A 114,990-nucleotide genomic window follows, 5' to 3' on the forward strand; every position below is an offset into this window, starting at 1 on the left:
TGGGTGCCGTGGAGCAGGGCATCGTCACGCTCATCGGGGCCACCACCGAAAACCCGTCGTTTGAGGTGATTCCGGCCGTGCTGAGCCGGGCGCAGGTGTACGTGCTGGAGCCGCTCAGCAAGGAAGTGCTGACCGGACTGGTAGACAAAGCCCTGGCCGAAGACGAGCAGCTACGCCAGCGCAAGGTGCGCATGCAGGAGTACGGCGCCTTGCTCACCATCTCGGGTGGCGATGCGCGCAAGCTGCTCAACCTGCTCGAAATTGTGGTAGAAGCCAGCCGCCCCGATCCGAAAACCGGCGAAGTCATCATCACCGACGAAGGCGTGCAGCAACTGGCCCAGCAGCATCTCGCCCGCTACGACAAAGGCGGCGAAATGCACTACGACGTCATTTCGGCCTTCATTAAGAGCATCCGCGGCTCTGACCCCAACGCGGCGCTCTACTACCTGGCCGTGATGCTGGAAGGCGGCGAGGACGCCAAATTCATTGCGCGCCGCCTGCTCATTCTGGCCTCCGAAGATGTGGGCATGGCCAACCCCAACGCCCTGATGCTGGCCCAGAGCTGCTTTCAGGCCATTGCCGTGATTGGCATGCCCGAAGGCGACATCATTCTGGGCCAGACCGTGGTATACCTCGCTACCTCGCCCAAGAGCAATGCCAGCTACAAGGCCATCCGGGAGGCGCGGGCGCTGGTACGGCAGCAGGGCGTGCAGCCGGTACCCATTCCGCTGCGCAACGCCCCTACCAAGCTCATGAAAGACCTCGGCTATGGCGGCCAGTACTTATACTCGCACGACTACCCCGGCAATTTTGCCTACCAGGAGTTCATGCCCGAAGCGCTCAGCGGCACCGTGTTCTACCACCCCGGCCACAACCCCGCCGAAACTAAGGTGCAGGAGCGCCTGCGCCAGCTCTGGGGCGAGAAGTACGACTATTGAATCACAGATGGTGCAGATAGAAAAGGATGGCACAGATGCAAGATCGATATAGAACGGCCCTGGTCCGGCGCCTTTCAAATCAATCCTGCATCTGCGCTATCGTTTTTGTTTGCACCATCTGTGTGATTAAAAAACCGTCCGATCAAGCCGTGCAGGCAGCCGAATCAATAACTTGCCGTCCGGTTGTTATACCTAAAGCAAAACGCTGCTTGCGTCGTCTGCATCTGCGTCATCCATCTTCATCTGCACCATCTGTGATTCCATGAGACAATTCTTTAAGTACGTGCTGGCCACGCTCACCGGCCTGTTCGTGTTCGGGCTGGTAGGCTTCCTGCTGCTGATTGGCTTTGTGGCCGCGCTGGCTTCAACAGACAGCGAAGTAAGTGTCGCCAGCGACTCGGTGCTGGAACTCAAGCTCGACAAGCCCATTGGCGAGCGGGAAAGCCGCACCTCGTTCGGCTCCATCGTCAGCTCCCAGGCCGACAACATCGGCCTCGACAACCTGAAAGCCACGCTGCGCCGCGCCAAAAACGACTCCGACATCAAGGGCGTCTTCCTGAACGTGGAGCTGGTGCAGGCCGGCATGGCCTCGCTGGAGGAAATCCGCAATGCGCTGCTGGACTTCAAGAAGTCGGGCAAGTTCGTGGTGGCCTACGCCGATGCGCAGTCGGAGAAGAGCTACTACCTCACGTCCGTCGCCGACCGTATCTACCTCAATCCGCAGGGCACGCTGGAGTTCAACGGCCTCAGTTCCGAGACGATGTACTACAAAAACCTGTTCGAGAAGGCCGGCATTCAGCCCCAGATCTTCCGGGTAGGCTCGTTTAAAAGCGCCGTGGAGCCGTTTTTCAGGGAGAATATGTCGGATTCGGCTCGCCTGCAGACGTCGTCATTCCTGAACTCCATCAACGACTTCATGCTGGGCCACATTGCCACGGCCCGCAAAATCGCGCCCCAGCGCCTCAAAACCATCAGCGACTCGATGCTGGTGCACAACGCCGACGACGCCAAGCGCCTTGGCCTCGTCACCAACCTCGGCTACTACGACCAGGCCCTCGACTACATGAAAGGCAAGCTGGGCGTGGAGAAGGACGAGAAGCTAAGTGTCGTGAGTTTGAGTGATTACAGCAAAGCCGACGACGAGGAAAGCAGCACCGGCAGCAGCCGGATTGCTGTTATCTACGCCGAGGGCGACATCGTGACCGGTAAGGGCAGCGGCAGCAGCATCGGCAGCACCCGCTTCGCCGAAGCCATCCGCAAAGCCCGCCTTGATGACAAGGTGAAGGCCGTGGTGCTGCGCGTGAACTCGCCCGGCGGCTCATCGCTGGCTTCCGACATCATCTACCGTGAGGTGATGCTGACCAAGAAAGTGAAGCCAGTAATTGCCAGCATGTCGGACGTGGCGGCTTCGGGTGGCTACTTCATTGCCATGGGCTGCGACACCATTGTGGCTCACCCGAACACCATCACCGGCAGTATCGGCGTATTCGGCGTGCTGCCCAACATTCAGCCGCTGCTGCGCGACAAGCTGGGCGTGACAACGGACCGCGTGACAACCGGTAAGTTCTCGGACTTCCCGACTATCACGCGCCCGCTCACGCCGTTCGAGCAAAGCCAGTTCCAGCAGGAAATCAACCGCATCTACGCCGACTTCACCACTAAAGCGGCGCAGGGCCGCAACATGCCCGTGGAGCGTTTGCGCGGCTATGCTTCCGGCCGGGTGTGGTCGGGCTCCGAAGCCAAGGCCCGCGGCCTCGTAGATGTGCTGGGTTCCATGGACGACGCGCTGCGCATTGCGGCCCGCCGCGCCAAGCTCAAGGAAGGCGACTACACACTGCAGGCCCTGCCGCGCCAGAAATCATTCATGGAAAGCTTCTTCAGCGGCATCAACGAGGAAGTGCGTATGAGTTTGGTGAAGCAGGAAATGGGCCCAATGTTTCCGGTGTACGAGCAGTACAAGAAGCTCTCGGAAATGAAAGGAGCCCAGGCCCGGATGCCGTTCGAGTTAAATATCCAATAACCCGTCGAATGTCATGCAGAGGCGTAGCCGAAGCGTCTCGCGTGCTGATGTTATGGTACTAACCCTGCGTCAGCACGCAAGATGCTTCGGCTACGCCTCTGCATGACATTCTTCTCTGTGTCTCCACCTACATGCAACACCTCCACGAAGCCACCAACCACATTCGCCCGCTGCTGCAGGGCTTTGAGCCCGAGTTCGGTATCATCCTCGGCACCGGGCTGGGCGCGCTGGTCAAGGACCTGACCATTCACCACACCATTCCGTACGCCAGCATCCCGAACTTCCCAGTTTCGACGGTGGAAAGCCACTCCGGCAATCTGCTGGCCGCCGAGCTGGGCGGCCGCCGGGTGCTGGTGATGCAGGGCCGCTTTCACTTTTATGAAGGCTACACCATGGAGCAGGTGGTGCTGCCGGTGCGCGTGATGAAGATGCTGGGCATCAAAAAGCTGTTCGTGAGCAACGCCGCCGGCGGTCTGCACCCCGACATGAACTACTCGGACCTGATGCTCATCGACGACCACATCAACCTGCAGCCCAGCAACCCGCTCATCGGCAAGAACCTCGACGAGCTGGGCGCCCGCTTCCCTGATATGCTGGAGCCCTATGACGCCACGCTGCTGCGCCAAGCCGAGGAAGCCGCCCGCAGCCTCGGCTTTGCCGATAAAGTGCGGCGCGGCGTGTACGTGAGCGTGCCCGGCCCCATGCTGGAAACGCCCGCCGAATACCGCTACCTGCGCACCATCGGGGCCGATGCGGTAGGCATGAGCACGGTGCCCGAGGTTATTGCGGCCGTGCATATGGGGCTGCCGGTGCTGGCTGTCAGCGTCATCACCGACCTCTGCTCACCGGGCAAGCTCAAGCGGGTGGAAATAGCCGACATCCTGCGCGTGGCCGCCGCCGCCGAGCCCCGCCTCACGGCGCTGCTACAGGCCGTTATTGCGCAGCAGTAAATGCGCAGCCTGGGCTGCAGCCCGTAGAGTATTGCCGCACAAAAAAGGCCGCTGCACCATGCAGCGGCCTTTTTTGTGCACGAATCAGTGGCTTATGGCTGAGCCGAGAAAGTGTAGACTTCCTGCTGATTGTCTTTGTTAAGCCAGCCATACTGCAGGCCCGTATCGGAGATGCTGACGAGATTGTACTGGTGATTTTCACCTTTATGGTCGGTGAAGTGAAGCACGGCGTCGTTGTTCATCAGCATCCAGGTGCCGGTGTAGGTGGTGCCGTTCACGAACTGGTTTTCGGTGTAGGTGCCATCGGCGCGAAACGTGAGACTGAACCGGTCTTTGATGCCGGTGCCAGCGCTGATAACCTGGTTGTTTTCCCGGATTTCATCGAGGCGCCAGCTGCCGGTTGTGAGGGTTTGAATAGGGTCGAAGGAAGGAGTCAACTCAGCCTCTTTCTGGCAGCTGCTGAAGGCAACGCTGAGTACAGCCAACAGGCAAAATAAGCGGGTGAAATAAGATAAGCGCATCGGGTAGGGAACAGGTAAATGTGAAAGGATATCTGGTAGAGTAGCGAAGTCTTGGCAACGTTGTATGTCACCGAGAATTTATCCCATCAGCCGCCCATAGGTCCGCTACGGAATGATGATCTGCTTCCGGTCGTAGCTGAGCACGGTGAATACACCCAGGCCACCCTGCACGGTGCTTTTGATGGCCGACGGCTGCGAAAAAGGGTTGCCGTTGGCGTTGCGCGCGTCATTCACCGACTGCCGGAACAGGTAATAGGGCTGGTCGAAGTGGTAAAGCGTCACCAGCAGCGTGTCGCCGGGGTCGAAACGGTAGCTGGTGCCGAGCGTGTAGGGCCTGCCGTCATTCAGGCGGTCCTCTACGTCGTAGTCGATTTCCGGTTCATCCGAGATACTGTCGCGGTGAATCTGCAGCCGGTAGTAGTCGCCCAGGCCGGCCGGGTCGCGGAAGTTGGTTAGCACGTAGGCTTCGCGCTGGGCGGGTGGAAGGTCGTTGAACTTGTATTCCAGCGAGTCGATGGGCACCCGCGTCGGGACGGTGGCCGTGCCGGTGAGGCGGCGGCCTTTGGTGTCCACCACTTCCAGGCCGAAAACGTCGCCGGGGCGCGCTACTATCGGCCGCCGGCCCATGTGGGTGTAGCCTTTGCCCGTCACCGGATCAACGCCCGGAAAGAACCGGATAACTTCCACCTGCCCGTTGGCCAGCGTGAGGCGCACCGTTACGTCGGTGGGCAGCACGGGGTCGGGGCTGGCCAGGTAAGGCACGGTTTCCGTCACGGTAAGGCGCGGAATCTGGCCGTCTTCGAGGTAGCATTCTGCTACCAGCTGGGCTGGCAGGGCTGGCAACTCCACATCGATATCCTGCTCCAGGTCGCAGGAAGACACTAAGCCAGCCAGCACCAACAGGCTAGCGGCAGTGCGCAAAGCTGAAAAACGCGTCATGAAACCAGGCATAAGCAGAGAAGGGCAGAAGTAAGCAGCAAAGCGGCGTCAGTCACGAAGCAAACCAGCCCAGACCGAGCCGTTTACATAATCCGGCAAATTCGCTGAATCCGTGATTAAAACTTGAAGTTGTAGGTGACGGCCGGAATAGTCGGAAACAAGGACACCTGCCGGGCGCGGTAGCTAGTGACGGGCGTATCCTCGCCGCCGGCCCGCACCTGGTCGAAGTACACGAAATAGGGGTTGCGGCGGTTGTAGGCGTTGTACACGCTGAACGTCAGGTCGGATTCCGGCACCCAGCGGTTGGGCTTTAGCTTCCATACCAGCCCCAGGTCCAGGCGGTTGTAGGGCGCCAGGCGGTAGGTGTTGCGGTCAGGATATACGGGCACCGCCGACAGGTCGCCGCCGAAGATATCCTGTACGGCAAAGCGGGCCGCAGGCAGCGTGGTGGCGTTGCCGGTGGTGTACACAAACGAGCCGGTGAGGTTGAGGCGCTCCGTGAGCTGGTGCAACACCACCACGGTCAGGTTGTGGCGCCGGTCGTAGCTGGGATAGAACACGCGGCCCTCATTGATGCCGGTGGTGCCGCGCTGGGGCAGAAACTGGCGCTTGCTCCAGCTCAGCGTATACCCGATCCAGCCGGTGGTACGGCCGGTTTTCTTTTCCAGGTACAGCTCATTGCCATAAGCCCAGCCCTTGCCGAACAGAAACTCCGAGTCCAGGTCCGGATTCACGAACAGCTGGGCGCCGTCTTTGAAATCCACCTGATTTTGCGCCCACTTGTAGTATACCTCGTTGGTGAGCAAATATTTGCCGTTGCCGAGCAGGAAGCTCACGCCGCCGGCCACCTGCTGCGAACGTTGCGGCTTCACCGACAGCCGGGACGGATACCAGATGTCGGTGGGCAGCGTGGCGCCGGAGTTCGTGACGAGGTGCACATACTGATACATCAGCGCGTAGCTGGCCTTGAGCGAGGTTTTGGGCGTGAGCGAGTAGCGCGCCGAACCGCGCGGCTCCAGCCCCCCGTAGCTATTCGAGCCACTCTGAAAACCGCTCAGGCGCAGGCCATATTCCAGCTGCAGCTTGTCGGTAGCCTTGAAGTTGTCGGAGGCGTAGAGGCCGCCTTCCAGCCCGCGGTACGCCACATCGGACCCAATGCTGAGGCGGCCATCCGAAGATCCGGCCTGCAGGCGGCCCACGCCAAAGCGGTGGTTAACGAGCTGGGCCCCGAACTTAAAAGCGTGCCGGTCGTTGGGCGTGTAGTCGAGGTCGGAGCGCAGCGCCAGGTCCTGAATATCGGAGGCCAAGTTGAAGCTGAACTGGTCGAGCTTGTTGGTGACGTCGTACTTGTAGTTGGTGTACGAGGCCGTGGTATTCAGAAACAGGCGCTTGTTGAACACGTGGCTCCAGCGCGCCGCGCCCAGCGTGTTGCCCCAGCTGAAGTTGAAATCAAAACCGCCCTGCGAGCCGAACCCGAAGACGTCGCGCCCCAGATAACCGCTCAGAAACACCTGGTCTTTGTCGCCGAGCGTGTAGTTGGCTTTGGCGTTGAAGTCATAGAAGTAGTAGTCGGGAATGGGGTTGTAGTCGGGGTTGTCTTCGCTGAGCTTGTTGATCTGGCGCGTGAAAACGTCGAAATACGTGCGCCGCCCCGACAGTAGAAACGAGCCTTTGTTTTTGACAATGGGCCCCTCCACCGTCAAACGGGACGAAATCAGGCCGATGCCGCCGCTGGTCACCAGCTTCTGCTTGTCGCCCTCGCGCATCTTCACGTCAATCACCGACGACAGCCGCCCGCCGTACTGCGCCGGGAAGCCGCCTTTGTAGAGGTCCACGCTTTGCACGGCATCGGGGTTGAACACCGAAAACAGCCCGAACAGGTGGGCCGGGTTGTACACCACAGCATCATCCACGAGCACCAGATTCTGGTCGGAGGAGCCGCCGCGCACAAACAGGCCGGAGGTGCCCTCGCCGCCATTCTGCACACCGGGCTTGAGCTGCAGGGTTTTCAGCAAATCCACTTCCCCAAACAAGGCGGGCAGTAGCTTGGCTTCGGCGGCCGTGAGGCGCTCCACGCTCATCTGAGTGGTTTGCAGCTTTTGCTCCAGCGTGCCCGAGCCTTCCACCACCACCTCGCCCAGCGTGTTGCTGCTCTCGGCCAGCGTGAACGACAAACGCTGGGCGCGCGTCAGGTTCAGGTCGCGGTTCTGGCTCTGGTAGCCGATAAAGGAAATAACCAGTTGATGGCGTCCAGCTGGCAACAAAAACGAATAGAAGCCGGTCGAGTCGGCGGTGGCACCGGCCGCCAGGGCCGGCACGGCTACCGTAGCGCCGGGCAGCCCGTTGCGGTTGGCGTCGCGGATAAAGCCGCTAAGCTGGTAGCGTTCCTGCGCCTGGGCCGCCGAAATGCCCAGCACACTCCACAGCAGCACTAACCCAACCAGAAACAACAAGTAGCGCATAAGCATAAAGCAGAACGAAGGTAGCAAAGGTACATGCCCTGCACTGCCCAACACCTGCCTAGCCCCGATGGTTTGGCCGCCGTTCCGATTACTATGCCAGAGGCATCTAGCTCAGGAAAGGTTGTACGGCCTGCGCAAGTTGCGTGGCCGGTACTGCCCCAGCCTGCCGCCACACCGGCTGGCCTTTATGGAAGAGAATCAGCGTGGGAATACTCTGCACGCGGAATTGCTGGGCTGCCGCCGGGTTACGGTCCACGTCTATTTTAATGATCTTGAGTTTGCCCTGATGTTGCTGCGCTACCTGTTCCAGCACGGGCGCCATGGTTTTGCACGGGCCACACCAATCGGCATAAAAATCGACTAACACCGGCATGCCGGGGCTGTTGATGAGGTCAGAGAAAGACTTTTTAGGCATGGTAGTACGGGCAAAATGTGACAGAGGCCTTTGTAGCAGCCTCCAAAAAAGATTGATACGTAAAACCGTGTGTGGTGCCTAGCATAAGCACAAAAAAGAGGCCCACAGCTATAGCTGCGGGCCTCTTCATATAAGGCTTTTGAGTGCGTTTAAGGCTTCTTTGCCTCAATAACCGACACGTCGTTAGTGGTTTCAGGTAAAGAGAACTTGCCACCCACCACTTTTTTGCCAGCTACCTGGCACTCCCAGCTATAGCGGCCAGGCAGAGCGCGAGCTGCTTCACCGGTTTGGGTCTTGAAGTAGTCGGCCTCCGAAGGCTCCGATGGAAAAATGACGTCTACGCCATTCTGGCCACCAGCTACTTGCTTCACCAGGATGTATTCTTTGCCGGTTATCTGGTTGGTTACCACAAACTTAGCTGTGTAGCCGCCCAGCTGACCGAACTTGTCCATTACGCCCAGCTTGAGGTAGGGGTCCGTAGAAACCATCCAGGTCTGTGCATGTGCCTCGGATGGAGCCAGGCACCACAGGGCCACCAGCAAACCCGATATCCGCAACAGTGACGATAAATGATGGAAAGGAGAGAGAGTAGAAATGCGCATGGGCAACAAGGTAAAGGTGAAGTATATCGCAGGAAGATGCTAAAAGGGAAAAAATCAGGACTGCCGCATGCTGAGTAGCTGTAGCCCAACCAAATATAGAAGTATTTCGACACGTGCTGTATGGGTGGATTTTATTTTTTTGTGGTTCTATATTCTTTCTGACAACTGAAAACTGGTTCTGGCTTTCCCTGTTGTCTGCCATTGCCTATGCCTCGTCGCCATCGTCAAAATGCTCCGGATTTCCTGTCGGTCCCTCGTACAGCGGCGGCCGAAACCCGGTGCGGTTTGTGTGAGCGGGAAGTGCAGCAAACGTCCCGCCACCACTTGGTGCCCCGGGAGGAGGGCGGCCGCCACGGCCCCGTAGTGGAGTTGTGCCAGCCCTGCCACAGTACCGTGCACTTGCTCTTGGATAATAAAGAGCTGGCGCGGCGCTACAACACCATAGAACGCCTGCGTGAGGCCGAAGAGCTGCAGAAATACCTGCATTGGGTGCGCCGCAGCCGGGTGGAGCGCATCAGCAACCGCCGGGCCCGGCGCTGAAGGACTGGTGCAGCCGACCGGGCTGCTACCTTTGGGCGGATTTAACTGATCTGACTTCCGGTGAAATACTTCGTGCCTTTCCGGCAGCTACGGCAGCAGCCAACTATTGTAGTGGATAGCACGGGCCTGGGAGCCAGCCTCACGCTGGCGCACTGGCGCGGGGCCGCCACGCCCGAACCCCTGCGCGACGACACCAGCGCCGGCTCGGTGCTGCGGGCCCTGCATCAGCCCCGCACGCCTGGCCTGGAGGCCGAAGCCGTTACGGCCAACCACTTTGATATTGATGGGTTTGTGGGCGTATGGGCGCTGCTGAATCCCGAGCTGGCCCTACGCCACGAGCACCTGCTGCGCCTGGTAGCTACCCTCGGCGACTTCCGGGAAGCTGACTGGCAGGACCCGCTGGCCGACCAGGCCCTGCAGCTGGTGTGCTGGCTGAATGCCGAGGAAAAAGCCCGGTTTTATGAGCCCTTTGGGGCCCCGGCCCGGCGCCGGCGCGAGGATGAGGCCTCGGCGGAAAAGTTCGACTGGTTTCTGTCCCGCTTTGCCGGGGTGCTGGAAAACCCTGAAAGCGGCCGCGCCGCCTGGGAGCCAGAGTACCGGCGCGTGCAGCAAGGGGTAGCCGCCATGCAGCATCCCGGCACCACCGTGCGCCGTTACCCGGAAATCGGGCTGACGGTGGTCCGGACGCCGGAGCCGCTGCCCTATTACGCGCTATTTGGGGCCACCGTCGGCACCGATATGGTGCTGAGCCTCTACGAGGGGCAGCGCTACGAGTTCGAGTACAAATACACCACCTGGGTTGACCTGGAAAGCAGGCCTACCCTCCCGCGTCTGCCCCTGGATGCGCTTACGGACCGCCTGAACGCCCTGGAAACTACCGCCCGGCGCTGGACCTTCGACGGCATCACCGATACTGGCCCCCTGCTGCGCTTGGGCGGCAAAACCCTGAGCAAAGTGCAGCGCTACGCCGACCCCGACCAGCGCCCCATTCACGCATCCTCCATCCCACCCGCGCAGGTGGAGGAAGAAGTAGTGAAGTTTTTCCGGGCAGGCTACGCCGGCGTTGAGCCCCGCCGTTACTGGACCTGGGCCGAAATCCGGGCAGCGGGCTTGGCAGAATATCAGTAGGCAACGCGGCACTGCCATCCCGAGCGAAGGAAGCTGGGGTATATATCAGGAGGTAGACCCAGATTCCTCCTGTTGGTCAGAATGACAGCACCGTCGGCGCAGCTGGTTACACTTCCTCCCCAAACCCCAGCACCCGCAGGGAGCTTACGCCCCCGGCGCCTTTGTGCACGCTGATTTGGGTAGTAATGCGCTCCTTCAGGCCCTCGACGTGGGAAATGATGCCGATGGTTTTGCCGGTGCCCTGGAGCAGTTCCAGGGCCGAGAGGGCCACGTCCAGGGTGTCGGGGTCGAGAGTTCCGAAGCCTTCGTCGATGAACAGGGTGTCTATCTGGGTGCGGCGGCCAGCCAGTTCCGACAGGCCCAGGGCCAGGGCCAGGCTCACCAGAAAACTCTCCCCGCCCGACAACGAATTCATGGTGCGCACGGCCCCGGCCTGGTAATCATCCTGAATCAGCAGGTCCAGGTGCTGCTCGGGGTTGCGCAGGATGCGGTACCGGTCGGTGAAGCGGTGCAGGTGGCGGTTGGCCAGGTCCACGAGGCGGGCCAGGGTGAGGCCCTGGGCAAACTCGCTGAACTTCTTGCCATCAGCTGAGCCAATGACTTCGGCCAGCTGCCGCCAGCGGGCGGCTTCCTGCTGCTGCTTTTCGAGCTGGGTTGCCAGGGCGGCGTGGCGCTGCTGTCCGGCCTGGTGGGCCTGCAGGCGCTCCTGGCGCTGGCCCAGCTGCTGGTTTAGCGTGGCTAGCTGTTGGGTAATAGTCGCCAGTTGTTGGTCGATGTATTCCGGCGGCTCCGGGGTAAGAGCGCGCTCCTCCTCGGTTTGCAGCAGGGCAGCGGTTTCCTGCAGTGCTTCGGCGGCCAGGGCTACCTCCTGCTCGTGGCGGCGCAGCTGGTTGTGCAGGGTCTGGAGTTCCGGGTCGGGGAGGAGCAGGGCGGGCAGGGCGGCGGGGTTGGGGGTGAGGCCGGCGGCGCTCAGGTCCGCTACCAGGGCCGCGTGCTGCTGCTGCCGGGCCTGCTCCTGGAGCCCGGCGTCCTGCTCGCGCTGCTGCAGGGTGCCGGCGGCCACCGTGTACGCCGTTTCGTGCTGTTGCTGCTGCTGCTCGGTTTGCTGGCGCTGCTGCCCGGTGGTGTATACGGCCTGCTCCAGCTGCTGCCGCACCTGAGCTACGTTGGGCTCCGCCAGCAATTCAGTGCGCTGCTGCTGCTGGCGCTGAATAGCCGCATACTGATCCACCAGACCCTGCTTGCGGACTTTCAGCCAGGCTTGCAGCTCCTGCTGATCAGCCTCGGCTTTGGCGGCTTCCACGCTCACGCCGCCCAACTCTTGCCGGGCTGTGTTGAGCTGCCGGGTTTTCGCCTCAAACTCCGCAATGCGCTGGCGGGCCAGCTCCATCAGGGCCTGCCCGTTTTCGTTGCCGAACGGCAGGCTGAAGTACTGGGCCTGGCTCTGGATGGTGGCCCGCACGGGCAGCACCTGGTCTTCGGCGTCGGTTAGCTCCTGCTGCAGTTTGGCGGCTTCTTCGGTGTAGGCCTGGTGGTGGCGCACGGCGGCTTCGTGCCGGGTCTGGGCCTGCTGCAGGTGCTGGTCGGCGGTGGTGAGCTGCTCCCGCAGCTCCCGCAGCGTCTGCACCAGCTGCTTTACTTCCTCGGCGGCGCTTCGCTCGGCGGTTTCGGGCAGCAGCTGAATGGTGCCGGCAGGGGCGGCCGCGGGTGCCGGGCCCGTCTGCTCCAGCATGGTTACGTAGGTGTTCAGGCGGTTAAACCGCGTGCCCAGGGCCCGCACCTGTTGGCTCAGTTGCTCTTCCCGCTGCAGGTCGCGCTGAAACGAGTCTTCGCTTACGCCCAGCACGCCGACCACGTAGGGGTGCTCGGTGGCGCCGCATACGGGGCAGGGCCGGCCCGTTTCCAGCAGCTGGCGGGTTTCAGTGTGTGAGAGGATGAGCTGCTGCATCTGCAGGCTGCGCCGTAGGTCGTCCCAGTGCTGCTGCTGCTGCTCCTGCTCCTGATGGAGGCTGCGTACGTGGTAGTGCAGGCGCTGCAACCACTCGTCGCGGGCCGTGCTGGCCTCCTCAAAACGGGCGGTGTGGGCCCGCAGCAGTTGGCGGGCCCCCTCGGCGGCCTGCTGCTGGGTGGCTGCTTCGGTGGCGGCTTGCTGCTGGCGCTGCCGGGCTTCGTGCAGGCGCTGGCTTAGCTGGCCCAGGGTGGTTTTCAGGCCGGCCCACTGCTGCAGGTTGGCCGACAGCTCGGGCAGGTCGGCGGCCAGTTCGCTCACCACAGCATTCAGCAGCAGCCACTTTTCCGTTTCTTTCACCTGCTCCCGCAGAATACCGGCGCGCTGGCCTGCCTGCTCGGCCGCCAGTTTCAGGCGCTTGCACTGCTCGTTTTTCTCCTCGTACTCGTCCTTGCCCTGCGTGAGCTGACGCTGGGCCTCGGCCATCAGCAGATCCAGCTGCTCGGCCTCGCGCAGCCTGGGCTCCTGGGTTTTGTAGGTGGTGGTGGCCGTTTCGTGGGCTTGCTGGGCGGCGGTACGGGCCGTTTCGGCGGCGGCGCGGCGTGCCTGCAGCTGGGGCAGCTGGGTGCGCAGCTGCTCCACTTCCCGCTGCAGGCGCGCCAGCTGCTCGTCGGCCTGGCGCAGCAGGGCGTAAGCGGTGGCGAAGGGGGCGGCTTGCTGGTGCAGGGCCAGGCGCTGGCGCAAGGGGGCCAGGGTTTCGGTTTGAGCGTTAAGCTGCTGCTGGCGCTGGCGGGTGGTGTGCAGCTTCTGGCGCAGCTCCTGCAGGCGCCGGTGCCACTGCTGCGCCTCGCGCAGCTGCTCCTGGGTGGCGGTGGCCGCGGCCAGCTGCCCGGTCAGGTCCTGCACTTCGCCTGCCAGAAACTCCACCTCCGCCGCCGAAAGCAGCGCAACGCCCTCCAGGCCCTGGCGCAGCTGCTCGACCACCAGGTTTTCCTGCTTGGCCCGCTCAAACGCCGCCCGGGAAATATCGGAGTACTTGCGGGTATCGGTAATTTTTTCCAGCAGCTGGGCCCGCTCGCCGGCCGGCGCCTTCAGGAAACGGGTGAAGTCGCCCTGGGCCAGGAGCACGGAGCGCAGAAACTGCTTGTATTCCAGCCCGCTCAGCTCGGCCACGCGCGGGGGCACCTTCGACTTATAGGTTTCCAGGAAGGGCCAGGTTTCGGTGCCGTCCTCGGCCATTTTCCGCTCACTCAGCTCCATTTTGGGGTCCTGCAGCGGGCCTTCGGGGCGGCGGCGGGCCCGGTGCTGACCCCACTTGCTGCGGTACTGCTGCCCGTTTACTTCAAACTCCACCTCGGCCCAACTCTCCCCGGTACCGTGGCTCATCACGTGCTCGGGCCCGCTGCTCTCGTGCCGGGGCACCTGCCCGTAGAGGGCCAGGGTAATGGCGTCGAGGATGGTGGTTTTGCCCGCGCCGGTGGGGCCGGTTATGGCAAACAGGCCCGCATCGGAGAGGGGAGTTTGGCTGAAATCAACGGCATGCTCCCCGCGCAGGGAATTGAGGTTGAAGAAACGGACGCGAAGAATTTTCATCAGGAAGCAAAACCGGGGTTGGCGCAATCCGTTGCGCGCCCAATTAGCCGGTAAGATACGGCTCGTAGGCCAACTTTAAGCCTTTCGGATGGCCGCTGTGCGTTTGTACAGTGACAGCAGAAGTCGGTTATTTGAGCATCAGTAGACCTCAGATACGCATGGCCAAAAAACAGGATAATCTCGAAAATGAAGCAGTCAGAAAGTATGCTTTCCTACAGGAGATGTACCAGGACGAGTACTTTCCAAACAAGCTGGTAGACAAAGGCAAAACCATTTTGGTAGGATTGTGCTTCGAAATCGAACGGCAGCAACCCCAATCACTAGACGATTTGTACGAGTTGACCCACGCGGCAACGGATAAATTCAATGAGTTGCAGGAGGCGTTTGATGAAGCGGATAGTGAAATAGAAACGGGCGCGCGCGAGTGTATTGCAGAGGACTTCGAATTTGTAGCAAAGGCTTATGGTTTTGAGGCCGACGTAGAAGAACTGATAGCCACCAGAGAGTGGTAGAGTCTGCCGAATAATACGCTACACATTCACAGCCTATCTTCCCACTTCCACCATCATTCACTGCCCCGATGAAATACCTGCCGCTGGCCACGCTGCTTCTGCTCTTCACGGGGGCCTGCGCGCCCGTACGCCCTGCCACAACCGCCGCTTCCGCAACCCCGCCGCCGGTGGCGCCGGAGCTATACCGCACCATCGCCCGGCAGGACAGCCTGATGTTCGTGGCCTTCAACCAGCACGATGTAGCCACGCTGCAAACCTTCTTTGCCGAAGACCTGGAGTTCTACCACGACAAGGGCGGCCTGGCCAACTTCCAGCAAACCATGCAGGGTTTCCGGAACCTGTTCGATCAAAACAAAACCACCGGCCTCAACCGCCAACTTGTGCCCGGCACCCTGGAGGTGTACCCCATCCACAACTACGGGGCCGTGGAAACCTACCAGCACCGCTTCTGCCACGTAGAAAACGGCCGCGACGACTGCGGCACCTTCAAGAATATGATGGTGTGGCGCCTACGCGACGGGCGCTGGCAGGTGACGCGGGTGGTGAGTTATGGGCACTGATACCTTTAGTTACTGTGCTTTTAATAGGGAAATAAATTGGAATGATACGAGTTGCAATTGCTATACTGGTTGCTGCTGGCTTATTCAGCTTCGACTCCAAAGATTCACTGAGAAACCGACAGACTACCTGCCAGGATAAATGGCAGTATAGTGTTAGTCGTGAGAATACAAGAGGTAAAGTTATTTTTCACGAGAATCCAGATGCTTTGTGTGGGATAGTCCCAACTGCCTCCGTAACGCTAGTGAGAACGGCAGAAGGTGATACGATAAGGGTTCTAGAACTGTGTAACCTGAGTAAGAAATTTGCTAATGGAGAATTGGTGGTGATACATCCAGACGCAATTCCGGAATTAGTGAATGTTGATGTGCCCGTCGATCCACGAGCCTGCTCACTTAAGCAGACATACTTTGGAAAGATTGAATCTATTCCGAAGCGGTGAGTAAGTAAGCTATAAATAGCAGACTCACTCCCTACCTTACCAGCTTCAACGCCACATTGAAGCTGATGAAACTCCTGCCGCTCGCCGCGCTGCTTTTCGCGTCCTTTTCCACCCTCGCCCAGAAAGCTAAAACCACCGAAAACCTGGTGCAGTACGCCAAGCCGCTGGTGGGCACGGCCCGGATGGGGCATACCTACCCGGGAGCTACGGTGCCCTTCGGTATGGTACAACTCTCACCTGATACCGACACGCTCAGCTATGAACTGAACGGCAAGTACAACCCCCGCGTGTACGAGTACTGCGCCGGCTACCAGTACGCCGATAAAACCATCGTCGGTTTCTCGCACACCCACTTCAGCGGCACCGGCCACTCCGATTTAGGCGACTTTCTGGTGATGCCCACCACCGGCCCGCTCCAACTCAACCCCGGTACCGCCGACCAGCCCGAGCGGGGCTTCCGCTCCCGCTTCTCGCACCAAAACGAGGTGGCCGAGCCGGCTTACTACCGCGTAAAGCTCGATGACCACGACATCCTGGCCGAGCTGACGGCCTCCAACCGGGTGGGCATGCACCAGTACACGTTTCCGCAGTCGGACCAAGCGCACATCATCCTCGACCTCACGGCCGGCATTTACAACTACCCCGATAAGAACGTCTGGACCTTTGTGCGGGTGGAAAACGACACGCTAGTAACCGGCTACCGCCAAACCCACGGCTGGGCCCGCACCCGCACCCAGTACTTCGCCATGAGCTTCTCGAAGCCCTTCGTGAGCTACGGCAGCCGCAACCTCTCCCAAAAGCCAGTGTACCGCGGCTTCTGGGGCCGCTTCGACCAGAGCCAGAACTTCCCCGAGCTGGCCGGCGAGCAGCTGCGCCTGTTCTTCGATTTCAAGACTACGGCAGGGGAGAAGGTAAAGGTGAAAATGGCGTTGTCGGGGGTGAGCACCGAGGGGGCGCTGCGCAACATGCGGGCCGAGGTGCCGGGCTGGGACTTTGAGGCAGTGAAGCGGGCGGGGCAGGCGCAGTGGCAGCAGGAGCTAAGCAAAGTGGTGATGGAGTCGCCGAAACGGGCTGACAAGGAGAACTTCTACACCGCCATGTACCACGCCGCCCTCAGTCCCACCACCTACATGGACGTGGATGGGCAGTACCGGGGCCTCGACCAGAACATTCACCGGGCCGAGGGCTTCACCAATTACACCACCTTTTCGCTCTGGGACACCTACCGCGCCCTGCACCCGCTCTACAACCTGCTGCAACCCAAGCGCAACGCCGATATGGTGCAGAGCATGCTGGCCCACTACGACCAGAGTACCCTGCACATGCTGCCCATCTGGAACCATTACGCCAACGAAAACTGGTGCATGATTGGCTACCACTCGGTGCCCGTGATGGTGGATGCCGTGCTGAAAGGCGTGGTGCCCGCCAGCCAGGCCCAGCGCGCCCTTGATGCCTGCGTGGCCACGGCCCACCAGTCGCGCTTCGATGGTATCAGCTACTACGAGCAGCTCGGCTACGTGCCCGAAGACAAAAGCGGCTCCTCAGTATCCAAAACCCTGGAATACGCCTACGACGACTGGTGCATTGCCCAACTGGCCAAAAAGCTGGGCCGGACGGACATCGAAGCAGAGTTCAGCAAACGGGCCCAGAACTGGCAGAACGTATATGACGCGCGCATCAACTTCATGCGCCCCCGCCTCGCCGACGGCAGCTTCCGCCCCCGCTTCGACGTGCTGAGCACCCACGACCAAGGCTTCATCGAGGGCAACGCCTGGAATTACAGCCTCTACGTGCCGCAGGATCCGGCCGCACTCATTGCCAAAATGGGCGGCGAAAAGAAGTTTCTGCCCCACCTGGATTCGCTGTTCACCATGCACCTGCCGGATAAGTTCTTCGCTGAAACCGAGGACATCACCCGCGACGGTATCATCGGCAACTACGTGCACGGCAACGAGCCCGCCCACCACGTGGCCTACCTCTACAACTGGACCAGCCAGCCCCACAAAACCCAGGCCCGCGTCCGGATGATTCTGCCCAAAATGTACCGCCCCACCCCCGACGGCCTCGGCGGCAACGACGACTGCGGGCAGATGTCGGCCTGGTATATCTTCTCGGCCCTGGGCTTCTACCCCGTAGCTCCCGGCTCCCCGGAATACGCTCTCGGCAGCCCCGCCGTGCACGGTGCCACCCTCAACCTGGAAAATGGCCACACCTTCCGCATCACCGTCAAAAACCAGAGCGACAAAAACGTGTACGTGAAGGAAGCCCGCCTCAACGGCCAGAAACTCACCCGGCCGTTTTTGCAGTATGCCGATGTGGTAAAGGGTGGGGAGTTGGTATTTATGATGACGGGAAAGCCGTCTGTATATAAATAATTTTAAACTGTCAAATAAGGAGCTATGATAACTGACAAAAGCAGAATATTGAAAGTGCTGAAAGCTGCACTCCGTAACACCTACTACACACGATTTATCTATTATATAACTGCTTTTGAATGTGAGTTATTTAATGATGAATTGGATATCAGCGCTTATCTTGTTTTTAGTGAAATTGAGTTAGCTGATAAGGATGAGTGGAGTAGATGGATAACATCAGCTCCGTTTGATATTGAGAATTACAACGGCCCAGAAGAACCTGCCAGAGTGTTTCTAATGGGTTTACTGACGCAGGCCACGCTTCAGCATGTAGAAGAAGAAAACGAAGGCACTTTGATAATTACTTTCCAGAATGACATGCGGGTAAGATTGGTGGGTGAAACAGGGATTGAAGATAATTCTTGGAACATTGAATTTAGAAACGCTTACGGTGAAAAAATAGGTAATTGCGCATCCTCATTTAATAAAATGTTCCTAACTATGAGCGAAGAGTTATCAAATAAACTAAGCGTGATTTAACTCAATTACAATTATTTATTCTCTTCTTTTAAAACTATACATTAGCAAGAAGTGAAGACCAGAGGGACGAAACAGCAAATGCCTCGTCAACTTATGACACGATACCCAATGACTACGACAAGTTTGTGCTCATCATGGACGCTGACGGCAACAAAATTGAGCTAGAGCCTGCAGGCTAGGTTGCGCTCCGCATGACCGTTTAAACATCTTCAGAAGAGTACGGATAAAAAATAAACTGCCCGCCCCACGCCAATACGGACGCGGGGCGGGCAGTTTATTGTCGCAACGAGAGCTACTTGTTGCCGATAAAGTTTGGGGTGCTGACGCTCCGGTTTTTGTTGCGGTTATAGAGGTAGGCCGCACCGGCGGCCAGTAGAGCGCCGCCCAGCAGCTTGCGGCTTCCGCCGGAGCGAGCTGGCGTGTTATAGGTGCCAGTAGTATTCACGGCTTTTCTGCCGCCAAACAGGCCTGAAATCAGGCCACCCAGTGTACCGCTCGGGCGGTCAGAACCAAAGATGCTCATAAGTGACAGAGGAAATGGTGGAGCATATATAACGCGGGCCGGCGCGCCCAGGTTGTTCCGGCCAAAGGGGCAAGAGCGAATCTGACGACCTATTACTGTCGCCGCTATACGTGGTCCATCTGAGCCAATACAATGTGGAAGCCCTGTTTGGCTTCGTTACAGTTGCTCCAACAGCTCATCAAACGTGCGCAGCAGCTCGGCCCGGCTGGCTTCGGGCTCGGCATCCAGACGCTGGCTGAATACTTCACGCTCCGTGAAATCGTGGAGGCTGGGCGTGAGGGGCTCGTTGGGTTCGGCATCGGCGCCGAGGGCGCGGAGCTTGATCAGGCGCAGGTGGCGGCGGGCCAGTACTTCCAGCTGCTGCCGGTCCAGATTTTGAATCACCTGCAGCAGGGCGTCGGCCACTTCCAACTGGGTGAGTTCGGAGTGTACCTGCACATCAACCCAGGCCGGGAGCAGGAAGCCGGCGTTGTTGTATGCGGTGAGGCTCTGCGTTACTTCTTCCAACGTGCCATGAAAGCGCACCAGCCGCCGGGCACCGGGAACGGCCAGGCTTTGCAGACCGGTCAGCTTGCCGCCAATAAAATCGAGGAGCACCACTTCCTTTGGATGATCAATTTCCGAAAATGACAGCGGAATAGGCGAGCCTGAGTAGCGGATGTGCTCCCGGCCGCCCACCCGCTGCGGCCGGTGCAGGTGGCCCAGCGCCACATAGTCGAATACGCTGGGGAAGTGCTCGGCCGTCACCTGGCCCAGGTTGCCTACGTGGATGGTGCGCTCGGAATCGGAGGGGGCAGCGCCGGCGGCGTAGAGGTGGCCGGTGGCCAGCACAGGCAAGCCCAGGTCTTTGAGTTGCCACACCTGCTCTATTTCGGCCAGGCGGGCGTAGTGGTCGGCAATGCCTTGCTTGATACGGGCTTCGCGCTCCTCGGCGGTTTCGCCGGGCACCGAGAGGCGCACGTCCCGGTCGCGGAGGAAGGGCACGGCACACACCACCAAACCAGGCTGGCCGGCGGCATCATCCAGTACCAGCACCTGGTCGTCGAAGCAGTCGGGTACGCAGCCCACCACGTGCACGCGCAGGTGGCGCAGCAGCCGGGCCGGGGCATTGAGGGTGGCCGGCGAGTCGTGGTTGCCGCCCACTACCACAATGTCGCGGCAGCCGGTGCCACGGATGCTGAGCAGAAAAGAGTAGTACAGTTCCAGCGCCTGGTTGGAAGGCGAGCCGGTATCGAAAATGTCGCCGGCAATGACCAGCACTTCCACCTGCTGCTCCCGAATGGTTGTCACCAGCCAATCCAGGAAATGACGGTGCTCATCGGTTCGTTCGTGGCCCTGGATGAAACGCTGGCCCAAGTGCCAGTCGGCGGTGTGTAGTACGCGCATGCTGTGGTAAGGAAATCGAGCCAGGAGTTGGTTCCCGCGAAGGGGTACCTAAGAAAAACGCAAAGGTCCGCAGAGAAAAACCTCCACGAACCTCTGCGTTTCACCGTAATGAATTTCAGCGCGAAAGGTTAATGAACTGCCTGAGGCTGAAATGACGTAATGGCTTCTCCCAAATCATACACGGTGGCGCCTGGCAAGGCTGCCTGCACAATGCTGGTGCCGGCCGCCGAGCGGTAGCCGCCGGCACAATGCACCAGTACGGGCTTATCGGTCGGAATTTCGTGGGCCCGCTCGCGCAGCTCGGGTAGCGGAATCACCAAGGCGTTGTCGAAGACAGGCTGCTGGGCTTCGGGGCGGTTGCGGATGTCCACGATGGTGAAATCCTGGGGCTGCTGGCGTACCTGCTCCACGTCCACGGCAGGCGAGGTAGCGGGCATGTCGCGTGGCGTAAGAATTGCACCGCGCACGTTGCCTTCGTAGCCGATTTTGGCTGTTTTACGAATAACGGTATCCAGGGCAATCTGCGAGTCGGCCAGCAGATAAAACGGCTCGTCAGGCCCGATAATGGAGCCTAGCCAAGTTTCAAATTTGCCGCCGTCCATCAGGTTGATGGCGCCGGGCAGGTGGCCGGCCCGGAACTCGGCGGCCGGGCGGGTGTCAATCAGCAGCACGCCGGACTCCAGATGAGCATCCGGAAACAGGCGCGGTACGGCACGAATGCTGTCCTCAAAAGGCAGCGCGCCTACTTTGTTAAGCACCACATCATGCCCGAAGTACTTGGGCATAAAGGGTTGGTCTTCGAGCAGTACCCTGATGAACTCGTCCTGCGACATAGGCTGCAGGGCGTAATTGGTTTTCACTTCCTTGCCGATGGTGCTGTCGAGGTCGGTGCTGGTGGTTTTGCCGCACAACGAGCCGGGGCCGTGGGCCGGGTATACCTTGGTAGTGGCCGGCAGCGTCATAAGCTTCTCGCGGGTGCTGTGGTAGAGCTGGGCGGCCAGGCCTTCGCGGCTGTGGCCGCCTACCAGGTCAGACTCGCGCAGGTCGGGGCGGCCCACGTCGCCTACAAACAGCGTGTCGCCGGTGAATACGGCGCGGGTCTGGGCCAGCTCATCCATCAGCAGCACGCTGATGGAGTCGGGCGAGTGGCCGGGCGTGTTGAGGGCATGCAGCTCGATGCTGCCCAGCGTGATTCGGTCGCCGTCATCGAAGGCTTCGTGCGCATAGCCGGCTTTCACCAGCTTGCTGACGTAGATGGTGGCGCCGGTTTCCTGGGAGATTTCCAGGTGGCTGCTCACGAAATCGGCGTGGGGGTGGGTTTCAATAACGGCCACGATTTTGGCGTCGTGCTCGTCGGCGAAATCGTAGTAGGGCTGCGGGTCGCGGGCCGGGTCGATGATGGCTACCTGGCGGCCACTGCGGATGGCGTAGCTGGCGTGGGCCAGGCCTTTATCGTAGAACTGCTGAATTTGTACCGAGCCGGTACTACTGGGCAGAGGACTCATGAGGTGGAGGATGTGGTGGAGTACGCCGCAGGGGCGTACTTCTTCAAATATAGGACCCGAAGGTAAGTGGAACAAGCAGAAGCGGACATGGCTGGCCGCTAAGTGGCAGGCTGCAGAAACAACTGGTGGGGGCCGCAGCGGGTTGCCGAATAAAAAAAATCCCCGGCCAGAGGTGGCCGGGGATTTTTGGTGCTACGAAGCTGTAGCTAGCTTTTTCGGTTCAGGCGGCCTGCCTTTATTTTTGCTTTGCGCTTGTCGGTGCGGTCTTCGCGCAGCTTTGTGTATTGGGCATACTGCTCGGCTGTAAAGACGCCTTGCAGCTGAGTGTCGTATTTTTCCTGCACCGCTTTCAGTTCCTGGCCGGCACCCTGGCGATTTTCGGCGGCGGCATATTTGCCGCGCAGGGCTTGCAGCTCCTGGTTTTCAGCCAAGGTAATGGTTTGCACTTTGGCGCTTTGCTCGGCCGAGAGGCCAAGCTGCTGGGTGAGGCGTTTGGTTTGCAGGTCGGCGCGCTGCTCGGGCGTGCGGGCAGCGTCCTGCAGGCGTTCGGCACCCATGCGGGAAGTGGGAGCGGTAGTGGTTTGGGCGGAAGTAGTGCTGGCCGATACCAGAGCGGCGGCAAGCAGGACAAGCAGCTTTTTCATGATAAGGAAGTCTATGGGTGTGGTTATGGCCAGTTGGAGTAGTAGCGGCACCCGGAGTTTAATCTGGTGCCTGCCGCACCAGCTAATCGTAAGCTGCTAGCTTGGCAAGCACAGAAACGCCTATATTCGGGGCCTCGCAACGGCTTGCAGGCCGTTGGTAATATTGTATCACCTCTACATTTTCCTCTCTCTCCAAACCTGTATGGCAAATATTTTCGCCAAAAAACCGCTGGCCCAGCTGCTGGGCGAGGCTAATTCCACCGGGCACGGCACGCTGAAGCGCACGCTGGGCGCCGGCAACCTCGTAGCCCTTGGCGTGGGCGCAATCATTGGGGCTGGCCTGTTTGTGCGTACGGCGGCTGCGGCTGCGCAGGCCTCCGGGCCGGGTGTTACGCTGGCCTTCATCGTGGCCGCTATCGGCTGCGTATTTGCCGGCCTCTGCTACGCCGAGTTTGCCGCCATGATTCCGATTGCCGGCTCGGCTTACACCTACGCCTACACCACCATGGGCGAGTTTGTGGCCTGGATTATCGGCTGGGCCCTCATCATGGAATACGCCCTGGGGGCCGCCACCGTGAGCATTGCCTGGAGCGAGTACCTGAACAAGCTCTTAGAGGTCTTTGGCACCAGTGTACCGTATAATCTGAGCCACTCTCCTTTCGAAAGTGCTGTGGTAGATGGCGTTACGCAACACGGCCTCATCAACCTGCCGGCGTTGCTGGTGATTGTGGCGCTGTCGTTGCTGCTCATCAAAGGCACCCAGGAGTCGGCTATGTTCAATGCCATTGTGGTGTTCCTGAAAGTGGCCATCGTGCTGGTATTCATTGCGGTAGGCTGGCAGTTTATCAACCCCGCCAACCACACGCCCTACCTGATTCCTGAAAATGCCGAGCCCGTGAAAAACGCCGCCGGTACTGTTGTGCGTGAGTATACAGCCTGGAACAAGCACGGCTGGGGCGGTATTCTGGGTGGCGCGGCCATCGTATTCTTTGCCTTCATCGGGTTTGATGCTGTGAGCACCGCAGCCCAGGAAGCCAAGAACCCCAAGCGCGACATGCCCATCGGTATCCTCGGTTCGTTGGCTGTGTGCACTGTGCTCTACATCCTGTTCGGCCACGTGCTGACGGGCGTGGCCAACTGGCGCGAATTTGCTGATCCGGCTTTGGGCGGTGAGGCTTCCGTAACCTACGCCATTAAGGCGCATATGCCCGGCTACGAGTGGTTGGGTACGGCCGTGACGCTGGCTATTCTGCTGGGCTTCTCTTCGGTAATTCTGGTGATGCTCATGGGCCAGAGCCGCGTGTTTTTCTCGATGGCCAAAGACGGCCTGATGCCGAAGGCCTTCTCCGAGCTGCACCCGAAGTTCAACACGCCGTATAAGTCCAACCTGGCGCTGCTGGTGTTTGTGGGGGGCTTTGCGGCCTTCGTGCCTGGCTCGCTGGCCGGCGACCTGACCTCATTCGGCACGCTGCTGGCCTTCGTGCTGGTGTCGGCTGGTATCTGGATTATGCGCCGCTCCGACCCCACGCAGCACCGTCCGTTCCGGGCGCCGCTATCGTCGCCGTCGTTTCCCTTTGTGCCTGTGATGGGCGTGCTGGTGTGCACCAGCATGATTCTGGCCCTCGACTCGTTCACGCTGAAAGTGGCTCTGGGCTGGATGATCCTCGGTTTTATTGTGTACTTCCTGTATGGCAAGCGCAACTCCATGCTGCAGAAAGGCATTGTGGTGATGCCCACTGAAATGGAAGAGCAGGCCTTCATAGAGCCCGACAAAAACAACCGGTAATACTCCGGCTTATTACCACAAAAAAGCCCTGCCAGATACACCTGGCAGGGCTTTTTTATGTGGTCTATATTGTGGCAGATACTACTTGTCGGCGCTGGCTGAGGCGGCTTTCACCTCACTTTGCAGCTTCAGCACCCGGTCGCCGTTGTCCTGCACAATCACGAAAGCCGGATTGTCTGGGGTGCCGTTGCGGGTGATGTCGGCGCCCTTCAGCTTACGCGTGACGCTTTCTTTGTGCGTTTCTTCGATTTTGCCGGTGGCCGTGCCGGTGCCGTATTTCCAGGTTACTGTGGTGCCTTTACGCATGGTGGGGCAGATGCAGAGGTGAGAACAGATGAGCAGGCGCAACACCGTAGCGGCCTCGCCTGCTGCTTTGTACTGAGGAAAAAGGGGGAATGTTGCCGGGCAGGTTTTTGCTTTTATCTTGAAAGTTGTATATATACTCTGTAATGCAGTGCCTTGCGCGGGCTTTCACGGCTACGCATGGCTTTGCGGAAGTAGCAGCCAAGGGTGTAAACGGCACATCTGGCTTACCTGACAGGTTACGAATTGCTGGCTATTATCCGGACGCCCGCTTGGTGAGCGGCGGCGGAAGAAGCCATTGTAGTAAGCTCGCCTACACTGCTATGCGCGAATCATTCATTGTAATTTGGCTTTTGTGTAGCAGCGCCGCCATCAGCATGGCCGCCCGGCAGCCCAGCGCCCGCGCCGACAGCCTGCTTCGCTTGCTGGCCACCAGCCGCCTCGACACCACCCGGGTGCAGCTGCTTACACTGCTGGCCTGGGACCGAACCGACGACGACCCGTTGGCGGCCGTTCGCTACGGCCGCCAAAGTTTGCGTCTGGCCCGGCAACTCAACTTTCAAACCGGCGAGTGCCGCGCGCTGCTCATGCTGGGGTGGGCTTTTCTGCGAAGCGGCAACTACCCCACGGCCGTACAAACGCAGCTGCAGGCGCGGCATCTGGCCGAAGCCATTCCGTACGCAGGCGGCATTATCCATGCTGATAACGCGCTGGGCTATGCCTACGCCGAGCAGGGCCGCTACCACTCGGCGCTGCGCTACTACCGCCAGGCTATTGCCTTGGCCCGGCAGCGCCACGATAATGTGTTGCTGACTCCTATTCTGGGCAATGTGGGACAGGCTTATCTGGAGCTTGGGCAACTGGATTCGGCGTGGCACTACACCTGGCAGGGGTACCGCTACGACCTGCGCTACCACGACCGGCACAGCGAAATCGGTGACCTATCCTTGCTAGGCGACATTGCCGCCCGGCGCGGGGCAACACAGCAGGCCCGGCGCTACTATCTGCACTCCATTGCCCGGTCGGAAGGGATGCCGGTATCCTATGCGCTGTGCCGCTCCTACCTGGGGCTGGCCCGCCTGGCGCAGGCCCAGCAACCCAACCAGATGCTGGTTTATGCGCGGCAGGCCCTGCTGGCCAGCCAGCAGGGACGCTACGCCAAAGGCGTATTCGAGGCCAGTGGCTACCTGGCCCAGCTGATGGCTGTCCGCCGCGACAGCGCCCAGGCGTACCGGTTTCTGCTGATGGCCGCCGCCACGCGCGATAGTCTCTTCAGCCATAGCCGCCAGGTGCAGGTGCAGGCCCTGGATTTCAGTGAATATCTGCGGCAGCAGGCCCTGGCCGAGCAGCGCAGCCAGGCGGCAGCGGCGCGCCGACAGTATTGGATATGGGGGGCGCTGCTGCTGCTGGCGGGGGGTATCGGTGGTGGCTACCTGCTGCTGAACCGGCGCCGGCTGCAGCAGCAGGTAGCGTTTGCGCAGGAACGCCAGCAGCTGGAACGACTGCGGGCCGAGCAAGTGCTGGCGGCCGAGGAGCAGGAGCGAAGGCGCATCGGGGCAGACCTGCACGATGGGTTGGGCCAGCTACTGAGTGTGGTAAAGCTTAACCTGGGAGCCCTGCGCAATGAGCTGGAGCCTATCCTCAGAAAAAGCCAGCGGCAGCAGTTCAAGGCGGCCCTGGACATCGTAGACGAGTCGGTGCGGGAAGTCCGGGGTATCTCGCACAACCTGGCGCCCTACGTGCTCATTAGGCGGGGGCTGGCGGAGGCTGTGCGCAGCTTCCTCGACAAAATAGAATGCGTGAGCCGGTTTCAGATTCATTTCGAGGCGCCGGATCTGGAAGATCGGCTGGAGCCGGCAATAGAAGTGGCCTTGTTTCGGATGGTGCAGGAACTGGTGCAGAACATTCTCAAGCACGCCCAGGCCACCAGCTTCTCCGTGCAGCTTATCCGCCAGCCGCAACAGCTGACGGTGTTGATAGAAGACAACGGAGTGGGATTTTGCCCCGCCAAGCAGGCCAGCCAGCCCGATGCCGGTATGGGGTTGCGCAATATTCAGTCCCGCGTAGCTTATCTGGCGGGTTCCATGTACGTTGACTCCCGCCCTGGCCATGGCACCAGCATCACCGTGGAAGTTCCGCTTGGCAAGGCAGACGCTGGTTAGGCAGCCCTGACAGCAACTGACAGCTGGATAACACAAGCGGAATATTGTATCTTCCTAGGCCTGACTGCTTACGGCCGAAAATGGCCTGCCTGCCCGTTAGGGTGCGGCTGTGCCACGAGCCTGATTTTATTCTGGTCATGAACGAACCGCTACCTTCACCACCCAGCATTTATGTGCTGCTGGCCGATGACCATCAACTGGTCATAGAAGGCATTAAAACGCTGCTGCGCCAGGAGCACGATATCCGGGTGGTAGCTCAGGCAACCAATGGCCCCGACGCCCTCCGCTGCCTGCACGACCATCCCGAAATAAGTGTGGCCATCGTCGACCTGAACATGCCGCACATGAGTGGCGTGGAACTTACCCGGCTCATTCAGGGCCGCCACCCCACTGTGCGGGTGCTGGCCCTGAGCATGTGCCACGACCTGGCTTCCGTGACGGAAGTGCTGGAGGCCGGTGGGGTAGGCTATCTGCTGAAAAACACCAGCAAGGCAGAATTGAGCGAAGCCATTCGTTCGGTGGCGGCGGGCAGTACCTTCTTCAGTCCTGAAGTGGGCGCCATGCTGCTGCAGAATATGCAGGCTCCCAAAAATGGCCGATCCTCAGGTGCCGAAGACCGCCCGGTAGTATTGACCAACCGCGAGAAAGAGATTTTGCAGCTCATTGCCCGCGAATATTCCAACCACCACATTGCGGCAGAGCTTTTCATCAGTGAGCGAACCGTAGAAACGCACCGCAAAAATATTCTCACCAAAACAGGCTCCAAGTCGGTGGTTGGCCTGATACAGTATGCCCTGCGCCACAAGCTGATCAGCTAGCCTACGTGCAGTGCCCTCAGAGCCGGATTGTTTCGTGTAGCCACGAGACGAGCCGGCTTTTTGCTGTGTACACTGCACTACTGCACGCTATTAGGCTCTTATCCTAAAACGGGAAGCTCTCGGCCTGAATACTCTATTTGGAGCCTGTAGAATGACTTTATTGGCGACATATGTCCGTGCTGGCACGGATAGAGGCATGCGGATTAATACGGAGGAACATATACGGGAAAACAGGTATTTACATTTTTTTAATAAAAAATATACCTTAGCATCGTTCAATTGAATGGGAATATCTTTACATTTGAAACGATGATCAGAAACCGGGCCCATAGTCTCTGCATCATGTTTTATTGTTCTGCTTTCATGTCTCCGCACGTAGAAAACTAACCTTCGCACCATGGCCTCAAAGATTCTCTCCTTCATCTGTCACGTTCCTGGTATGATGCCCGGAATCTACCCTTCCACTTCTATGCCTACCATCCCGAAGCCCGAGCGCAAAGCCGAGCAAAAGCCTCAGAGCAGCGGCCACTTCACCGCCATCTACGAAAACGACCGGTTTGTTCGGTTCAAGTATATCCACAACGCCCAGTAATCGCGCCGAGCCAGCGCCCGTCGCTTGCTATGAACGCGCCGCGCCTCTCGCAAGAGGGGGGCGGCGTGCTGCTTTTCGGCGGCCGGAGGGTTTTGCCCTAACTTGCGGGCCCTACCTTCCGTTCTGTTGCCCATGAGTCAGTTGTCGTTGCGTTTCTCCCTGGTTGCTTTTTTGATTGCGTGGCTGAGTGCCGGCCCGCTTCGGGCCCAGTACACCGAAACGGCCCCCGAGGAAAACGCCTGGTATGGCATCGTGGCCCGCAGCAGCGGCCGCTCCCTCGATGTCAGCAAGGGCACCCAGGACCCCGGCGCGGCCGTGGTGCAGTGGGAGTTCACGCACCCCAACAGCCAGCAATGGCGCTTTGTACGGGTGGCGGCCGGCAGCGAGTATTACCGCATTGAGGCGCGCCACAGCGGCAAATGCCTTACCGTGGACAAGCCCGACGAAAACGCCCCCATTGTGCAGCGGCCGTGGTCGGGTAGCTTTTATCAGCAGTGGAAGCTGGTGCCCGGCGGCCCCATTGGCAGCGTGCAGCTGGTGGTGCGCGGCAACGAGAAGTGCGCCGCCATTGCCAATTCCGACAAGTTTAATGGCACGCCGGTGGTAGTGCAGCGCCCCCAGAACCGCGCCACCCAGCAGTGGCGCCTGTTTAAGCTGCGCCTCAACGTGGATGCCTCACAGCCCGGCTACGGTACGCCGGAGCCGGTAGCGGCCCTGAACACGCCCGCCAACGAGCTGCACCCTGTGCTGGCGCCCGATGGCAAGACGCTGTACTTTGCCCGCACCCGCTTTGCTGGCAATACCGAAGGCAACACCGAATCCGGCGACGCCTGGGTGAGTACTTCCGCTGACGAGGGCCGCACCTGGAGCCCGGCCACCCGCCTCGATGCCCTCAACACGCCCCAACACAATGGCGTGATGGCCGTGGTGGGGGCGCAAGGCAACCAGCTGCTGGTGCGCGGCACGTATGAGCGCGACAACAGCTTCCGCGACGAAAGTGCCTCGCTGGTGGCCCGCAGCCTGGACAAAGGCGACCGGCCTTCGCCGCTGGAAATCTCTAACTACTACTCCACCGGCCCGGCCACGTCGTTTTTCATGTCGCCCGACCAGAAGGTGCTGCTGCTTTCCCTGGAGCGCAGCGACTCGCAGGGTGCCAACGACCTGTATGTGAGCCAGCCTGCCGCCGATGGCATCTGGAGTGAGCCCCGCAGCCTGGGCAGCGGCATCAACTCGCCGGGCTTCGAGTTTGCGCCCTGGCTGGCGCCCGACGGCAAAACCCTCTATTTCAGCTCGTATGGCCACGCCGGATTTGGTAGTTCCGACATTTTTGTAAGTACCCGCCTCGACGACTCCTGGACGCGCTGGAGCGAGCCGCGCAACCTCGGCACACCCCTCAACGGCCCCGGCTTCGATGCGTACTTCTCGCTCACACCCGACGGCAAGCAAGCATATTACGCCTCGGCCCGCACACCCAACGGCCCTGCCGACCTCTACCGCACGGCTGCGGGCGTGCCACCGGTTGTTGCTCCCGTAGATTCCACGGCGCCGGTGGTTGCCGTGACGCCGCCCGCTGCCGCGCCCCGCACCTTGCTGACTGGCCGCGTGCTGAACGCCAAAACCCGCGAGCTGCTGGCGGCCGAGGTGAAGGTAATCCGGCTCGACAACGACATTGCCTTCAATGCCACGGGCCGCAGCGCAGCGGGCAGCGGCGCGTTTCAGTTGACGTTGCCGCCCGGCCGCTACCGGCTGGCGGCCACTAGCCCCGGCTTCCTCACGGCCACCGATACGGTGCGCATGACCGGCTCGCGCACCATCGATTTGCTGCTGGTGCCGGCCGCCGTGGGCTCCAGCCTGGAGCTCCCGACCCTGATTTTTGCGCAGGGCAAATACACCATGCTGCCTGCTTCCTACGCCGAGCTCAACCGCCTGGCTCGCACTCTGGCCGATAACCCCACGGTCAATATTCGGTTGGAAGGCCACACCGACAACCAGGGCAACGCCGACCTCAACCAGAAGCTGTCCGAGGATCGGGTGGCCGAGGTGCGCCGCTACCTGATTACGCGCGGCGTGCCTGAGCGGCGCCTCAGTGTCATTGGGTACGGCGGCAGCAAGCCCCGCGCCAGCAACGATAAAGAGGAAACCCGCCGCCTCAACCGCCGCGTAGAATTTACGATTGTGAAGTAAGCTGGATGAGTGGATTGTTGGGTTGGTGGATTGACAGCTGACCGGAAAACCAACTGCCACGCTATTCCACCAACTCACCATTCTATCAACCTACCAGATGCGCGCTACCATCCTTCGCCAGCTCGACCTGCTCAACCTGCCTTCCGCGTCGGGGGTGGAAATAGTGGGTGGCACTGTGTACGTTATCGGCGACGACTCGCCGTTTCTGTATCAGTTTGACGCCGCGGAGCTGCAGCCTGGCCAGCGCCTTACGCTGTTTGATACGGCGCACTTCAGCACCGGCCGCATTGCCAAAAGCCTCAAGCCCGACCTGGAATGCCTGACAGCCCTCACCGACCCACGCACCCACGAAACGGGCTTGCTGGCGTTTGGCTCGGGTGCTACTTCGGCGCGGGAAGGCGGCTTCTGGGTGCCGCTGGCCGGTGCGCAGGCAGCCAGCACGGTGTATCCGGTGAGTCTGGCAGGGCTGTACGGGCGGCTGCGCGAGCTACTGCCGGCGGGCGTTACGCTCAACCTGGAAGCTGCCGCCGCCAACGCCACCAACCTGCTGTTGTTTCAGCGCACGGTGGGCGCCGCAGCCGGCAACCTGCTGTTTCAACTGCCGCTGGCGGCAGTGCTGGACTACCTGCACCACCGCACGCCCCACCTGCCGCCCGTACAGGCCACGCACGTTGTACTGCCAACCATCGAAGGCCTCCCAGCCGGCTTTTCGGGCGGCACGTTCTTCGAGGAGCTGCTGTTCGTGACGGCCTCGGTGGAAGACACCCAGGACGCCGTGCTGGACGGCGCCGTGCTGGGCAGCTTCGTGGGGCTGCTGGATGCACGGCAGCCGGGCGCCAAACCGGCCGCTTTCGTGCAATTGGTGCTGCCCGATGGCCAGCCTTACCGCGGCAAGGTGGAAAGCGTAGCCGTACGCCGCCGCCTCAGCTCCGGCCGCTACGAGCTGTTGCTCGTCACCGACGACGACAAAGGCGGTTCCACGGCTGTATTGGTGGATTTTCAGGCTTAAGGCAAGGGCGTTTTAGTGCAAAAGAGAGGGGCGGTAATTTATCTGAGGGATAATGGTTTAACGGGAATTCCCGGACGCAGAATGGTGTTAAAACCAAGCGCCATTTTTCTCCTGAAATTTCTGCCCGATGATTGTCTTCAACACCCGTTTTCTGTACCCCGTGAGTGCCGTCCAGCTGCAGGAGCAGCAGGGGATTTTGCCCAGAGAATTTCTGCAAACCGTGGAGGCGCTACGTCCTTTTTTAGAAAAGGAAAAAGCCTACGGCGACGTCTGCGCCACCAATGTTACCTCGCCCCGGGGCCGCAATCTGGTGGTGTACTACCGCAAGTTGTACGCAACTGACAGCGGCTTTGTGATAGAAATCCTGGACGCGGAAGTGGTGCAGCCGCTGGCTCAGGTGGCGTAATTTTCTGCTGCCTTATAGCTGTCATTCTGAGTAGCACGAAGAATCTTATTACGCTTGGATACCTGTTCAATGCAGTTGTTCAGGCGCGTTGAGGTCCTTCGCGCTGCTCAGGATGACAGTTGTGTTTATAACTGGTTCTACGCGCCGCGCTTCCAGATAAAGCCGTCCAGCACATAGTGCGTGGCCTGGGGCAGCGCCAGCAGCGGCACTAGCAGCGTGAGGCCCAAGGAGCCTGACACGGCCGGCAGCTGCTGAAACCAGCCGAATACTGCGGGGTGCTCGCGCCATACCAGCCCATCCCAGAGGCCTTCTTCCAGTAGCGCCAGCCCAACCAGCACGCCCATAAACAAGGCCACGCCGTAGCGGCCGTGCCACCAGGTGTGGGCCGCCGGCGCGGTAGCTGGGGCCGGCTCACTGGCCGCCCACACCAGCGCCAGGTACGGAATGCCGTGCGCCACCACGTTGAGCAGCGTGAAAGCCAGGTCGCCGTTGAAGAGCACGATACCGACATACCAGGAGGCGGCCGTACCGAGCAGCAGCAGGTTGCGGGGCCAGTTGAAAGACCCACTGCGGCGCCACAGCCACAGCTCTTTGGCGGCGTACGTTGTCAGCAGCACCAAGTACAATACAGTCAGCAGTCGACGACCGGCCGGCCAGTCGGTTTGCACGAAGTCATTGGGTACAAACCAGTTGAAGTTGCGTCCCGGCGCCAGGTGCCACCACAGCAGCGGGTAGAGCGTAGCTGCGTAAATGAGCACGGCATCAAGCTGGCGGGCAGCGGGCGGGACGGTTTCGTGGCGGGCGTAGAGGCGCAGGAAGCCGTATTGCTGGCGCACGAAGTGAAACACCGCCGCGTAGGCCAGCACCCGCCAAAACCACAGCGAGCCGCCCAACCCATGCAGCGCCACGCCAGCCGCGTAGCAACCCAACGGCACCGCCCACAGCAGCGTGCGGAACCGTTGCCGCCGCGCCCGGTCGAAGTAGGTGCGGAAAAGGGTGCTATACACGTGGGCCACGTCCACCAGCACTACCAGCGCCACCCAGGCCCACACTGGCATCTGGGCGGTGGTGCGGGCCGCAGCCGGCAGTGCCGCCACTGCCGCCAGCGCCAGAAACGGCGGCCCCAGAATCCAGAGCCCATCAAACGCCGCGGAGCGAATCCAGGGCTGGCGGCGGGGCGCAACGACAGGCGGTGACAGTACGGGCATGGCGGCAGAAAACCAGAAGGTGACCGAAAATACGGCTTTTTGAACAGGCTGGTGGGTGGAAGTCGGCGGGGCTAACTGGCCGCCAGTACCTCCCCGGCGGCGCGCAGCCCCTGGTAGAAGCCTTCCTCGAAAATGGACATGCCGCTCAGGTCAGTGTGGGCGAAAAACAGCTTCTGCTGCCAGGATTGGGCGGCGGCCGGCCGGGCCGGGCCCCACACGAAGCCGGGCGTGGGCGCCACCATGCCGTGGCCCCACACCCACACGTCGGCGCGCTGCACCAAAGGCGTGAGGCCGGGGTGGGCGGTTTCCAGCTCGGTGAGGGCGCGGCGCACCCATTCGTCGTAGCTGGTTTGGTAGGCCTGGCGGCGGGCCACAATGGGGTCGGCGGCGGGCAGCGGCAGGTACCAGGTGAGCACCAGCGGCTCGGGGCCGGGCTGGCGCAGCTCCTGGTGGCGGGCACTCACGTAGCCTACCGAATCGGTGCCGTAGAGCACGTTGTCCCAGCTAAGCGGCTGGCCGGGGCCCTGCGGCAGCTCCGCTACGGTTAGGTTCACGACCACCCACGGCGCCCGGTGGCAGGGCAGGGCGCGGTGCGCGGCGGCGGGCAGCGTGGTCAGCAGCCGCTCGGTGATGAACAGCGGCGTGGCCATGATGACGCGGCGCGCCTGTACGCGGGTGCTGCGGTGCTGTACCACGTCGTAGCAATCCACGGCCAGGCCCTCGGCGGTATCATGCAGGGCGTAGGCGACGGTGTTGGGCAGGATGGGGGAGGAGGCCTGGCGGCGCAGCTGCTCGGCCAGAAAGCCGTTGCCTTCGGGCCAGGTCAGCACATCGGCGGCAGTGGCGTTGTGGGCGCGGCCTTTGCGCGCCGCAAAGTAGTGCAAGCCTGCCCACGCCGATACCTGAGTGGTGGTAGCGCCGTAGTCGTCCTGGCAGCTGTAGTTGAGATACCAGCGCAGGTGCGGGCTGGTGAAGCCCTGCGCATCCAGATAGGCGTCAAAAGTTTGCTCATCGAGGCGTAGGAACTGTGGGTCGCGGGAGCATTCCTGCACCGGAATCCGGAAGGCGTCGCGCCCATCCTGCCCGACGGCCTGGCGCAGCTCTTCAATCAACTGAAAGAAGCGGGCAATCTGCTGTTTTTCCTCGGCGGGCACGCCCAATTCCGGCACCAGCCCGTTTTGCCACTGCCCGCGCAGGTAAAGGCGCTCTTCGGGGTCGTGGCAGAGATGGTACTCGTTGTAGATGGGCAAGCCGGAAGCCGGGTCAAGGCCGGTAATGACGCCGGCTTGCTGCAGAAACCCCAATAGCGCGTGGTTGCGTGGGTCGGGTACGGGCAGGTAGTGGGCGCCCCAGGGGTAGGCGGCGCTGGCGTTGCGGCCGGCGCGGGAGTTGCCGCCGGGCTGTTCGTCCAGCTCTACCAGCAGCACCTGCTCGGGGCGCATGCCTTGGCGCTGTAGCTCGCGCCGTGCCGCCAGGCCGGCAATGCCGCCGCCCACAATCAGCACTTCCACGGTTTGGGTACGGGTAGGCGCGGGCAGACGAGCCGGGGCGCGCAAAAGGTGGCCGGTGGCGTGGTTGGCGCCGTGCAGACTGCCCCGAATATGGCTGCGCCCGGTGCCCGGCGCGCAGGAATGCAGCCCCGCCAGCGGCGCCAGCAGCAGCCCCGCTCCACTTAGCGCGGCTCGTTGCAGAAAGTGTCGGCGGGAAGTCATTTGTTTAGGGCTTAGGGAATAGGGCCTGGGGCTTAGGCACGGGGTAGAGATGCAATAGTTGAAGGTTCTACGTTGCTGAGGTTAACCGTTTTGTGTCGTTGGTGCTGAGGTAGGCCGTTCTGTGCCACCGTTACTAAAGTATGTCTTCCTATATCGTTATTGCTGAGGTAGGTCGTTCTGTGCCGCCGTTCAACGACGAGACTACAACCATTACGTCTCTGCCCTGCGCCTAGGCCCCAGGCGCTATTCCCCAAGCCTTAAACTCAATGCGTGTATGGCCCCCAGTCTTCCTCAAAATAGCGGACTAGGGCTTGGTTGTTGAGCTGGTTGATGTCGGTGGGGATTTCGGCCATGTCGGGCGGGAAGTCCAGCATCTGGCGGATGGTGACGGGCGTGACGTAGCGCAGGTTGCGCGGCAATGGGCCGGCGTCGGGGCGCCAGTGGGCGTTTTCGCCGGCCAGTACGTAGCCCCACTCCCCAAATGAGGGCACGTAGCAATGGTAGGGCGTGGTGTGAAAGCCGGCCGCCTGCAGCGTGTGCGCAATGCACCAAAACGACTGCCGCGCCACGTAGGGTGAGGTGCTTTGCACCACAATCTTGCCGCCCGGCGCCAGCAGCCGGTGTAGCTCCTGATAAAACGCCGCCGAGTACAGCTTGCCGATAGAGTAGTTGGCTGGGTCCGGGAAGTCGATGATCAGGCAGTCGTAGCGGGTGGTATCCTGGCGCACCCACTGGTAGGCGTCGCCGTTGATGACCTCAACGCGCGGCGAAAAAAAGGCGCGCTTGTTGAGGGCCGTCAAGAGTGGGTTCTGGCGAAACAGCTGGGTCATGCCCGCGTCCAGGTCCACGAGGCGGATGCGTAGCTGCGGGTACTTGAGCAGCTCGCGCACCGCCAGGCCGTCGCCGCCGCCCAGCACCAGCACGCGGCGCGCCCGGGGCAGCGCCTGCATGGCGGGGTGCACCAGGGCCTCGTGGTAGCGGTACTCGTCCTGGGAGCTGAACTGCAGGTTGCCGTTCAGAAATAGGCGCAGCTCGCGCTGGTTTTTGGTGAGTACGATGCGCTGGTACTGGGTGCTTTTGGCGTAAATCACTTGATCCTGGAACGCCAGGGTTTCAGTGTAGCGCTGGATGCGGCCGGCATAAGCGAACGTGAAAGCCAGCGCCAGCAGCGCCACGCCCATCAGGGTGGCGAAGCCGCGGCGGTAGGGGCGGGTTTCGGGGAAGCGGTACAGCGCCACGGCGGCCACCACCACGTTCAGGGTGCCAAATAGCAGCGACGTACGCATCAGCCCCAGCTGCGGCACCAGCACCAGCGGAAAAATCAAAGACGCCAGCAGCGCCCCGATGTAGTCGACGGTGAACACGCGCGACACCAAGTCCTTGAACTCGTAGCGGTTTTCCAGAATCCGCATCAGCAGCGGAATCTCCAGCCCCACCAGAATGCCCGTGAGGCCTACCAGCGCGTACAGAATCAGCCGGAACGAGGCCACATACTCGAACAGCACGAACAGCAGCGGCGCCGAAAAGCCGCCGACCAGCCCCACCAGAATTTCCAGCCGGATAAACCACTTCAGCAGCGGCCCGCCCAGGTACCTCGACAGCCACGAGCCCACGCCCATCGAAAACAGGTAGGCCCCAATGATGGTGGAAAACTGCGTGACTGAGTCGCCGAGCAGATAGGAGGCCAGCGTGCCCGCAATCAGCTCGTAAATCAGCCCGCAGGTGGCAATCACGAACACCGAGCCCAGCAGCAGCACCGACTGCGCCTCCTGCCGCGCCGTGCCGCGCCGCACCGATCCGGGCGCTTCGGCAGTGGCGTTACCCATGAATGGCCGAGCTGATAATCAACGCTACGGCAATCATAAACGCTGCGCCCAGAATGGCCAGAGCCGTGTTGTGCTCTTCCACAATCTCCTTCCAGAGCATGCGCGGCGAGAGTTTTTCGATGACAACAAACGACAGCACCAGAATCAGAATGCCCAATACTGAATAGATAACGGACGCGGCAATGAGCTTGAAGTTGAGGTATTCCATGAATCGAGGTGATGAAGTGATGGAGTGATGGGGTAAGAAGGACCGTCATGCTGAGCTTGTCGAAGCATCTCTACCGCTTCGTTGCAATGCTGTTAGTTGCACTGCCGGTTGATTAGCCAGAGGTAGAGATGCTTCGGCTTCGCTCAGCATGACGGTCTGTGAAGCCCAGACGCTACTTATGATAAAACCGGGCGTGGCCGCTGCGCGAGCCGGTGGTGCGGCTGCCTTCGGGGTTTTCGTTGTCGTCGCCGAGCAGGCGCACGCCATTCAGGCCGGCCCACAGAAATACGCCGTAAATCAGCAGCGCCACAGCCGCGTAGTAGCGGATGGCAAGCAGGGAGCGGATAAAGTCCATGGCAGTAGGGCGTTAGGAGTTGTCGGTGGGGCCATAGTTGCTGTTCAGCCAGCGCGTCGCCTCGTGGGAGTAGCGCCGCCAGTATTGCACGGCCGGATACAGCGCCAGCAGCAGCAGCGCCAGTATGCCATTGGATTGCAGCGGCGTATGCTGGCTGGCGGTGAGGCGTAGCGGCAAATCCATACCGTTTTCCGTGACGGGGTAGAGCGTGAGGTGGTAGCGGCCCGATGGAATATTAGCCAGCGTGGCGTCTTCGTCTTTGCTGCCTTCCTGCCAGCTTTCACCGCCCTCCACGCCAGTATAGAACTCCAGACTTTTGGTGAATTCGTAGCTCTGGCCGGTACGTTCGTTCACCAGCGTCACGGGCACTTCCAGCCACTGGTTGTGGAGCGTCGTCGATTCCAGCTCGAACTGCAGCGCGGCCGGGCCCGTCACCTCAAACGGCTTTGATACCAGCACCGTGTTGCTGCCCGCCGCCATTGCCTCGGTGGCGGCCGGACTCACTTCGCCGCCCGGCGACGCCCGGCCCGTGGAAAACTCTTCACGCAGCAGTTGCTTTTCGGGCTTGATGAACAGCAGTGCCAGTTGGGTCAGCACTACCAACAGCATCATCAGCAAGCTAAACGTGCGCAGCGTTGGCCAGGTAGTTTGGGCCGGGGCGGGCTGCACGGCACCCACGCCGCTGCGGTACGGCAGCGAGTCGCGCGCCACGCCGAAAGCTGCAGCTATTTCATCGGGCTCCAGATGTTCGCCCTTATACCACTTCGCCGGGCCTTTGCCAGGGTCTCTTTCGCGCACCAGCATGTGGGGCGGCGCAATGTATTCGGTGATGGTGAGCTTCTGGTCTGCCCGAAAGTCCCAGTCGAACTCGCCGGCCGCGTACAATACTCTCGGCTGATAGCTGTTGTAGATGTGGTAGTCGTCCTCCACCTCATCAATGTACGCGCCGCGGCCGGTAGCGTGGCCGATGACGCGGTAGTCGCGGCCAGCGGGTTCCAGCAGCAGCCAGTGGCCCTCGTACACGGCCAGCTGGCAGTAGGCGCCCGTCTGATCGTGGCGCAGCATATATTCCTGCCACTGATAGGCGGCGTGTTTTTCGCGGCGCAGCTGGAAGCCCAGCACCCGGTAGGGCTGGCCCCGCAAGGTGCCCGTCGTGCCGAGCGGTAGCACAATAGGCAGCGTGGACTCGCCCTCGAACTTGCCCAGAATCTGAGGCTTTTTGGTGAGGTCGTGCGTTTCAAAGTACGTGAGGCACTTCGGGCAGACGAAAAAGGCGCTGTTGAGCTGGTCGAAGTAGGGCACGCTGTGCTGGCAGCGCGGGCACGGCAGCTGGGCCGGAGCCGGAGCAGCAACAGAGGCGGTAGTGGTTTCGCTCATCGGCGCACTTCCGTTTTGGTGATTTCAATGCCTTCAAAAAATACCAGCGTGGCGGCATATAGCTGCCGGGCGCGGTCGGCGTTGTCGCGCTGGTAGTTGCTCAGAAACACGTCGAAGGTAGCGCGGCCGTACTCGGGCCAGGTGTGGACACTCAGGTGCGACTCGGTGAGGGCCAGCACGGCCGTGAACGAGTTGTTCGGGAATTGGTGGTAGGCGGCGCCCACCTCCTGCAAACCCAGCGCCGCCACCTGCGTCTCGAAAAAGCGGCGGCAGGCATCCATATCGGTAAGAGGGCCGGCGGTGGCCGCAAACGTGGCCAGTACGTGCAGGCCCGGAGAATAGTCAGACATAGAGCATAGTGCGGCCAGGATGGCCGGGCGCCCCGCGTGGTGGCGGCCGGCTGACAGGCAATATTACATAGATGGCTCCCAACCGCCCAAGGCCCGCGCCGTATTTGTGGGGCCTGCCGTTCCGGTCCGACGGCTTTTTCAGCCGTCCGACCGGTTGTCGCCTGCTGATGTTGTTTATGTCCGGTAAGTGTTGTGCCGATGGCGCGACCTTCAACCGGTCGGACGGCTGAAAAAGCCGTCCGACCGGGACGGGCAGCGGCGCGTTCCACTACCTTTCGGCCTTCAAACTCCACCACCCATCCCCCACATTCTCCTTTCTTATGCAGCAGAACTTCCGGCTTGAGCACGATTTCCTGGGCGAGCGTGAAATTCCCGCCACCGCCTACTACGGCATCCAGACGCTGCGGGCCCTCGAAAACTTCCACATCACGGGCATTCCGCTGCGGGTGGAGCCGCTGTTTGTGCAGGCATTGGCCTTCGTGAAGAAAGCCGCCGCCCTCACCAACCGCGACCTGGGCGTGCTGCCCGCCCCCATCGCCAACGCCATTGCCCAGGCCTGCGACCGGGTAGCCACCGGCGAGTTCGATGGCGAGTTCCTGACCGACATGATTCAGGGCGGGGCCGGCACTTCCGTGAACATGAACGCCAACGAGGTAATTGCCAACGTGGCGCTCGAAATCATGGGCCACGAGAAAGGCCAGTACGAGTTCTGCCACCCCAACAACCACGTCAACTGCTCCCAAAGCACCAACGACGCCTACCCGACGGCCTTCCGCATTGCGCTCAGCAACAAACTGATAGGCTACAGCGCTGTGCTCGGTGAGCTGGCTGAAGCCTTTGCCAGCAAGGGCACCGAGTTCCGCGACATCCTGAAAATGGGCCGCACCCAGCTTCAGGATGCCGTGCCAATGAGCATGGGCGACGAGTTCCGCGCCTTCGCCACCAACCTGCGCGAAGAGCTGTTGCGCATCGAGGATTCGCGCCGGCTGATTTCGGAAATTAACATGGGCGCCACCGCCATCGGCACCCGCGTGAATGCGCCCGACGGCTACGCTGAGCTGGTAACCGAGCATCTGCGCACCATCACCGGCCTCGACCTGAGCCTCGCCGGCGACCTGATTGAAGCTACCTATGATACCGGCGCCTACGTGCAGCTCTCGGGCGTGCTAAAGCGCACCGCCGTGAAGCTGAGCAAGATCTGCAACGACTTACGCCTGCTGTCCTCAGGCCCGCGCTGCGGCATCAACGAAATCAACCTGCCGGCGCTGCAGCCCGGCTCCAGCATCATGCCCGGCAAAGTGAACCCCGTAGTGCCCGAGGTGGTGAACCAGACGGCGTTCTACGTCATCGGGGCCGACCTCACGGTGACTATGGCTGCCGAAGCCGGCCAGCTGCAGCTCAACGTCATGGAGCCGGTTATTAGCTTCGCGCTCTTCACCAGCATCAGCTACATGACCAACGCCTGCCGCACCCTGCGCGAGAAGTGCGTGGTGGGCATTACGGCCAATAAGGAGCACGCCGAAAACTTGGTGCGCAACAGCATCGGTATCGTCACGCAGCTTAACCCCGTGCTGGGCTACGAGGCCTCGGCCGAAATTGCTAAAGAGGCCCTCAAAACCGGCAAATCCGTCCACACCATTGCCGTAACCGAGCGGCAGCTGCTCACCCAGGAGAAGTGGGACGAAATCTTCACGTTCGAAAACCTCATTCGGCCGGGCTTTATTCGGTAGTTGTGTTATGAGGTGATGAGAGGTTGCAAGAAAAGAACGTCATTCCGAGCCTGCGAGGAATCTCGCGTGCTGACGTTGGAACGACCAGAGTTACCACGCTGGCGAGATGCTTCGGCTGCACCTCTGCATGACGTTCTTAGGTTGTCACCTGTTACTTGTCACCTCATTACCTCGCAACTCGCTCCAGCAGCACGATAGGCGCGTCGTGGTAAATGGGGCGCGCTATTTCCTGATAGCCAAATTTGGCGGCCAGCGCCAGCGAGGCCACGTTTTCGGGGTCGATGATGCAGACGGTGGGGGAGTTGCCGAAGTGTGCATCGCCCCAGGCTACGATGGCGGCTACGGCTTCGGTGCCGTAGCCGCCGCGGTGCAGGCGCGGGGCCAGCACCCAGCCGGCTTCGGGCACGCCGGCTATGGAAGGCGTCAGGTCGCGGTGCAGCTCCGCAAAGCCTACGGCTCCGCTGAAGCGGCCGGTAGCTTTTTCCTCCACAGCCCAGTAGCCGTAGCCCAGCCACGACCAATGCCCCCGGTGGCATAGCATGCGCCGCCACACGTCCTCAGCCGAATGCGGCTTACCCCCCAGGAAGCGGTAAAATGCCGGGTCCTGATGTAAGGCGGCAAACTCCACTGCATCTTCGGGGCGGAAGCTGCGCAGCAGCAAGCGGTCCGTAGACAGCGTCGGGATGGTTTCGGTAGGAGGCAGGGGAAGCGGCATACAACGTGTCAGTGGGTGAGGCGGGAAGATAAGCGAGGCTACCGAAGATGCCATGTCCGGCCGTCTGGCCCAATAGGTTTCCGGCAACATCTGGCACACCAAATGATGCCGGAAGCTTGGCTGACGTTACTTTTACGCAAACGATTGCACTCGCAGGCCTAGCAAGCTTTGGCTATGCAGTTTGGTCTGTTAGCTTCCGGCAGTCGTATTCAATCTGCAGCTTGTGCCACCAGCACGTACTTGTATTTCCTGTTTATCTGTTTCTGATGTCTGGTTCGTCTACTTCCGTATCCACTGCCGCAAACCTCAGTTCTTCAGAAGCCATTGTGGCAGCTGATTTTGGCCGTACGGCTGATGGTGTTTTAACTCAGCTTTACACGTTGCGCAATGCGCAGGGGTTGCAGGTGAGTATCACCAGTTACGGCGGCACCATCACGCAGCTACTTGTTCCCGATAAAGCCGGAACGCTGAGCGACATCGTGCTGGGCTTCGACCATCTGGATGGCTACCAAAGTCCGACTTACACCAAGGCAGGGCCTTATTTCGGGGCGTTGATTGGGCGCTACGGCAACCGCATTGCCGGCGGGCGTTTTCAGCTCAACGGCCACAAGTACTCACTGGCTGCCAACAACAACGGCAACGCCCTGCACGGCGGTGTCCACGGTTTCGACAAAGTAGTGTGGCAGGCCGAGCCCGGCGTCAGCGCGGAAGGCCCAACGCTGCGGCTGCGCTACCGAAGCCCGGATGGTGAGGAAGGGTACCCCGGCAATCTGGATGTGACAGTGGTCTACACGCTCACCCACGATAACACCCTGCGCATCGAGTACTCAGCCACCACCGACCAGCCCACCCCGGTCAACCTCACCAACCACACCTACTTCAACCTGGCCCTGGGTAGCAGCGCCGACGTGCTGAGCCACGAAATCCAGCTGGCTGCCGACCGCTACACGGTAGTAGGCGAAAACCAGATTCCGACCGGAGAGTTGCGGCCCGTGGCCGGTACGCCGTTCGATTTCACCACGCCGCAACCCATCGGCAGCCGGATTGCGCAGGTGCCGGGCGGCTACGACCACAATTGGGTGCTGCGGCCGGCCACAAAGCTGCGTAGCGCGGCTTCGGTGTATGAGCCCACCACCGGCCGGACGCTGGATGTGGAAACCACCGAGCCGGGCGTGCAGTTCTATACCGGCAATTTCCTGGATGGCTCCTTAACCGGTAAAGCGGGCATAGTGTATGGCAAGCATGCTGGCTTTTGCCTGGAAACGCAGCATTTCCCTGATTCGCCCAACCAGCCAGCCTTCCCAAACACTATTCTGGAGCCCGGCCAAACGCTTGCTTCCACCACCGTCTACCGTTTCGGGGTACGCTCGGCAGAGCAAGAGGCCTAGCGCCGTTCCGACGATTCGCGCGTGAGCAGTTGGGGCGGCAGCACCACGCGGCGGGCCTGAAACCTGGCGGCTCCCACTGCCAGAATCTCCAGAAACAGTCGCACTGTTTCCTGGCCCATCTGCTCGCAGCGCTGGTCCACGGAAGTCAGGCGGGGCTCGGTGAAGGAGGTGAAGATTTCGTTGCTGAAACCGGCCAGCAGCATATCCTGCGGCACTCGCAGCCCATGCGCCTTGAGCGTTTGCAGCGCCCCCACCAATGAAAAGTCGCTGGCCGAAAACAGGCCATCGGGGCGCTGCTCGGGGGGCAGGGCCAGGAGCTGCTCCATGCCGGCCGTGCCGTCGGCCAGTGTCATATCGGAGGTGATGATGAGAGCTTCGTCTTCGGGTAGGCCGTAAGTGCGCAGCGCGGCCAGGTAGCCCAGGCGGCGGTTGCGGTAGATGTTCAGGTGCTGCGGCCCCGCAAAATGGGCAATGCGGCGGCAGCCCTGCTCGATGAGGTGCGTAGTAACCTGGTAAGCGCCCTGGTAGTCATCGAGCACCACGGCATTCACGTTGGGCGTCTCCAGCATCCGGTCGAAAAAAACCAGCGGCAAGCCCCGCTGACGTACTTTTTCGAAGTGGCGCGTATCGTGGGTGGTGCGCGACAACGACACCAGAATGCCCTCTACCTGCGCGTTAATCAGCGTGTCGATGTTGCTCTTTTCCTGCTCCACGTCCTCGTTCGACTGGCAGATCATCACCCGGAAACCGGCCTTGCTAGCCACCGTTTCGATGCCGTGCACCACCGACGCGAAAAAGGTGCCTTCGATATGGGGCACCAGCACGCCCAGCAGCTTGCTGCGCCCGGTACGCAGGCTGGCGGCCAGGTGATTAGGATGATAATTGAGCTCCTGTGCCAGTTCCTGCACCCGTTGTTTGGTGGCAGTGCTGATGGTGGTATGGTCGTTGAGCGCCCGCGAAACAGTGGAAGGCGACAAATTCAGCGCCTTGGCCAGATCGGCAATGGAAGCGCGGTGGTTCTGCACGAGTAAGCGGAGAAAAAAGGGATGTTGGGAAACCCGGGCGGCTACCCCAAGGTGCTGCAAATATAGCGCCCTTGGGGCAGCCAAGTGCTTACCAGAATTTCACGTACAGCGCCGAAATCAGCAGCAGAATCACGGTGATGAGAGCCAGCTGCCGTGGGGCCACCCGGAACATGCCCTTATCCAGGTGCAGCGCTTTGGGGTTGACGGCCGGACCGGCCAGGCTGATAACGCCCATCAGCGCCACAGTCAGGAAAAACGACCAGCCCATGCTCACCAGAAACGGCACCTCAAACACCCCTTTGGCGTTGCGAAAAGCCGTGTAAAAGATGGTTTCGGGGCCCAGCAAGCGTGGGGCGAAGTCGTTGAAGAACAACGAGAAGCCAAAGCCGCCCAGCATGCCGGCTACGGCTGCCGTAGCCGTGGTACGCTGCCAGAACATGCCTAGCAGGAACACTGCCACGATGCCGGGCGAAATGTAGCCGGTGTACTTCTGCACGAACGTGAAGCCGCCGTTGCCGCCCACGCCCAGCAAATCTTCCCAGGTGAAGCCGATAGCCAGCACCATGGCCAGCAGCACCGTCAGGCGCCCTACCCATACCAGTTTGGCTTCCGACGCCTGCGGATTGAGGTAGCGCCGGTAAATGTCGAGAGTGAAAATGGTGGAAATGGAGTTAGCCTTGCCAGCCAGCGAGGCCACAATGGCCGCCGTGAGAGCCGCCAGTGAAAGTCCTTTCAGACCGTTGGGTAGAAACGTGAGGATGGCCGAATAAGCGTTGTCGGGGTTGACGCCGGTCCCGCCGGCACTCATTTCAGCCTGTAGGCTGCCGTTCTGGTGCAGCACGTAAGCCGCAATACCGGGCAGTACCACCACCAGCGGCATAATCAGCTTCAGCAACGCCGCGAACAGAATGCCGGTGCGGGCCGTGTTGAGGTTGGCGCCCAACGCGCGCTGCGTGATGTACTGGTTGCAGCCCCAGTAGTTGAGGTTGGCCACCCATTGCCCGCCGGTGTACATCACCAAGCCCGGCAGCGCCAGGTATTTGCTCACGTATTCCTGCGACGAATTGGGCGTGGGCTTAGCGAAAATCATGTGGAAATGGTCGTCGGCGGAGTGCAGCAGCGTCTGGAAACCGGCAATGGCGCTGTGGCCCAACCCGAACTTCTCGCTCACCAGTGTGAGGGCCAGGTAGCTGGTAGCCAACCCGCCCAGCAGCAATACGGCCACCTGAATTACGTCGGTGTAGCCCACCACCTTCATGCCGCCCAGCGTAATAAACAAGGCAAATACGGCCAGCCCCACCAGAATCAGGTGGAAGCTGCCGCCGCCGGCGCTGCCTACCAGGTTGTTGATGGCCAGCGCGCCCAGATACAGAATCACGGTGAGATTGACGGCCACATACAGAAACAGCCAGAAGATACTCATAATCAGGCTTAGCGTGGCGTTGTAGCGCTGCTCCAAGAACTGCGGCATCGTGTAGATTTTCTGCCGTAGGTAGATGGGCATGAAAAACACGGCCACAAACACCAGCACAATAGCCGCGACCCACTCGTAGGCTGCTACCGCCAAGCCCTGCGTGAAGCCCGCCCCAGACGTGCCAATGAACTGCTCGGCCGAGATGTTAGAGGCAATCATGCTGGCCCCGATGGCCCACCAGGTTAGTGAGCCTTCCGCCAGGAAATAGTCTTTTGAATCCAGCTCCTTGGACTGCTTGCGCTTATAGATATAGTACCCGTAGCCCGAAACTCCCAGCAGATAAAACAGGAATACCAGTAAGTCAAAAGTCGTCAGGCCGTTGCGCATTGCAGGAAAAGGTGGGAAGGAAAAGGAGAGAAAAAGGATAGGCCGAGCAGGCAGGATAAATCATCCTGAACTAGTTGGCAGGAGCTGTTTTGTAATGTGTTTCCGGCTGGCTGCGCAGGCGTTCGGCGGCCCACTCTGGCGTGATGTCGCGCTGGGCATTGGCCAGCAGCTCGTAGCCTACCATAAACTTGCGCACTGTGGCCGAGCGCAGCAGCGGCGGGAAAAAGTGCATATGCAGGTGCCACTCCGGGTACGCCGGCCCATCGGTGGGGCGCTGGTGCAGGCCCGCCGAGTACGGAAACGAGGTCTGAAACAGGTTGTCGTAGCGAATGGTAAGACGGCGAAGAGCGTCAGCAAAGGCACCTTTCTCAGCGTCGGTGAGCTGGGTGAGGTCCTGCACGGCGCGGCGCGGCAGCAGCAGCGTTTCGAAAGGCCAGCTGGCCCAAAATGGCACCAGCGCCACCCAATGGTCGTTTTCCAGTACCACGCGGCTTTGGTCGGCTAGCTCCAGCGCCAGGTAGTCGGTGAGCAGAGTGCGGCTGTGCTCCTGGAAATATGCCAGCTGCTGCTGGCTTTCCTTGGCTGGCTCGCCGGGCACGGTGCGCTGCGCCCAGATCTGGCCGTGCGGGTGCGGATTTGAGCAGCCCATTACGGCACCCTTGTTCTCGAAAATCTGCACGTAGCCGATGTCCTCGCGCGCCCCGAGCGTCTGATACTCCTCGGTCCAGATATCTACCACCCGGCGCAGCTCAGTAGTGCTCATTTCCGGCAGCGTCAGGTCGTGGCGCGGCGAAAAGCAAATCACGCGGCCTACCCCGGTTTCGGCCTCGGCCCGCAGCAAGCCACCCTGGTTGATGGAACCGGCCGGCGTGTCGTCGCGCAGGGCCGCGAAGTCGTTATCGAAGACGTAGGTGCCAGTGTAGGCGGGATTCTGGTCGCCGCTGGCGCGCGTGTTGCCGGGGCAGAGGTAACAGGTAGGGTCGTAGGCGGGGCGGGTAGCCGTATCGGGCGCTTCCTGCTGGCCCTGCCAGGGCCGTAGCGCCCGGTGCGGCGACACCAGCAGCCATTCGCCGTTCAGAGCATTGTAGCGGCGGTGCGGCTGCCGGGCCAGATCGAAGGAGGCGTGTTCAGACATGAAGCTCAGCGCTAGAAAATCAGATAATGGTTGGCGCCGGATGCACCACCGAAACTCCACCCACAATAGTGGTTTGATAGGTTTCCAGGGGCCGGCCCACATGCTGCTCATAAGCGGCAGCAGTGCTGGCAATAAACTCTGGCACGGCAGCAGCCGGCAGCAGATTGATGGTGCAGCCCCCAAAGCCGCCGCCCATCATGCGGGAGCCTAGTACCGCCGGATTGGCCTGCGCAATCTGCACCAGCACATCCAGTTCGGCGCAGCTTACCTGATAGTCGTCGCGCAGGCCCGCGTGGGAAGCATACATCTGCTGACCGAAGGCCACCATGTCGCCGGCGGCCAGGTGCTGGCAGGCCTCTATCACCCGCTGATTTTCCTGCACTACGTAGCGGCAGCGGCGGTACACCACGTCACCCAGCTCCTGTTGGTGCTGGGCTAGCTGCTCCAGCGTCGCGTCGCGCAAGCTCAGCACCTGCGGGTAGTATTGGTTGAGCACGGCCACGCCTCGCTCGCACTCCTGGCGGCGCGTGTTGTACTCTGAGCTGGCCAGGCTATGCTTCACGCCCGAGTTGCACAGTACCAAGTGGTACGCCGTTGAGTCGAACGGAAAATACTGATAGTCCAGCGAGCGGCAGTCCAGGCGCACTACCTGCCCGGGTTGCCCAAACAAGCTGGCAAACTGATCCATGATGCCGCATTGCACGCCGGCAAACTCATGCTCGGCCAGCTGGCTGATGCGGGCCAGCTCCAGGCCACTCAGGTTAAGGTGCAGCAGCTCGTTGAGGGCAAAGGCCAAACCACATTCCAGCGCCGCCGATGACGACATTCCCGCACCCATAGGTATGTTGCCCCCAAATACGCAGTCGAATCCGGGTACTGCCACGCCCCGGCGCTGCAGCTGGGCCACCACGCCGGCCAGATAGTTGGCCCACAAAACATTACCGGGCTGCATTGGCTCGCCGGCAAGCTGCAATTCGTGAGCTTCTCCTTTGTCCAGTGAAAACAAACGCGCTTTACTTAGGCCGTTCAGACCCACCGCATACACGATTTCCTTATTGATAGCCGCCGGCAGTACAAAGCCGTTGTTGTAGTCGGTGTGCTCACCAATGAGGTTCACCCGGCCCGGGGCCCTGACCAGCAACGGCGCATAGCCGTAGCGCTGCTGAAAGAAATCGTGGGATTTTTGCGCCAACATAAAGCGGTAGGGAAGGTGTAGGAACAGGAAAGCAGTCTGGCTAGGCAGGTAGGGCTACAAATCTATGCAATCGATTGCAAAGACAAAATGAAATTGTAGAAATTTAGTTGGGAGCTCTGCTGCTTGTCAAGCTCTGCCGTTTTGCGCTGTGTTTCACTTTACTTAATAACTAATTCAGGCTTTGGTGCAAGGTAATAGCAGGCAGCTATGGGTTCAAGGGTTGATACCTAGTACAAGGAACTGCTGCCAGACTACTTAATGTAATAGACTGTTTGCCATAGGATTAAATAATTATTGCTTTTAGAATTAGTTGGATATTGAGAGGATGATCTATATTTATGCAATCGTTTGCAATAATGCTACCAAGCTGACAGTAAACGCTTATGCCTGCCTGCTCCTTTGCCTGACGCCTTCCCACCCCGATCTGGTTGCTGTATGCCCTGTGCTATTAGCCGTTTTATTTGTGTTTTCGCGCTGGTGCTAAATGCCTGGGCTGCTTCTGCCCAGCAGAAGTCGGCCAGTGCCCAGCTACCCGCTGGTGATGTGTACATTGATGGCCAGGGCGTGCTGCGCTGGCAGCAGACCAAGCAGGAGGTAGCGCTGTTTGGCGTGAATTATACGGCCCCATTTGCTCATGCCTATCGGGCGCACTTAGCAGTAGGAGCCGACGTTGAAAAAGCCATTGCGCAGGACGTGTATCATCTGTCCCGCTTGGGCGTGGATGCGTTCCGGGTGCACGTGTGGGATGTGGAGATTACCGATACGCTCGGTAATCTGCAGGCCAACGAGCATCTGCGGCTGCTCGATTATCTGATTGCGCAACTCAAGCAGCGCGGCATCAAAATCGTGCTGACGCCCATTGCGTACTGGAACAATGGCTACCCCGAGCCCGACACGGGCACCGGCTTCTCCAGCATCTACTCAAAAGTGCAGGCCTACACCAATCCCCGGGCAATTCGGGCGCAGGAAAACTATCTCACGCAGTTTCTTAACCACCGCAACCCCTATACCCAGCAACTCAACCGCCAGGACCCCGATATTATTGCTTACGAGGTCTGCAATGAGCCCAAATACCGCAAGCCGGAAGCGGAGGTAACGGCCTTTGCCAACCGGATGGTGGCCGCCATGCGTGCTACCGGCTACCGCAAGCCTATCTTCTACAACATTGCCGAAAACCCCGACGTGGCCGAGGCCATCCTGGATGCCAAGGTCGATGGCCTCACGTTCCAATGGTATCCGGCCGGGCTGGTGAGCGGGCACACGATGCGTGGCAATCTGCTGCCCTACGTGGATCAGTACCCGATTCCGTTTCGCCATGACCCGCGGTTTCAACGCCGTGCCAAGCTGATCTATGAGTTTGAGTCGGCGGATATTATGCAGCCGGTGATGTATCCGTTTATGGCCCGCAGCTTTCGGGAGGCCGGTTTCCAGTGGGCTACGCAGTTTGCCTACGACCCCCTGGCTATTGCGTTTGCCAACACCGAGTATCAGACGCACTACCTCAACTTGGCGTACACGCCCGCCAAAGCCATTAGCTTGCTGATTGCGGGCAACGTATTTCGGCAGGTAAAGCGGGGACAAAGCTTCGGGCGCTACCCTGCCGATTCGACGTTTGACGCCTTCCGGATCAGCTACCGCGAAGGGTTGAGCGAGATGAATACCGAGGGAGCATTTTTTTACACTTCCTCTACGCAATCGATTGCAAAGCGTGTGTCGCGTCTGCATCGACTGGCGGGCGTCGGCAGCTCGCCGCTGGTACAATATGGTGGCACTGGCGCCTACTTCCTCGACCGTTTGGCCCCGGGCGTGTGGCGCCTGGAAGTGCTGCCCGACGCCGTATCGATTCAGGACCCATTCGAGAAAACTTCCCTGAAAAAGCCTGTTACCCAGATTCTGTGGAACGACCAGCCGCTTCGCCTGCTGCTGCCTGACCTGGGGGCAAAATACAGCTTGCGGGGCCTGAACGAAGGTAACACTGCGCAAGCCCAGGCCACTGATGGCCGCCTGACTGTGCGGCCGGGCGTATACATCGTGGCGGCGGCCGGCAAAAACACCAGCGCCTGGACTGCCGACTCCCGGCTGGGGACGCTTCGGCTAGGCGAATTTGTGGCGCCACCGCCTACAGCTCTTGGGCCGCAGGCCCGGCACACGTCCGTAGCGCAGGCAACGGCCGGCCAGCCGCTCACCATCCGGGCTACGCTTACGGGCGTGGAGGCGGCGGATAGTGTTTATCTCATTGCCCAGCACTACTACGGCCGAACCCAGGTGCTGCCCATGCGCCGGCCCGACTATGCCACCGTGGAAGCAATGGTGCCGGCGGAACTCACCTACGCCGGCCTGCTGCGCTACTGGATTTCGCTGAAAAAACCGGGCCGCCAGCTGACATTTCCGGGAGGCTATTCCGGCTCGCCGCGCGACTGGGACTACTTTTCGCGGGAGCACTGGCAAGTGCCCTTGGTAGCCTCAAAAACGCCGCTCTTCCTGTTTAAAGCCGATACCGATCAGGAGCGGATAGAAGCCCGCGCCTTAAGCCACAATAGCTGGACAGACTACATAACCACCGAAACGGCCGGGGTGGCTCTGCGCTTTGTGCAGTCTGCGGCCAGCCCAACAGCGGCCGCGCCCGAAACCGGGCCGGCTGCCAGCTTGCGCGCCTACTACGCCGACCGCCTGCTGGGCCGCGCCACTGATCTGGCCGGTTTTCGGGAAGTGGTGGTGCGGGCCCGGGCCAGCCAGCCGGTAGGGGCCCGGCTGGTGCTGGCCACCAAGGATGCCGCAGCTTTTGCGGCGACGGTAGCGCTAAGTGCGCAAATGAGCGAGGTGCGCATTCCGCTGACGGCTTTTCAGGCCAGCGCGCTGCTACTCAGCCCCAGGCCGTATCCGGGCTTTTTGCCGCTGCAGTTTCAGGCAACCAGGGCGAAGGCGCTGAAGCTGGCCGATACGGAAGTGTTGCAGCTCTTGCTGGACCCTGCAGCCCCGCTGGGTGCTGCGCCGCTCCAGGTTGATATCGAGTCCATTTATCTGCAATAGCTGCTGGTATGCTGTCTTTTTTACTTGCTTCTCACCGGAAAGAACAATGAAAAACAACCTTCTACTCTGCTTTCTAGTGCTCCTGCTGAGCGCCGCTGGCGCAGATGTACGGGCGCAGGCCGTACCGTTTGCAAAAGGTGCTGATGTGGGCTGGCTGACGGAAATGGAAGCCGCAGGCCGCCTGTTTTATAATGCTGCTGGAACGCAGCAAGACCTGCTGCCGATTCTGTGGGGCTATGACATGAACACTATTCGGCTGCGGGTGTGGGTGAACCCGGCAGGCGGCTGGAATGGTAAGAACGATGTAGTAGCCAAGGCCATTCGGGCCCGCAACCAGGGCTTCCGGCTGATGATTGACTTTCATTACAGCGACAGTTGGGCCGACCCGGGCCAGCAAACCAAACCCGCCGCCTGGCGCACACTCGCGTTCAATGAGCTCAAGCAGGCCCTCTACAACCACACCTACGACGTGCTGGACAGCCTGAAAGACAACGGTATTGTGCCCGAGTGGGTGCAGGTAGGCAACGAAACCAACGACGGCATGCTGTGGCCCGAAGGCCGCCGCAGCACCAACCCGCAGAATTTCGCGGCGCTGATTGACCAGGGCTACGCCGCTGTGAAGGCCGTGAACCCAACCTCCAAGGTTATCGTGCACATTTCCAATGGCTTCAACAACGGCTACTTCCGCAACGTGTTTGATGGCTTGGCGGTAAATGGCGCCCGCTACGACGTCATCGGCATGTCGCTGTACCCGACTACGGCCAACTGGCCCACGCTTACGGCGCAATGCCAGGCCAACATGAACGACATGGTGAGCCGCTACCCAGGCAAAGAGGTGATGATAGTGGAAACCGGAATGCCCGCCAACGCACCCATTCCGACCCGGCAGATGCTGCTGGATCTGATGGCCAAAGTCCGGGCTGTGCCCAATAACAAGGGCTTGGGCGTGCTGTATTGGGAGCCGCAGGCCTACAACTGGCAAGGCTACAGCCTGGGTGCCTGGGGCAACAATGGGCAACCTACGGTGGCGATGGATGCCTTCCGCAATTCGCCACCTTCGGAGGGCTTGGTGGTGAATCCGGGCTTCGAGTACACAGCTGCCACCCAAACCCCGCTGGGCTGGAGCACAGATGCCCCCGATGCCACCGCCGATTTCACCCAGAACTACGGCCGCAGCAGCTTATACCAGCTCACTCACCAAAAAGCTGCGCCGTATCAGGTGCGCACCTACCAGGTGCTGACAGCTGTTCCAAATGGAACCTACACGCTTCGGGCTTGGGTGCAGAGCAGTGGTGGGCAGAGCGTATGCCAACTGTACGCCAATAGCTTCGGCGGTACAGAACGCAACATAGCCGTTCCGGTTAGTCCCACTGACTGGGTGCAGGTGCAGGTGGCTGGTATAATGGTTACAAATGGACAATGCGAAATTGGGCTGCGCTCCAATGCCAGCACCAACGACTTCTGCGCCCTCGACGACGTGGAATTTGTGTTAAGCCAGGTAGCCTCAGTAGGCCAGAAGGGAAGCATCAATCCGCTTGGCGTGCAGGTATTCCCGAATCCGCTCAGCGGCGCTGGTAGCGTCCGGTACACCTTGCCCCGCGCCGAGACCGTGCAGATTGCTTTGTACAGCCTGACCGGCCAGCGCGTGCAGGAATTGATGCCTGCTCGCCAGCTTTCCGCTGGCTTGCACACGCTGCCGCTGGACCTGGGCAGTACGTTGGCGCCGGGTAGCTATTTGCTGCGCATCACGCACGGTGGGCAGCAGAGCATCCAGAAAATCATCAAGTTCTAATACTGCCCTGATACGGCTTTTTCCTACTTCCCACCATTCATTTCTTACCCATGAAAAACCTATTCTCTCTCATTGCCACAGGCTGTCTGGCTGGTGCCTCGCTAAGCGCCCAAGCCCAGTTTACAATTGACGGACGTGCTTCCGCCGCGGAAATTGGCACCGGCATCGGTAAGTACCAGCTGGCAGGCACCTACACCGGCAACCACCTGGATGCTGACCGCGGCCTGAAAGCCATGTATGTCGGCTACACAGCTACCACACTCAATATCATGGTGGTAGGCTCGGCTGAAGCAGCGGATGCCACTACCACGTTTGGTTACCGTGCCTTGGTGCTGTACCTCAATACGCCGGCCCGCGCAGGCGTACCGGCCGGCGTGGAGCTGGTAGGTAGCAGCGACGGACAGTCGCCGCTGAAACACCGCCCAACCATGGACATGCAGGTTGACTATGGCTTCCGGACTTCGGTAGGCTCGGCTGCGGCTACGGCCAGCGACGTGTACTTCAGTGCCGTGTCTTACGTGACGGGTACGAGCGTAGCGGCTGGCACCGACCCCTACATCGGGCAGGGCAGCAAGGCTGGGGCAGTAGTGACGGCCGCGGCGGCCGCCACGGTATTGCCTGGCACGCGCCTCAGCTATTTCAACACCGCTAACCTGACGGCCAACACCACGAATGCCGGCTTTGAAATCGAAATTCCGCTGTCGGCGCTGGGTGGCACGGCCCTCACCGCAGGCAGCCGCCTCGACCTGATGGCGGCCTTCACGGATTCTAATGGTGATTTCTTCTCGGAGGTAATTCCGCAAATAGCCGGCCGCACCACTGCGCTGGGCATCGACCCTAACTTCACTACAATTGCCGGCACGCAGTCGGTGGCGTTTGTGCTGGGCACGGGTGTACTGGCTACACGCAACGAAACGGCCGCCGCGCTGAACTTCGATGTGTATCCGAACCCTGCGCAGGCCGGGGCCACTATTTCCTACCGGGTGCCCACCGGGCAGCAGCCAGTTTCGCTGGCCGTATACAATGCCATGGGCCAGATGGTGCGCTCCGTGGCCAACGAAGTGCAGGCCGGTAATCAGCAGTTTCCACTCGGCAAGCTAGCCGCTGGGGCTTACCTGGTGAAGCTGCAGATCGGCGACCAGCTCACCAGCCGGAAAGTGGTAGTGCAGTAAACTGCCGCATCAACTGACGCCTCGGTACGGCATAAGTGCCCCCGATGCCAGCAACGAATCGTGCTCCAGCCTTGTGCTGGAAAGTTTGCAGCCGGCTTCTCTGCCTGAGTGGGAGAAGCCGGCTGCTAGTGCGAAGGGCCAGTGCGTCAACTTAGAGTCTGGATACCGCAACCAGTTGCCCACCCGACGCTTTATTCCCTGTTCTTTCAAAACGCAACTTACACCTGCTGTCCGTTCCCAATTCTCTTCTCATGCGCTTTCCATCCTTTTTCTTCTCCCTGCTGAGCGCCCTGTGCTGGTTGTTGCTCACTGGAGCTAATCCGGCGGCGGCCCAGGTCCGGCAGGAAATCTTACTGACCACCGACTGGAAATTCAGCAAAGGCGACATGCCCAATGCGGCAGCGCCGGAGTTTAACGACGCCCAGTGGCAAACCGTGCGCGTGCCCCACGACTGGGCCATTTATGGCCCTTTCGATGGCAACAACGACTTGCAGGAAGTGAAAATCGAGCAGAACCAGGAGCAGAAAGCCACTCTAAAAGCCGGCCGCACCGGCGGGCTGCCCTTCATCGGTACGGGCTGGTACCGGCGGCGTCTGGCGGTGCCGGGCTTCGGGCCGGGCAAGCGGGCGGTGCTGCTCTTTGATGGCGCCATGAGCAACGCGCACGTATTTGTGAACGGCCGCGAGGTAGGCCACTGGCCCTACGGCTACAACTCGTTTTCCTTTGACATCACCAGCTTTCTGAAACCAACCGGCTCCGACAACGTGCTGGCCGTGCGCCTGCAAAACCAACCCGAAGCCTCACGCTGGTACCCCGGCGCCGGCCTCTACCGCAACGTGCACCTTATCGTGACCGACGAAGTGCACATTTCGGTGTGGGGCACCTACCTGACTACGCCCGAAATCAGCGCCACCCAGGCTACCGTGCAGCTGCGCACGCAGGTTGCCGGGGCCGGTACGGCCTCCAATCTGCGGCTGGAAACCGAAATCCGCGACGCGGCCGGCCGGGTTCTGACTACCACTTCCACGCCGCTGGCGGCGGGTGCGGCAGCCGTGGAGCAGCGCCTGCTGGTGGCTTCTCCTAAATTATGGTCGCCGGAAACACCGGTGCTCTACACGGCTTCGTCGAAGCTTTTTGCCGGTGAAACGCTGAAGGACACCTACGTGACGCGCTTCGGGATTCGCTCTTTCAAATTCGAGGCAAACAAAGGCTTCTCGCTGAACGGGCAGCCCCGCAAGTTCCGGGGCGTGTGCAACCACCACGACCTGGGCCCGTTAGGTGCGGCCGTGAACGTGGCCGCATTGCGTCGCCAGCTTACCCTGCTCAAAGATTTGGGCGCCGATGCCATCCGCACCACCCACAACATGCCGGCGCCGGAGCTGGTGAGCCTGGCCGACGAAATGGGCTTCATGCTGATTCTGGAGTCGTTTGACGAGTGGAAAAAGCCCAAGGTGAAAAACGGCTACAGCCAGTATTTCGATGAGTGGGCCGAGAAAGACCTGGTGAATATGGTGCACCGCGACTGGAACCACCCGTCCGTAATTATGTGGAGCATCGGCAACGAAGTGCCCGACCAGTGGGCGCCGGGCGGCGTGGCCATTGCCCAGCGCCTCCAGGACATCGTGCACCGCGAGGACCCCACGCGCCCCGTTACGGCCGGCATGGACCAGTTTGATGCCGTTGTGAAAAATGGTTTCGCCGCGTTGCTCGACGTGCCTGGTTTCAATTACAAGCCCAGCCGCTACCCCGAGGCCCGAGCCAAGCTGCCCCAGGCGTTAATGCTGGGCTCTGAAACGGCTTCTACCGTGAGCAGCCGGGGCGTGTACAAGTTTCCGGTGGAACTGGCCAAGCAGAAGAAATACCCCGACAACCAGTCGTCGTCCTACGATCTGGAATCGTGCGTATGGTCGCAGACGCCCGACGAGGAATTTGTGATGCAGGATTCGCTGAACTACGTGCTGGGTGAGTTCGTCTGGACCGGGTTCGACTATCTGGGCGAGCCCACGCCGTATGATGAAGCCTGGCCGTCGCACAGCTCGTATTTCGGGATTCTGGATTTGGCGGGCCTGCCTAAAGACCGGTTCTACCTGTACCGGGCCCGCTGGAACCCCACGCCCACGCTGCACCTGTTGCCCCACTGGACCTGGCCCGGCCGCGAAAACCAGACCACGCCCGTGTTCTGCTACACCAATTACCCTGAGGCCGAGCTGTTCGTGAATGGCCAGAGCCAGGGCCGCCGCCGCAAAACCACCACTGGCAGCCTGCAGGCCCGCTACCGCCTGATGTGGAACGACGTGAAATACGCGCCCGGCACGCTGAAAGTAGTGGCCTACGATGCAGCCGGTAAGCCCGTAGCTACCGAGGAAGTGCACACCGCCGGCGCACCTCACCACATCCGCCTAACTACTGACCACGCTACCCTCCGCGCCGATGGTGAGGACCTGGCTTATGTGACGGCCCGCGTAGAAGACGCCAAAGGCAACCTCTGCCCCGAAGCTACCAATCAGCTGCAGTTTGCGGTGCGCGGTGCCGGTCAGTTTCGGGCCGCAGCCAACGGCAACGCCGCCAGCTTGGAGCTCTTCCATGAACCGCAAATGAAGGCGTTCCAAGGCCAACTCGTGGTGCTGGTGCAAGCCACTGATAAAGCCGGCAAGGCACGGCTGCAAGTCAGCAGCCCCGGCCTGAAAAGCGCTGTAGTAACTCTAAAGGTGAAATAGGGTTGGTAATACCAGCATAATTACAGGGCTAATAGTACCGCCGAGCAGAGTACTTGTAAGTGAGAAAACCACGAGGGCTAGCCTATATAGGGCTGGCCTTTGTGCGTTAGGCAGTTTTAGGATCTGTTACGCTACGCCCAAATCAACCTGCAGGAACGTAGCCGGCTTTGCGCCTAGTGCATCAGCGCACTTCGAGCACCAAACCCGAGCCCGGCATTGGCCTGACTTGAATGCTAGATACCGATTCCCAGGGCCACCGCCGGATGTCTCACAATGGCAACTCCATTGGCTACAACACCCGGCTGGTGCTTTAACCAGAAATAGCTGCAGCAGTGGCGCTGGTCAATAAAAATTCCAGCCAGGAACGTTTCAATGAGTTGGGAATACGACTTATCCGCAGCCTACCGCAGCCGATGGTAGTAGGTCGTAAATTCAGTAGCCACGTTGCCAATCCATGACAGGGTAGTTTCTTTTTAACTAAACTTATTTATTGTGTTAATTTTTCGTGAAGTATTAAAATAACTCATAAACTGAAAAAGGCCCTAAAAACTCCATTTGCGAACAAATTGGGAGCTTTTAGGGCCTTCCGTCAGTAATTCTTAGTACCCAGAGCCGGGTTGCTAGTCGGCGCTGAGTATCAGCAAGAAAGACGGCAATGGGTAAACAAATGCGGGCCTTACTAGAAAAACCGCAGTCTTATGGGCCGCTCCGCTACGGGGCGGCCCTTCTTGTTGCACGGCAGCGCAACGAACGTGGGGAAATACACCTTAGGCAACTTGCTTGCTATAGCGCTTCAACATTTCGATGTGCTGTTGCTGTAGAACAATCATTGCCCGCTGCAACTGGATGAGTTCAGCCTGACACGCAGGAAGCGTATTCGGGACTTCACCTAGGACCGGCAGTTGATAACTCGCGAACTGATCACCTGGGAAAGCGCCAAAAGGCGAGGGAAATTGTGAGAAAACCTCCTTTAAAGCGGGAGCCTCGGTCACAAAATCATACTCTACATACTTGGCAATCTTACGCCAGAGGTCAATAGGCAGTACTGCGCGACTCAAATAATTGGTCACAGTATTCGGGTGAACTCCCAACAGATCAGCCAAGAGGTTCTTTTTAAAGCCCGTTGCGTTGAGAGCTTTTCCCAGGATTTCGCCGTGGTGCGCCATACCCCAAAGCTCCCGGTAAACACTCATAAAATGTTGTGAGTTAATGTGAATAGTTTATTGACTTTGTCACAATAGTTGTGATACTTTGTGGCAATAGTAAGGGTAGTTTTTCGAAAACATACACGCGCATTAGTATTTTATGGAACAAACCGAGGATAGAATTAGACCTATCAAGGAAAACCTCTTTCAGGTTACCATTGATCGGCTGGTAGGCGAAGCCCGGGATTCCTCCCTGAGAGAGTCTATCAAGCGCCGAATCTGTAGCGAGTTGGGAATTACCAAGCGCTACACGATGCTGTTGAACAATACGCTCCAGCCTTCGATGAAGGATCTGCTGACCTTTTCCCAGGTACTGGGCGTGCCGATGGATTCGCTCATCGTGCTGGAGAAGGCGGTATGAGTAACACCACCAGAACGCTCGCCCAAGGGGCCGAACTGGCTCAACATCGCCTGATTCGTGCAATGGTCTTGCTACTTGTGGTAGCCATGCTGAATACTTGCGCCGCTACCCACCCCGACCAGTATGGTCTGCATGAGCCGGGGCAGCCCCAACGCGTTGCCAACCAGTGAATGGCGTTCAACTGCCGGCAGTTACGCACTGCCACATCCTTGATGCCTTACGCACCTGGCTTGATGTGCTGGCCGAAATGCTGACTTGGCTCATGGAGCACCGCTTAGCTTTCATAGAACAGGGGCAGGATGGTTATCTCAGCTATGTGCAAACGCAACTGCTCCAGGAGCATGACCGGTGCACCGATCTACTCGCTTTCTATTTCCACACTGCATGAGTACGCCCGAGAAGATTACCACGCTCCGCCGAGATAGAGATACGTTGCTCAATGAAGCCGCTGAGCTACGCCGGGAAGCCACCGCGAAAGAACAGGCTGGCGCTTGCACACATGTCGTGACCCAACTCCGTGACCAGGCACATAGGAAGGAGCAACTGGCGGTGCAGAAGCAGAGAGATATCACGCAACTGCTGACACACCCTATTCTTTAACTGCACGCACCATTTCCCGCAAGTGAGCCTCGCATCCATCAATTATCCGCACTACAATCCGTTCGATCCATGCCCTTCGACCCGTCCCGGTACCCGCTCAACTGGAAAACTGAAATCCGGCCGCGCATCCTCGCGCGGGAGGGATACCGTTGCAAGTTCTGCGGCATTCTCAACGGCAGCATTGGCTGGCGAGTCAAGCGCTCCGGCAGATTCTACACCCAAGAGCAAGTTGCCGCCGCCGATATCCTTACTGAAGACCGCGCATATCTGGGGTGGGCTCTGCGCAAACCGGCCTTTAGAATCATTCTCACCATCGCGCACCTCGACCATGCGCTAGTTAATCATCGTGATGAGAATCTGGTGGCACTATGCCAGCGCTGCCACCTCAACTATGATAGGCCCAGTTGCGACGCACAGCGTCAGGCTGGTAAGAAATACGGCCCCAGAACCATTCTCAAACGAATTTATGGTACTCTTTTCGATGAAGAAACTCACTCTCTATAACCCCTCGTGCCTGATTCTACCGCAGGGTAGGGAAGTGCCATCCGGGCAAGTGCAGACCAGCCTTAAAATATGAGCTCCGCCGCCTGATCTGCTGCCGTAACCCTCACCCTCAATGTCCACCGAATCAACTATTCCATCCACTCCAGACCCGGTGCCGGCCGATCAGCCGGCACCGCAGTCTTATGCTTTGCGCCGAATCCAGGAAATCGGGATGACGCCTGAGCAAAACCATTTCTACGGCTACGATCCGACCAGCAACGACTCACACCGGAAGCGAAGTTTCAAGGTGTTTTCTGCTGACAAGGACGATAACCTGCAGATTCTGTATCCCATGCTCAGCGGCGAGGTGGAGGTGTACGACAACGGCACCAAAAACAACCCGCACAGCATTTTCTACCGCATCCGGCTGAAGGAGCCCCGCACCTACACCGACAAGGATGGCAACCTGCAGACGCAGAAGTATGACCAGGTGCGCGGCACGCCGGCGCGGCCGTTCTACCCGCCCGGCATCGTCGAGAAGTTCATCGCCGGCACCAAGATCAAAACTCTCTATTTCGTGGAGGGGGAGCTGAAGGCTTTTTCCGGTTACGTTCGTGGCCTCGATATCGTAGGGCTGCCAGGCAATACGCTGCTCAAGGAGAAGGGCACCGGCGACATACGGCTGGAGGGTAGCCTCGTGGGCCTGATCCGCAAGTGCCAGGTCGAGGAAGTAATTCTGCTGCACGATGCCGACGCGCTGACCGTAACGTGGGCTAAGGATAAGGATCTAGGCAAACGCCCGGGCTCGTTTGCCGCGGCTGTCATCAGCTCACGCGAGGCGCTGCAGCCGTTGCTCGATGATAAGGATTGCACGCTGGAGCGTGTGTTTTACATGCATGGTAAACGGGATTTTTGCGAGAAGGGCGCCAAAGGCCTCGACGACTTGCTCATCAGCCACCCTGACCACCACAAAGAGATTCTGGAGGATCTGGGCAAGCATGAAACCGCCAACACTTACTTCCTCGGCAAAAACATCACTACCCCGCACTACGACCGGATTCGGGAGTACTTCGGGGTAGGCCGTAAAGCTGGCAACGAGCAGACGTTTTACGACCTGTACAAGCCCTACATCGGCAACCGGGAGTTCGTGCTTTGGAAACGTCGGTACCAGCACAATGGCGAGGCCGTGCAGTACCTGGCACACCAGGAGTCGGGCAAATATGCCCGTGTAGGCTCCGATTGGTACAAGTGGGTGCAGCAGCCCAACGCCGACGGCGACCCCATCACCACGCTCAAAAACGCCAAGGTGGGCGAGATTCAGCGCGACTTCAAGAAGTTTCCCAACTTCCTCGACGAGTGCCCCAAATACGACGGGTTTACCGTCATGCCGAACTTCAACGGCGAGTATCAGCCGGTCATCCACGGCCACCTCAACCTCATCACCCCGCTGGCCCACGACCCCAAGCCGGGCGACTTCCCCAATACCCGCGCCTTCCTGAAGCACATCTTCGGCGGTAAGGGCACCTTCGAGGAAGGCATCCAGGCCGACCCGTTCACGGTGGCCCTCGACTGGCTCACCGTCTGCCACAACCACCCGACCCACCAGCTGCCCGTTATCATTCTGGTGTCGAAGGAAAACAAGACGGGCAAGACCACTTTCCTGAACTGGATGAACTGGATATACGGCGACAATGCCACAGTGCTCAACAACGACCAGTTCAAGATGAAGTTCAACGCACACTACGCCTCGAAATTCATCATCGGGCTCGATGAGGCTTTTCAGGATCTGGAGAAAAAAGCGGAGAAGGAGCGTCTGAAACAGATGGTCACGTCGAAAGAGATGTTCATCGAGCGGAAGGGTGTGGATCTGCAGCGCGTGCCCTTCTACGGCAAGCTGCTGATGACTAGCAACGACGAGGACAAGGTGATGAAGATCGACGACGGCGAAACCCGCTGGTTTGTCATCAAGGTGCCCCAGTTCACGAAAGAGGACGTGGATATGGAAAAGAAGCTCAAGGACGAGATACCGGCCTGGCTCGACTATCTGCACCACCGTAAGCCGTTTCATGAGCGTGAGAGCCGGCTATGGTTCAAACCCGAGGACTTTATCACGGATCAGTTCACCAAAATTGTCGAATCGACGAAAAACCGCCTCGACAAGTCGGTGGAGACGTTCATCAAGGAAATGTTCATGACTTACCGGCTGGAGAAGCTCAAACTGCCCCTCAAATGGCTCGTTCAGCAACTCAACGACATGAGTAAGTATCGGATGGATGAGCAGGATGTTCGCAACTTCCTCAAAGAGAAGCGCGGCATGGAGCCCGAGAAGCAGCCCCAGCGCGTGAAGGTGCCTATTGCCATCAACCCCGATAACCTCGACACGCAGGGGCGGCCGCACATTGACGAGTACTACACGGCCGTGGCCAGGCCATACGTGTTCAGTGTGCTGCAGTGGCTCAGCGATTCGGAGCTGGAGGAGTGGAACGCGCCACTGCCAACTCCTGAGCCTGCGGCGGCGGCCTCTGCCAAGGCAGCGGAGGTACGGGATGAGAAGGCTTTTTAAACCCTCTCCAGGGTTTGTGAATCTACAAAAGTTACAAAGCGGGCTCCGGCCCGCTTTTTTTGTGGCTGGGGGTAGGGCGAAGGCTGCCGATTTAAAACCTGTTACTTCTGTTACTTTTGTTACAAATAATATAAAAGACTGTAGTAGACCGAGCCAGGGCATTTTTTGCGCTGGCTTTTTTTGTAACAAAGTCGAAGGACGTTGTTACCGTTGTTACAAAATGGGGAGGAGGCTGGCTGGTTTGTAACAAAAGTCACAGTCATTACGAAGCTGTTGTAACAAGTTATTGGGAGGGTAAGGGATTGGTATTGTGAATAGTTGTGAGATAAATACAGCGTTGTAACAGAAGTAACGCACTTTTAAAATCCAGCGCATTTATTGGTTGTATATACTTGTGATAATATTCACAAACGAAGGGCGTATGACCTTTGTGGCACTACTTTTTCTCACTAGGTTCGAAGAAAAGTACAAGCCCGTGAAAATAGAGATACCTGTCAAGCCCTATACTCTTAAATTCCTGCAGCGGTATCTGGGCTCCAGCTATAAGCTGAGTTTCGTGGACCCCTACGGCATCCACTTATTCAACATGCTGCGAAGCCCGCGCCAGAACAAAAGGTTCGACGCGCTGATGGGACAGTACAAACAGAAATTCGTCGTTTCCATTGACCCAGTGCGGGTTATTGATGCAGGCCTGCGTGATGGCGTGGCTGGCTTCAGCTCCGCAATGGTAAACGACTTCAATGCTTGGGTGGAATCAGTCTTCAAGCAAGACTTCCATTCGTACGTCGAGACGCATCACGAAATGGGCCTGCCCGTCTTCTCAGCCATCCGCAAGTATTGCGATAAGCACCAGCTGACAGAAGACGACATCTCGCAGGAAACCTTGCGCACCAGCTACAAACGCTACCTGAAAAAGGAGGTAAAGCGCCGAAAAATGGCTGATTCATCTTTCCCGTTGAACCAAGCCGCATGAACCTCAACCTGATACCATCCGGCCCGGCCTTCGCGGGCCTGCTCGACATCTTCCTCGTCGAGCAACGCTACCTCGGCCAGCTGCCCATATCCGACGGACTCAAGCTGACGAACCCATTGCAGCTGCTGCAGGACCGCAAGTTCTCCGTGCTGCGCAGTACCATCTACAGCGCCACCTTCGACAGTGAGGGCGGCACCTCGCTCCAGGGCAACAGCTACAAACAGGAGCTGGCCGGCTTCTTTCCTGGCGACGACACCGCAGCCGGCGAAATTTTCGCCTACCTCAACGGTCGGCGCTTCGTGGTGCTGGCCCGCGCCTTCGATGGCCAGCTCCGACTGATTGGCGACCGGAGCAGCGCGCTGGAGTTCAGTAGTAAATTCTCATCGGGTGGCAAGCCTGGCCAGCGCAAGGGCTGGAGCTGGAGCTTCGCGGGCATCACCCAGCGGCCGGCTTACTACTACTCGGCTGTTTTCGAGGTCGAGGAACTCGGTACGATGGCTCCACCACCTGGTGCCGGTTCCGGCTTCGTGCAAGTGCGCGACCGTCGCGGCCGGCTACGGGCCAATATTCCCGCTGGGCGCACCCTCATCATCAGTAGCCCCTTTCGCGTGTCGCTACAAATTCAGTAACCATGGCAGTAACCAGCCCCGGCCCGGTAGGGCGCCTGCAGCTGCAGGCATTTCTTGATAAGTTCAACACGCTGTTTGCCGACAATGAGCTGGAAAACATAGCGGAAGCTACGTTCCGGATCTTATTTGGCGATATGGGCCGCACGTTCGTCAACTGGCGCGACCTGAACATGCGCAACATTCGGGGCGGCACCTACCCGCTCCGCTACACCGACGAGCTGGACACCATTCCGGAGGATATGCTGGTCATCGGGATGCAGGCCATTGCCCGTGATGGGGTAACGGGTGAGCAGGCCGCGGCCGGCGAGCGGAAGGAGCCCGTCTACTTTCAGCTCATTCCGCTCAGCGGCAATGGGCTGCGGGCCTATGTGGACGAGAAGCCGGAAACTACCGAGCGCATCGGTGCCACCTGGGTGTTGGCCAGCGGCAGCGAGGAGGATCGGGTTAACTCGTTTCCCGAGTTCGTTGAGGAAGACCACCCTTATAAAAAGGGCGACACGTTCAAATACACGTTTCCGGATGGTCCTACCCGGCTGTTTGAGGTCAAGAATGATATCGACCTGCAGTACAACCCGCTGCCTACTGAAGAGGAAGAACAGCCCTTCTACAAGCCATTCGCACCGTTTGTAGTTGAAACGCACGCACAGAATACTGACCTGGGTACCGTGCTGGACCGCTTCATCATTCAGCTGGCCAGCCAGAACCAGGAGCAGGGCGTGCAGCGCACCATGCTCGGCTTCGGTAAGGCGCAGGGTGCCCGGCCGGCCATGCTGGCGCTGCAGTGGCAGGATGCGAACAGCGAGCCGGTGGCCAAGCTGGAGGTGTGCTACTCGTTTACGTCGGAGGCCGAGTATGCTGCCAACCCCGCGCTGCCCGCCAACGTGTGGGTGCCGGTCGGTGGTGGTCCCGGCCCAGGTGGCGCTGACGTAACGGCGGCTTCGGTCGGTGCCGTGTTCGACAACGACAACGGCGAATTCTTCCTGCAGGTAGTGAATGAGCTGCTGCTGCCTACCATTCGTGATGGCGCTGTGGTGCCGGATAAGCTCGAAGCTGGCTTCCTGGCTAGCATTGGGCAGGCAATTGCTGCCGTGACGTCGCAGGCCCGGCTGGTGCGGCCGCAGGCAGAGCCGTTGTTTTTTTCCAGTGTCGACGAGGCCAACGCGCAGGCGGATTATGGCGACACGGTGGAGGCGCTGGGCACGTATCAGGCGGTGCTGACGCTCAAAGGCGGCGTGACCTACGCCACCGGGGGCCTGATGGTGAACTGGAACCTGCTCACCGACGCCGGCCAGAACGTCATTACCTGCAAAGTGGTGGGCAACTCGCAGGAGGGCCGTTACGGCGGCGGCGCTATTTCCGTCACTGGTGCCGGCTCGGATATCGTAGTCGAGAAGGCGCTGTTCCCGCATGGTGGCTACGCTGTCACGCAATCCGCCGGCCGGCTTACGCATGACGGCCTGTTGCGTGGGGACTCACCGAGCGACATCGTAGCGCAGCTCAGTGGCACGGCTACCTTCCGCCACGTGGCCGGCCCGGTGCGCATCGGTGGCAGCAAGGGCTTTGTGCTGACCGGCGCGGCCCGGGCGTTTGTCAAGTCTGATAGTGTCATCGAGCAGGGCTACCACCGGGTGGTAGAATGTTCCGGCACCGCCAAGATTCGCCTTGAGGGCGGCAGCCTGCTCACCGGCCAGGGGTTTGCTTTGTCGGAGGTGGTGTACATGGATGGCGGCGAGGTGACGCTGGCCAACGGGGCGTATGACAACACCAGCACCGGGGCACCGGGTGCCTACCTGACTGGCGGCACATTGATTCTGGACAATGCCACCCTCAAAAGCGTCGGCGGCACGGCCGGTACGGTCATTCTGCGCAACGGTGGCCAGGTGACGGGTGCTATTTCCGGCCAGCTGACCGTCATCGACGAAAACGCCAGCGGCGCCAGCGGGCCGAGTGAGCTGCACATCGGCAGCACCAGCGGCCTGCGCGTGCGGCGCATCCGCCTCACCAGCCATATCACGCTGCTGAGTATGCTGCTCGACGACAACGTAGCCAGCGTCACCTACCAGGTGGCCACCTTCAGCGGCGGCACCTGGACCGGCACGGCGGACCTAAATACGCTGGCTGAGGCGCAGGCCGCGCTGCCAGCAGCTGGCGACGCGCAGTATGCCGCTGGCGTGGCGCTGCTCGTGAAAACCAATCCGGTTACGGCCGCCAACGCCTCCAACGTGATTCTGACTTATGCCTAAGCTCCAGTTCCTGCAGGCCAGCCGCAATGCCTTCTACCCGCCGCCGGCCGGGGGCGGGCCGCTGCTGGAGTTTGTGACCTACCGCGACCTGTCGGCCGTCACGCAATCGGCCGGCACCATCACGGCCACCGGCCAGTATGCCTACGCCCTCGACACGAAAAAAGCCGTGCTACCGGGCCGGGCCAGCCTGGAAATGCAGCACAACAGCATCTTCGACTACGGCATTGCCGGCTGGTACAACGACAGCTACGCCGCGTTTGCCAACATCCGCTACGGCTTTTACGTCGATTCCGCCGCTACCTGGCAGGTGTTTGTGGAAGGCAGCGGCAGTGGATACCCGACCGGCGGCTGGAACCCCTCGGATCTGCTGCGCATCGACCTGTATGCTGACCGCGTGGAGTGGCTGGTAAATGGGGGGCTGGTGTTCACGCTGCAGCAGGCACCCGCTTATGCGGAGCTGTGGGCCGGTGGCTATATGTTTTACGCCCAGTGTGCCTGGACCATGCGGGCCGGGGCAGAAAACTACGTATTGCGATAAGGTCTACCCTGTCCTTTTTGCCCGAGGGACCAACAGATTGCTTTGCATCGAATCAACTGGATCTAAGCCGGTTTCTCGATGCAAAGCAATTTACGTTTAATCTCCGCGCTTCAGCGCGGCTTGTGGTTTATCGAGGAGGGCTACGCGGATGCGCAGCTGCCAGATATCAACCGAATTCTGGCCGGTGAAACTGTCGGCTTCGCCCGCGGCGACGTGCAGCGCAAAAATGCCGATGCTGCTGCTCAAGAGGACAGTATCGTATTTGCCGTTACGCCTGCCTCCGCTGCTGCCGGCGTCTTCCAGGCCAGCCCGTACCGCTCCTACGACCGGGCCCCACTAGGCTCGGTTGCCGTGATTCCGAACCACGGCATCATTATGCGGGAAGACTACTGTGGCGACATCGGCACCAACTCGCGCATCCAGCTGCTGCAGGAGGCCGCCGCCCACCCCAACATTGCCGCTATCGTCATCGACACCAACAGCCCCGGTGGTGAGGCCTCGGGCATGGCCACGTTCCACGATGCTGTAATGCAGGCCCGTACCGCTAAGCCGGTGCTTGGCTTCGTGAATGACGGTATGGCGGCCAGCGCCGGCTTTTTCCCCATTTCGGCCTGTGATGAAATCTACGTTTCGCACAGCCATTGTGGGGTTGGCTCCATCGGTTGCGTGCTGTTCCTGACCGACTCCAGCAAGGCTGACGAGGCCCGGGGCAACAAGCGCATTGCCGTTTACGCCCCCCAGAGCACCGACAAAAACAAGGATTTCGCGGAAGCAGTAGCCGGCCGCCCTGAGCTGCTGCGCAACGGCATGCTCAAGGCCTGGTGTGCTGATTTCATCGGCAAAGTGCAGTCCGGCCGCGGCGAAAAACTCAACGCCGACGCCGGCAACCCCTTCACCGGAAAAATGTACTGGAGCGCCGACGAGTCGCAGGCCTTGGGCCTGATCGAAGGGGTGAAGTCTTTCCAGGAAGTAGTACAGCGCGCCCTCGACCTGTCGGCCGAACGCGCCTCAGCCGCTGCAGATCCAGCTGCGCCGGCTGCCGCCACCGAGCCCATGCCGCCAGTGGCCACCACCGAACCCAACAACCCTATTTTTTCCACTGAGACGATGAAACACACCCGCCTCCTGACCCTGCTGGGTCTATCAATGGCCTTGGAGACTTCCAAGGAAGGCACCCACCTGCAGGCCGCGCACCTCGACGCCATCGAAGGCGCCCTGGAGCAGAAGGAAAAGGCTGAAGCCGCCCTGGGCACCGCTACGTCAGCGCTGACTGCTGAGCAGACGGCCCACACCGCCGCTAAAACCGACCTCGCCGCGAAAGAGACGGAGGTAGCCACGCTGAAAGCCACCATCGCCGGCTACCCAGTGGGCACTGAAGCCAAGAAGGAAGGCCAGGAAACCCAGCAGCAGGAGCAGGCTCCCGAGGTCGATGCCGACATGGCCGCCATCCTGCAGATGAAAGCGGATCTGGGCATCTCGAACTCGTAGCCTTCCTCCGCCTCAAATCCTAGCCTGAGTCACATACAACAACTTTTTACGCAATAGACGCATGGCATCGAACCCCGATGTAAGCAAACTGATCGGCTACGCCGGTACGTTTCAAAAGAAACTCATCACGCAGATGATGAACGGCCTGCAGGTAGTGCAGGACTGCACGCTCCGCGCCAACATCAAGGTGCAGGAGAACCTCACCAAAATGGTTGTCGGCGGTGAGTTGAAGCAGTACGACGGTGTGCGCGACAACAAAGGCACCATTGCCTATGAGCCCCGCGCTATCCAGGTGCACCTGGCGCAGTACGACCTCGACATCAATACCATCGAAGCCCGCAAAACGTGGATGTCGGAGGTGATGAAGCCGGGCGTAAACCCAACCGACGTGCCTTTCGAGGCGCTGACCTTCCAGAAGGTTACTGAGCACGTCAGCAGCAAAATCAACGACGACACCGCCTGGGGCGGCGTTCGGACGGCCGGCGTTAAAACCGCCGCTGCTCTGGCTGACGGCTTCGGCACCATCATCAAGAAGGAAATTCTTGCTGGCGCCATTGAGCCGGTTATCACGGGCTCGATGCTCACCGACACGGTGGCCAAGATGGAAGCCATCTACAAGTCACTGCCCGAGCGCCAGCGCAAGCAGCAGATGACGGTGTACGTGGCGCAGAACGTGTACGACGCCTACTGCGAGGACTATTCGACCCGCTTCAACCAGTCGCCCATCTACGACAAGTTCGGTCAGACCGTGCTGCGTCATTCGGAAGGCAAGGCTATCCTGAAGGTGGCCAGCTGGATGGCCGGCTCGCAGCGCGTGGTTATCACGCCCAAGTCGAACCTGATTGTAGGTACCGACGCGCTGAGTGACCTGAACCGCATCCTAACCAAGGAGCAGCTCTACCATGTGGAGTGCGGTATCGTCTTCGCCGTCGGCTTCCAGATCGAAGACCTGGAGCCGCTGGCCGTCAACGACCAGGAGTAGCCTGCAGCCTGAAAACGAATCCTAAAACTCACTGCCTACCGGCCCGCTCGATGTAGCGGGCCGGTATCGTAGTACCACAAAGCCCTATCATGGCAGAATTGACCAAAGCCCAGCTGGAGGAACAGTTGGCAGTTGAAAAAGTAGCCCGCGCCACAGCTGAATCCAATCTGGCGGCAGCTGAGCAGGCTCAGCGTGACGCAGTAGCAGAACTGGCTGAAGTGCGCCAGCAGCTCAAGGAGTCGCACGAAAACGTGCGTCAGCTGGAGGCCGAGAATGGCACCCTCGAAAGCCGTGCCATTGATGCTGAAGGCCTGAATGAGCAGCTGGCTGAGGAGCTGGCCAATGTCGGCAGCAACAAGCCCGCCACCGTGAAGCTGGCTGAGCGTGAGTTCGAGGTGACGGCCGGCAAGTTCAAGTTCCAGGGCAAGAGCTACACCCGCGAGGATGTGAAGTCCAACTCGGACGTGCTGAGCGACCTGGTAGCGGCCGGCGCCGGCATCCTGAAGGAGGTCACGGCCTAGCCGCACCCTGGAGCACCCGAAGCGCTGCACTGTAACCCTCAGTAGTAGTAAAATTTTCTCAAGCAATTAAGCCTCAGACATGGCATACGAAATCGAAGACCTCCCATACGAGGAGGAGAATGCCGCCAACATCGGTGGTATGGCGGGCAGCATCTACGCAGCCCGCCCATCGTGGATCAAGACGCTGCCTGAGCCGGTAGATGCCGCCGATGGCGGCCTGACGGTCACTACGGCCATTGTGATGGAAACCGGCAAGAAGTTCATCGACATCTACGCTACCCGCAACAGTGCCGGCTTCGAGGAAAAGCCTGCCGGTGAACTGGATGGCAAGTCCTGGGAGCAAACCCTCAGCTGGTTCCACCCCAAGATCCGCGAAGGTCTGCTCAAGGTGCGCCAGGCCATAAACAATGGCCCCTGGATCTTCCTGGCTAAGGACGCCAACGGCCTGATGCGTATCGTGGGCAGCAAAGACCTGCCCGCCTACTCGATGGAGGGTGCAATGGGCCCGGGCACGGAGCCCAAGTCGCGCAACGGGGCCAACTTCAACGTGCAGGCCGCCAGTGGTCGCCCAGCATTGATATACACGGGGCCAATTCCGCTGACGCCAAGTGTCTAAACCGGCCATCAGCCCACACCTCGCCGGCCACTATCGAGTGGTCGGCGTGGCGCCCGGGCGGGTACATACGCCCAGCCACGGCATCGTGGACCTGCGCACGATGGAGTTGAGCACAGCGCAGGAGTTGATGGCAGGCGAAGGGTTCCCGTACCTGAAAGCAATTAGGAAGCGAAACACTACTTCTAGGGCTTAGGCGCTTGGGTAAGAAAAATGCTAATTGGTATAGCGCTCGGCCAGTGGTCGGGCGTTATTGTTTTATTTTTTATGTACCAGCCCCTATACCCGCTTCCTCAACTAGTGTCGCTGACACATACCACAGCGCTCGATATGAACCCCTTATTATATTATTTGCTAGATGTCTGTGAAGGAGATAAATCACGTTTGGTAGCGTGGCTTTATGAGCTAGCTGACAAGGTAGATCCTGAGTCGACAACACAGAAATTCAACTATAGACAGCAACTGCTTGACTTGGCTGCTGCTCTAGACTCTATAAGCACCTATTACCTCGGCTAAACAATACCGCCTGTTGCAACGCATTTCAATTTATCTGTATGTGGATGTGGTTTTTGTATAAAATTTTATTATTATAGTATTGTATTTGCAGGCCGTATATGCTATGACAATGAGATACTATGTCTATATATCCGATGCTAAAATAGAGCAGTTTTTTAAGCAACTGCCTATCTTCACAAGAATGGTGATTAAGTTTTCTATAAAATTCAATTTAAAGTTGATAGATATTGGAGTTGAAGGTAATGGAGCTGGAGATGAAAACAATAGATATGCGAAAGTGAAAGCAATTGAAAAATTTATGATAGATAATAAATTATTGGACGATGTGCGGTTTGGTGAGAAATTTATAAAAGGTTTAGGAGATTTTATCTGGGGCGATTTCAAAGAGGAATGGTATGAAGGGGATCTAGTATACTTCTTTGCTAATATGTCAGGATATAAACTATTAATGATAGGATCTAAAGCATTTAGTATCAATAGTGTTCCTCTGGGAAGAAAAACAGGCGATGCCTTAGCTGATGTAATACAAACAGATCTTCAGGGTGGCTTTTCTCGGCATGGTTACTATACGTCTAGAGCTTTTATTTCTACTGTAGTAAAGTTGTTGAAAGAAAATAACGCAATAAGGGAAGGTAGTCAATCTATAGAATCCTCTTTAAGCGCAATTAATGCTCACTATGATGAAAAAAGCGGGATACACCAACGAATGGAATTTGTCGCAAAAGTCCTATATCGAGAGGGAGAGATAATCCTAGCGACGCCAATATTTGTATCCATATAGATCTTGCACTCCGCCTTTCATAAATATTTATTCCGAAATATTTATTTCCGTTACATAGCCTAAAGCATGTCCTTGCGCCTGCAATTCCCGCCGTTCACCTTTGGGGCATGTCAGCAATTGCACGTTTAAGGGGATGGCTCAACTCAGGCCAGGACTACACGGAAGGCCTGGCCCTGGCCGAGGAGCTTTGCAGTAACCAGGCACTGCTCAAGCTGCTGCGCGCGGGCGCCAATTCGTTTACCACCCGCAAGTTGGGGGAGGAGCTGGCCCGCATCAGCCAGGCGTTGCCGGACGCGGCCGTGCAGGATCTGATCCGCCTGGTGGTGGCCACGGCCGCGCCCAAGGTGGAGAAGCCGGCCGACGTGGCGGCCCTCGAAGCCGAACGGATTGCCGGCTTCAAGGAAGCCAGCCAGCTGCATGCTCAACTGCGCCGCATTCCTGCCGTTGCAGAACGCTTCGAGGTAGCTAAGCGCATTAAATCCTTGTTTCGGCGTAACGATGAAATATGGGGCCATCTGAGCCACTACCAAGAGCACGGCCACTTGCCGCCAGTGCTGCCCGAGAAGCCCGCCCTCGACCTGCAAGACCGCGCCGTTATCACCCTGCGCCGCAATACCTTGCGCACCTACCTCAGCTCGAAGCGCGGCACGCCCGAAAAGCGTGCCCTGTGGGCAGCTGAGCGCGACGATTTAGATAGGAGGTTGGCCGAATGAGCCTGTTTAAGACCTCCGAATTAGCCAAGCCAGCCGTAACGGCTGCCGGCCAGCTACGTCCCGCTGTGCGGCGTTCAGGCGTCAGCACGGCCCTGTTTGGCATTAGTAGGGGCCGCAAGGAATTGCTCCAGCATTTCGGCCAGTTGGAACCCGGCCAGTGCTACCACTACGCTACTGGCGGCAAGTGGAGCGCGCACGAGCTGCTGCAGTATGTGCTGGAGCGTACCGGCCCGGCCCGGGTTTACATCACTTCCTGGACTATCACCGAGGCCCCGCTCCGAAGCCTGCGCGAACTGCGCAATGCCGGCGTCATCAAGGAACTGACGTTGCTGCTCGACCACCGCATCAAGTCCCGGTGCCCGCAGGCCTGGCAGTTGGTGCCCAGCCTGCAGGCCCGGGTGCATCTTTCGAAATGCCACGCCAAGGTTACAGTCGTCGAGAACGACGAGTGGGCCGTGGCCATCGTGAGCAGCCAGAACTATACCCGCAACCCCCGCATTGAGGCCGGCATCGTCAGCCTCGACCGGGGCGCGGCCGACTTTCACCGTAGCTGGATTGAGCGTGAGCTGGCCGGCGACAAACCCTTTGAGCAATGAGCACCGACCAACTAAGTGAAGTGGAGCGACTGGCCAGCCTGATGTTTTCTGCGGCTGAAGTGTGCCTGATTATGAATGTGCACTTATCAGAATCTGCATTTATCGCTGATGAGCAGGAGTTAGATGAGTTTGGTAAGGCCATGCTGCGTGGTCGGCTGAAGCAGGAGGCCGAAGTGCGCGCCAGCATCTTCGATAATGCCAAGGCCGGCAGCTCGCCCGCTCAGACGCTGGCCACCCAATTGATTCACGCGGCACACGTCGCTGCAGCTGGAGTATGAGTACAAAACCAAAGAAAGCGGCCGAAGTGGCCCGCACGTACGCAAAAATCACCACCCAAAGCGAGGTCGATACCATCAACCGCTACCTGCAGGGAACGGTGGCCACCATTTCGCCCAAGCTGGAGGAAATGCTGAAGCGGCTGGAAACGGCCGCCGATTTGCTGCGCAAGCACGGTAGCCGCCTCGTAGTGGCCGCTAAGCTGCGCCACCTCTACAAATACAGCACGGCCACGGCCTACCGTGACATCGACGACGCTATGGAGGCCTTTGCCCCCACGACGCGGGTAAACCGGGCGTTCTACGTCGATCTGATGCTGGAGAAGATGTTCAGTACCCACGCTAAGGCCATCGTCGCCGGCGACCTGAAAACGGCCGCTTCCGTGGAGAAGAACATCATGGCAGCCATCGACAAGTTCATGGGTGATGCCGATTCGTTCCCCATCGACGAGCTGCAGCCGCCGCGCTTCATCATCGGCCACTTCCCCGAGCTGGTGGGCCGCAAGCTGCCCGACAACTGGGAACAGCAGGTTAAGAACATCCTGCGCGAGAAGCGTTCTGGCAACTTTGCCGGCGCTGAGGAAGCCAAGGTAGTAGGAGAGGAGGAGCAATTATGAGCCGGCAGAACATACCAGATCCTGCGCCCCGCCAGAAGCACATGAACAGGCCGCAGCGGGAGTTTTTGGCGGCTGATCCGCATACGGCCGTCCTGCTGTGGGGCCGCCGTACCGGTAAGACCGAAGGCCCGGCCGCCGTGCACACCCTGCGCCGTATTCACGAGATGCCGCGGGCCAACGGCTTCATTGCCGGCACCACCTATGAGCAGCTGCTGACGCGCACGCTCCCGCCGCTGATTGCGTCTTGGGAGTCGATGGGCTACAAGCGCGACGTGCACTTCTGGGTAGGCAGCTATGCCCCCAAGAACCTCAAGATTCCCAAGGCCCACCGGCACCCGCTGAAAGCCGATCACTACATCCACTGGTACAATGGCAGCGGGCAGTACCTGGTGAGCCAGGACCGCCCGGGCACCATCAACGGCGTGGCCACGCAATGGGGTTATGCTGACGAGGCCAAGTTCCTGAATGTGGACCGCCTGCGTGAGGAGGTGCTGCTCACGCTCAGCGGCTTGGCTGATTTGTACGGCGACCATCCGCACTACCTCTCGATGCTCTACACCTCCGACATGCCCACCACACAGAAGGGGCAGTGGCTGCTGGAGTATGAGAAGGAGATGGATAAGGAGCTGTTCGACCTGATTTTCGCCCTGGTGGCGGAGGAGGCCCGGCTCGAAGCCAGGTACGACGAGGCCAGCCAGCGCGTGCAGTCTACCATTCGCCGGCAGCTGGGTGAGCTGCGCGAGGCCTTGGCCCAGCTGCGTAAGAACTCGGTGTACTACTCGGAGGCCACGACCCTCGACAACATCGACGTGCTAGGTCTGGAGCCCATCCGGGGCTTCCGCCGCACGCTGACGGATTCTGTGTTCAATTCCTCGGTGCTCAACAAGCGCCGGGTCGCGGTAGAGTTTGGCTTTTATGCCATGCTCGATGAGGATATCCACGGCTATGATGCGTTCGACTACACCCACATCGACGGCCTCGACCTGAGCCTGGCCTTATCGGTGGAGCGCGATTCGCGCTGGGATGCTGACGTACGCCGTGACCAGCCGCTGGATTTGGGCGGTGATGCCAACAACATCTTCTGCTGCTGCGTGGTAGGCCAGCAACAGGGACGCAGCTACCGCACGCTCAAGGGCATGCACGTTGAGCACCCGGACCTGCTGCCCGAGCTGGTGCAGAAGTTCATCAAGTACTACCGCCACCACCGCAACAAGCATGTCCGGTACTACTACGACCACACCATGATACCCCGCAATGCGGCCTCTGACGTTAGCTATGCGGATATCTGGTGTGATGGCCTGATTGCAGCCGGCTGGACTGTAGAGCGCATCTACATTGGCCAGGCATCGTCGCATCACAGCCGATACCTGCTCTGGCAGCAGACGTTCAAAGGCTCGGATACGCGCCTGCTCAAGTGGACCATCAACCGTTCCAACTGCCGTGAGCTGATTGTGGCACTGCAGAAGGCAGGCATCAAGAAGTCCGGCGAGGAGTTCAAGAAGGACAAGTGGAGCGAAACGATCCGCGACGGTAAGCCCGTCGTGCCTCCAGTAGAGGCCACCCACTACACCGAGGCGCTCGACATGCTCTGGTGTGGCGCGCACAAGTCGGTCATGCACGAGCTGACCTCCGAGTTTGCTGGCCAGGCCTATGGGTAGGGCGTCTCCCTTCGGGCCGGGCTGTTCGGGGCTCCGCTTCGCTGCGGTGCTTACGCACTAAACCCCTACCATCCCTGACGCATCGTGCAACGCGGGCAACCCATCGGCTGAAAAGGCCGACCGGTTGCCCGCTTTCGGTTTATGTGGTGTCGGACTTGAAAAACGAGGCTCGGAAAATGAGCCCCGTTTTTCAAGTCCGACCTGTAGTAGGGGCCGGCCCGGGCCGGCTACCCCCCCCTCTCATATATCGTCAAACCCATATAGTGCAATTGCAGCCACGCGACAGCGCGGGTCGTGGTGACTTACGTCACGGAGCGGCTACCCGCCGCCCGAAATCAGTGTAACTATTTGATAATCAAGGGCATTAATTTCAATAAATGAGAAAAGTAATTGCTTTGTTGTGTACCGTATTCGGTACATTTATGTATATTTGTATATGGTAGTCGAGTGACAACCAGCACGTTAACCCTCAAATTTTTTAGTCATGCGTAAGCAAACCAAAAACATCGCCGCCGCAGTTCAACCCGCTGCAATCGTTGAAAATGTAGCCCTGGAAGCTGCAGAATCCGCCCCAGTGATGCACGTTGTAACCGACGAGCCCACTACCGACGAAGCCGCCAGCGCCCCCGAAACGGAGCCAGCGCAGGAGCCCGAAGCCGCCCCAGCCGAAGCAACCCAGCCCGAAGAAGTAGCGCCCCGGCTCGCGGCCGTGCTGCCGGTGGGCGAGTTGCTACAGCGCACCCGCGACCTTGAAGCCATTGCGACGAAGTTGGTTTTCTTCCAGTCCACCGCGGCGCAGTTGGGCGAGTTCCGGCTGGGTGCTCCCGGCTTCACGGATAAGCTCACGATTCGCACCGGCACCGGCCAGGAGTGGAGCAGCAGCAAAAGCGGCATTATTCAGAAAGTGCTGGATTTGCTGCGGGCCGAGCTTGCCACCCACACCGAAGCAGCAGAGAGCGAACTCCGCTCGATGATGGCGGCCTAAATGAAAAAAGGGGGCCGCGTCTGATACACGCGGCCCCCTTTAATTTTTTGCACTTGTAACCCTCAAATGCTCCGCTAAGGTAATGAATTACGAAGAAAAAAGAGCACTCGAACAGCAGCAGCGTGACCAGAAAGCCGCTGATTTTCACGCAAAAATGCACGAGGTCGCCCGCCACTTGGGCGGCTACATCTACACGCCCGAACCCGACCAAGACCGTAGTTTGTGGTACGCAGGCGGCGAGTTCAGCCACGCCGGCGAGGTAGTACGGTTTAAGGCTATACTGAGCCTACACGAACGGGGCGCAACCTTCCGCGCCGAGGTTTCGGGTGTGTATGCCACCGGCCCGAAGAACGAGCGGATAACGCTAAGGGCCGATGCGCCGCGTATCGGCTTCTTATCTACTCGCCCAGCGGCCCAGCTGGCCAACGACCTACGCCGCCGCTTCATTCCGGACTACCGCCAGCACGCCGCCCAGGTACGCGAAGCCGCCGACCGGGCCACCTTGTACCACGAGAAAGCCGAAGGGGCGCGGGTGGTTATGAATAGCGCCGGTTTCCGCTTTGGCATTGAAACGATAGAATCCACGGCCTACCGCAACGGGCGCCGCACTACGGCCCACCTGTACGGAGACGTTGCCGACCTGAAACTGCACAGCGTACCGGTTTGGCTGGTGCCGCAAATCATGGAATTAATCGACGGGCTGACGCCTGGCCTAGCCGTTGCTGCGTGATGGTGAAGAAGGCCCCAACCCCCGAACAGAAGGAAATTGCACGGCAGCGCCGCGAGGACTTGAAGCAGCTGAGCAACGCCGTAAAGCCCCTAGTTGAGATGGGCGAATTTCCCACCGTAAACGCCGCAATCATTGAAACGTACCGCCGCGACGGTCACGAAACCTTCAACACCTTCTGGCAGTGGAAGACGCTCGGTAAGGCAGTAAAGAAAGGCGCGAAGGCCTTCGTAGTGTGGGCGCAGCCGGTCCAGCGGGCCGCAAATGCCGCAGAGGACGCGCAGGACGAATACGAGTTTTTTCCTATCTGCTATCTGTTTTCTAACCTGCAAGTAGAGTAGAGAGGCCCACAGCGGCCAAAAACGGGCACTTCCGGAGGCTTTCGGAGGTGTTTCCGTGCGTACGGTCTACTTTCTTTTTGCTCCGCCCAAAAAGAAAGTAGCAAAGAAAAAGGGCGGAGCGACCTCCCCGCGTAGTCTGATTAGCCCGCTTACGTGGTCGGGTAGCCCACCTGCATATCCTTCAGCACCGCCAGCACCGCCTGGCGCGCATCCGGTTTCAGCCCGCGTGCACCAGACACGAAAAACCGCAGCGTCTTCTCCGTCAAACCGGCATCACTCTCGATTCCTGAGAGATTGAGCCGGTTTTTGTTTTTCTGGAGCCATTCCAGGAGCAGATCTGAGGCGGGTGCTTGCATACCCGAAGATACGGAGAATGTACCGAAAGCGGGACGCAAACCCTGTCCTTTTTCCCGCCTGCCTGCCGCGCCAGTTTTGCAGCATGGTGATTCAACTGAAAGAGGCTCTGGCACAAATGGAGGCGCGTGACGAGCGCCGCCGCCCGGTGCCGTTTTCGGTGGAGTTCTGCACCTGCGATGAGAACCGGGAGGAGGGAGGCGAAATCATTCGCCTCGACAACGTGGTGCTGGCCCGCAATACCGCGCCGGCCGCCAAGCGCGCCCCACGCTCAGCAGAGCCTACCGCCACGCGGCAGGCCAACGAGTGGGCCCAGGGCACGCGCAACTTCTACCTGCTCGACAATCAGCAGATCCGGAAGGCCGCTATCCGGCTAATCATCGGCTTCAACAACATGGATGTGGTGTACTAATGCAGGACGAAACCGAAGTACTGGTTGAGGACCAGGACATAATTGTAAACGAGGCGGCCAGCGTAGTCTATATGCCGGGCATTTCGGCAGTGGCTACCGTAACCAGTGGCGACCCGCTGAAGGCTCCTACCACGCCCGGGCAGAAGAAGGAGGCCGAGGGCGGCCACACCAATGAGCTGATTGCGAACTGGGGCCAGAACAACCAGCTGCCCCGCGAAATCCTCAACGACATCGAGCGCAGCCCTGAGCTGTCCTCGGTGCTCGACTGGAAAAAGCGGGCGCTAATCAGTGGCGGCCTGAGCTACGGCTACCTGGAGTACAACGTAAGCACCCGCCGCAAGGAGCTGGTGCCGGTCGTAGATGAGAAGCTCGACGCCTGGTTGCGCCGCACCAACATCAAACGGTACATCCGGGAAGCCACTACCGAGTTTTACAAGCTCTGGCACGTCTTCACGGAGTTCAACCTCGACGCGCAGCGCGACATTGCGGCCATGTCGTGCCAGGAGACGGCGTACTGCCGTCTGGGCCTGCAGGACGCCAAGGGCCGCGTCAACGACTGCTTTATCAACGCCAACTGGGAATCGGCCAAGCCGGAGGACGTAACGACCCTCAAGCTGCCGATGATTGACCCGTACTTCGACGCGGCCGTACGCCTGCGCGCTGACACCCGGAGTTTCAACTACATCTATCCGACCGCCGGCGATGCTTCGGGCTACAGCTACTACCAGCCCGCGCCCTGGCACTCGCTGCGCCTGAGCGGCTGGCTGAAGATGCTGGAGCAGATTCCCAAGTTCAAGCTCGCCCTACTGCGCAACCAGTTCACGCTGAAGTACCACGTCCAGATTCCGGAGTGGTGGTTTGAGTGGAAGTTCAGAGACTGGCACCAAAAGCCAGCGCTGAAAAGCACCCGCATCCAGGCGGAGCTGAAGCTGTTCAACGACATGATGAAGGGCGAGGAGCAGGCCGGCAAGTCCATCCTGACCGTGCTCCGCAACGACCCGCAGAACCACGGCAAGACCTACGAGGGCTGGAAAATCGAGCCGATCAAGGATGAAATGAAGGACGGGCGGCTCATCGACGACTCGGTGGAGGCCTGCAGCCACGTCTTCTTCGGCCTGGGCATGGACCCCACGCTGATTGGGCAGACGCCCGGCAAGTCGATGGGCGCCGGCAGCGGCTCCGACAAGCGTGTGGCAACCAACATCTACATGCTGCTGAGCAAATCCGAGCAGGATATCATTCTGGAGCCCATCGAGTTTGCCGCCGAATACAACGGTTACAAAGCCCCCAACGGGCAGCCCTATACTTTCTGGTTCGAGGCCTACCGCATCGCTACCCTGGACGAGGGGAAAGAGATTTCCAAGAAGGACGCCAACGACGAAAAACAAGTCTAGGGATGCTATTCGCCTACTTTTCCGATGACGCGCAGCTGCGCGCCCATCTGCCCGCCACGGCCGACGTGACGCTGGCCAAGTTCCAGAGCTACATCGACCGGGCCCGCGACCAGTACGCCCGCCACGAGCTGGGCCTACCGCTGCTGGAGTACATCGAAGGCGGCAACGCTCCGGAGGCGCTGCTGAAGGTGCTGCGCCCGGCCCTGGCCAGCTTCGGCTATTTCCTGTTTCTGCCGGTGGGCAGCGTGCTGCTGACCAGCAACGGCGCGGCCCAGTACCAGAGCGACACCCAGAAGGCCGCGACCGATAAGCAGGTGGAGCGGGCCAGCACTTGTCTGGAGGAAGATGGGTATGCCCAGCTGGAGGCAGTGCTCGACTACCTGGAGCTGCACGCCGCCGACTTCCCGGCCTGGCGCAATTCGGCGGCCTATACCGTGAACGAGGGCAGCTACCTACGCACGGCCACCGAATTTGACCGCTACGTGCACATCGACAATTCCCGCAAGCAGTTCCGGGCGCTGTGGCCGTCCCTGCGCGCTTTCGAGCTGCGCTGCCTGCGCCCGGTGCTGGGTGCCCAGCTTAATGCCCGGCTGCTGCAGGAGATAGAGCAGCCGGAGCATGCCGGCGTCATCGACCTGATCCGGATGGCGCTGGCCAGCCTGTGCTACCCGGGCGACGACTTACGCCGCGTGACGGCCGCCGCCGCGCTAGAGGAGCTGGACCAGCACCTGCACGAGCACGTCGCGGAGTACCCCGAGTTTCTCAATTCCCCTTCATATCAGCCGGTGGCACAGCAGTACGACCAGTCTGAAAGCGGCTTCTACGCCTTCATTCCCTAGTATGACCACCAGCGAACTTCTATTCCGAATCATCACGATAGCCCTCACAGCTATCAGCGTGACGGCCGCCGTCTACAACGTGCTGACGGCCCGCAGCACTCGCAACGACGAACAGCAAAAAGCCAAGCTCGATACCACCGCGGAACTGGCCAAGCGCAATGAGCAGGATATCAAAAACCTGAAAGAGCGCATGGAGGCCTGCGATGAACGCACTGAAAAGCGCCTCGACCAGATTGGCAATGACGTGGCAGAGGTGAAAAAGCTCTTTACCAATTTTCTCATCGACACGCTGCGCGCCGCGCGGCCTTAACCCCTTCCTCTTTTATGAATACGCTCAATTTCATTCGTGGCATCTTCCGCCGCTGGTTCCCCGCGCTGCTCGCCGTGTTACTCTGCGCAGCCTACTACCAGTACACGACTGCTCAGCAGGCGACTCGCGCCGCACTGACTACCGCAGTCAGCACGGGGCAGCTCAACGCCGACAGCCCTCTGATTGCTGCCGCCCATAACACGGAAATCCCGCCATTCGGGCTGGTGACCGGCAAGTTCATCTTCGCGCTAGGCCTGTTCTTTGGCGGGCTGGCCGCCGTGTGGTTTGTGCTGCGCTTCGTGGTGCCGGTGCTGCCTCGCTGGGCCACCAATCCGCTGACCGGCTACAAGACCGCTTTTATGGGCCTGGATACTGCTGATCAGTTGCGCACCTTCAACACGGTGTGGCTCTGCCTGCTCGGCTACTTTGCCTTTTGCGTCCTCTCTGCCTGCCTCGTTTCGTAATGCGGGCCTTGCTACTTGGCTGCTGGCTGCTGCTCACCAGCCTGGCCTGCCCAGCGCAGATTGCCTCCCGCGCTAAGCCGGCCGCCATTGAGTGTCAGCTGCAGGCCTCCGCCGAGCGGATGCATGTCCGGGAACGGACCGGCCGCAATGACGGCCCCGAAGTGGAGGCGGCGCAGAAGGCTGCCGGGGCCAAGAAGTTTGATCCGTGGTGTGGCTGCGAAATGTTCGTTCAGCAGCAATCGTGTGGGCTGCCTTCGCCCAAGTGGCCGGCCGCCGCCCGCAACTGGAGCCAGCTCACAAGCACCCGCACCTTCTTCATTCGCGGCTTGCGCGGCTCGGTAGACAGCGTGCGGCTGGGCACCATTGTCACTTTCTACTATGCCAATCTGGGCCGCGTGGGCCACGTCGGCAAAGTAGTCGGTGTCGGCCGACCGCTACGGGCTGGCCGTGCGCCGCGCACCTTCCTCGTCAACAGCGGCAACACTGGCCGGGGCGGGGGCCGTGACGGAGCCGGAGTCTATAACGTCAACTATCCTGCCTATCAGATCTACGGCGGGGCAAACTGGAGCTACTGATTCGATGAAGACTCGCCTGCTAATTCTTATAGGTGCCCTGCTGCTGAGCAGCTGCATCACCCACTCGCCGACCGTTGCCGGCACCACGGCCAAGAAGGGCATGAACAACGTGCCGATTGTAAAGCGTGAAAAACGGCACTTCTAATGCGTAGTCGCTATTTCATTCTGTTCGTGGCCCTGCTGAGCAGCTGCGCAACGCCCCGCATATTCGCGCCTGATCCGGAACCGGCCCCACTAATCGTGAAACTCGACTCCACCGGCATGGCGACCGGTATCTCCATCTCCGGCAAGATCAAAGGCGACGTGTACCTGCAGCAGGGTCAGGGCAATTCCGTAGCCAACAACACCAAGGCCGACCAGCGCGACCAGACGGCTCAGAAAGCCGACCAGCGCGACCAATCCGACCACAGCGAAGGCATCAAGAGCAGCCACGTCGTAGCGGGTGCGGTAGTGCTCGTGGTGCTTGTGGTGGGCCTCGTCTTACTATTTATCCGAACCCGGCCCGCCACATGAGCCAAGCCACCATCAAAGGCCGCACCTATACGGTGGCCGGCACCTGGAACGACCTCACGGGCAAGCAGCTCGTGCAGGTCGTTCGTTTGCTTTTCGCCCCGCGTGAAGTGTTGGATCTGCGCATGCGCCTCGTGCTCGTGCTGCTGCAGGCCCGTTGGAAGCTGCGGCTGAGCAAGCACCTGATGGGCCTGAGTGAGGAGTGGGCGGCTGAGCTGCTGCCGCTGGCTGACTTTTTACTGGAGGCCAGCCAGCTCACCAAGCAGCTGCTGCCGCGGCTGCGGCCGTCGTGGCTTGGGCCCGTGCTACATGGGCCCACCGACCGGCTGGCTAAAGGCGACCTGGGCGAGTGGATTGAAGCGGAAGCCGCCTACCACGACTACCACAAAACCAAGGATGTGCGCCACCTGAACATGCTGGTGGCCGTGCTCTACCGCCCCAAGCGCACGCACAAGCCTGATAATCCGGCCGACGATAACGGCGACGTGCGCGAAGTATTCAACGGCAACACGCTGCCGGCGCGCGCGGAGCTGGTGGCGCGGCTGCCGCTGGCCGTGCGCCAGGCCGTGCTGCTGTTTTATGATGGCTGCCGGCGCCGCATCATCCGGGCCTACGAAGAAACCATCTTCGCCTCCGACCCTGAAAACCCAGGCAAGAACAAGGGCCAGCACCCACGCCAGGCCTTCCTAGGCATCGCCGCCGAACTGGCCACGACGCCTGACCGCTTCGATGCCATCATCCGCCTGCCACGCGGCACCGTCTTTTTCGACCTGGACCGCCGCATCAAGCAGAACCAGGAGCGCGAGGCTGAGCGGGCCCGCAATTCTTAACTTATAAGGTAAGTTCTCATGAGCACCGACGACATCGAGGAGTATTTCGAGCTGATGGCTACGAAGCTGAAGGAAATCCGGCACACGCCGGCACTGCCTCGTTTCGTGCGCTTCAACATCGAGGAGGTACTCAAAGGCCTGCGCCATAACCTCAACATGACCAGCTATTGTCTGCTGCTGGAGGCACCGGAGGGCGTTATCGACGACAACCAGGCCGATCAGTTCTGGGACAACCAGGTAGTGTCGTACATGGTGCTGCGCCAGGTCGAGTTGAACGACTTCGCGGCCGAGCGGGCCACCGTGGCGGAGGCCCGCAAAATCGGTGTCAAGATCCTCACGCGCATCCTGTCTGATGAGCGGTTTGGTGAGGTGAACCTGGCGGAAGATCCGGTCGAGTACGAAAAGGTGGGCCCGGTCTTCAACAATGCCTTCGGCTACCGCATCAGCTTTACGGCCAAAGACCCGATCAGCCTGGCGTACAAATCGTCGGACTGGGATGCCTGATACCAACACGTCGGAGGTGCTGCAGGTAGTGCAGCAGTGGGCCAAGCGGCTGGAGGGCATCCTCGACCAGGAGTTCGACAAGCTGGGTATAGGTCAGAACGACGACCTGCGCCCCTCGGTGCGCCACAAGGTGTACCAGATGGCCGGCGACATGATCGGCTACGACCTAAGCTTTCTGGGCTACGGGCGGTTTGTCGATATCGGCACTGGTAAGGGCAACGGCCGCGCTGAGCGCGACCTGAGCGTGGGCGGCATCCTCACCAAACTGGAAAGCCAGGACACCAACGGGCGCATCCTGAAGCGCCGGCGCGGCAAGGGCGGCCAGTTCAAGAAAAACAAGCGCGAGAAGAAGGGCCGCAAGCCGAAGAAATGGTACTCCCGGGCCTTCTATGGGCAGCTCAACCGGCTGATGGGCGTTGTATCGGCAACGATGGTGGAGTCTGCGGTAATTTCTGTAAAAGCTGGTTTACAGAATCTGAATGCATAGCAGCTTTGTATTGATTAAGTCGAGCCTCTTGAACTGAATCACCCAATATGTAATAGCCGAGTTCGAGTTTCTCTATTTTTTCTTCTGCAATTATGGTCCGAACAGAATTATTGTTACTGAGAAAGAAGTGATGGTTGCCGGCTTTGCCTAGATACTTAGTTAGATTGATACTGCTGTTTTGTGAGCTTGGTATCACGTAATCGTATACGTAGTTGTTTTCTATCTGCCAAGCGTCCTTTCTGCCTTCAATGAAGGCGTTCACAACTAGAAAATTGACGAAAAACAGTACCCCGAGTGTGCCTTCTTTACGCCAGTATCCGGCGTTTTCCGGAATGATAAGCTTCCCAATAAGACTGGAAACAATGAAATTCAGGAACATGAATCCGATAAAATACACATCCCAGTTTGTTCTCGCTTCAATGACCAATCTTTCAGTATCTGAAGTAACAGGCCGTAAGTTCAGGTAGTAGTAAGCGCCACAACTGATAATCACAACTACCAGTACAAACCATCCACTGATGTTGCCTAAACGCTCAAGAACGGCTTTACATAGCATATGGAAGATCGAATTGATTAGTGTTACTACGACAGTAGACACGAGTGGTGCCGTCACTCCTTTTACTAGGTCTTGTATTGGGTAATAATTGAAAGCGTCAATGCCAAAAGTTCCCCAATATCCAGTGTTATAGGCAACGGAGACCAAGTACAAATAGGGCAATATCCAGAAGGCTAATCGGTCAAATGAGATTTTCATAAGGCGTTATTTTGTCAAAGTTATAGCCTTATATCCTTAAAACCCTGTCCTTTTTCCCGCCTCCAGACCGCCGCAGTTTCGCGGCATGAGTGTTCGGAAAGATGAAGTCCAGGTGTCCGTCATCGTCGATGGCAAACAGGGCATAAACGAGCTGGGACGGCTCGAAATGGAGGCTGCCGAGCTACGGCAGCAGATGAAAGGCCTGAAACGCGACTCCGAGGAGTTTGCCCAGGCCTCCGAGAAATACGCCCAGGTGAAGCAACGTACCCGCGAACTGCGCGAGGAACTCGGCGTCACGGGCATGACCATGCGCCAGCTGCGCACCTACTCCAATGAGCTGAAGCGGGAGATGGACAACCTCACGGCGGGCACGCCCGAGTGGGAGCGTCTAAATGGCAAGCTGCAGGAGGTGAATGGCACCATGGGCAAGCAGAAGGAGCAGATGCAGGGGCTGAGCAAGTTCTGGGAGCAGATCAAGGGCGAGGTGAAATCCTTCGGCATGTTGGCCGTGGGCTTCCTGGGCTTTCAGTTTCTCTCGCAGGAAATCGGCAACGTCATCAGCAAAAATGCCAAGTTGAGCGACTCCTTTTCTGATATCCAGAAGACGACGGGCATGACGGCCGGCGAGGTCCGGGCGCTGAATAAAGACCTCAGCCAGGTCAATACCCGCACCAAGGGCGACGAGCTGCGCAAAATTGCTGCTGATGCTGGCCAGCTGGGTATTGCCAAGAATGACATCCTCGCTTTCACGGTGGCCACCGACAAGCTGTATGTGGCGCTGGGTGATGAGTTCGGCAGTGTCGAGGAGGTAACCAAGCAGACGGGCGCCCTGCGCAACATCTTCTCTGATATCAAGTCGCAGAAGGTCGATGAGGATATGCTCCACATCGGCAACGCCATCAACGTCTTGGGGAGTGAGGGCGCGGCCACCGGGCCCGTAATTGCCGATTTCGCCAACCGTATCGGCGGCGTCGGCATCAGCATGGGCCTGACCAGTGGCCAGGTGCTCGGCCTATCTGCCACGATGCAGGAGTTGAATATCAACGCGGAGCGCGGTGGTACCGCTACCGTGAAGATTCTGCAGGGTATGGCTTCGGAGCCAGCCAAATTTGCGCGTGTCGCCGGCATGGAGGCCGCTAAATTCAAGAAGCTGGTGGATACCGACCTCTACGGAGCGTTGGTGAAGGTGATGGAAGGCACCAAGCAGTCCGGTGCTTCGGCCACGGCCCTGGCCGGCATCTTGAATGACTTGGGCGTAGATGGCGCCGGTGCCTCGGAGGTGATGGCCAAGCTGGGCAGCAACACCGACATGCTGCAGGCCAAGGTGAAGCGGGCCAGCGGCGCGCTCAGCGAAACGTCGTCGATTATGGGCGAGTTCGACACCAAGAACAACAACTTCGCGGCGAAGCTGGAGCGCATCGGCAAGGCATTGAACTCCTCTTTCGTCAATTCTGCCATTATGGATGGGCTGGAGGGCATTGTGGATGGCCTCGACAGCATGATTGGCAAATCTGATGAAGTGGAGCAGCTTACGCTGTCCTTCGAGCGCCAGAAGCAGGCCGTAGCAGATCTGGCCAAAAATACCGAGCCGCTTATCGACCGGTATGAGCAGCTGAAGGGCAAAACCAGCCTCAACAAAACGGAGCAGGCGGAACTCGACACCATCGTGGGCAAGCTGGCCGACACCATTCCATCGGCTGTAACCGAGTGGGATAAGTACGGCAAGGCGCTGGGCATCAACTCCGGCTTGGCCCGCGAGTTCCTGGCCGAGCAGAAGGCACTGCTGCGCGTGATGAACGAAGATGCCATCGAAGGGGCTGAAACCAAGCTCACGCGCATCCAGGGCAAAATTATCAATGCTACCCGCGAGCTAAACCAGAAGGATGAACAGGGCCGCACTGGCTACCGTCAGGAAGTAAATGAGGATGGTTCAACATCCTACTACCGGCGTTCCACTGGCGAAATTGCGCTGATGCGCGCCGCCCTGAAGCGCCTGCAGGAGGATGAAGTGGCCGCACGTGGCATCCTGGCTAACCTGAAAGGGGAGAAGACTCCGGAGCAGATCAAGTCCGAAATGGATGCCAAGTGGCTGGCCTACGTTTTTGGTGACCAGAAAGGCCTCAAAGCCGTTGAGGAGCAGCACTTGGGCTTGCTGCAGGAGATTGATGAAAAAATCAAGCGCCTCACGGAGCAGCAGTTGGCTACGCGTAGTAAGGCGGAGATTCTGCAGCTGAAGAAGCAGATCGAGGAGCAGCAGAACTACCGGCTGCGCCTACTCGGAGAGTTTCGTGACAAGGAAGCCGAGAAGGACGCGGCCCAGCTGGAGAAGGATAAGGCTGCCGCCCTGAAGAATTTCCGGGCGCTGCAGGAGGTGGCCATGCAGGAGCAAGCCAAGCTCCGCGCCACCGATGCCGACGCCGACCAGCAAGCCATCAACCAGCTGGAGGCCCACTATGAAACGCTGATGCAGCGGGCCACCGAGTTTGCCGCCAGCACGCTGCTTTCGGAGGCAGAGCACCGGGCGGCCCTGGCCACGGTGAACCTGCTGGCCGACACCCGCGACGAGGCCCGCGACAACCTGAAGAAGCAGCAGGCCGAAAAGCGGGCCGCTGAGGCGCTCAAATTCGAGTACGACCACGAAATGGCGCGGGTGAACCTGCGCATTCTGCTGGCCAAACGAAACCAGAAAAACGACCCCCAGGAGTTGGAGGACGCCATGGTGGAGAAGGTGGAGAAGCAGCGCGACTTCGAGCTGAAGAACACCAAACTCACCGAGGAGCAAAAGCAGCTCATCATCCGCGAGTCGGAAGATGCTATTGCGGCCATCCGGGCCAACGGTGCTGACCGGGCACTGGAGAAGCTGCAGGAGACTGTACGCGAGTTTGCGGGCTACATGCAGGACGCCGCGCAGACGATGGCAGCCTATATGAAGCAGCAGAACGAGAATGAGCTGAAGCGCCTGCAGGAGGGCCAGAACAAGCGTTTGCGGTCACTCGACCAGGAAAACAAGGCCGGCCTCATGGGCAAGGCCGAGTATGAAACCCGGAAGCTGAATCTGGAGGAGCAGTTCGAGCAGAACTCTGCGAATATCAAACGGCGCCAGGCTGAGCGCGATAAGGAGTTTCAGATGTTCGAGGCCATCACGCGCACGGCTGTTGCCGTCGTCGAGGGTCTTATCCAGGGTGGGCCAGCGCTGGCGGCCTTCTATGGTTTGCTGGGCGGTATTCAAATTGCCACCATTGCCTCCGCTGAAATTCCGGCATTTGCCGAGGGCGGTTTCACCGCCGCCGAGGTGGCGGGCATGGAGCATGTCAACCTTTCGCGCTCTACAGGTGGCATGCTGCCCAACAGCGGCCCGTTCCTGGCCACCGTGAATGAGGTAGGCGCGGAGTACTTCGTGCCGCACAACCTGCTTTCGCAGCCGGTCGTGGCCAACCACGTCGCCGCCATCGAAGCCATCCGCACCGGTGCAATGCCGGCATTCGCCCAGGGTGGATTCTCCGCCACGCCGCCGCCGAGCTATAGTGCGCCAACCAGTAGCGCCCCAACCGGCATGAGTGAGGCTACCGCGCAGCAGATGCTTGCCGAGTTCACCACCCTGCGCCAGCTCTGGCAAGCTGGCGCCGTGGTAAGGGCTGAAGTAGTGCCGGAGGCGCTGGCCAAGACCACACAAACCAATACATCCATCTATCAGGATTCCTCAGTGTAATGGCAAAGATTCTGCTGAAACGCGACTACGAAAACCGTAACATCCCAAATCAGCCCGCACTATGGCTGCTGCAGTGGTTTTTCAATACCGAAGCGGAAGCCGATGAGTACGAGGAAATAGGCGTTATCACGGGCGGGCCAAATTCTAATTTCGCCCAGTATGGCAATCTGCCTCTATTCGAGCGTGGTGCTGCCGAAGTAATCTGGTCGCGCTGCGGGCCAACCGTAGCCGACCAGAGCCGGGCGCGCACGACGAAGACGACCTGGTTGTACGTGGCCAACCCACGCGGCACCACCACCATCACAGTAACGCCTAACTCAACGGATTGCGGCTTTGTAGCGCCTTCCGTATTGCTATGCCGCATCCTGATTCCCCGCGTGACCGTCGCCGGCACTACGGCGACCGTTACCACGGCTGAGGCGGCCGGCCAGGTTGAGTACCAGCTGCTCAACCAGGGTGGCCAGATTGTACGGCCACGCCAAACCAGCAACGTCTTCGCGGGCCTGGCCCCGGCCATCTACACCGTCGAGGCCTTCGACACCGGCAGCCAGGTGCCTGGCTGCAAAGCCACCTCGCAGTTTACTGTTTCGGTGCAGTCGTCGGGCGTGGCCACGCTCTCGCCACTACCGGAGTTGAGCTTTGCCGGTAACCCGATCATTGTGCGGGCTACGGCCTCGCTGGCCGGCCGGCCGCTGCTACTGCGCGTGTACCTGGAAACCTCACATGGCAGCAACAACTTCAAAATGGTGTATGAGGCAGTGCGGCCGACCAACGAGGCGGCCGTGGCCACGCTCGACGTGCGCGACATGCTGCGGTCGGACCTGCAGCCGGAGCTAAAAACCGCCCCGGGCTGGCACCAACTCACACGCCCGATCCGGCGCTGGTACGTGTCGGTGTGCGAGGTGCAGAATGGCGCCCTGGGACTCCTCAATACCTCGCCTTTTGTGACCGTGCTGCTAGGTGGGCTACCCCAGGAAATGTTGGCGGAAGGGGTGCAATTCTTCCTGGATGCACCGCTGCAGGGTTCGGTGCGCCGTGAGTTGGGTTTCTTCAGCTGGCAGCCGACGGATAAGCAGGTAGGAGCCGGCCACCTAGAAGTGCTGCAGGTGCTGCACCGGACTGGTGATGAGCCTGAGCTTCAGGTAGCGCACAATCCTATTGGTGCAGATCCTGCTCTAATCCAGCTATTTCCGCATCCTGCGCTGGAAGACATGGGTATCGGCGTAGGTGATGGAAGCGGTAGCCCTATTCAGGATGAGGCCGACCGGCCCGACTGGCAGCTTTCGCAGTTTATATATAGTGTGCCACTGCAGGCACCGCTTTCCACGCGCCTGCAGCTGCAGCTGCGTTACCCAAACTCCGACTACCTGGTGTTTCGCCGCAAGTCCATCGACATTGAGCGCGACCCGCTGATCGAGCCGCGCCAGTTCGTGTACGAAAACAGCCTGGGTGGCTTCGATACCATGGCCGCTTTCGGCCAGCTTCGGGCTTCGCTCAGCACCGAGCAGCAGCTAGTCAGCCGGTATGAGCCCGTGGTCGGCGTGGAAACCGCACGCGAGATGAGCTGGCCGGCCAACGGCAACCGGCTCACCATGGCGTTGGGCACCGGCTGGCTGACGGCCCACTGGCTGGAGTATCTGCAGGAGCTTTTCAAGCCGGGCCGCGAGGTGTACGAGGTAGTGAATGGGCAGCTGCGCCCCGTGGTGCTCACGACCAAGGAACTGGCCACCTACCGCGACAATAACAACGACATTTTTGCCGTGCTGGAGTACCGCTCGGCTTACTCCAGTAATTACTACGCTGACTATGCCCGCAATACGAATCGGAGCTAAGCCCTTGCTGCTACCCGCCGACGTCCAGCTGGCGCTGGAGCGCAACAGCTCCTGGCTGGCCCCACGTGAGCAGAACGGCAGCTTCTCGCTGCCGTTCAAAGCTCCCCTCACCGACAACCGCCACAATAACGCCCTGCTGGGCTTCCCGGAACGCTTCGACCACGCTGGCCGCCCGCCCCGGCGCTACGACCAGGTACAGGCTTTCGACGACACCGACAACCGGGTGGCAGCCGGCCAGCTCGTGCTGCAGGGAATCGAGCAGGATGGTTACTCCCTTAATCTGGTATGCGGCCTCTCAGCCGTGATGACCCGCCTGAAGCAGAAGTCCCTCCGCGAATTCTGGTTTGGCGGCCCGCGCCAGGTCTGCGCCGGTACCGTCAACAACTGGGGCGAGTTGAGCGACCTGATCGGGCAGCACATGCTCGATGTAGTGGATGACGTGGACGCCTATGACTACGTTTTTGCGCCATTCTGCAACAACGACGCCTACGCTGACCATGACGACAAGCTGCCCCACTGGCCCAATATGAACAACTGGGTAAACGATGGCTTCCAAATTCACAACGGCTACAGCCCGCCGGCCCCGGGCGCAACTGATCCGTCGATGGTTTTTGACCCAGCCACGGTTACGTCGTGCGTTCCGCTGCCGAAGCTGGCGTATGTGCTGGCCATGATTTTCGAGGAACTCGACATTCCTTTTGAGCAGGATCTGTTCACCGACCGGGAGTTACGGCAGATGGTGGTGCTCAGCACCACGCCCATCGAATACAACACGGATTGGTATGATTGGACCACTTCAGCAGATATCAACCTGACGTTCCGGATTGCCAACCAGCTGCCGGATATATCGGCCGCTGAATTTGTGCGCCTGATTGCTGATACCTACTACCTGGATCTGGACTTGTCGCCGGCCGGCGCCGTACGCCTCCGGCGCACCAACCGCCTGAGCACGGCCCGGCCCGCGCAGGATCTGACCAAATTAGTAGGCCCAGGGTTTACCCGCGACTTCGCGGAACTGGCAGTACGCGCCACCTACCTCACGGAGGATACTGTGGCCGGCAAGCTGACGCAGGAGGTAGAGCCACCGTTGCTGGCTGAGCCGGTGCAAAGCAGCCTGAATCTGCCCACACCCAGCCGGCCCAATGAAATCCGGTTGGCCACCTTCGACAACTTGTATTACCAGCACGATGGCGAGGAGTGGCGGCCGTACGCCGTGAACCTGCCGCCCGTAGTGGTTGGGAATGGGGAAAACCCGCAGGATGTTCCCCAGGGCATCCTGTTATCGGTTGAGTTGAATGTGCCGGCTACGCCCTCTGACGGCGTGAGCCTGCGCGTCCCGGTCATTGGCCAGCGGGCCTATTTGCCCCTGCTCAACCAGCTGGAGCGCGGTAAAGGTCTGCGCCTGGCTTTCTATCGGGGTATCCAACCGGGCTACGGCAGAAGTTACCCCATGGTGAGCATTAGCAATCAGAACATCAACCGGGGCCGCATCGGCAATTACTCGCTGTATCTGGATGGCGAGGACGGACTCGTGGCCAAGTTCGGCCAACTCTACCTGCAGATGCTGGCTGAGCAGCCGGCCAAATTTCCAGCTTACCTGACTGGTTATGACTTCGACACGCTGAATTTTGGAGAGCCAGTGAGCGTCAGAGGCGACATCTTCCTGATTCGCCGGGCCAACGTAGTGCTGCCGATCACGAGGCCTGGCACACTGGAGCTGGTGCCGCGCCGCAACTACGGCAACACGATATGAAGAAGAAGCCCCGGCGTCATGCTGGGGCTTCTTCTTTTCAGGTGCTGGAGTAGTGCGTGAATAGGTGTCCAAAAAAGGGTGTGAAAATCGGGCCTCGAAAACCGCGTTTTTAGGACCATGAGATGGGGTGGAAAAAGTGTCCAGAAACCGAGCCTTTTTTGGAAGGAGCTTATATGTTAAATCCTGACCGTGACTATGAAAACATAGATTGATCAAAAAGTAGGCTTTTTTGGACACGTTAGTAGAAAAGGCCAAAGGCTTTCGGTTATTTGCGGCCCCTCTAAATCATACTTTCTCATACATGGCTATTAAAACTAATGCTCCAGATACTAGCCTCCTTAATCGATATATCAGTGAAGACGCACCTGAGTCTTCGAAAAGCCATCTTGCTAAACAGTATTTCGACCAACTCTTCAAAGGCAACGTTAGCCATGAAGCAAAGGCACTGGGAGCAGACATATATGTGAAGGACCGGCTGGTTGTCGAACTGAAGAATCGGCAACAGGATTGGCTGGCTGGCTTTTACCAAGCCTTACATTATAGCAAGAAGGGGCTCACTTATGGCTCAGTTTGTGTCATTGCGCATCGATTCATCGGCCTATGGCGCCTTGATAAGATACCAAGTAAAGCCCTTGAGTTAGCTAGGCAGGCAGGTCCCATTCTGGCCGCCAGTGAAGTAGGAGTCTACAATGCTGCCAAGTCCAGCAAAGATCTGAAACTCGCCATTCTGGAAGCAGCATCCTACCGGTTCGACAATCTAGGGGATGGGGGAGAGGATTTTGCTCAAGGTCCTACCATGGCTGTGTATGCGTTGACCAAGCATCTGCGCAATCTTGATACAGGCCGCTTTCAGATCAATCCCCACAACTTCATCTCTATCATCGAGGAGATGAAACAGTATTTTGAACGGCCTATTGACGCGGTTCATACTTTCTATGACATGGTTGGCTTCTGGGATGCCACGTCAACAGTACCAGAGCCTAAGTCCAGTCAGCCGACTCGCCTCAATATCATAGCTGAAAATGGGGGGAGACAGAGCGAAGACTTTGTAGTCAGCCAGGAGCACCAGAAGAAATTCCGCGCCTTCGTTGGCCAACATTATCTATTTACGAATGAGCGCTCAGGCCTGACAGCGGATTACTACTTCAGTCGGTTCGATGAAGTAATGTCCAAGATTGATCCGGAGTATACCAAACAGCACGGCATCTTCTTCACGGATAATGGGCTGAGCAAATTTGCGCTATGGTTTGTACGGCACTACTTCGATGCCAAGCTCAGTGACAACTATGTGGTGTTTGATGCAGCAGCTGGTTCAGGGAACTTGGTGAGCAGTTGGCGTGGACACCTAAAGCATAAGATCATATCGGAGCTGCAGCCTGACTTGCTTCGCATCATTGATCGGCGTTTGAGTACTGATCCGCTGAACGCAATTGAAGGCTTCACAATTATCCCGAAAGTCAGTGAAGACCGAGGGCTTAATTTTCTGAGCATCTCAGCTGGCGAATACTATCAAGTGCTGAAAGACCACTTGTCGAAGGAGCATGTAGCCCTAGATAAGCCGTTTGCCTTCTTGATGAATCCTCCTTACAAGAACACGGATGAGAATTCAAATAAGCGCGAACGAACAGATTCAGGCTATGATATTCACCCCTCCATTCTCTCGTTAACAGGTGCAGACGCAGGGAAAGAGCGATACTTAGCTTTCCTAGGCCAGATCCTAAGAATGGCTCAGGTACAGGTTGCTGAATATCCTGATTTCCGGCCTGTGATGCTTATTTTTACGCCCACTTCTTGGCTTATTCCTCGGCCTACATATGCGGGCTTCCGCAAGCTATTCGACGAACACTTCGAATATGGCGACGGGTTCGTAGTAACCAGCAACGCCTTTTTCAAACTGAAAGGGACGTGGCCACTGGCCTTTACTGTTTGGACCTATCGAGGTGAAGCGGTACCAGGGGCGACGAATGAAATCAAGCTTCGGGATTTTACGCACCTCACCAAGCAGAACTTTGATTTCAACTGGGAAGTAGCGGAGGATGTCGCGCAGCATGAACTGGAAAAGACAGTTAACAAAGCTCCGATAATCAACTTAAGCGCTAAGAGAGGAGATATCCGTACGTTGCTGCCTAGCTTACTCGACAATAAGGGTAAGCTTGTTCGTCAGCCAAGAGTGAATATTTATAGGCCTTTACGGGTCAGCGAGAGAGGACAAACTATCGTGAGTGGGTTTCCTCTCACTGACACTCGTCATCGCACTGTAGCTACCCCATACGGCTTTGCCGAGGGGAAGTATATAGGCTTTATGGATGACCTGACTCCCGTCAGAGTAAATCAGGATACGTGTAACCGTCTGTCGAATAAGCCGGACAGAGTATGGTTTCAACTGCGGCCTGCGTTCATAGATATCAACCTCAATAAAGTACACAACGGCCCACCTGACAAGTATGGCTATTGTGCCTATGACTTGCCTTCTGCTCGCGCAACATTTGCTTGGTTCACGCTAAGCAAAGTGCTGAACGCTGGCTACCCGGTTTGGGCGAACCAATATGACCTATGGGCTCCTAACTTCTCGGATGAGGCCCAGGCTTCTAGATTCTACCGTCTTTGCTACGCTTATGTATTGGCTGAGAACCGGTGCATAGTGCTGACATTCGAAGCAGATAATCCAGTGGTTGGGGCGCCAGAAATCTTCTTGGATAATCCACTATGTCCGTTAAATCCTGAGTCGTTCTGGGCAAGAACAATAGCGCCAGAATTTTTTCAGCAACCGGCAGACGCTGCAACTCATCTGGTCGAAGCCGTGGAGAATTTATACAGGCAGTGGACGGTGACTCACTGCAAGGGGCACTTCAAGTATTATAGTGGACTGCAGACCGAAACCTACTTTAAGCACTTCACTCAACCTGATTATTTGACACCAAGATCAGGCCTGCTTCAGATTCGGCGTTACGCTGAGCAGCATGCCCAGCCGGATCTATTAGCACTTCTGCAGAAAATTAGTCTCCACACTAAAGCTGTGCGTGAGGAATTGCAGCAGATACTGAAGCTCACTGAATACTTTGCTTAAATATGCAAGCAGCCATCTATGCCCGCGTGAGCACTCGCGACAAGGGCCAAGACACTGAAAACCAACTGCGCGAACTGCGCACCTTCGCCGAGCGGCTGGGCTACTCTATATACAAGGAGTACACCGACCACGAGAGCGGGGGCAAAGCTAACCGCGTACAGTTCCAGCAACTCTTTCAAGATGCCCATCAGCGTCGCTTCGACGTGGTAATCTTCTGGGCACTGGACCGCTTCAGTAGGGAGGGCGTGACCGAAACGCTTAACTACTTGCAGAAGCTCTCGGTGGCTGGGGTGCAGTTCAAGAGCTTTACCGAACAATACCTTGACTCTACTGGTGTCTTCAAAGATGCTATAGTTGGGATTCTCGCGGCTATTGCTAAGCAAGAGCGCATACGGTTAGGAGAGCGAACTAAGTCTGGAATGGCAAAGGCATTGGTTAAAGGGAAAGCGATAGGTCGACCAACTGTCAATCGTGCGAAAGCCAATCAGATACAACAACTAAATGCAAATGGTCTGTCAAATAGGTCAATAGCAGCCATAGTGGGGGTTTCGCCGACAACTGTCGCAAAGTATCTTACACTCGTTGATAAATAGATTTTTAATAGTAGAAACAAGAAAACATGGAAAATAAACAGAAAATTGTCACAAAAAAACCATTGCAGATTCAGCAAATAGAAAAATTATATAAAATATCTCTTTATGAAATAAGAACTGCATCTCATAATATTGAGAATATTGAGCCAGTTAACCCTGTGCATTATATTGTAGATAAGAAAAATAGAGTAATTGTGCTTTCTATGCCTGAATGTCAAATTGACAATATAGATATATTAGCTAATTTTGAGCATTTAATGGAATTAAATCTTACAAGTAATAAAATTAGTGATATATCTCCGTTGTTATCTTTAAAATATTTAAAGAATTTGTATTTGGGTGGCAATAAAATAGAGAATATTGATAATTTAAATTTGGGTTTGATCAGGCTTGCAATTTGGAATAATCCAATTGTGGATCCATCCCCGTTAAGTGGCCTTGAGAAACTGAAACAACTATATTGTCAAAATATAGGATTGGATAATATTGATTTTGTACAAGGTATGATTTCCTTAGAGGAGATATCATTAACGGAAAATAGTGTAACTAGCTTAGCTAAATTATTAGATTTACCAAAGATAAAGCTAGTTGATGCTGAAGATAATGAAATAAGCGATATAAATCATCTATCAGGTGCAAGAGCCGATATTGTATTTGACTTGGCTGAAAATAAAATTAAGGAAATTCCAGTAGAAGTTGCTGAAAAATACGATTGGTTGAGTTCAGTAATGCGTCGATATGCCAGAGGTAGTAAATTGATTATTAGAGGTAATCCTTTGGTTTTTCCTCCGAGTTCAGTTATAGCTTTGGGAAAAGAGTCAGTACATAATTATTATGATACTGTGGGGAAATTTGGGTCTGCCCCAATTTCTGAGGGAAGAATTATAGTTATAGGAGATGGAAGTGCTGGTAAATCAAGTTTAATCGAGCGCCTACTTCATGATAATTTTGAGCTAGGTAAATCGCAAACTAATGGAATCAATATTGATAACTGGAATATTAATTACGATTCTAGAGATCTGACATTTCATATTTGGGATTTTGGCGGTCAAGAGATTCAGCATGCCGTTCACAAATTTTTCTTTACCGAAGGGTGTTTATATATTTTGGTGTTAGATAATAGAAAGGAGGAGGAACCTGAATATTGGCTTCAACAAGTGGAAAGCTTAGGCGGTAGTGCGCCAGTAGTTGTTGTCTTCAACAAACAAGACGATAACATAACTGATATAGCAGATAGAAAATTTTTAAAAGAAAAGTATGCGAATATAGTTGGGTTTTATAATGTTAGCTGTAAGACAGGCTTTGGTGTAGGCGATTTAAGAAATATGTTAAAAAGTGAAGTAGTAAAGTTGAGAACTGTTGATGAACAGTTTCCTAATAATTGGTTTGAGATTAAATCGCAAATTGAAGAGTATACATCAGGTAAACAGCACTACTTAGATTTTAAAAACTACAAAAAAATCTGTGTTAATAAAGGGGTAAAGGATATAAAAACGCAAAAATTGCTCTTAAAATATTTTACTACTATTGGTACAATTACTTGGTTCGGTGAAACGTATTTAAGCCTGCTTCATGTGTTAAGTCCTGCTTGGATAACACAGGGTGTGTATAAAATTGTTACATCAAAAAAAACAGCTCATTTGCTAGGTCATATTTCTATAGATGATTTCAGTGAATTACTATGTCCATTGGATGATAATGATTATGGGTATGAAGAAAATCATTATGACTACTTGTTGAGTATGATGAAGAAATTTGATTTATGTTACACGGAAGATGATGTGAATATCTTACTGCCTTCAGCATTTGGTAAGGAACCAAAAGTAGAGTATAGCGAATTTAGAGGACCTCACGTTCGTACTTATATAATGCAATTTAAGGATTATATGCCAATTGCATTGATACATAGGTTTATTGCCAAGAAGTTGTCTAAAGTATATGAAAGCAATTACTGGTATTCGGGTATTGTGATTCATGATGATAAAACAGGGTCATTGACAATGGTTCAAGCTGATAAAGAAGCCAAGCGCATTTACGTAAGAATTAAAGGAAATGAACAATTAGGTGTATGGGAATATATTCGTAGAGATATCTATGAAATAGTATCTAGTTACGCAAACATTAACTATGATGAACTGGCTTTGTTGGAGGAAAATACAAATAGTACTGTAAAATACGATGATTTAGTTAGTTATATTCAGTCCAATAAGCCATTGTATTTCCACCCTAGATTGCAAAGGGATTTTAATGTTGGGTATTTGCTCGGTTTGTTTGAAAGTAAAGAAGTTACTCTTGATAAAATGCGTGCTGGGGTTATTGATCTTGGTGAAAATCATGTGGGTCAGGTGAGAATACCAAACTCAATAATAAATATTCTTAATACAAACAATTCTTCAGTTAATAACGTGAATACTAATAATGTAGATATAGATATAGATTTTAGATTGGTTAAAGGATTGAGCAATGATATTAGGGGTGATATTAATTATCTTTTAGATGAACTTAAGGGTGATAGTGAGCTGAAAGAAAATTTGAAAAAAATACTTCAGTTTTTGAAAGATGTTGAAAAGAGTAAAGAGGTTGGTGATATAAAAAGTAAAGGCTGGATTAGAAAGCTAAAAAGTATATTTCCTGTATTAGTTAATTCCAGTGATCAAATAAAAAAGCTAAGTGACGGAGGTGAAGTCGTTAAGTCAATATTTGACAAAATGCAAGAGCTAACATCTAATATAGACTTAGATGACATAGCAGAATTTATTGGTTCCTTATAATATATGCTTGTGATATAGAAGATGTTATTACATGTCTAAACGCCTAGGCCTCTCACGCATCTGGGATAAACTGGTGATGCGCTTTCCTAAACTCTACTACGTGGAGATGGCAGTTGGCTTAATCATCTGGGCTTTCATATTGCTAGGACTAACAGTTCTAGCCTGGAAAGGGTACCACGGCACCTTATAATCTACACGGCCCGTCAGCACTACGCTGGCGAGCCGTGTTGTTTGTATGAACTCCAAAGTCAAGAACTTTGTAATGTGGTAGCAGATCAAATGGATATTGCCATCTTCTACTTCCTAAGCTCCCAAGAGGGACGTTTGGAAAAGTGGCGAAGTATGTTTCTGGTTTCGTTGCCAGGCTTAAGGAGTCCGTGCTAAGACACCGGTGGGCAAAGGGGATATGGCGTTTTTGGTTATGCCTCTATGCCTTGACAACTATTTATGGTTGTTTCTCAAAAGTGAAAAGCACGTTGACTGACATCAGAACCTTAAACCAAACAACAGCTATGGGAAAAAAACATCAAGATTCGGACTCTCTAGCAAGCATGAGCACGGACACGATGAACCTGGCAGTCAGTAGAGGAACAGCACTTCGTCACTCCAAGCGTGCCATTTAGTCCCGAGGGACTGTACATATGAAAAGAGGGTCACAGACATCTGTGGTCCTCTTTTTTGTGATTTGCCAATGAAATTTGAAGCACTTCAGAGTGAACTGTTTGTCAGAAGAATTAAAGCAATACTTTAAAAAAATCTTGCCTGTTTCCTGACAACTCCTCACCTTTGACCCGCCAAACAATACGCGGTGCCGACTGCCGCTCCAAAAACTAGCCGGGTTTTTTCGAGCGGCAGAATTGTTTTCTGTCGATTCGTATAGTAGTACCGTTTTTCAGGCACGGAAAAGCCTGGATAGGAACGTGGGGTCAGTAATGCCCACGAAATAACCGCGTGTTGTTTGGCAATCCTATCCAGGTGATTCCGTGCCTTTTCTTTTCACCCTTAACCGTTTGCCCAAATGCCAAACAACACGCAAACAGCCCAAGAATTTCCGCTAGACCCGATTCTGGTGGTAAACCCCATCACCAGGCAGGTGCTCAACGTGCAGCCATTGGTGGAACTGCTCCACAACCGCTATGCCTTCGACAAAGGCACCGTAGTGGAGGAACTCGATGATATCATCGAGTACATCACCCGCGACCCGCAGACCGACGAACCCGCCCGCAAGGTGCTGGCCTGCATTCGCACTACGAAAGCGCTGCTCGTCGCCTTCGATTCGCTCACCACGCAGCCCCTGGCCCTATGAGCGCGCCGCTGCTAAAGCTGGCCCCAGCGTGGGAGTGCGCCCGGTTCGTGGTGGAGCTGCGCCACCATCCCATCTTCGCCGCCGACCTGGCCATGCTCGACGAGCTGCACGAGCTGCTACGCCGTTACCCCCCCAGCCGCATTGCGCAGGCCTTCGAGGAAGCCTGCAACCAGCTGGTGGAGCAGGGGCAGTGCCCCGAGTGGCCCGACAACGGCGAAGCCGACGCTTATGTGCGCGTGCTCTCCGGCCTTTGGGATCTGGAAGATCTGTCCACCGCTGCCTAATGAGCGCCCAGGATACCGAGCAGCCCATCGACAACCATTTCGATGCGCTGATGCTGCAGATTCGGGAGAACCTGCAGCCTGCCCCGTCTTTGGACCAGGCTACGCTCAAGCTCAGCACCCACGAGGTGTACGAAAAGCTCCAGGAGTTTTATCCCAGCGCCACCTACGACGCGCCGATGGTGGCCCGGGCGCTGCTGGAGCTGGGCTACAACTATGCCGACCCCTACAAAGACCTCAGCTTTGTCTGGCTGTTCTGCTAGGTACCACAAGCAAAAAAGCCGCCGTGCACGATGCACGGCGGCTTTTTCATGGGGTAGGGGCGGGCTTAGACTACCACGTTCATCGGCCGCTCCGGCAACTGCGCATCTAGGGCCGCAATGGCGTCCCGCTTCATGGCGTCATCGACGTGCACGTATTTCATGGTCGTCGTAATCTTGGAGTGGTCCATGAGCTTCTGCAGCACCTGCACCGGCCCCCCAGCCCGCGTAAATTCCGTGGCAAACGTTTCACGCCCGATGTGGTGGTGCAGCTTGGCCGTCAGCTCCAGGTGCTGAGCGATGCGCTTGAGCATCCGGTTCGAGTACTGGTCGGTGTAATTGAAGAAGCCCGCCCCGCCGTTCTCCTCCTGCGCATCGAGTAGGTAGCGCAAGGCCCGCCGCGTAAGCGGCAGCATCGTTTCGCGCAGCTTCTTGGCATAGGTCTTCTGAATCCGGAACGTCAGCTCCTGCCCATCTAGCTTGGCGTGCTGGATAGCCTTCAAATCCCCGAGACGGAGCGAGCTGAAGCAGCTGAACAGAAACCGTTGCAGTACCCGCCGCTCCGCCGTGCCCGGCTGCAATTGCAGGTAGTAGCGCTCCAGACGCAGCAGCTCAGCCGGCGGCACCGACTTCCACGAGCCTTCCCCAGCCTGGTTCACGAAGTCGGCGTAGGGGTCTTCAAACTTGATTTTCTCCTTGCGCGCCAGGTTCAGATACGCCTTCACGTCGCGGTGCCGGGTCCAGCGCGTATTCACCGACCGCACGTGCCGCACCAGGTGCTCGTGAAAGGCCTCCACCAGCTGCGTTGTCAGCTCGTAGAAGGGAATCACCTTCCGGAAGCGTTTCAGCTCGTTGAGCGTGCTGAAATGGTTCTTGCGCGTACCGTCCTGGATCTTCCTGCGCCGGTGCCGCTCGATGATCTTGCGCTCCATCCAGGCCACGAAGTCGTTGCTACTGCCCGCCGTGCTGTAGCTGTAAAGAAACTCGTCCCGCGTCAGGTTGCGCTTACTCAAGTGGTAGTCCACAAATATCTCGTTGGCCCGCGCCCGGGCCTGCCCGATAATCAGATTGTAGGCTTCGGCCCGCGCCGCCAGCAGCTCCGGAGTACCCCCGGCCCAGGTAACGGCCGTTTGGAGCACCTGCTCGTAACCCGCGGGCCGTTTGGCTTTCGGCAGGCTGGTCAGGCACATACCCCGCCCTTTATCGAATAATTCCGCAAACCAGGTAATTCCCAGCTTTATCGGTACCACGGTGCGACGAATAATAATCTGCATTCGCACCAGGTAAGTCCCATCTTTTCGGGCCGGCGTGCGCAGTGCAATTGAGCTTGAAAAAATCATGGGTAAACAAATGGGGTATTCTGGAATGCAAAATGCCCGAAAACGACCTTTGCCAGCGAACTGGAAAAGCCGTTTTCGGGCTGTTTGGCGAGGTTTTACTACCTCAAAGTACCCAGAGCCGGGGTCGAACCGGCACATCTTTCGATATCGGTGTTTGAGACCGACGCGTCTACCGATTCCGCCATCTGGGCATTTTTCAACCGTTGCTGCCGGTAGGTCAGGAACGGGTGGCAAACTTAGCCAGAGTTTCTTGAATGCGCAATAGGTAGCGCTTTTTGAGATAATAGGTTTGTACCTGGGCTAGGGCCTGAGGACGCATTTCGGCAGGCAGCGCGGCATACCCGGACAGCACCTGACTGATGCCAGTTTCTAAGTTGTGCGTGAGGGTATTAACCTGGTTTTTTAGCTGGTTGATAAGGGTAGGATCAGCATCAAACTCCAACTCCATCAGCTGCTCATTCAGCTCCATTACTTCCATCAAAAAATCAGCAGGAAGTTCCTGCTTTCCTTCATCGAGCAGTCCATGGCGCTGCAGAATATAGGCCATTCGGCGGTCAGCGTCGGAGAGTGTACGATACGCGTTAGTATTGAGAGTAGCCAGCGTCAGAATTTCCTGTTGTCGCGCCGGGCTTGCCGTGGCATGAAAATCGGGGTGGTATTCGCGGCTCAGGGCGTAGTATTTACTTTTGATGGCTTTTTCGTCTGGAAGAAACGATTCGGGAAGCTCATAAAAAGCAAAATAGTCGGTTGTAGGCATAAGTAGGAAGAAGAGGGGCCGAAGCCAGCAAACTCTGTACGTGTACTTCAGCAAAAACAAGCCGGAATGGCTTAAAAATGTTCCTGCTCGTTGGGAGTTTCGGCTGAGCCAAACAAGGCCGGCGCAACTGAAAAGGCCAGCGGTGGCGCTGCAAATAATGCCTTGGTAGCCGGCCATACCTGGCCAAATAAAGCAGAGCGGCGGTAGGCATTCAGCGCATCGGTCGAGTCCCAATGGCTATGGGTGCAATACACGTTCGGTTGGTCTGCATCCTGCCACAGTTCCAGAAAGCGGCAACCGGGCATGCTGCGGATCTGATTCTCCGATGCCTGAAATAGCTGTAGAAAGTTTGGCACATACTTCGGAACAAAGGTCATGCGCACTATGCGAGTCAGCATACAAATGAACAGAGGTGAGAAGAATAGTATACGAAATAACTTAACATAATAAAAAGATAGAGCATAAAACTGCGTCTGCAGTCTTTCAAGCCGGATTATGCCTGTGTTAATTATCCGGCGCAAATCGAATATCCACCTGCGAGTCGAAGTGCAGACCCAACAGTTCCGATGCATTGCCTTGGTTGATGCCGATGCACAGCTGGTCTTGGCTGTTGAAGATGCAGACGGCCTCGCCCGGGTCGGCATCCTGGAAATGGCTGGCAATACTGCGCACGGTTTCGCGGGCGAAGTGAATAGCACACGCTCTATCGCGGCCGATAACTTCCACCGCCGACCGGGTGATGTTGGTAATGAGGTTGCCGTAGTGGTCCACGTGCACCACGTGGCCCGTAATGCGGTGGTCCTGCAGCCGAACCTGACGGTTGAGCAGAGAATAGAGGTCGGTGGTAAGGGAGCCCAGGTCTTGCAGCATTCCTCCCTGAGCCAGATGCACCGCAGCTGGGGCCAGCAGGTCGCGGGTGGGGGAGGCGGTGGGGCGAGCGAGTGGGGCCAGGGCTACCAACTCGTCGGGCTGGCCGTCGCAAAGTAGGGCAAGCAAGCCGTTATCGGCCGCCACAAAATAGTGGTCCTGGAAGCGCGCCGCCTGCCAGGCCGCGCGCGAACCGCCTAAATCATTCACGCCAACCAGGTGTACTGTGCCCGCCGGAAAATCACGAAATACAGCCTGGAGAACGTGCAGCGCGTGCGCGATGTTGAAGGGTTCGATGGCGTGCGTGATGTCCAGCACCGGAACGGCGGGTGCCAGCTGCAGAATCCGCGCCTTCACTGCCGCTACATAATGGTCGCGGTAGCCAAAGTCAGACAGAAACGTAATCAACCCCATTGCCGTAAATCCTGCGTTCTTCGTACTATTGCTTAGACGCCCTAAGGGCGGCAAAAGTAGGCTATTTAGCCGAACTGTACCGTTTTCATGGTGCGCCTTTTTCCTAACTCTCTAGCTACAAAACCCCCACAGATTGGTCGAGAAAGTCATCACGCTCGAAAACGTGTCCCTGATTGATTTCCTGGGACCCGAAAACCAGAATATCCGCCAACTTGCGGCGGCCTTTCCGGGCAGCAAAATTATTTCACGCGGCAATGAGATTAAAATCCAGGGCCAGACCGTGGTTATCAGCCGCATCAACGACATTCTGTCGGCCCTCATTGAGCACTACCACCAGTACGGCCAGATCAGCGAAAAAACAGTTTCCCAGTATTTGTCGACGGCCGATGAAGACCAGCAGGACCGCATTCTGGCGGCCTCGCCCGATGTTATTCTGTTCGGCGACAAAGGCGGCGTTATAAAAGCCAAAACAGCTAACCAGCAGCGGTTGGTGGATGCTGTGCTGAAGCATGACTTGGTATTTGCGCTTGGGCCGGCCGGCACCGGCAAAACATACATATCGGTGGCGCTGGCCGTGCGAGCCCTTAAAAACAAGGAAGTAAAGCGCATCATCATTTCGCGGCCCGTAGTGGAGGCCGGTGAAAGCCTCGGCTTCTTGCCCGGCGACATGAAGGAAAAGGTAGACCCTTACCTGCGCCCGATTTACGACGCGCTGGAAGACATGCTGCCGGCCGAAAAGCTGAAGCTGTATCTGGAAAACAAAACCATCGAAATAGCCCCGCTGGCCTACATGCGCGGCCGGACGCTCAACAATGCGTTTGTGTTGCTGGACGAAGCCCAGAACACCACTCCCTCGCAGCTGAAGATGTTTCTGACGCGCATGGGCCCTTCGGCCAAGGTGATGGTGAACGGCGACCGGAGCCAGATCGACTTGCCCACCAAGGTGAAGTCGGGCCTGATGCAGGCGCTGGATATTCTGCGCGACGTACCGGGCATCGGGTTTGTAGAGATGAGCGCCGAGGACGTAGTGCGCCACCGTTTGGTGAAGCAGATCGTGCTGGCCTACGACAAGTTTGACGTGGAAACCCAGCACGAGCAGGCCAATCAGGCGAACCGGCCCATCCGGCAGGCGCAGCCCTACCGCCGGCCTGGCGGCCCCGGCTCTGCTGATTCCGACCCCTCCCGCCATCCGGATGCCCGTCGTGAAGACGATGGCATGAAGGCGCTGCCCGTCAACCATGAGCAGTAAAGGGTAAACCAGCAGCTGATGTTACTGATGCAGTTAGTGGTATATGCAAACGGCGGTCCTCGCAGGGCCGCCGTTTTGTTTGGCCGTTGACCGGGTAATGCGCTCTGTTGGCTACTTTCGCCGCAGCTTCATCCGCGTAGCGCGGAGAACTTATTTTTTCTGTTTAGAACTCACTACCATGGAATCTGCGCGCGTACACCGGGCTATTTCCGCTGCGGATCTGGCGGCGGCCTTTGCAGTTCGGCACACGGTGTTTGTGCTGGGCCAAAACGTGCCCGCCACCTTGGAGCAGGACATCCACGACCACTCCGATGCCACCCACTACCTGGCTGTGGCAGCCGACGGTACGCCTTGCGGCGCCGCCCGCTGGCGCCCCACTGAGAAAGGTGTGAAGCTGGAGCGTTTTGCGGTGCTGGAAAAATACCGCAACCAACAGGCCGGGGCCGCGCTGCTCCGGCAGGTGCTACTAGACGTAGACGCCGCGCATCCTGCCGCCACGGTGTATCTGCACGCCCAGTTGCCAGCAGTGCGCTTCTACGAACGGCATGGGTTCCGGCAGGAAGGCCCGCAGTTTGAGGAAGGCGGCCTGCAGCACTACAAAATGGTGTGGCAGCGCCCGGCATAGGGCACGTAGCCTAAGCAATAAGCTGGAGAGGTCGTCGTGCATTGCGCGACGACCCTTTTTTATAAGGAACTAGTCGTTTCTGCATAGGCTGTTGCAGGCTTAATCTTGCGCAGAGCGGCAAGCCTTGTTTGTTGACTGCTGCCACGAAGGGTAGCGCAGGCGCTTGGTTTCTGATATATTGGCTATCGAATACCTCTATACTATGCGCTGTTATGATTCATTGGGCTTCTTATACGTTTGTGCGCCTGACCCTGGCGCTGATGGCCGGCATCCTCACGTATCTGTATTTCGGGGAAACGCTGCCGGAGCTGTTGTGGCCGCTGGCCGGACTGGTAAGTGTGTTCCTTGTGATTCAGTGGCGCGTGTGGCGCCATCCTAATCCTGCCGTAGCCGACAAAACGGGCCTACTGGCGCTGCTAGCCGTCTACGTGACCGGGGCTGCCTGTATGCAGCAAGCCACGGAGTCGCGCCGCCCTGACCATCTCTACCACTTCGGGCCGGATATTGAATTTTATCGTTCTGTAGTAGACGATTACACTGTGGTGCGGCCGGCCACATACGCCACTACTGTGCGGGTATCGGCAGTGCGGGTGGCTGGGGAGTGGCAGTCGGCAGTGGGTGGTATCCGGGTATCCATTCCGCGCGACTCGGGCGTGACAGCGCCGCAGTACGGCGACATATGGCTGGTGCGCGGCGCGCCGGCGCCCAGCAAGGCCCCACTCAACCCCGGTGAGTTCGACTACCGCCGCTACCTGCAGTATCACCAGGTCTACCACCAGCAATTTATCCACCCCGACCAATACCAGCGCATTGCTGTTGCGCCCCCCAGCCTGCTGAAAGCTATGGCCATGCGGGCTGCCCGGGTGCTCGACGGTGTGTTTCGGCAGTACGTGGGGGCCAAGCGGGAGTATGCACTGGCCTCGGCGCTGGTACTGGGCATTAAGGATGACGTAGATCAGGAAACCAAGCAGGCCTACGCTAATACCGGCACCACCCACATTATGGCCGTATCGGGGCTGCAGGTGGGGCTGTTGTTTGGGGCCGTGACGGTGTTGCTGGGGTGGCTGCCGGGCCGGCGCGGGCTACTGTTTCGGCTGCTCACGGCCCTGCTGGGGCTGGTCGTTATCTGGAGCTATGCCTTCCTGACGGGCCTTTCGGCCTCGGTGCTGCGGGCAGCTGTGATGTTCACCTTTATTATTGTGGCGCGGGCTTCGCAACGGCAAACCAACATGTTCAACACATTGGCGGTGGCGGCGTTCTGTTTGCTCTGCTATGACCCATACCTGCTTTGCGACGTCGGGTTTCAGCTTTCGTTTCTGGCTGTTATCAGTATCGTGTATCTGCAGCCGCGTATTTCAGGCTGGCTGGACGTAAAAAACTACTTCCTGGAGAAACAGCGGCCCTGGCAGCCAAAATCGGTGCAATGGCTTTGGAAATGGAGCAGCAAATTCTTCAATGGCGTCTGGCAGGCCACGGCGCTGTCGTTGGCGGCGCAGGTGGCCACGTTTCCACTGGGGCTGTTCTATTTTCATCAGTTTCCGCTCAGCTTCCTGCTTTCCAACCTCGTAGCTGTGCCTATTTCTAGTGGTGCGGTGTATGTGGGGCTAGGGCTTTTGGCACTGAAGGGCCTAGTCGCCTCGGTTGGTTTGCTGTCGGCTACGGCGGGGCAAGTGTTGGATGTGGTGCCGCAGGCAGTAGCCTGGGTGTTCGAGAAAATGATTTGGTTGTTCAACGAGTACATCTTCTGGATTGGGCGCACCATGCCCGGTGCCCTCATTTCCGGCATTCACGTCACGGCACCGCAGGCCTGGCTGGTGTTTGGCATCATCCTCACGCTGCTGGCCTTCCTCCGCCTGAAAAAGCTGGTGTGGCTGGGGCTGGCCTGCCTGCTGATGGGCAGCTTTGCCGGTACCCGCGTGTGGGCTGCTCACCAACTCGCCCCCAATGAACAGCTTCTGGTATACAGCATTCCGCGGCGCTCGGTGCTGGGGTTCTGGCAGGGTGCGGCCGCTCACATTGTCAGCGCCGACTCGTTGCCACTTACCGAAACCGAGCGTACCTACCGCATTGTGCCGGGTATCATTCAGCGCGAGGGCCGCGCCGTGCGCTACCACACCCGCTGGGGTGGCTCGTCGGTGCCGGCCCTGGCCGACACGGCAGCCCATCCTGGATTGGTACTGGTTGTGTGGCGCGGCGTGCGGGTAGCTTTGGTGAGTGGGCCGTTGGCCGGCGCCAGGCTTGCAGAGCCGGCTGATGTGGTAGTGCTACGCCGCAATGCACGGGTGTGGCCCGAAGACCTGGCCTCGGTTTTCGCTTCTACCGCTACAATAGTATTCGATTCTTCCTGCAAATCCTGGTATGTGGAATCGATGCGTAAAAAGCTGCAACCCTTTGGCTGGCAGCTACATGACGTGGCCATGCAGGGTGCTTTCGTTTGGCAGGTGCGGCCGATGACAAAGTAAAACGGCGGATAGACGAAACTCGCTTGCCAAATAGGCCGCTATACGCTGTACTTATCGCACCATTTTTGTTAGGTTTGGTTAGTGCCGACCTTCGTATGCTGATTTAGTGGTGCCCGGCCGCTCTGCTGTGCAGAGCCAGTCCTGTACTGCTGCTCACCGTTGCAACCCCTTGGTATCGTATGGATAACATGCCCACGCAAGAGCTAGAGGCCCTGCGCTTCATCCGCTACGAGGCGGCTGATGCTATTGGCTACATTACGCTCAACCGCCCTGATAAACGCAATGCCCTCAGCGCCGACATGGTAACGGAGCTGAAGCTGGCGTTTGAGTTTGCTGAAGACGACGAGGCCTGCAAAGTAGTGGTGCTGCGCGCCGAGGGCCCCGCCTTTTGTGCCGGCGCCGACCTGGCCTACATTCAGGAGCTGCAGGGCTTTGGCTACACCGATAATCTGGCCGATTCTACGCACCTGATGCAGCTGTTTCACCAGATCTACACGCTCAAGAAGGTGGTAATTGCGCAGGTTCAGGGCCATGCGCTGGCCGGCGGTTGTGGCCTTGTAACCGTCTGTGACTTTGCTTTTGGCGTGCCGGAAGCTCGTTTCGGCTATACCGAAGTGAAAATCGGGTTTCTGCCAGCCATTGTGAGCGTGTTTCTGCTGCGCAAAGTAGGGGAGGCCCGCACCAAGCAGCTGCTGCTCACCGGCGACGTGCTGCCCGCCGCGCGGGCCTTGGAGCTGGGGCTGCTGACTGAACTGGTAGAACCCACTGAGCTGGCAACTTATGTCTACGCGTTTGCTCGCCGTCTGTGCGTTGAAAATTCCAGTCAGAGCATGGAAGTGACCAAGGAAATGCTGGCCCGCCTACCCGAAATGCCATTAGAGGAAAGCCTGCGGTATGCTGCTCACCTCAATGCCGAAGCGCGCGGCTCTGCTGACTGCCGCCGGGGCATTGCCGCCTTTCTGGCTAAAGAGAAAATAAGCTGGGACAACTAATCAGGCAGCAAACCCTCCACGAACGTCACATCCGGCAGCTATCAGCCGGGCTTGACGTTGTTTTTTGCAATATTACCGTGCCCAATACAGGCACCTCAAACCTTCTCCGCCAAACAGCGGTTTTCTTTGCATGACGACGCTGGCAGCCTGCGCCATTACGGCAACTACTTTTCTGGGGATGGAATTTGTTGCCTGGTTTATGCACCGTTTCGTGCTGCATGGGCCGCTGTGGTTTTTGCACCGCTCGCACCATGTGCGGCACCCGCACCGCTTCGAGCGCAACGACTTTTTCTTTCTCTTCTACGGGTCCCTGTCGGCGCTGCTTATCATATATGGCTCGCCCGGCAAGGACTGGCGCTTTTGGATGGGCGTGGGCATAGCTATGTACGGCACGCTCTATTTCTTCGTCCACGATGTACTGATTCATGGCCGGCTGCGCTTCTGGCGTAAATCGCGCAATACGTACTTGCGGGCCCTGAACATGGCGCACAAAATGCACCACAAAGCCACCACCCGCGACGATTCCGAGGAATTTGGGCTGCTGTGGGTGTCGCCGAAGTATTTTGAGTTGGCGTTGCGCCGACCTGCTCCCACCCGCACCTTGCGGACCCGGGCTGTATCCATGGAAAAACAAGAAGGAGGGAACTAGCAGTGGGACATTTTTCCATCAGTGATCTGGAGCAACTCTCCGGCATTAAAGCGCATACTATTCGGATCTGGGAGCAGCGCTATGGCATCTTGCGGCCTGTGCGCACTGCCACTAACATCCGCACCTACTGCGACGACGACCTGCGCCGGCTGCTGAACGTGGCCACTCTTTGTGGCCGCGGCTACCGTATTTCCAAGGTAGCCCAGCTAAGTGAGCAGGAAGTGGAAAAGGCTGTCATTGCCTGCAACGACGATGAAAACGACTACTGCCAGCAGGTGCACGCCCTGATGGCTGCTATGCTTTCTATGGATGAAAGCCAGCTTAACCGCTTACTCAGCGGCTCCATCCGGCGGATGGGATTCGAGGCCGCGGTCCTGCACATCGTTTATCCGTTTCTGCAGCGCATAGGCGTGATGTGGCAGGCTGGCAGCGTCAACCCTGCCCACGAACACCTGGTAACGCATCTGTTGCGCCAGAAAATGATGGCGGCCACTGATGCGCTGCCCGCTGCATGCGCCAAAAGCGGGCGTCGTTGGGTGCTGTTTCTGCCCGAAGGTGAAATGCACGAGCTGGCACTGCTGTTCATGAACTTTGCGCTCCGGGCCCGCGGCCATCATGTATTGTATCTAGGGCAAAATCTGCCGATTGCAGGCTTAACTGATGTGTGCCAAGCATACCAGCCGCACACAGTCTGTACTGTACTGACGGCTGTGCCCGAGCGGGACCATCTACAGAGCTTTGTCGAAGAGCTTCGGCGGGTTTGTGTGGGAGCTACCGTTTTACTTTATGGGCCGGTTGCTCAGGCCGAGCCATTGGTACTGCCGCCGAATATGGTGCGCCTGCGGCTGATGACCGACTTTCTGCACTTTGCCGAACAGCTGCCGGAAGCTGTAGCAGAACCGGCTTAACAAAAAAATAATCGGAAAGGGAGTGGTGTACCTGCTATTGGTGTAGGTACATGTAAATGCTTGTTTACCGGGCATTTGGGGCACTATTGCCGGATAAAACGCCGCGTGCTTTCAGCCTTTTTGGACACGGGTGCTAAATTTTGTACAGTTAGATATATCCTGATTATCAGTACGTTCGTGAAGAACAGTCTCCTTATGCGTGTGTAAGCCGGCATAAAAAAAATAGTTGGTTGGTATGCATCCGAGTTCTAGAATAGCACGTATATTTGTTTAACCTTTTGCCACGAAAAGCTAAACAGCATGACCTCACTGGAATTCACCAACCAAGTACAGAAGATTTCATATTCGCTGAAGCCCGTGGCGATGAACCTGACCCGAGACGCTGATGATGCCAAAGACTTGGTGCAGGAGACGTTGCTGAAGGCATTGCTTAACAAAGACAAGTTCAAGGCGGGCACCAACCTCAAGGCGTGGTTGTATACCATCATGCGCAACACGTTTATCAACAATTACAATAAGATAACGAAGCGCAACAGCAACATTGATTCTACGGAGTATTTCCAGTACTTCAACACCGACGAAAACTATATCACGCACAACGGAGCCACCTCCGACTTCGTAGTAACGGATATCAACCAGGCTATTGCCAGTTTATCGGCTGACTATCGGACGCCGTTTATGATGTACTACATCGGGTACAAGTACCTGGAAATTGCGGAAAAGCTGCAAATCCCAATCGGAACCGTCAAAAACCGCATTCATATTGCCCGCAAGGAGCTTAAGGATGCGTTGAAGGTATACGCCCCCGGCGTGTAGGGAATAGGGAGAGAGTATACCCCGCCCCGGGCGTATCACGGGCCGCGAATGACGCCACTGGGCGCTGTTCGCGGCCCGTTTGTGTTGGTAGCTGCCAGAAAAGCTGAACATAATTTCGGCGATTTTTCGGATGGCTCACAAACCTATTACGGGGCTGGCGGTATGCATGCTGTTGGTTGCTCTGCTGTTGGGTTAGCGGGAGTGCCAACCCAAATAGACACCTTTGCGCTTTCGCTTCTGCGAAATCCTGTTCCATTCGCCCAATCTCCGATTTGTGAGTAAACACGTTCTGGTTATCGGCTCCGGCTTTGCGGGGCTTTCGGCAGCCACCTCACTGGCCCAGCGCGGCTACCGCGTCACTATCCTGGAAAAGAACGAAGGCCCCGGTGGCCGGGCACGCGTGTTCCGCACCCAGGGCTTCACCTTTGATATGGGCCCGAGTTGGTACTGGATGCCCGATATTTTCGAGCAGTATTTCGCCCGATTCGGTAAAAAAGTAAGCGACTATTACGACCTGGTCCGGCTAGACCCATCGTATCAGGTGATTTTCAAGGGCCCCGAGGCGGTAGATATTCCGGCGGCTATGGGCGAGCTGCGGCAGCTGTTTGAGCGCTACGAGCCTGGCAGCGGCGCCCGCCTCGATGAGTTTTTGCGGCAAGCGGCCTACAAATACAAAGTGGGCATCGGCAAGTTTGTGCACATGCCGGGCCGCTCGCTGCTGGAGTTTGCCGATCCGCGCCTGCTGGTGGATGCCGTACGTCTGGATCTGCTGCAGAGCATGCACAAGCACGTGCGCAAGTTTTTCACGCATCCGCGGCTACTGGAGTTGGTGGAATTTCCGATTCTGTTTCTAGGCGCTACCTCTGAAAACACGCCAGCCCTTTACTCGCTGATGAACTACGCCGACCTGGCGCTGGGCACGTGGTATCCGATGGGTGGCATGCACAAGATTGTGGAAGGCATGGTAGCACTGGCCCAGGAGCAGGGCGTGACGCTGGAATACAACCAGGAAGTGCAGCAGATAGTGGTGGAAAACGGCCGCGCCACCGGCGTGCAGACCACCGCCGGCTTCCGGCCTGCAGATATCGTGGTGGCCGGCGCCGACTATCACCACGCCGAGCAGCACCTGCTGGCTCCTGAGTGGCGCCATTACGACGAAGCCTACTGGGATAAGCGCACAATGGCGCCGTCGTCGCTGTTATTTTATCTGGGCGTGAACCGTCGCGTAGATAAGTTGCGTCACCACAACCTGTTTTTCGATGAGGACTTCGCACTGCATGCTGAGGAAATCTACGAAGACCCCAAGTGGCCTAGCCGCCCGCTGTTCTACGTATCGGCTCCTTCTAAAACCGACGCTTCGGTGGCGCCTGACGGGTGCGAAAACCTGTTTCTGCTGATTCCGGTGGCTCCGGCCCTTGCCGACCCCGAGGAAACCCGGGAGCATTACTACCACCTCATTATGGACCGGCTGGAGCGCCACTGCGGCCACAGCATCCGCGACGGGGTGGTGTACAAGCGCAGCTATGCCCACCAGGATTTTCAGCAGGACTACCACAGCTACAAAGGCAATGCCTACGGCCTGGCCAACACGCTACGCCAGACGGCCATCCTGAAACCCTCGCTCAAAAGCAATAAGGTCAGTAACCTGTATTTTACGGGCCAGCTTACTGTGCCCGGCCCCGGCGTGCCGCCCTCGCTCATCTCGGGGCAGGTAGTGGCCGGAGAGGTTGAGAAAGAGAATTAGTAATTAATAATTAAGAATTAAGAATTGGTAATACAGAAGAAATTCGCCGCATCAGTTTCAACTACTGCCGAGCGAGTTAATTCTTAATTACTAATTCTTAATTATTAATTCGAAAAGTAATGGACCACATTGCCCTTTTCACGGAAACCAGCCGGGCGTGCAGCAAGCTGATTACGCAACGCTACAGCACCTCCTTCACGCTGGGCATTCGCACGCTTGATGCGCGGTTTCACTTGCCTGTATATGCTGTATATGGCTTCGTGCGCTGGGCCGACGAAATTGTGGACACGTTTCATGGCCACGACAAAGTAGCGCTGTTCGCCGATTTCAAGCGCCAGACGTATGAGGCGCTGGAAATTGGGCTGAGCCTCAACCCGGTGCTGCATGCTTTCCAGGACGTAGTACGCACCTACGGCATCGACCGGGAATTTATCGACGCCTTTCTCTACAGCATGGAAATGGACCTCGACGACCGGGCCTACAACCAGTCGCTGTACGAGAAGTACATCTATGGCTCGGCGGAAGTGGTGGGGCTGATGTGTCTGCGCATCTTCTGCCAGGGCAACGAAGCCCAGTTTCAGCAGCTGCGCGAGCCAGCGCGGCGCCTGGGCTCGGCGTTTCAGAAGGTGAATTTCCTGCGTGATATCCGCTCCGACTACGAGGAGCGCGGCCGCGTATATTTTCCCGGTGTGCAGTACGAGCGATTCACCGATGAGGTGAAGCGCGAAATCGAAGCCGATATCCGGGCCGACTTTGATGCTGCTTATGCGGGTATTGTGCAGCTGCCCCGCTCGGCGCGGCTGGGTGTGTACCTGGCCTATGTGTATTATCTAAAGCTGTTTCACAAAATCCGGCAGCTGCCTGCGGCACGGATTTTGGGCGAGCGGGTGCGCGTGCCCGACAACACCAAGCTGCTTTTGCTGATGGGTTCGTACTTTCGTTACCGCCTTCGGGCTATATAAGCCGGCTTTTTGGGTGTCCTGCGGATCTGGCAGAATCGGAAAACGGCTTGGCTATTCATAAAACCCCAGCTGCGTGTACCTGTCTGTTCGCCGTTACATTTTCCCATTTATCTGCCTTCTGCTTTTACCAGAAGCGAAAGCCGGTGCTGCGTCTGCGGTCCGGTTTCTGCCGTTTGATTTCGCGCTTTTAATCGAAAAAATGCCCTATTCACTTCCTAACCTACGCCGCCAATACCAGCAAGCCGCTACCAACAAGGAAGCCGGCGAGAGATTTCACAAGCTGATGAGTGCCTACACCCAGCGCGACGCGGTGGTGCTGGCCTATAAGGCTGCTGCCGAAGCCATCCGGGCCCGCGACGCTTCGATGTTCAACAAACTCACCTACGTGCAGAACGCCACCAAGCAGTTTGATGAAGCAGTGAAGCTGGATACCAACAACGCTGAAGTGCGATTTTTGCGCCTGAGCGTGGAAAGCAATCTGCCTGCATTTCTTGGCTTAAGCACCCACGTAGACGAAGACCGTCAGTTTCTGGTGGAAACGCTGTTGCAACATCCCAAGTCCGGCCTCGATACGGAGTCGTTTGGGCTAGTGCGCGACTTTCTGGTGGAGCGCGGACATGTTTCAGGCACCGATGCCGAGAAACTAGGCCGTATCAGCTCTTAAAGACAAGCCTGGCTTGGTGTACAAGTGCAAAGCGAAGCGTCTTGGGGCGCTTCGCTTTTTCGTAGCTCACTATCCCAACCTTAAAACGAGAAGTGCGTGCCCGCGCAGCAAGTAGGAATGAGACAAGAGCTCCGCGTCGCCAACTAAAAGAAGCGCTCTGAAAACAAGGCAGGGAAGGAGCTTGTACGATACTGTCCAGTTGAATTTCGTAACTTTTGCAACCTCTGTTGGCAGCCTGATAACCTTATGTGTGCTTCTATGGTTACTTCGTCAGCTATGCCCTACCACCTGAGCGTCCGTATTGACCCCAATTCCGGCTTTTGCTTTGGCGTTATTTATGCCATTCAAATGGCAGAAGACCTGCTTGATGAGCAGGGGTATTTGTATTGTCTCGGCGACATTGTGCACAACGACGAAGAAGTGCAACGCTTGGAGAAGCGTGGCCTGCGCATCATCGACTACGAGCAGTTTGCTGCGCTTCGTGGCGAGGCCGTACTCATTCGGGCCCACGGCGAGCCGCCAAGCACCTACCAGATGGCCTTGCAGAACAACCTCACACTCATCGACGCCTCGTGTCCGGTGGTGCTGAAGCTGCAAAACCGCATCAAAACT

The 114,990-nt window shown here is 58.1% G+C and carries 103 protein-coding genes and 1 tRNA gene (2 of these 104 cut by a window edge); 73 read left to right on the plus strand and 31 right to left on the minus strand.

Annotated elements, in window-relative coordinates; translation table 11 throughout:
* The 3 genes from H8B14_RS07795 to H8B14_RS07805 all read left to right on the plus strand — a co-directional run.
* Window positions 1-938, plus strand: the 3' portion of a protein-coding gene (locus H8B14_RS07795; protein ID WP_187315050.1) for a replication-associated recombination protein A. Its footprint begins 394 nt before the window's first position; the window shows 938 of its 1,332 coding nt (coding positions 395-1,332); its start codon lies off the left edge, out of view; the stop codon is at window positions 936-938.
* A gap of 262 nt (window positions 939-1,200) precedes the next feature.
* Window positions 1,201-2,958, plus strand: coding sequence for a signal peptide peptidase SppA (gene sppA, locus H8B14_RS07800; RefSeq protein WP_187315051.1), 1,758 nt, complete (start codon window positions 1,201-1,203; stop codon window positions 2,956-2,958).
* Window positions 2,959-3,089: 131 nt separating this feature from the next.
* The gene (locus H8B14_RS07805; protein ID WP_187315052.1) at window positions 3,090-3,908 is read left to right on the plus strand and encodes a purine-nucleoside phosphorylase; all 819 of its coding nucleotides are present in this window, start codon (window positions 3,090-3,092) and stop codon (window positions 3,906-3,908) included.
* A gap of 92 nt (window positions 3,909-4,000) precedes the next feature.
* On the opposite strand, the gene H8B14_RS07810 is transcribed toward H8B14_RS07805, so the two are convergent.
* The 5 genes from H8B14_RS07810 to H8B14_RS07830 form a co-directional block, all read right to left on the minus strand.
* The gene (locus tag H8B14_RS07810; RefSeq protein WP_187315053.1) at window positions 4,001-4,429 is read right to left on the minus strand and encodes a lipocalin family protein; all 429 of its coding nucleotides are present in this window, start codon (window positions 4,427-4,429) and stop codon (window positions 4,001-4,003) included.
* Window positions 4,430-4,534: 105 nt separating this feature from the next.
* Window positions 4,535-5,368: a DUF4249 domain-containing protein gene (locus H8B14_RS07815; RefSeq protein WP_187315054.1), complete on the minus strand. Its 834-nt coding sequence runs from the start codon at window positions 5,366-5,368 to the stop codon at window positions 4,535-4,537.
* 116 nt (window positions 5,369-5,484) lie between these two features.
* On the minus strand, window positions 5,485-7,830 hold the full coding sequence (locus H8B14_RS07820) for a TonB-dependent receptor (RefSeq protein WP_187315055.1): 2,346 nt from the start codon (window positions 7,828-7,830) through the stop codon (window positions 5,485-5,487).
* Between the two features lie 106 nt (window positions 7,831-7,936).
* Window positions 7,937-8,245: a thioredoxin gene (trxA, locus tag H8B14_RS07825; protein WP_187315056.1), complete on the minus strand. Its 309-nt coding sequence runs from the start codon at window positions 8,243-8,245 to the stop codon at window positions 7,937-7,939.
* 149 nt (window positions 8,246-8,394) lie between these two features.
* Window positions 8,395-8,847: a hypothetical protein gene (locus H8B14_RS07830; protein ID WP_187315057.1), complete on the minus strand. Its 453-nt coding sequence runs from the start codon at window positions 8,845-8,847 to the stop codon at window positions 8,395-8,397.
* Window positions 8,848-9,054: 207 nt separating this feature from the next.
* Between H8B14_RS07830 and H8B14_RS07835 the strand changes: the two genes are divergently transcribed.
* The gene (locus tag H8B14_RS07835; RefSeq protein ID WP_261989932.1) at window positions 9,055-9,387 is read left to right on the plus strand and encodes an HNH endonuclease; all 333 of its coding nucleotides are present in this window, start codon (window positions 9,055-9,057) and stop codon (window positions 9,385-9,387) included.
* 60 nt (window positions 9,388-9,447) lie between these two features.
* Window positions 9,448-10,515 (plus strand): DUF6687 family protein, encoded by a 1,068-nt coding sequence (locus tag H8B14_RS07840; protein ID WP_187315058.1) that lies wholly within the window; start codon window positions 9,448-9,450, stop codon window positions 10,513-10,515.
* A gap of 106 nt (window positions 10,516-10,621) precedes the next feature.
* Here H8B14_RS07840 and H8B14_RS07845 read toward each other — a convergent pair whose 3' ends face one another.
* Window positions 10,622-14,056, minus strand: a complete 3,435-nt coding sequence (locus tag H8B14_RS07845; protein WP_187315059.1) for an AAA family ATPase — start codon at window positions 14,054-14,056, stop codon at window positions 10,622-10,624.
* Between the two features lie 158 nt (window positions 14,057-14,214).
* On the opposite strand from H8B14_RS07845, the gene H8B14_RS07850 reads away from it, so the two are divergent.
* The 4 genes from H8B14_RS07850 (at window position 14,215) to H8B14_RS07865 (ending at window position 18,462) form a co-directional block, all read left to right on the plus strand.
* Window positions 14,215-14,568: a DUF5713 family protein gene (locus H8B14_RS07850; protein WP_187315060.1), complete on the plus strand. Its 354-nt coding sequence runs from the start codon at window positions 14,215-14,217 to the stop codon at window positions 14,566-14,568.
* Window positions 14,569-14,636: 68 nt separating this feature from the next.
* Entirely contained in the window at window positions 14,637-15,128 is a 492-nt protein-coding gene (locus tag H8B14_RS07855) for a nuclear transport factor 2 family protein (RefSeq protein ID WP_187315061.1), read from the plus strand.
* Window positions 15,129-15,633: 505 nt separating this feature from the next.
* The gene (locus H8B14_RS07860) at window positions 15,634-17,943 is read left to right on the plus strand and encodes a GH92 family glycosyl hydrolase (protein ID WP_187315062.1); all 2,310 of its coding nucleotides are present in this window, start codon (window positions 15,634-15,636) and stop codon (window positions 17,941-17,943) included.
* 24 nt (window positions 17,944-17,967) lie between these two features.
* Window positions 17,968-18,462 (plus strand): hypothetical protein, encoded by a 495-nt coding sequence (locus H8B14_RS07865; RefSeq protein ID WP_187315063.1) that lies wholly within the window; start codon window positions 17,968-17,970, stop codon window positions 18,460-18,462.
* Window positions 18,463-18,754: 292 nt separating this feature from the next.
* Here the strand turns inward: H8B14_RS07865 and H8B14_RS07870 are convergent, their stop codons facing one another.
* The 4 genes from H8B14_RS07870 to H8B14_RS07885 all read right to left on the minus strand — a co-directional run bounded on the left by H8B14_RS07870 (window position 18,755) and on the right by H8B14_RS07885 (window position 22,520).
* Window positions 18,755-18,985: a hypothetical protein gene (locus tag H8B14_RS07870; protein WP_187315064.1), complete on the minus strand. Its 231-nt coding sequence runs from the start codon at window positions 18,983-18,985 to the stop codon at window positions 18,755-18,757.
* A gap of 156 nt (window positions 18,986-19,141) precedes the next feature.
* On the minus strand, window positions 19,142-20,371 hold the full coding sequence (sbcD, locus tag H8B14_RS07875; RefSeq protein ID WP_187315065.1) for an exonuclease subunit SbcD: 1,230 nt from the start codon (window positions 20,369-20,371) through the stop codon (window positions 19,142-19,144).
* A gap of 128 nt (window positions 20,372-20,499) precedes the next feature.
* Window positions 20,500-21,876: an MBL fold metallo-hydrolase gene (locus H8B14_RS07880; RefSeq protein ID WP_187315066.1), complete on the minus strand. Its 1,377-nt coding sequence runs from the start codon at window positions 21,874-21,876 to the stop codon at window positions 20,500-20,502.
* Window positions 21,877-22,082: 206 nt separating this feature from the next.
* Window positions 22,083-22,520 (minus strand): hypothetical protein, encoded by a 438-nt coding sequence (locus H8B14_RS07885; protein ID WP_187315067.1) that lies wholly within the window; start codon window positions 22,518-22,520, stop codon window positions 22,083-22,085.
* A gap of 202 nt (window positions 22,521-22,722) precedes the next feature.
* On the opposite strand from H8B14_RS07885, the gene H8B14_RS07890 reads away from it, so the two are divergent.
* Window positions 22,723-24,306, plus strand: coding sequence for an amino acid permease (locus H8B14_RS07890; RefSeq protein WP_187315068.1), 1,584 nt, complete (start codon window positions 22,723-22,725; stop codon window positions 24,304-24,306).
* An 81-nt stretch (window positions 24,307-24,387) separates the two neighbouring features.
* Here the strand turns inward: H8B14_RS07890 and H8B14_RS07895 are convergent, their stop codons facing one another.
* Window positions 24,388-24,612, minus strand: a complete 225-nt coding sequence (locus H8B14_RS07895; RefSeq protein WP_187315069.1) for a hypervirulence associated TUDOR domain-containing protein — start codon at window positions 24,610-24,612, stop codon at window positions 24,388-24,390.
* A 320-nt stretch (window positions 24,613-24,932) separates the two neighbouring features.
* Between H8B14_RS07895 and H8B14_RS07900 the strand changes: the two genes are divergently transcribed.
* The 6 genes from H8B14_RS07900 (at window position 24,933) to H8B14_RS07920 (ending at window position 31,780) form a co-directional block, all read left to right on the plus strand.
* Window positions 24,933-26,771 carry an ATP-binding protein gene (locus tag H8B14_RS07900; protein ID WP_187315070.1) on the plus strand — a complete coding sequence of 613 codons (1,839 nt, stop codon included), beginning with the start codon at window positions 24,933-24,935 and terminating at the stop codon, window positions 26,769-26,771.
* Window positions 26,772-26,908: 137 nt separating this feature from the next.
* Window positions 26,909-27,589, plus strand: coding sequence for a response regulator (locus H8B14_RS07905; protein ID WP_187315071.1), 681 nt, complete (start codon window positions 26,909-26,911; stop codon window positions 27,587-27,589).
* A 469-nt stretch (window positions 27,590-28,058) separates the two neighbouring features.
* On the plus strand, window positions 28,059-28,181 hold the full coding sequence (locus H8B14_RS21055) for a hypothetical protein (protein WP_261989933.1): 123 nt from the start codon (window positions 28,059-28,061) through the stop codon (window positions 28,179-28,181).
* Window positions 28,182-28,313: 132 nt separating this feature from the next.
* The gene (locus H8B14_RS07910; protein ID WP_187315072.1) at window positions 28,314-30,365 is read left to right on the plus strand and encodes an RICIN domain-containing protein; all 2,052 of its coding nucleotides are present in this window, start codon (window positions 28,314-28,316) and stop codon (window positions 30,363-30,365) included.
* 97 nt (window positions 30,366-30,462) lie between these two features.
* Window positions 30,463-31,374 carry a DUF6929 family protein gene (locus H8B14_RS07915; RefSeq protein ID WP_187315073.1) on the plus strand — a complete coding sequence of 304 codons (912 nt, stop codon included), beginning with the start codon at window positions 30,463-30,465 and terminating at the stop codon, window positions 31,372-31,374.
* 127 nt (window positions 31,375-31,501) lie between these two features.
* Entirely contained in the window at window positions 31,502-31,780 is a 279-nt protein-coding gene (locus tag H8B14_RS07920; RefSeq protein ID WP_187315074.1) for a hypothetical protein, read from the plus strand.
* Window positions 31,781-31,917: 137 nt separating this feature from the next.
* Here the strand turns inward: H8B14_RS07920 and H8B14_RS07925 are convergent, their stop codons facing one another.
* The 7 genes from H8B14_RS07925 to H8B14_RS07955 form a co-directional block, all read right to left on the minus strand.
* Window positions 31,918-32,988 (minus strand): hypothetical protein, encoded by a 1,071-nt coding sequence (locus tag H8B14_RS07925; RefSeq protein ID WP_187315075.1) that lies wholly within the window; start codon window positions 32,986-32,988, stop codon window positions 31,918-31,920.
* Between the two features lie 71 nt (window positions 32,989-33,059).
* Window positions 33,060-34,700, minus strand: coding sequence for an FAD-dependent oxidoreductase (locus tag H8B14_RS07930; protein ID WP_187315076.1), 1,641 nt, complete (start codon window positions 34,698-34,700; stop codon window positions 33,060-33,062).
* Window positions 34,701-34,963: 263 nt separating this feature from the next.
* The gene (locus H8B14_RS07935) at window positions 34,964-36,526 is read right to left on the minus strand and encodes a polyamine aminopropyltransferase (RefSeq protein ID WP_187315077.1); all 1,563 of its coding nucleotides are present in this window, start codon (window positions 36,524-36,526) and stop codon (window positions 34,964-34,966) included.
* Window positions 36,519-36,734 (minus strand): DUF350 domain-containing protein, encoded by a 216-nt coding sequence (locus H8B14_RS07940; RefSeq protein WP_187315078.1) that lies wholly within the window; start codon window positions 36,732-36,734, stop codon window positions 36,519-36,521. The genes H8B14_RS07935 and H8B14_RS07940 overlap by 8 nt, the downstream gene beginning before the upstream one ends.
* Before the next feature lie 172 nt (window positions 36,735-36,906).
* Window positions 36,907-37,089 carry a hypothetical protein gene (locus H8B14_RS07945; RefSeq protein WP_187315079.1) on the minus strand — a complete coding sequence of 61 codons (183 nt, stop codon included), beginning with the start codon at window positions 37,087-37,089 and terminating at the stop codon, window positions 36,907-36,909.
* 12 nt (window positions 37,090-37,101) lie between these two features.
* Window positions 37,102-38,466: a DUF4178 domain-containing protein gene (locus H8B14_RS07950; protein WP_187315080.1), complete on the minus strand. Its 1,365-nt coding sequence runs from the start codon at window positions 38,464-38,466 to the stop codon at window positions 37,102-37,104.
* Window positions 38,463-38,816, minus strand: a complete 354-nt coding sequence (locus tag H8B14_RS07955; RefSeq protein WP_187315081.1) for an S-adenosylmethionine decarboxylase family protein — start codon at window positions 38,814-38,816, stop codon at window positions 38,463-38,465. Before H8B14_RS07955 ends, H8B14_RS07950 begins: the two co-directional genes overlap by 4 nt.
* Window positions 38,817-39,136: 320 nt before the next feature.
* Between H8B14_RS07955 and aspA the strand changes: the two genes are divergently transcribed.
* On the plus strand, window positions 39,137-40,546 hold the full coding sequence (aspA, locus tag H8B14_RS07960; protein ID WP_187315082.1) for an aspartate ammonia-lyase: 1,410 nt from the start codon (window positions 39,137-39,139) through the stop codon (window positions 40,544-40,546).
* A 166-nt stretch (window positions 40,547-40,712) separates the two neighbouring features.
* Here aspA and H8B14_RS07965 read toward each other — a convergent pair whose 3' ends face one another.
* Complete coding sequence (locus H8B14_RS07965) at window positions 40,713-41,261, minus strand: GNAT family N-acetyltransferase (protein WP_187315083.1); 549 nt, start codon at window positions 41,259-41,261, stop codon at window positions 40,713-40,715.
* 266 nt (window positions 41,262-41,527) lie between these two features.
* Between H8B14_RS07965 and H8B14_RS07970 the strand changes: the two genes are divergently transcribed.
* Window positions 41,528-42,649, plus strand: a complete 1,122-nt coding sequence (locus H8B14_RS07970) for an aldose epimerase family protein (protein WP_187315084.1) — start codon at window positions 41,528-41,530, stop codon at window positions 42,647-42,649.
* Here the strand turns inward: H8B14_RS07970 and H8B14_RS07975 are convergent.
* From H8B14_RS07975 to galK, 4 genes are all read right to left on the minus strand, one after another.
* Window positions 42,646-43,674: a LacI family DNA-binding transcriptional regulator gene (locus tag H8B14_RS07975; RefSeq protein ID WP_187315085.1), complete on the minus strand. Its 1,029-nt coding sequence runs from the start codon at window positions 43,672-43,674 to the stop codon at window positions 42,646-42,648. The genes H8B14_RS07970 and H8B14_RS07975 overlap by 4 nt on opposite strands.
* A gap of 88 nt (window positions 43,675-43,762) precedes the next feature.
* Complete coding sequence (locus tag H8B14_RS07980; RefSeq protein ID WP_187315086.1) at window positions 43,763-45,475, minus strand: sodium:solute symporter family transporter; 1,713 nt, start codon at window positions 45,473-45,475, stop codon at window positions 43,763-43,765.
* Window positions 45,476-45,545: 70 nt separating this feature from the next.
* Window positions 45,546-46,610 (minus strand): UDP-glucose--hexose-1-phosphate uridylyltransferase, encoded by a 1,065-nt coding sequence (locus H8B14_RS07985; RefSeq protein ID WP_187315087.1) that lies wholly within the window; start codon window positions 46,608-46,610, stop codon window positions 45,546-45,548.
* Window positions 46,611-46,629: 19 nt separating this feature from the next.
* Entirely contained in the window at window positions 46,630-47,805 is a 1,176-nt protein-coding gene (gene galK, locus H8B14_RS07990) for a galactokinase (RefSeq protein ID WP_187315088.1), read from the minus strand.
* 435 nt (window positions 47,806-48,240) lie between these two features.
* On the opposite strand from galK, the gene H8B14_RS07995 reads away from it, so the two are divergent.
* The 4 genes from H8B14_RS07995 to galB all read left to right on the plus strand — a co-directional run bounded on the left by H8B14_RS07995 (window position 48,241) and on the right by galB (window position 56,516).
* On the plus strand, window positions 48,241-50,835 hold the full coding sequence (locus H8B14_RS07995; RefSeq protein ID WP_187315089.1) for a membrane or secreted protein: 2,595 nt from the start codon (window positions 48,241-48,243) through the stop codon (window positions 50,833-50,835).
* Window positions 50,836-50,881: 46 nt separating this feature from the next.
* Complete coding sequence (locus H8B14_RS08000) at window positions 50,882-52,627, plus strand: glycosyl hydrolase 53 family protein (RefSeq protein WP_187315090.1); 1,746 nt, start codon at window positions 50,882-50,884, stop codon at window positions 52,625-52,627.
* A 50-nt stretch (window positions 52,628-52,677) separates the two neighbouring features.
* A complete protein-coding gene (locus H8B14_RS08005) occupies window positions 52,678-53,799 on the plus strand; it encodes a T9SS type A sorting domain-containing protein (RefSeq protein WP_187315091.1) in 1,122 nt (373 codons plus the stop codon).
* Window positions 53,800-54,050: 251 nt separating this feature from the next.
* Complete coding sequence (galB, locus tag H8B14_RS08010) at window positions 54,051-56,516, plus strand: beta-galactosidase GalB (RefSeq protein ID WP_187315092.1); 2,466 nt, start codon at window positions 54,051-54,053, stop codon at window positions 56,514-56,516.
* Between the two features lie 767 nt (window positions 56,517-57,283).
* On the opposite strand, the gene H8B14_RS08015 is transcribed toward galB, so the two are convergent.
* Window positions 57,284-57,709, minus strand: coding sequence for a helix-turn-helix domain-containing protein (locus H8B14_RS08015; protein ID WP_187315093.1), 426 nt, complete (start codon window positions 57,707-57,709; stop codon window positions 57,284-57,286).
* Between the two features lie 112 nt (window positions 57,710-57,821).
* Here H8B14_RS08015 and H8B14_RS08020 point away from each other — a divergent pair, with 112 nt between their 5' ends.
* The 20 genes from H8B14_RS08020 to H8B14_RS08115 all read left to right on the plus strand — a co-directional run bounded on the left by H8B14_RS08020 (window position 57,822) and on the right by H8B14_RS08115 (window position 76,924).
* Window positions 57,822-58,082, plus strand: a complete 261-nt coding sequence (locus tag H8B14_RS08020; RefSeq protein ID WP_187315094.1) for a hypothetical protein — start codon at window positions 57,822-57,824, stop codon at window positions 58,080-58,082.
* 669 nt (window positions 58,083-58,751) lie between these two features.
* Entirely contained in the window at window positions 58,752-59,186 is a 435-nt protein-coding gene (locus H8B14_RS08025) for a hypothetical protein (protein WP_187315095.1), read from the plus strand.
* A 112-nt stretch (window positions 59,187-59,298) separates the two neighbouring features.
* Window positions 59,299-61,728 (plus strand): DUF5906 domain-containing protein, encoded by a 2,430-nt coding sequence (locus H8B14_RS08030; RefSeq protein ID WP_187315096.1) that lies wholly within the window; start codon window positions 59,299-59,301, stop codon window positions 61,726-61,728.
* Window positions 61,729-62,149: 421 nt separating this feature from the next.
* A complete protein-coding gene (locus H8B14_RS08035; protein WP_187315097.1) occupies window positions 62,150-62,701 on the plus strand; it encodes a hypothetical protein in 552 nt (183 codons plus the stop codon).
* Entirely contained in the window at window positions 62,698-63,330 is a 633-nt protein-coding gene (locus H8B14_RS08040) for a hypothetical protein (RefSeq protein WP_187315098.1), read from the plus strand. The genes H8B14_RS08035 and H8B14_RS08040 overlap by 4 nt, the downstream gene beginning before the upstream one ends.
* A gap of 2 nt (window positions 63,331-63,332) precedes the next feature.
* On the plus strand, window positions 63,333-65,573 hold the full coding sequence (locus tag H8B14_RS08045; RefSeq protein WP_187315099.1) for a hypothetical protein: 2,241 nt from the start codon (window positions 63,333-63,335) through the stop codon (window positions 65,571-65,573).
* Window positions 65,566-66,111 (plus strand): hypothetical protein, encoded by a 546-nt coding sequence (locus H8B14_RS08050; RefSeq protein WP_187315100.1) that lies wholly within the window; start codon window positions 65,566-65,568, stop codon window positions 66,109-66,111. The genes H8B14_RS08045 and H8B14_RS08050 overlap by 8 nt, the downstream gene beginning before the upstream one ends.
* 120 nt (window positions 66,112-66,231) lie before the next feature.
* Window positions 66,232-67,599 carry a S49 family peptidase gene (locus tag H8B14_RS08055; RefSeq protein WP_187315101.1) on the plus strand — a complete coding sequence of 456 codons (1,368 nt, stop codon included), beginning with the start codon at window positions 66,232-66,234 and terminating at the stop codon, window positions 67,597-67,599.
* A 61-nt stretch (window positions 67,600-67,660) separates the two neighbouring features.
* Entirely contained in the window at window positions 67,661-68,581 is a 921-nt protein-coding gene (locus H8B14_RS08060) for a hypothetical protein (RefSeq protein WP_187315102.1), read from the plus strand.
* A gap of 89 nt (window positions 68,582-68,670) precedes the next feature.
* Window positions 68,671-69,102: a hypothetical protein gene (locus tag H8B14_RS08065; RefSeq protein WP_187315103.1), complete on the plus strand. Its 432-nt coding sequence runs from the start codon at window positions 68,671-68,673 to the stop codon at window positions 69,100-69,102.
* A 79-nt stretch (window positions 69,103-69,181) separates the two neighbouring features.
* A complete protein-coding gene (locus tag H8B14_RS08070) occupies window positions 69,182-69,718 on the plus strand; it encodes a hypothetical protein (RefSeq protein WP_187315104.1) in 537 nt (178 codons plus the stop codon).
* A gap of 622 nt (window positions 69,719-70,340) precedes the next feature.
* Window positions 70,341-71,012, plus strand: a complete 672-nt coding sequence (locus tag H8B14_RS08075) for a DUF7019 family protein (protein ID WP_261989935.1) — start codon at window positions 70,341-70,343, stop codon at window positions 71,010-71,012.
* Window positions 71,013-71,119: 107 nt separating this feature from the next.
* Window positions 71,120-71,725, plus strand: a complete 606-nt coding sequence (locus tag H8B14_RS08080) for a hypothetical protein (RefSeq protein ID WP_187315106.1) — start codon at window positions 71,120-71,122, stop codon at window positions 71,723-71,725.
* Window positions 71,722-72,321 (plus strand): phospholipase D-like domain-containing protein, encoded by a 600-nt coding sequence (locus tag H8B14_RS08085; protein ID WP_187315107.1) that lies wholly within the window; start codon window positions 71,722-71,724, stop codon window positions 72,319-72,321. Before H8B14_RS08080 ends, H8B14_RS08085 begins: the two co-directional genes overlap by 4 nt.
* A complete protein-coding gene (locus tag H8B14_RS08090) occupies window positions 72,318-72,599 on the plus strand; it encodes a hypothetical protein (protein ID WP_187315108.1) in 282 nt (93 codons plus the stop codon). Before H8B14_RS08085 ends, H8B14_RS08090 begins: the two co-directional genes overlap by 4 nt.
* Window positions 72,596-73,213 (plus strand): hypothetical protein, encoded by a 618-nt coding sequence (locus H8B14_RS08095; protein WP_187315109.1) that lies wholly within the window; start codon window positions 72,596-72,598, stop codon window positions 73,211-73,213. Before H8B14_RS08090 ends, H8B14_RS08095 begins: the two co-directional genes overlap by 4 nt.
* A gap of 41 nt (window positions 73,214-73,254) precedes the next feature.
* Entirely contained in the window at window positions 73,255-74,871 is a 1,617-nt protein-coding gene (locus tag H8B14_RS08100) for a hypothetical protein (RefSeq protein ID WP_187315110.1), read from the plus strand.
* A gap of 577 nt (window positions 74,872-75,448) precedes the next feature.
* The gene (locus H8B14_RS08105) at window positions 75,449-75,856 is read left to right on the plus strand and encodes a hypothetical protein (RefSeq protein WP_187315111.1); all 408 of its coding nucleotides are present in this window, start codon (window positions 75,449-75,451) and stop codon (window positions 75,854-75,856) included.
* 154 nt (window positions 75,857-76,010) lie between these two features.
* On the plus strand, window positions 76,011-76,586 hold the full coding sequence (locus H8B14_RS08110; RefSeq protein WP_187315112.1) for a hypothetical protein: 576 nt from the start codon (window positions 76,011-76,013) through the stop codon (window positions 76,584-76,586).
* Window positions 76,586-76,924: an ArdC-like ssDNA-binding domain-containing protein gene (locus H8B14_RS08115; protein ID WP_187315113.1), complete on the plus strand. Its 339-nt coding sequence runs from the start codon at window positions 76,586-76,588 to the stop codon at window positions 76,922-76,924. Before H8B14_RS08110 ends, H8B14_RS08115 begins: the two co-directional genes overlap by 1 nt.
* A gap of 149 nt (window positions 76,925-77,073) precedes the next feature.
* On the opposite strand, the gene H8B14_RS08120 is transcribed toward H8B14_RS08115, so the two are convergent.
* Window positions 77,074-77,280 carry a hypothetical protein gene (locus H8B14_RS08120; protein WP_187315114.1) on the minus strand — a complete coding sequence of 69 codons (207 nt, stop codon included), beginning with the start codon at window positions 77,278-77,280 and terminating at the stop codon, window positions 77,074-77,076.
* Window positions 77,281-77,363: 83 nt separating this feature from the next.
* Between H8B14_RS08120 and H8B14_RS08125 the strand changes: the two genes are divergently transcribed.
* The 11 genes from H8B14_RS08125 to H8B14_RS08175 are packed head-to-tail and all read left to right on the plus strand — an operon-like array spanning window position 77,364 to window position 83,603.
* A complete protein-coding gene (locus H8B14_RS08125; protein ID WP_187315115.1) occupies window positions 77,364-77,690 on the plus strand; it encodes a hypothetical protein in 327 nt (108 codons plus the stop codon).
* A complete protein-coding gene (locus tag H8B14_RS08130) occupies window positions 77,690-79,084 on the plus strand; it encodes a hypothetical protein (RefSeq protein WP_187315116.1) in 1,395 nt (464 codons plus the stop codon). Before H8B14_RS08125 ends, H8B14_RS08130 begins: the two co-directional genes overlap by 1 nt.
* Window positions 79,085-79,086: 2 nt before the next feature.
* On the plus strand, window positions 79,087-79,923 hold the full coding sequence (locus tag H8B14_RS08135) for a DUF6712 family protein (protein WP_187315117.1): 837 nt from the start codon (window positions 79,087-79,089) through the stop codon (window positions 79,921-79,923).
* 1 nt (window position 79,924) lies between these two features.
* A complete protein-coding gene (locus H8B14_RS08140; protein WP_187315118.1) occupies window positions 79,925-80,233 on the plus strand; it encodes a hypothetical protein in 309 nt (102 codons plus the stop codon).
* A gap of 14 nt (window positions 80,234-80,247) precedes the next feature.
* The gene (locus H8B14_RS08145; protein ID WP_187315119.1) at window positions 80,248-80,697 is read left to right on the plus strand and encodes a hypothetical protein; all 450 of its coding nucleotides are present in this window, start codon (window positions 80,248-80,250) and stop codon (window positions 80,695-80,697) included.
* A complete protein-coding gene (locus tag H8B14_RS08150) occupies window positions 80,667-81,272 on the plus strand; it encodes a hypothetical protein (RefSeq protein WP_187315120.1) in 606 nt (201 codons plus the stop codon). Before H8B14_RS08145 ends, H8B14_RS08150 begins: the two co-directional genes overlap by 31 nt.
* Before the next feature lie 4 nt (window positions 81,273-81,276).
* A complete protein-coding gene (locus H8B14_RS08155) occupies window positions 81,277-81,417 on the plus strand; it encodes a hypothetical protein (RefSeq protein WP_187315121.1) in 141 nt (46 codons plus the stop codon).
* A complete protein-coding gene (locus tag H8B14_RS08160) occupies window positions 81,417-81,785 on the plus strand; it encodes a hypothetical protein (protein ID WP_187315122.1) in 369 nt (122 codons plus the stop codon). Before H8B14_RS08155 ends, H8B14_RS08160 begins: the two co-directional genes overlap by 1 nt.
* On the plus strand, window positions 81,782-82,612 hold the full coding sequence (locus H8B14_RS08165; RefSeq protein ID WP_187315123.1) for a hypothetical protein: 831 nt from the start codon (window positions 81,782-81,784) through the stop codon (window positions 82,610-82,612). The genes H8B14_RS08160 and H8B14_RS08165 overlap by 4 nt, the downstream gene beginning before the upstream one ends.
* A gap of 18 nt (window positions 82,613-82,630) precedes the next feature.
* Window positions 82,631-83,116, plus strand: a complete 486-nt coding sequence (locus H8B14_RS08170; protein ID WP_187315124.1) for a hypothetical protein — start codon at window positions 82,631-82,633, stop codon at window positions 83,114-83,116.
* Window positions 83,109-83,603, plus strand: a complete 495-nt coding sequence (locus H8B14_RS08175; protein ID WP_187315125.1) for a hypothetical protein — start codon at window positions 83,109-83,111, stop codon at window positions 83,601-83,603. Before H8B14_RS08170 ends, H8B14_RS08175 begins: the two co-directional genes overlap by 8 nt.
* Here the strand turns inward: H8B14_RS08175 and H8B14_RS08180 are convergent.
* Window positions 83,515-84,357 (minus strand): hypothetical protein, encoded by an 843-nt coding sequence (locus H8B14_RS08180; protein WP_187315126.1) that lies wholly within the window; start codon window positions 84,355-84,357, stop codon window positions 83,515-83,517. The two genes, H8B14_RS08175 and H8B14_RS08180, sit on opposite strands and share 89 nt — an antisense overlap.
* 85 nt (window positions 84,358-84,442) lie before the next feature.
* On the opposite strand from H8B14_RS08180, the gene H8B14_RS08185 reads away from it, so the two are divergent.
* From H8B14_RS08185 to H8B14_RS08225, 9 genes are all read left to right on the plus strand, one after another.
* Window positions 84,443-88,066 carry a phage tail tape measure protein gene (locus H8B14_RS08185; protein ID WP_187315127.1) on the plus strand — a complete coding sequence of 1,208 codons (3,624 nt, stop codon included), beginning with the start codon at window positions 84,443-84,445 and terminating at the stop codon, window positions 88,064-88,066.
* A complete protein-coding gene (locus H8B14_RS08190; protein ID WP_187315128.1) occupies window positions 88,066-89,898 on the plus strand; it encodes a hypothetical protein in 1,833 nt (610 codons plus the stop codon). The genes H8B14_RS08185 and H8B14_RS08190 overlap by 1 nt, the downstream gene beginning before the upstream one ends.
* A complete protein-coding gene (locus H8B14_RS08195; RefSeq protein ID WP_187315129.1) occupies window positions 89,873-91,651 on the plus strand; it encodes a hypothetical protein in 1,779 nt (592 codons plus the stop codon). Before H8B14_RS08190 ends, H8B14_RS08195 begins: the two co-directional genes overlap by 26 nt.
* Before the next feature lie 301 nt (window positions 91,652-91,952).
* On the plus strand, window positions 91,953-94,718 hold the full coding sequence (locus tag H8B14_RS08200) for a hypothetical protein (protein ID WP_187315130.1): 2,766 nt from the start codon (window positions 91,953-91,955) through the stop codon (window positions 94,716-94,718).
* A gap of 2 nt (window positions 94,719-94,720) precedes the next feature.
* A complete protein-coding gene (locus tag H8B14_RS08205) occupies window positions 94,721-95,311 on the plus strand; it encodes a recombinase family protein (protein ID WP_187315131.1) in 591 nt (196 codons plus the stop codon).
* Window positions 95,312-95,337: 26 nt separating this feature from the next.
* A complete protein-coding gene (locus H8B14_RS08210) occupies window positions 95,338-98,082 on the plus strand; it encodes a COR domain-containing protein (protein WP_187315132.1) in 2,745 nt (914 codons plus the stop codon).
* A 1,018-nt stretch (window positions 98,083-99,100) separates the two neighbouring features.
* Window positions 99,101-99,388, plus strand: coding sequence for a hypothetical protein (locus tag H8B14_RS08215; protein ID WP_187315133.1), 288 nt, complete (start codon window positions 99,101-99,103; stop codon window positions 99,386-99,388).
* Window positions 99,385-99,672 (plus strand): hypothetical protein, encoded by a 288-nt coding sequence (locus tag H8B14_RS08220; protein ID WP_187315134.1) that lies wholly within the window; start codon window positions 99,385-99,387, stop codon window positions 99,670-99,672. The genes H8B14_RS08215 and H8B14_RS08220 overlap by 4 nt, the downstream gene beginning before the upstream one ends.
* On the plus strand, window positions 99,672-99,932 hold the full coding sequence (locus tag H8B14_RS08225; protein WP_187315135.1) for a hypothetical protein: 261 nt from the start codon (window positions 99,672-99,674) through the stop codon (window positions 99,930-99,932). The genes H8B14_RS08220 and H8B14_RS08225 overlap by 1 nt, the downstream gene beginning before the upstream one ends.
* A 65-nt stretch (window positions 99,933-99,997) precedes the next feature.
* Here H8B14_RS08225 and H8B14_RS08230 read toward each other — a convergent pair whose 3' ends face one another.
* The 5 genes from H8B14_RS08230 to H8B14_RS08250 form a co-directional block, all read right to left on the minus strand.
* A complete protein-coding gene (locus H8B14_RS08230; RefSeq protein ID WP_187315136.1) occupies window positions 99,998-101,203 on the minus strand; it encodes a tyrosine-type recombinase/integrase in 1,206 nt (401 codons plus the stop codon).
* A gap of 175 nt (window positions 101,204-101,378) precedes the next feature.
* Window positions 101,379-101,460, minus strand: a tRNA-Leu gene (locus H8B14_RS08235).
* A gap of 26 nt (window positions 101,461-101,486) precedes the next feature.
* Window positions 101,487-102,203: a Fe-S protein assembly co-chaperone HscB gene (gene hscB / locus H8B14_RS08240; RefSeq protein WP_261989936.1), complete on the minus strand. Its 717-nt coding sequence runs from the start codon at window positions 102,201-102,203 to the stop codon at window positions 101,487-101,489.
* Window positions 102,098-102,598 (minus strand): putative quinol monooxygenase, encoded by a 501-nt coding sequence (locus H8B14_RS08245; RefSeq protein ID WP_315984813.1) that lies wholly within the window; start codon window positions 102,596-102,598, stop codon window positions 102,098-102,100. Before H8B14_RS08245 ends, hscB begins: the two co-directional genes overlap by 106 nt.
* A complete protein-coding gene (locus H8B14_RS08250; protein ID WP_187315138.1) occupies window positions 102,531-103,307 on the minus strand; it encodes an SAM hydrolase/SAM-dependent halogenase family protein in 777 nt (258 codons plus the stop codon). The genes H8B14_RS08245 and H8B14_RS08250 overlap by 68 nt, the downstream gene beginning before the upstream one ends.
* 133 nt (window positions 103,308-103,440) lie before the next feature.
* Here H8B14_RS08250 and H8B14_RS08255 point away from each other — a divergent pair, with 133 nt between their 5' ends.
* The 11 genes from H8B14_RS08255 to H8B14_RS08305 all read left to right on the plus strand — a co-directional run.
* Window positions 103,441-104,556 carry a PhoH family protein gene (locus tag H8B14_RS08255; protein WP_187315139.1) on the plus strand — a complete coding sequence of 372 codons (1,116 nt, stop codon included), beginning with the start codon at window positions 103,441-103,443 and terminating at the stop codon, window positions 104,554-104,556.
* A 178-nt stretch (window positions 104,557-104,734) separates the two neighbouring features.
* Window positions 104,735-105,181, plus strand: coding sequence for a GNAT family N-acetyltransferase (locus tag H8B14_RS08260; RefSeq protein ID WP_187315140.1), 447 nt, complete (start codon window positions 104,735-104,737; stop codon window positions 105,179-105,181).
* Between the two features lie 212 nt (window positions 105,182-105,393).
* Window positions 105,394-107,643, plus strand: coding sequence for a ComEC/Rec2 family competence protein (locus H8B14_RS08265; RefSeq protein ID WP_187315141.1), 2,250 nt, complete (start codon window positions 105,394-105,396; stop codon window positions 107,641-107,643).
* A 179-nt stretch (window positions 107,644-107,822) separates the two neighbouring features.
* Window positions 107,823-108,635, plus strand: coding sequence for an enoyl-CoA hydratase/isomerase family protein (locus H8B14_RS08270; RefSeq protein ID WP_187315142.1), 813 nt, complete (start codon window positions 107,823-107,825; stop codon window positions 108,633-108,635).
* A gap of 130 nt (window positions 108,636-108,765) precedes the next feature.
* Window positions 108,766-109,284 carry a sterol desaturase family protein gene (locus tag H8B14_RS08275; RefSeq protein ID WP_187315143.1) on the plus strand — a complete coding sequence of 173 codons (519 nt, stop codon included), beginning with the start codon at window positions 108,766-108,768 and terminating at the stop codon, window positions 109,282-109,284.
* Between the two features lie 2 nt (window positions 109,285-109,286).
* Window positions 109,287-110,192, plus strand: coding sequence for a MerR family transcriptional regulator (locus H8B14_RS08280; protein WP_187315144.1), 906 nt, complete (start codon window positions 109,287-109,289; stop codon window positions 110,190-110,192).
* A gap of 300 nt (window positions 110,193-110,492) precedes the next feature.
* Window positions 110,493-111,008 (plus strand): sigma-70 family RNA polymerase sigma factor, encoded by a 516-nt coding sequence (locus H8B14_RS08285; protein ID WP_185887152.1) that lies wholly within the window; start codon window positions 110,493-110,495, stop codon window positions 111,006-111,008.
* A gap of 274 nt (window positions 111,009-111,282) precedes the next feature.
* Window positions 111,283-112,752 (plus strand): phytoene desaturase family protein, encoded by a 1,470-nt coding sequence (locus H8B14_RS08290; protein ID WP_187315145.1) that lies wholly within the window; start codon window positions 111,283-111,285, stop codon window positions 112,750-112,752.
* A 119-nt stretch (window positions 112,753-112,871) separates the two neighbouring features.
* The gene (locus tag H8B14_RS08295; protein WP_187315146.1) at window positions 112,872-113,714 is read left to right on the plus strand and encodes a phytoene/squalene synthase family protein; all 843 of its coding nucleotides are present in this window, start codon (window positions 112,872-112,874) and stop codon (window positions 113,712-113,714) included.
* A 199-nt stretch (window positions 113,715-113,913) separates the two neighbouring features.
* The gene (locus H8B14_RS08300) at window positions 113,914-114,378 is read left to right on the plus strand and encodes a hypothetical protein (RefSeq protein ID WP_187315147.1); all 465 of its coding nucleotides are present in this window, start codon (window positions 113,914-113,916) and stop codon (window positions 114,376-114,378) included.
* A 276-nt stretch (window positions 114,379-114,654) separates the two neighbouring features.
* A protein-coding gene (locus H8B14_RS08305) for a 4-hydroxy-3-methylbut-2-enyl diphosphate reductase (protein ID WP_187315148.1) crosses the window boundary here: on the plus strand, window positions 114,655-114,990 show its 5' end (the start). The gene runs 513 nt beyond the window's last position; 336 of the gene's 849 nt are visible here — the first part of the coding sequence; its start codon is at window positions 114,655-114,657; the stop codon falls past the right edge of the window.

It is taken from the genome of Hymenobacter puniceus (genome assembly GCF_014333525.1).
Lineage (GTDB): Bacteria > Bacteroidota > Bacteroidia > Cytophagales > Hymenobacteraceae > Hymenobacter.

What these genes read in the sequence shown, in the direction of transcription:
- sppA (WP_187315051.1), top strand. Translation starts at nt 1,201, where the DNA reads ATGAGACAATTCTTTAAGTACGTGCTGGCCACGCTCACCGGCCTGTTC.
- H8B14_RS07805 (WP_187315052.1), top strand. Translation starts at nt 3,090, where the DNA reads ATGCAACACCTCCACGAAGCCACCAACCACATTCGCCCGCTGCTGCAG.
- H8B14_RS07810 (WP_187315053.1), bottom strand. Translation starts at nt 4,429, where the DNA reads ATGCGCTTATCTTATTTCACCCGCTTATTTTGCCTGTTGGCTGTACTC.
- H8B14_RS07815 (WP_187315054.1), bottom strand. Translation starts at nt 5,368, where the DNA reads ATGACGCGTTTTTCAGCTTTGCGCACTGCCGCTAGCCTGTTGGTGCTG.
- H8B14_RS07820 (WP_187315055.1), bottom strand. Translation starts at nt 7,830, where the DNA reads ATGCGCTACTTGTTGTTTCTGGTTGGGTTAGTGCTGCTGTGGAGTGTG.
- trxA (WP_187315056.1), bottom strand. Translation starts at nt 8,245, where the DNA reads ATGCCTAAAAAGTCTTTCTCTGACCTCATCAACAGCCCCGGCATGCCG.
- H8B14_RS07830 (WP_187315057.1), bottom strand. Translation starts at nt 8,847, where the DNA reads ATGCGCATTTCTACTCTCTCTCCTTTCCATCATTTATCGTCACTGTTG.
- H8B14_RS07835 (WP_261989932.1), top strand. Translation starts at nt 9,055, where the DNA reads ATGCCTCGTCGCCATCGTCAAAATGCTCCGGATTTCCTGTCGGTCCCT.
- H8B14_RS07845 (WP_187315059.1), bottom strand. Translation starts at nt 14,056, where the DNA reads ATGAAAATTCTTCGCGTCCGTTTCTTCAACCTCAATTCCCTGCGCGGG.
- H8B14_RS07850 (WP_187315060.1), top strand. Translation starts at nt 14,215, where the DNA reads ATGGCCAAAAAACAGGATAATCTCGAAAATGAAGCAGTCAGAAAGTAT.
- H8B14_RS07855 (WP_187315061.1), top strand. Translation starts at nt 14,637, where the DNA reads ATGAAATACCTGCCGCTGGCCACGCTGCTTCTGCTCTTCACGGGGGCC.
- H8B14_RS07860 (WP_187315062.1), top strand. Translation starts at nt 15,634, where the DNA reads ATGAAACTCCTGCCGCTCGCCGCGCTGCTTTTCGCGTCCTTTTCCACC.
- H8B14_RS07865 (WP_187315063.1), top strand. Translation starts at nt 17,968, where the DNA reads ATGATAACTGACAAAAGCAGAATATTGAAAGTGCTGAAAGCTGCACTC.
- H8B14_RS07870 (WP_187315064.1), bottom strand. Translation starts at nt 18,985, where the DNA reads ATGAGCATCTTTGGTTCTGACCGCCCGAGCGGTACACTGGGTGGCCTG.
- sbcD (WP_187315065.1), bottom strand. Translation starts at nt 20,371, where the DNA reads ATGCGCGTACTACACACCGCCGACTGGCACTTGGGCCAGCGTTTCATC.
- H8B14_RS07880 (WP_187315066.1), bottom strand. Translation starts at nt 21,876, where the DNA reads ATGAGTCCTCTGCCCAGTAGTACCGGCTCGGTACAAATTCAGCAGTTC.
- H8B14_RS07885 (WP_187315067.1), bottom strand. Translation starts at nt 22,520, where the DNA reads ATGAAAAAGCTGCTTGTCCTGCTTGCCGCCGCTCTGGTATCGGCCAGC.
- H8B14_RS07890 (WP_187315068.1), top strand. Translation starts at nt 22,723, where the DNA reads ATGGCAAATATTTTCGCCAAAAAACCGCTGGCCCAGCTGCTGGGCGAG.
- H8B14_RS07895 (WP_187315069.1), bottom strand. Translation starts at nt 24,612, where the DNA reads ATGCGTAAAGGCACCACAGTAACCTGGAAATACGGCACCGGCACGGCC.
- H8B14_RS07900 (WP_187315070.1), top strand. Translation starts at nt 24,933, where the DNA reads ATGCGCGAATCATTCATTGTAATTTGGCTTTTGTGTAGCAGCGCCGCC.
- H8B14_RS07905 (WP_187315071.1), top strand. Translation starts at nt 26,909, where the DNA reads ATGAACGAACCGCTACCTTCACCACCCAGCATTTATGTGCTGCTGGCC.
- H8B14_RS21055 (WP_261989933.1), top strand. Translation starts at nt 28,059, where the DNA reads ATGCCTACCATCCCGAAGCCCGAGCGCAAAGCCGAGCAAAAGCCTCAG.
- H8B14_RS07910 (WP_187315072.1), top strand. Translation starts at nt 28,314, where the DNA reads ATGAGTCAGTTGTCGTTGCGTTTCTCCCTGGTTGCTTTTTTGATTGCG.
- H8B14_RS07915 (WP_187315073.1), top strand. Translation starts at nt 30,463, where the DNA reads ATGCGCGCTACCATCCTTCGCCAGCTCGACCTGCTCAACCTGCCTTCC.
- H8B14_RS07920 (WP_187315074.1), top strand. Translation starts at nt 31,502, where the DNA reads ATGATTGTCTTCAACACCCGTTTTCTGTACCCCGTGAGTGCCGTCCAG.
- H8B14_RS07925 (WP_187315075.1), bottom strand. Translation starts at nt 32,988, where the DNA reads ATGCCCGTACTGTCACCGCCTGTCGTTGCGCCCCGCCGCCAGCCCTGG.
- H8B14_RS07930 (WP_187315076.1), bottom strand. Translation starts at nt 34,700, where the DNA reads ATGACTTCCCGCCGACACTTTCTGCAACGAGCCGCGCTAAGTGGAGCG.
- H8B14_RS07935 (WP_187315077.1), bottom strand. Translation starts at nt 36,526, where the DNA reads ATGGGTAACGCCACTGCCGAAGCGCCCGGATCGGTGCGGCGCGGCACG.
- H8B14_RS07940 (WP_187315078.1), bottom strand. Translation starts at nt 36,734, where the DNA reads ATGGAATACCTCAACTTCAAGCTCATTGCCGCGTCCGTTATCTATTCA.
- H8B14_RS07945 (WP_187315079.1), bottom strand. Translation starts at nt 37,089, where the DNA reads ATGGACTTTATCCGCTCCCTGCTTGCCATCCGCTACTACGCGGCTGTG.
- H8B14_RS07950 (WP_187315080.1), bottom strand. Translation starts at nt 38,466, where the DNA reads ATGAGCGAAACCACTACCGCCTCTGTTGCTGCTCCGGCTCCGGCCCAG.
- H8B14_RS07955 (WP_187315081.1), bottom strand. Translation starts at nt 38,816, where the DNA reads ATGTCTGACTATTCTCCGGGCCTGCACGTACTGGCCACGTTTGCGGCC.
- aspA (WP_187315082.1), top strand. Translation starts at nt 39,137, where the DNA reads ATGCAGCAGAACTTCCGGCTTGAGCACGATTTCCTGGGCGAGCGTGAA.
- H8B14_RS07965 (WP_187315083.1), bottom strand. Translation starts at nt 41,261, where the DNA reads ATGCCGCTTCCCCTGCCTCCTACCGAAACCATCCCGACGCTGTCTACG.
- H8B14_RS07970 (WP_187315084.1), top strand. Translation starts at nt 41,528, where the DNA reads ATGTCTGGTTCGTCTACTTCCGTATCCACTGCCGCAAACCTCAGTTCT.
- H8B14_RS07980 (WP_187315086.1), bottom strand. Translation starts at nt 45,475, where the DNA reads ATGCGCAACGGCCTGACGACTTTTGACTTACTGGTATTCCTGTTTTAT.
- H8B14_RS07985 (WP_187315087.1), bottom strand. Translation starts at nt 46,610, where the DNA reads ATGTCTGAACACGCCTCCTTCGATCTGGCCCGGCAGCCGCACCGCCGC.
- galK (WP_187315088.1), bottom strand. Translation starts at nt 47,805, where the DNA reads ATGTTGGCGCAAAAATCCCACGATTTCTTTCAGCAGCGCTACGGCTAT.
- H8B14_RS07995 (WP_187315089.1), top strand. Translation starts at nt 48,241, where the DNA reads ATGCCCTGTGCTATTAGCCGTTTTATTTGTGTTTTCGCGCTGGTGCTA.
- H8B14_RS08000 (WP_187315090.1), top strand. Translation starts at nt 50,882, where the DNA reads ATGAAAAACAACCTTCTACTCTGCTTTCTAGTGCTCCTGCTGAGCGCC.
- H8B14_RS08005 (WP_187315091.1), top strand. Translation starts at nt 52,678, where the DNA reads ATGAAAAACCTATTCTCTCTCATTGCCACAGGCTGTCTGGCTGGTGCC.
- galB (WP_187315092.1), top strand. Translation starts at nt 54,051, where the DNA reads ATGCGCTTTCCATCCTTTTTCTTCTCCCTGCTGAGCGCCCTGTGCTGG.
- H8B14_RS08015 (WP_187315093.1), bottom strand. Translation starts at nt 57,709, where the DNA reads ATGAGTGTTTACCGGGAGCTTTGGGGTATGGCGCACCACGGCGAAATC.
- H8B14_RS08020 (WP_187315094.1), top strand. Translation starts at nt 57,822, where the DNA reads ATGGAACAAACCGAGGATAGAATTAGACCTATCAAGGAAAACCTCTTT.
- H8B14_RS08025 (WP_187315095.1), top strand. Translation starts at nt 58,752, where the DNA reads ATGCCCTTCGACCCGTCCCGGTACCCGCTCAACTGGAAAACTGAAATC.
- H8B14_RS08030 (WP_187315096.1), top strand. Translation starts at nt 59,299, where the DNA reads ATGTCCACCGAATCAACTATTCCATCCACTCCAGACCCGGTGCCGGCC.
- H8B14_RS08035 (WP_187315097.1), top strand. Translation starts at nt 62,150, where the DNA reads ATGACCTTTGTGGCACTACTTTTTCTCACTAGGTTCGAAGAAAAGTAC.
- H8B14_RS08040 (WP_187315098.1), top strand. Translation starts at nt 62,698, where the DNA reads ATGAACCTCAACCTGATACCATCCGGCCCGGCCTTCGCGGGCCTGCTC.
- H8B14_RS08045 (WP_187315099.1), top strand. Translation starts at nt 63,333, where the DNA reads ATGGCAGTAACCAGCCCCGGCCCGGTAGGGCGCCTGCAGCTGCAGGCA.
- H8B14_RS08050 (WP_187315100.1), top strand. Translation starts at nt 65,566, where the DNA reads ATGCCTAAGCTCCAGTTCCTGCAGGCCAGCCGCAATGCCTTCTACCCG.
- H8B14_RS08060 (WP_187315102.1), top strand. Translation starts at nt 67,661, where the DNA reads ATGGCATCGAACCCCGATGTAAGCAAACTGATCGGCTACGCCGGTACG.
- H8B14_RS08065 (WP_187315103.1), top strand. Translation starts at nt 68,671, where the DNA reads ATGGCAGAATTGACCAAAGCCCAGCTGGAGGAACAGTTGGCAGTTGAA.
- H8B14_RS08070 (WP_187315104.1), top strand. Translation starts at nt 69,182, where the DNA reads ATGGCATACGAAATCGAAGACCTCCCATACGAGGAGGAGAATGCCGCC.
- H8B14_RS08075 (WP_261989935.1), top strand. Translation starts at nt 70,341, where the DNA reads ATGAGATACTATGTCTATATATCCGATGCTAAAATAGAGCAGTTTTTT.
- H8B14_RS08080 (WP_187315106.1), top strand. Translation starts at nt 71,120, where the DNA reads ATGTCAGCAATTGCACGTTTAAGGGGATGGCTCAACTCAGGCCAGGAC.
- H8B14_RS08085 (WP_187315107.1), top strand. Translation starts at nt 71,722, where the DNA reads ATGAGCCTGTTTAAGACCTCCGAATTAGCCAAGCCAGCCGTAACGGCT.
- H8B14_RS08090 (WP_187315108.1), top strand. Translation starts at nt 72,318, where the DNA reads ATGAGCACCGACCAACTAAGTGAAGTGGAGCGACTGGCCAGCCTGATG.
- H8B14_RS08095 (WP_187315109.1), top strand. Translation starts at nt 72,596, where the DNA reads ATGAGTACAAAACCAAAGAAAGCGGCCGAAGTGGCCCGCACGTACGCA.
- H8B14_RS08100 (WP_187315110.1), top strand. Translation starts at nt 73,255, where the DNA reads ATGAACAGGCCGCAGCGGGAGTTTTTGGCGGCTGATCCGCATACGGCC.
- H8B14_RS08105 (WP_187315111.1), top strand. Translation starts at nt 75,449, where the DNA reads ATGCACGTTGTAACCGACGAGCCCACTACCGACGAAGCCGCCAGCGCC.
- H8B14_RS08110 (WP_187315112.1), top strand. Translation starts at nt 76,011, where the DNA reads ATGCACGAGGTCGCCCGCCACTTGGGCGGCTACATCTACACGCCCGAA.
- H8B14_RS08115 (WP_187315113.1), top strand. Translation starts at nt 76,586, where the DNA reads ATGGTGAAGAAGGCCCCAACCCCCGAACAGAAGGAAATTGCACGGCAG.
- H8B14_RS08120 (WP_187315114.1), bottom strand. Translation starts at nt 77,280, where the DNA reads ATGCAAGCACCCGCCTCAGATCTGCTCCTGGAATGGCTCCAGAAAAAC.
- H8B14_RS08125 (WP_187315115.1), top strand. Translation starts at nt 77,364, where the DNA reads ATGGTGATTCAACTGAAAGAGGCTCTGGCACAAATGGAGGCGCGTGAC.
- H8B14_RS08130 (WP_187315116.1), top strand. Translation starts at nt 77,690, where the DNA reads ATGCAGGACGAAACCGAAGTACTGGTTGAGGACCAGGACATAATTGTA.
- H8B14_RS08135 (WP_187315117.1), top strand. Translation starts at nt 79,087, where the DNA reads ATGCTATTCGCCTACTTTTCCGATGACGCGCAGCTGCGCGCCCATCTG.
- H8B14_RS08140 (WP_187315118.1), top strand. Translation starts at nt 79,925, where the DNA reads ATGACCACCAGCGAACTTCTATTCCGAATCATCACGATAGCCCTCACA.
- H8B14_RS08145 (WP_187315119.1), top strand. Translation starts at nt 80,248, where the DNA reads ATGAATACGCTCAATTTCATTCGTGGCATCTTCCGCCGCTGGTTCCCC.
- H8B14_RS08155 (WP_187315121.1), top strand. Translation starts at nt 81,277, where the DNA reads ATGAAGACTCGCCTGCTAATTCTTATAGGTGCCCTGCTGCTGAGCAGC.
- H8B14_RS08160 (WP_187315122.1), top strand. Translation starts at nt 81,417, where the DNA reads ATGCGTAGTCGCTATTTCATTCTGTTCGTGGCCCTGCTGAGCAGCTGC.
- H8B14_RS08165 (WP_187315123.1), top strand. Translation starts at nt 81,782, where the DNA reads ATGAGCCAAGCCACCATCAAAGGCCGCACCTATACGGTGGCCGGCACC.
- H8B14_RS08170 (WP_187315124.1), top strand. Translation starts at nt 82,631, where the DNA reads ATGAGCACCGACGACATCGAGGAGTATTTCGAGCTGATGGCTACGAAG.
- H8B14_RS08175 (WP_187315125.1), top strand. Translation starts at nt 83,109, where the DNA reads ATGCCTGATACCAACACGTCGGAGGTGCTGCAGGTAGTGCAGCAGTGG.
- H8B14_RS08180 (WP_187315126.1), bottom strand. Translation starts at nt 84,357, where the DNA reads ATGAAAATCTCATTTGACCGATTAGCCTTCTGGATATTGCCCTATTTG.
- H8B14_RS08185 (WP_187315127.1), top strand. Translation starts at nt 84,443, where the DNA reads ATGAGTGTTCGGAAAGATGAAGTCCAGGTGTCCGTCATCGTCGATGGC.
- H8B14_RS08190 (WP_187315128.1), top strand. Translation starts at nt 88,066, where the DNA reads ATGGCAAAGATTCTGCTGAAACGCGACTACGAAAACCGTAACATCCCA.
- H8B14_RS08195 (WP_187315129.1), top strand. Translation starts at nt 89,873, where the DNA reads ATGCCCGCAATACGAATCGGAGCTAAGCCCTTGCTGCTACCCGCCGAC.
- H8B14_RS08200 (WP_187315130.1), top strand. Translation starts at nt 91,953, where the DNA reads ATGGCTATTAAAACTAATGCTCCAGATACTAGCCTCCTTAATCGATAT.
- H8B14_RS08205 (WP_187315131.1), top strand. Translation starts at nt 94,721, where the DNA reads ATGCAAGCAGCCATCTATGCCCGCGTGAGCACTCGCGACAAGGGCCAA.
- H8B14_RS08210 (WP_187315132.1), top strand. Translation starts at nt 95,338, where the DNA reads ATGGAAAATAAACAGAAAATTGTCACAAAAAAACCATTGCAGATTCAG.
- H8B14_RS08215 (WP_187315133.1), top strand. Translation starts at nt 99,101, where the DNA reads ATGCCAAACAACACGCAAACAGCCCAAGAATTTCCGCTAGACCCGATT.
- H8B14_RS08220 (WP_187315134.1), top strand. Translation starts at nt 99,385, where the DNA reads ATGAGCGCGCCGCTGCTAAAGCTGGCCCCAGCGTGGGAGTGCGCCCGG.
- H8B14_RS08225 (WP_187315135.1), top strand. Translation starts at nt 99,672, where the DNA reads ATGAGCGCCCAGGATACCGAGCAGCCCATCGACAACCATTTCGATGCG.
- H8B14_RS08230 (WP_187315136.1), bottom strand. Translation starts at nt 101,203, where the DNA reads ATGCAGATTATTATTCGTCGCACCGTGGTACCGATAAAGCTGGGAATT.
- hscB (WP_261989936.1), bottom strand. Translation starts at nt 102,203, where the DNA reads ATGGCCGGCTACCAAGGCATTATTTGCAGCGCCACCGCTGGCCTTTTC.
- H8B14_RS08245 (WP_315984813.1), bottom strand. Translation starts at nt 102,598, where the DNA reads ATGCATCGGAACTGTTGGGTCTGCACTTCGACTCGCAGGTGGATATTC.
- H8B14_RS08250 (WP_187315138.1), bottom strand. Translation starts at nt 103,307, where the DNA reads ATGGGGTTGATTACGTTTCTGTCTGACTTTGGCTACCGCGACCATTAT.
- H8B14_RS08260 (WP_187315140.1), top strand. Translation starts at nt 104,735, where the DNA reads ATGGAATCTGCGCGCGTACACCGGGCTATTTCCGCTGCGGATCTGGCG.
- H8B14_RS08265 (WP_187315141.1), top strand. Translation starts at nt 105,394, where the DNA reads ATGATTCATTGGGCTTCTTATACGTTTGTGCGCCTGACCCTGGCGCTG.
- H8B14_RS08270 (WP_187315142.1), top strand. Translation starts at nt 107,823, where the DNA reads ATGGATAACATGCCCACGCAAGAGCTAGAGGCCCTGCGCTTCATCCGC.
- H8B14_RS08275 (WP_187315143.1), top strand. Translation starts at nt 108,766, where the DNA reads ATGACGACGCTGGCAGCCTGCGCCATTACGGCAACTACTTTTCTGGGG.
- H8B14_RS08285 (WP_185887152.1), top strand. Translation starts at nt 110,493, where the DNA reads ATGACCTCACTGGAATTCACCAACCAAGTACAGAAGATTTCATATTCG.
- H8B14_RS08295 (WP_187315146.1), top strand. Translation starts at nt 112,872, where the DNA reads ATGGACCACATTGCCCTTTTCACGGAAACCAGCCGGGCGTGCAGCAAG.
- H8B14_RS08300 (WP_187315147.1), top strand. Translation starts at nt 113,914, where the DNA reads ATGCCCTATTCACTTCCTAACCTACGCCGCCAATACCAGCAAGCCGCT.